The organism is Microbacterium sp. BLY (assembly GCF_017939615.1).
Lineage (GTDB): Bacteria > Actinomycetota > Actinomycetes > Actinomycetales > Microbacteriaceae > Microbacterium.
On the sequence record NZ_JAGKSR010000001.1, the window covers coordinates 605,923 to 717,066 of the forward strand.

Genomic DNA, 111,144 nt, shown 5'->3' on the forward strand with positions numbered 1-111,144 from the left:
TCCCGAGCCACCTCGTCCCAGACGGCCGCCGCGACATCGCGCTTGCTCCCCGATGCCGACCGTGCCACCACCCCGCCGGGACCGAGGATGTGCACGGCGTTCTCGCCTCGTTCGAAGCCCTGCTCCCAGCCGACCTCGTTCACCACGAGCAGGTCGACGCCCTTGCGCTGCTGCTTGCCTCGCGCGCGCTCGAGCAGCTCGGTCTCGTCCTCGGGCGTCTCCGCCGCGAACGCCACGATGAGCTGCCCCGGACGCCGCCGCGCGACCAGGGCCGCCACGATGTCCTCGTTCTCGACCAGCTCGATCGTGCCGACGCCCCCGCGATCCTTCGTGAGCTTTCGGGCGGACACCTCGACCGGTCGGTAGTCGGCCACCGCGGCGGCCATCATCACCACATCGGCGGTGGCCGCCTCCTCCTTCATCGCCGCGGACAGCTCGGCCGCCGTCCCGACCCGGACCGTCCGCACGGGCGCGCGACCGGACTCCGCGAGCACATCGCCGGAGATGTTCGCGGCGACCAGGGTCACGTCCGCACCGCGGGCGGCGGCCTCCGCGGCGAGGGCCACCCCCTGCCGGCCGCTGCTGCGGTTGCCGAGGAACCGCACCGGGTCGATCGGCTCCCGCGTCCCGCCCGCCGAGACGACGACCCGCACGCCGGCGAGGTCGCCGGGGGTCAGGAGCGCCTGGACCGCGGCGAGGATCTCCTCCGGTTCGACCATGCGCCCCGGCCCGCTGTCACCACCGGCGAGCTCGCCGTCGGCCGGACCCACGACGTGCACGCCCCGGGACCGGAGCGTCGCCATGTTCGCCTGCGTGGCCGGGTGCCGCCACATCTCCGCGTGCATCGCCGGCGCGACCAGCACCGGCGCCTCCGTCGCCAGCAGTGTCGTGCCGAGGAGGTCGTCGGCCAGGCCCGCGGTCATCTTCGCGAGCGAGTTGGCGGTCGCGGGCGCGATCACGACGAGGTCGGCCCCCTGTCCGAGCGCGACGTGCCGGACGCGGGCGACGTCCTCGTGCACGCTCGTCGTCACCGGATGCCGGCTCAACGCCTCCCAGGTCGGCAGACCCACGAAGCGCAGTGCGTCCTCCGTGGGCACCACGGTCACGTCATGACCGGCCTTGGTGAGCAGGCGCACGAGGTGCACCGTCTTGTACGCGGCGATGCCGCCCGTGACTCCGACGACGATGTTCACGCCTCGATTCTGCCCCAGGGGTCGGACCCGCGGGGCCGGTGGGAGCCGATCCGCCGCCGGCCCGCACCGGCCCCGCCGACCTAGACTCGGAAGGGTGTGCACGGTGGTGATCGATGTCGAGGCCGCGGGATCCGCGCGACTGCTGGCCGTCCGCGATGAGGATCCCGCGCGGGAATGGGACGCGCTGGGCGCGTGGTGGCCCGAGGAGTATCCGGGGGTGCTCGGCATCCGCGACCGACGTGCCGGGGGCGCCTGGCTCGCCGTGAACCCCGCCGAACGACGCCTCGCCGTGCTGCTCAATCGCGCCGATGTGCACGACCTCGCCCCGACCGCGGCCGTCTCCCGCGGCACCCTCCCCCTCGCCTCGGTGACCGGCCGGTCCCCGCACGGCGCGCCGCCGATGCACGGCTTCAACCTGCTCGAGGTCGCACCCGACGGCGCCCGCGTCCTCTCCTGGGACGGCGCCGACCTGCGTGAGACCCCGATCGAGCCCGGCACGCACATGATCGCCCACGACGACCTCGACGACGAGGGGACTCCGCGCATCGCCGCCTGGCTCCCCGAGTTCCGCGCCCTGGGGCCGGCCGCGGCGAGCGCCGACTGGGCCGCCGAGTGGGTCGCACTCCTCGGCGCCTCCGCGACCCTCCCCCCGGAGGACGATCGCGCCATCATCCGCGACAACCGCCCGCACGGTTATCCGACCCAGTCGCTCCTGTACGCGGTCGCCACGGTCACCCCCGCCGGCGTCGACGTCCGCGACGTCACCCTTCCCTCCCCGGCCCACCTGTCCTGAGCCCGCGTCCCTTTCTCATCCGGGATCAAGAACGCCCCTCGCGGGCCCCTCGGCGGCCCCTTTCTGATCCCGCCCCAGGGCGAGGACCGTCGCGGAAGAAGGGGAGAAGTCAGGCGGCGGGGGCGCTGGCGCAGGAGAAGCGGGCGCGATAGGCGGTGGGGGTCACGCCGAGCACGCGGGCGAAGTTCTGCCGCAGGACGGCCGCGGAGCCGAAGCCGCACTCCGTGGCGATGTGCTCGAGGGGCAGGTCGGTGCGCTCGAGGAGCCGCTGCGCCTGGATGATCCGCTGCCGTGCGAGCCAGGCCGCCGGCGTCGCCCCGTACTCCGCCTTGAAGCGACGGGCGAAGGTCCGCGGAGACATGAGAGCGCGTGCGGCGAGCTGGTCGACGGTCAGCTCGTCGCGGAGATGCGCGACCGCCCAGTCCGCCACGGCCGCGAACGAGTCCGTCGGCGCCACGGGGATCGGACGATCGATGAACTGCGCCTGCCCCCCGTCCCGCTGCGGGGGGACGACCATGCGACGCGCGATGCGATTGGTGATCTCCGCGCCGAGCTCCTGTCGGAGCAGGTGCAGGCAGGCGTCGATCCCGGCGGCGGTGCCGGCGCTCGTGATGATCCGGTCGTCCTGGACGAACAGGACATCCGGGTCGATGTCGATGTCCGGGTACATCTCGGCCATCGTGTGCGCGTACATCCAGTGGGTGGTGGCGCGCCGGCCGTCCAGTACTCCGGCCGCCGCGAGGATGAACGATCCGCTGCACACGCTCATCACCCAGGCGCCCCGGGCGACGGCGTCGCGGGCCACGTCGACGAGGAGCGGATCGATGTCCGCCCACGTCTCGCGCGGCACCGGGCAGAAGATGACGAGGTCGGCTTCCCGGGTGAACGAGAGGTCGTGCTCCACGTTGATCGAGAACCCGATCTTGGAGCGCACGACGCCGGGTCGTGGGGCGACGATGCGGAAGTCGAAATTCGGCACGCCGTCGGCGGAGCGGTCCAGGCCGAAGGCCTCGCACGCGACACCGAACTCGAACGGCGCGAAGCCGTCGTGCACCACACAGGCCACGGTCTTCATGGACCCTCCCGGATTGGCAGTTTTCCTACGGTGAGTGCCGCATCTGCCACTCGTGGCAGCATCTCACCGAGCGTAGCTTTTCTGCCATGATACTCATCATCCTCCTGCTCGCGATCGGCGTCTGGGCGGTCGGCGCCACGATCGTCGAGCTCCGTCGCGACGGCTATCGCCGCACCCCGACCGACTGGACCCGCGTCCCCGGACCGGACGCCCTGCACCGGGCCGACCCGGGCCACGGGTACCGCTGAAGGCCTCCCACAGGCGCGCGAGCGCCGCTACGCTCGGGACATGAGCGACCCCCAGCAGCCCGCCGTCCCGCCGCGCGAGGGGGCCATCCCCCCGGCCGCCGCGCCGACGCCCCCTCCTCTGTCCGCCGAGCCGCAGTATCCGGGCGGAGGCCACGTGTTCCCGGGCGGACACCCCGCGCCGAGCGCCGCACCCCAGGCCTTCCCCACCGCGACCCCGCAGCCGGCGCCGACCGCGGCACCCGGCCAGGCGGCCTTCGGCCCCGGCCCCGCGTCCGGCGGGTTCCCTCCCGCCGGCGCACCCGCACCGCGCACCCCCGGCAGCGGCCTCGGTCGCGCCGCCTTCATCGTCGCCGCGGTGACGCTCGCGATCGATCTGGTGCTGATCCTCGTGCGGCCGTTCGTCTACATGTCGGATCGGACCTACAGCCTGATCGGGGTGATCGAGCTGGCGTCCGGCATCCTCACGTTCCTCGGCTACGCCGCCGCTCTCGTGCTGGGCCTCATCGCCGCCCGTCGCCCGGGACCACGGCTGCTCGCGGGGATCGCGATCGGCGTGTCCGGCGCCGGCCTGCTGATGCTCGCGGTGAGCGGACTCTCGACCAACTTCTACCGGTTCTTCTGAGCGCTCAGGAGCGTGCGCGCACGCGGTCGTAGACCTCGATCATCGCGGCCGTGCGCGAGGACTGCCGGAAGGCGTCCGCGACGGCGGGCACCGGCTGCGGGGCCGTTCCCGCGGTGATGTCGGCGGCAGCCCGGCGAAGGGCCTCCGCCAGGGCGGCGATCCGCTGCGCCTCGAGGTCGCGGCCGCTCGCGTCCGCCGCCGGCGCGGCCACGGCCCAGAGCCCCCCCTGCAGTTCCGCCGCGATGTCCGGGTCGCACACCACGGAGGGGGTGCCGAGGGTGGCGGCCTCGAACGGCGTCATCCCCTGGGTCTCGAAGCCGATCGACGTCTGCACGAGCGCATCGGCCGCGGCGATCCGCTGCAGGGTCTGCGCGTAGGAGAGGCGTCCGGCGAAGCGCACGTCGTCCCGGCCGGCCACGATCCGTTCGGCGGCGCCGCGCTGTCCGCCGCCGCCGATGATCTCGAGCTCGGCGTCGATCCCCGCATCCACCCAAGCCTGGAGGAAGGGGAGCAGGCGCTTCTCCGGGCTCATCCGCCCGAGCCAGACGAAGCGCGGGCGCCCCGGGAGACGCTCGGCCGGAGCGTCCGCGAGGGTCTGTGCGCGGACGTCGTCGTCGATGCCGTTCCACACCACGTCGACCGTCGGGGCGACGCCGTGCCGCTCCAGACGGCGGGCGAAATGTCCCGACGGGGCCGTGACGGCCGCGGCCCCGGCCGCGAGACCGCGCAGATACGACCACCCGTCGCTGCCGCCGACCGGCGCGCCGATCCCGCGGAGGGCGGCGCGGCGCCAGAGGTTGAGCACCGCGAGCACCGGACGGTGCAGCGGGGTGACGGCGGCGAGCCCCACATCAACCCGGTTGTGCATCGTGTGCACGACCGGGATCCCGTGGCGGGCGGCGAAGCGGTGCCCGATGAACGCGCCCCAGAAGTCGCCCTGCACATGCACGAGATCGACGGGAGGCCGCCGGGTCATCGCCCGGTCGAGGGTGCGGTCGGTCGCCCGCCCGGGCCAGGTCATCGCGTACTCGCGGTCCGGGGTGATCGGCATCGACGGAAGATCGACGTTCCCGTCCGACGGCGCGGCATCGTCGCGGCGGGCGTGCATCCGGGGCGCGACGACGGTCACGGTGTGCCCGGCGCGCTCCAGGAACGTCCGCTGCAGCCGCATCGACACCTGCGCCCCGCCGAGGGAGTCGAGGTGCTGATCGGCGAAGAAGACGACGTGCATCCGCGTCACTCGGGCAGCGGCTCGTCGCGGTACAGCGCCTCGAAGGTGTCGAGTGTGCGGTTGATGTCGTGGATGGCCACGCCGTCGAGGGACGCCTTCTGCATCCGCTCGTACTCGCCGGGGGAGGCGGTGAGCACGGCCGTGAGCTTCGCGGCGAGGTCGTCGACGTCTCCCGGCGTGAAGAGGTGGCCGTTCTCGCCGTCGTGGACGAGGTGCGGCAGCGCGACCGCGTCGGCGGCGACGATCGGCAGCGCCGAGGCCATCGCCTCCATCGTCGCGATGGACTGCAGCTCGGCGATCGAGGCGATCACGAACAGGCTCGCGCGGGACAGCAGGGCGCGCAGCTCCTCGTCGGTTGTCCGGCCGTGGAACGTGACGCGGTCCGCGAGCCCGAGCTGCGCCGTCAGGTGCTCCAGCTGCTTGCGCTGGTCGCCGCCGCCGACGATGTCGAACGTGGTGTTCAGCGCGGGGTCGAGCTTCGTCATCGCGTGGAGGATCACCTCGACCTGCTTCTCGGCGGTGAGGCGACCGACGAAGACCAGGCGGTTCTTCTCGCGCGGGGCGATGACGGGCGTGTACTGCGAGCGGTCGATGCCGCAGCTCACCGGGATCACGCCACGCACCTCGACCGTCTTCTCGAGGAAGTCGGCGGCCCGACGCGTGGGCGTCGTGATCGCCCGCGTCAGGTCGAAGGTGCGCTTGGCGTCGGCCCAGGCGAGCTTGAGGACGATGTCGTCGACGAACTTCGGCATGGTCGTGTGGTCGAGGATGTTCTCGGCCATGACGTGGTTCGTCGCGATGACCGGGATGCCGCGCTGCTTCGCGATGCGCGCGAGGCCGCGTCCGATCACGATGTGCGACTGGATGTGGACGACGTCGGGCTGCACCGCGTCGAGCACCTTGCGGGCGTAGTGCTTGGAGCGCCAGGGCCACACGAAGCGCAGCCAGTCGTGCGGCGCCCAGCGCACGGAGGGCAGCCGGTGGAGCGTCATCGGCTCCCCCTCGATGACCTCGGTGTGCGGCGCGGTCCGCCGGTATGCCTGGTTGGGGGCGACGACGTGCACGTCGTGTCCGCGCTGGACGAGGCCGGCGGCGAGGCGCTCGGCGAAGCGGGCGGCGCCGTTGATGTCGGGGGCGAACGTGTCGCAGCCGAGGAGGATCGTCAGGGGGCGGGGCTGTTCGGCGGTGGCGTCGCGCGACGCATCGATCGGATCGTCGGAGGAGGTCACAGAGATGCCTTACGGGGTGGCGGCCAAGGAGAAGCCCTGGTCGGGCGTCGCCACTCTACCGGAGGCCCCTGCGGGCGGCGCCGAGCCATACCGGCTTCCCTCAGCCTCGGCCGATACCGTGAAGCCATGCGACTGCACGCCGACGCCGACTCCCACCTGTGGATCCCCGTGACGGACTCGCTCGGCTGGAAGGGGCGCCGGCACCGCAAGGCCGCGATCCGGATGCTGCTGGGCCAGGTGAACGCCGCGGTCGGCGCGACGGAGCGTCCCGGCTCGCGGTTCGGGGCCTGGGCGATGAGCCAGGCCGCGCCGATGCTCATGAAGAAGGCCGACGGCCGGGTGCTCGCGTGGACGTGGAAGGCGGAGCCGGATCTCGTCGTGGCGATGGCGACGGTGCAGGCGCTGACTCCCGACATCCGGATCGCCCGGGCATCGATGCCGATGGAGTACGACGACACGACCTCCTTCCCCACCCGGCTCGGCGTGGGCGAGAAGCTCGTGGTGCCGACGCCGCCGTCCCCCTCGGCCCCGCCGTTCGCCACCTACACGTGGGACACGGGCACGCACCTCGTGACCCTGACGGCGGTGTGCAGCGACCGGGAGCGCTTCGGCACGCTCATCGGCGCGCTCGACGACCTTGCCCGCAGCCTCCGCATCGCCGACGACCTCACCGGCGGCGAGTCCCCCGACGTCCTCCGCCTCCCGCCCGCCTGACCCCATCCCCCCATCCCCCGCGCGGGATGAGAAACGCGCCTCCCGACCGTGCGGGAGGCGCGTTTCTGATCCGGCGAGAAGCGGCGGAGCGGGAACCCGGGGGCTCAGCGGACGATGCGGAGCGTGCGCACCTCGAAGGGACGGAGGCGGAGGGCGCCACCGACCCGGGGCTCGTCGATCTCGTCCTCGATCAGGCTCACCTCGCGCACCTCGCGGTGGTCGAAGCGGACCGCCAGCGCGCCGACCGCCCGGCGACCGAGCGCCTCGTAGACGCGGACGATCACGTCGCCGGAGCCGTCGTCGGCGAGCTTGACCGCCGAGACGACGATCCCCTCGCCCGACACCTCCACCAGCGGCTCGACCTCGCGTGCCCCGCGGACCACCGTGGGCAGGCTGTTGAGCCGGATCCCTTCGGCCGTGGCGATGGCGGCGTCGGCACCGATCACAAAGCCGACCTCGATCTCATGGCGACCGTGGTCGGTGTCCGGGTCGGGGAACCGGGGCGCCCGCAGCAGGGACAGGCGCACGGTCGTGGTGACCCCGTCCTCACCGACTTCGCGCGTCGTGTCGTACCCGTAGATCGAGTCGTTCACGAGAGCGGCACCGAAGTCCTGCTCCCGCACGAGCACGAAGCGGTGCATCGAGGTCTCGAACTTCGCCGCCTCCCAGCTCGTGTTCGTGTGGGTGACGCGCGCCTGGTAGCCGAACTGCGTCTCGGCCTCGGTGTGCGACGCCTGGATGTCGAGGGGGAAGGCGAGCTTGAGCAGCTTCTCCGTCTCATGCCAGTCGACCTCGTTGCGCAGGTGCACGGTCCGCGAGCCCGGGGCGAGGGTGATCGTCTGCGTGATCGTCGACTCCGAGAACGGCCGCACGACCACGATCCGTGCGACACCGTCCACGACGGAGGTCTCGATCGACGAGACCGCGGTGAGGTCATCGACGCTGTTGCGGTAATACCGGTCGATGTCCCACGCGTCCCACATGTTCGGGAAGTCCTGGTGCAGCTGGAACAGGTTCGCGGCCCTACCTGCGGCGACCGTCTCCCTGCCCGACGCCTTGTCGACGGCGGACACGATCAGCCCCTCGCCCGAGACGAGCACCGACACGAGGTCGTTCTCGATCCGCCAGCCCGGGTGGGTCGCTGAGCCTGCCGAAGCGTCTTCGACGAGCGAGACGGGCGCGTCGACGGGCTCAGGGACCCAGGCCGCCCCGAGTGCGCGCCCCCGACCGACCGACGTCGGCTCGAACAGCAGCTCACGGTCGCCCTCGCCGGCGAGGGACCGGCGGGCGGCATCGGCGATGTCGCGGGCGTCCGACAGCACGTCCGACAGCACGGCGACGGCCTCGCGATGCACCCACGCGATCGAGGTGCCGGGGAGGATGTCGTGGAACTCGTGCAGCAACACCGCCTGCCAGAGCCGGTCGAGCTCGGCCTGCGGGTAGGCGGCGCCGGTGCGCACGGCATCGGTGGCCGCCCACAGCTCGGCCTCGACCAGCGCGTGCTCGGCCCACCGGTGCAGCGCCTTCGTGGCGTGCTGGCTGGTGAGCGTGCCGCGATGCAGCTCGAGGTAGAGCTCGCCGACCCACACGGCGGGGTTCGGCAGCTCGGCCTTGGCCGCCTCGAAGAACGCGTCCGGGTGCTCCCACACCACCTGCGCGCTGCCCTCGAGGTCGCGCAGACGCTCGGCCTTGCCGGTCATCTCGCGCGTCGTGCCGCCACCGCCGTCTCCCCAGCCGACCGGGGCGATCGACCGCGAGGTGACCCGGTTCTCCTTGAACTGCCGCGCGGCCTTCGCGACCTCCATGCCGCTCAGCTGCGAGTTGTAGGTGTCCATCGAGGGGAAGTGCGTGAACACCTGCGAGCCGTCGATGCCCTCCCACAGGAAGGAGTGGTGCGGGAAGACGTTCTGCTGGTTCCAGGAGATCTTCTGCGTGAAGAACCACTCGAATCCGGCGCGGCGCATCAGCTGCGGGAGCGCCGGCGAATAGCCGAAGCTGTCCGGCAGCCACACCCCCTTCGAGCGGATGCCGAACTCCCGCGCGAAGAACCGCTGACCGTGCGAGAACTGCCGCACGAGGGACTCGCCCGTCGGCATCACGGTGTCGGACTCCACCCACATGCCGCCCAGCGGCAGAAAGCGTCCGGCGGCGACCGCGGCCGTGACCCGCTCCCACACCTCGGGGCGGTGCTCCTTGATCCAGGCGTACTGCTGCGCGCTGGACATGCCGTAGAGGAAGTCCGGCTGCTCCTCGATGAGCGTGGTCATGGAGGAGGTGGTGCGTGCGACCTTGCGGATCGTCTCGCGCACCGGCCACAGCCAGGCCGAGTCGATGTGGGCGTGCCCCACCGCGGAGATGCGGTGCGCACTCGCCTCGGCCGGTGCGGCGAGGACGTCGGCGAGCCGGGCCCGCGCGTCGCCCGCGGTCTCCACGATGCGCTGCAGGTCGAGCACGTCGAGCGCGTCATCCATCGCCTGCAGGATGCGCATGCGGCGCGGCGACGTCGCGGGAAGCTCCGCCTGCAGCTCGAACAGCACCTCGAGGTCGAGCGACAGATCGAACACCTCGGGCTCGAACACCGCGAGGTCGAGGCGCCGCAGCCGGTACAGCGGCTCCTTCGAGGAGGTGAGGATGTCGCCCTCCTGCGTCGGCAGGAAGGGGTGGTAGTCGAGCAGGACGGGGTTGGACGCACCCTCCAGGTAGAGCTCCACGGGCTCGTCGCCCGCGGCACTGTCGGCGATCGGCACCCACTGGTTGCGCGGGTTGATGCTCTTGATCGGCGTGCCGTCGGGGCGGTACGCGAGGGCCTCGCACTGGAACCCGGTCATGTTGACGTCGAAACCGAGGTCGATCAGCGCCTCGACGCGGCGGCCGGCCCATTCCGCGGGCACCCGTCCGGTGAGCTGGAACCACGTGGTCCCCCAGGCGGGACCCCACAGCTCGCCGACGGCGGCGGGCGCGAACGGCAGCGCGAGGCCCTCCGCCGGGGTGACGGGTTCTCCGGGCAGCTGATGCGCCTGGACCGTGAGCGGCACGGCGGCGGAGTGGATCGCCGGGCGGATGCGCTCCTCGAGGACCCGCTTGACGCGGCCGACGGTGAGGGAGGTGTCGTCATGCATGTGGGGTTCTCCGGGCTCGACGGTGAGGGATGCGTTCGATGCTAGCCGAATTACTAAAGCGATCTAGCACCGGAGTCCACGGTAGCGTCTTCCCCGCTTCCGGGAGGCTAAATCGATCAAGTAGGGTGATGCCTATGGCCTCGGGGAAACGCGTGACGATCGCGGACATCGCACGCATGGCCGGCGTCTCCCCCGGCGCGGTGTCGTTCGCCCTGAACGGCCGCCCCGGCGTCAGCGAGGAGACCCGACAGCGCATCCTCTCGATCATCGAGGAGCATCACTGGCAGCCGAGTTCCGCCGCCCGCGCGCTCGTCGGCGCCCGTGCGAACGCGGTCGGGTTCGCGCTCGCCCGCCCGGCGCGCTCCCTCGGCTCCGAGGCCTTCTTCACCGATCTCATCGCCGGCATCGAGTCGCGGCTCTCCGAGAGCAAGGTCGGGCTCCAGCTCCGGCTCGTCGCCGACATCGAGGAGGAGATGGAGGTGCACCGCCAATGGCGCTCGTCGAATCAGGTCGACGGCATCATCCTCATCGACCCCCGCGACGACGACCCCCGCGGCGAGCGCATCATCGCCCTCGACGCCCGCGCTGTGATGATCGGCTCGAAGCCGTCCCCGGACGGCGCGGTCCCCAGCGTGTGGATCGGCGACGACGCCGTCGCGGAGACGCTCTTCTCCTACCTCGCCGCCCTCGGCCACACGCGCATCGCCTATGTCGCAGGCCCGGCGGAACTGGAGCACACCCGGCTGCGCGCCGAGGTGCTGGAGCGGATGGCGGCGGACGGCATCGCCGGCGAGGTCATCACGACCGACTTCTCCCCCGCCCGCGCCTCCGCCGTGACGCGCGCGCAGCTGTCCGGCCGGCAGCGTCCGACCGCGATCGTCTACGACAACGACGTGATGGCCGTCGCGGGGCTGCGCGTGGCGCAGGAGATGGGACGGGTGGTTCCGCGCGACGTCTCGCTCGCGTCGTTCGACGACTCCGTGATCGCGGGGCTCATCAACCCGTCGATCACCGCGATGACCCGGGACACGTTCGAGCTCGGCGAGCAGGCGGCCACGCTCCTGCTGCAGCAGATCGAGGCCGGCACGACGCTGCCGAGCGTCGAGGGTCCGACCCCGGTGCTCACAGCGCGCGAGAGCACGGCGCCCCCGCCCTCCTGAGCCCCCGCGCTTCCGCCCCCGCCCCGGGCTTTCGACGCACGCACCCCGGGGTCTCGATGACGAACCGGTGTCTCGGCGACCCGGACGTGGAGAGACTCAGACGACGGTGTTGACGGAGGTGTAGCGCGTCACGTCCGACGCGGACGGAGCGGGGTGGAGGAGGCGGCGGATGCCGCGCGCCTCCAGCGCCGCGGGGTCGTGCGCGATGCGCGAGGTCACCAGCGCCGGGTCCTCGCCCGCGGCACACGCGTCGACCCAGGCCTGGAAGATCGCGCCGCCGGGGCTCAGCGCCGCCCGGCTCGCCGGCACCTCCTGCTCATCGACCTCCACGACGATCGCCGTGGGGCGGTCCGGGGCCACGGTCCGCGCGCGCAGCTCGGGGATGAGCTCGGCGAACCGGCGGCCGAGGGGCTTGGCCGCTCCACCCTGGTCGATGAGCCCGAGCGAGTACTCCAGCTCCGGGAAATCGCCGAGCTCTCGGCTCACGTCGTGCGAACACCACCAGGTCACGCCCCAGAGGTTCTCGGTGCGCAGCGACGACCGCAGCGTCGCCTCCAGGAACCCCGGCATCTCGGCCTCATCGAGACAGTTGGAGGGGGCGCCGACCTCCTGCAGCCAGATCGGGCGGGCGGGATCGGCCGCGAACGCGCGCGAGAGCTCGATGAGGTATTCGGCGTGCCGGTCGGACGCGATCGAGCGGCCGCCGTAGCGCTGCGCGGTGCCGTTGAAGATCCAGGAGTGGATGGTCGTCATGGCACCGAGCCGGGACGCGTGCGCGGGGGTGAACCCGTGGCCGTCCATGTACCAGACCGCGTCGTACTCGCTGTGCACGTGCGGCAGGCCGGGGGCGCCCCGCTCCGCCGCGGCGAGCAGCGCCTCGATCCAGCCGCCCGCCTCGTCGATCGTGACCGGCCACGGCGAGGGATGCGTGTGGGCGGAGAACTGGTTCGTCTCGTTCCCGAGCGTGAGACCCAGGAAGTTCGGGGCGTCCCGGAGGGCGCCGGCCAGCCGCTCCACGAGGGTCACCTGACCGTCCAGGGCCTTCGGGTCGGTGAACATGTTCCGGTCGTGCCAGGTGGACAGCCAGGAGGGGACGAAATCGAAGCTGGACAGGTGGCCCTGGACGACGTCGACGCTCGCATCCATCCCGAACTCCGCGGCGATGTCGACCACGGCACGGACGTCGTCGACCGCCTGGGAGCGGATGAGGGTGCGGTTGGGCTGCAGGACGGTCCACAGCGGGAACACCCGCACGTGGTCGAGACCGAGCGCGGCGAGCGCCGCGAAGTCGCGGCGCACGTCGTCCGGGGTGAAGTCGAGCCAGGAGTGCATCCAGTCCTTCGACGGCGTGTAGTTCGCCCCGAAGCGGAGTGGGGCGTCGAGAGCGCCGCGCTGCGTCATGTGTGCACCTTTCGGACCGTGCCTCCCACGAGGACATGTCGCACCACTATAACGCTTGAGCATCGCCGTCGATAGCGGACACCTTGACACCGGACGCGCCGGGTGGTTTCATCTGCTAAAGCGCTGCAGTCCATTCGTCGGACCGCGCCGATTCGCCCGCCTCGAGGAAGAAGCACGATGAAAGTTCCCGCACGCATTGTCGCTCTGGCAACCTTCACGATCGGCGCCCTGGCGCTCGTGAGCTGCACGGGAGGCGGCGGCGCCTCCGACGACGCCGGCCCCATCGACACGTCCGGGGAGCTGAGCGGAACCATCCAGTTCCAGACCTGGTCGCTGAAGAACGAGAAGTTCACTCCCTACTTCGAAGACCTCATCGCGGCGTTCGAGAAAGAGCACCCCGATGTCAAGGTCGAGTGGCTGGACCAGCCCGGCGACGGGTATCAGGAGAAGATCCTCAGCCAGGCCAACGCCGACACGCTGCCCGACGTGCTCAACCTCCCGCCGGACATCGCCTACCCGCTCGTCGCCGCCGGCAAGCTCGTCGACCTCGACACCGCCGACCCCGATCTGAAGTCGGCGTACAACGCGGGCGCGTGGGACTCGTACAGCCAGTACCCCGGCATCGAGGGCACCTACGGTCTGCCCTGGTACCTCTCCAGCGACGCCTCCTGGTGGAACCTCGCCCAGCTCGCGCCGTACGGCGTCACCGAGGAGAACCTGCCGACCACGGTGGACGAGCTGCTCACCCTCGCCGAGGACGTCGCCACCGAGTCCGGCGGCAAGGTGCAGCTGCTGTCCTCGATCCCGGCGCTGGACACCTTCACCGCCGCGGGCATGGAGGTCATCAACGACGAGGGCGAGTTCGACTTCAACACGGACGAGGCCGCCGCGATCGTCGAGAAGTACGCGGAGGCGTACGCCGCCGGCGCCATGCCCGCGGAAGCCCTGACCGGCGACTACGGCGGGAACGCGGAGGCGTACATCCAGGAGAAGGTCGCCTTCACGACCGGCGGCACCGGCTTCACCACCGACCTGCAGAAGGACGCCCCGGCACTGCTGGAGAACACGGTCGCGACCCCGCGCCTCGGGATCGCCCCGCTCTACGTGCAGGGCCTCAACGTGTCGGCCGACTCCGACAACAAGGAAGCGGCTCTCGCGTTCGCCGAGTTCGCCACCAATGAGGAGAACCAGATCGCCTTCTCGTCCCTCGCGGTCGGCACCGCTCCCGGCACCGCGGACGGCGGCGACCAGGTGGTCGACAACATCGCCTCCTCGGTCACCGACGAGAAGCAGCTCGCCGCGATCGACACGGTGTTCGGCGCGATGGCGGACGCCAAGGCGCTGCCGTTCCAGTGGACCGCCGACATGGCCACCTACATGACCCAGCAGATCGCCCTCGCCGTGAACGGCGAGGCGGACCCCAAGACGCAGCTCGACAAGATCGTCGAGTACGCCAACGCGAACCGCGTGGACCAGTGATCATGCGCGCGGACACCGGCACCCGGCAGCGGCGGTCGACGATGAGATCCCACAAATGGTTCACCCCGTGGCTGCTCCTCGCCCCCGCCGTGATCTGGGTGCTGGTGTTCGCGCTCTGGCCGTTCCTCAACACGGTCGTCCTGAGCTTCACGGACGCCCGCCCCCTGCGGACCCCGGAGTTCGTCGGCGGTGCGAACTACGAGCGCATGTTCGGCGACGAGATGTTCTGGAACGCGCTGACCACGTGCCTCATCTACGTGGTCGTGTGCGTGCCGCTGCTCACGATCCTCCCGCTGCTCCTCGCCCTCCTCGTGCAGAAGAAGCTCCCGGGCATCTCGTTCTTCCGCACCACGTTCTACTTCCCCGTGATCGCCTCGGTCGTGGTGGTCGCGCTCATCTGGACCTGGCTGTTCGACAGCCGCGGCATCATCAACCAGACCCTGGAGTTCCTCGGCCTCATCGACCAGCCGATGGCCTTCCTCGTCGACCGCTGGCTGCTGCTCGGCTGCGCGATCCTGCTGACCGTGTGGAAGGGACTCGGCTACTACATGGTCGTCTACCTCGCGGCGCTCGGGAACGTCGGCAAGGAGTTGCACGAGGCCGCCATGCTCGACGGGGCCAGCTCGTTCCGCCGCTTCCTGTCGGTCACGATCCCCTCCGTGCGCGGCGCGATGCTCCTCATCGCCGTCCTCATCGCGGTGTCCGCCATGCGGGTGTTCGCCGAGCTGGACGTGCTGTCCAAGAGCACGGGCGGCCCCGGCGGCTACGACATGTCGCTCGTGATGCTGATCCGCCAGGTCGGCTCGGGCCTGAACGGCAACATCGGCTACGCGTCCGCGATCAGCGTCGCGTTGTTCCTCCTCACGCTCGTGCCGCTGGCGGCGATCGCGTTCATGAACCGCGAGAAGAAGGCGAAGGTCTCCGCATGACGACTCTCACGACACCCCCGGTGGAGAGCGCACCGCCGGCCCAGGACTCCGCGCGACCGTCCCGCGAACGCATCTTCCGCCGCCGCGGCTCCGGCGACTTCAGCAAGCCCACGCTCGGCGGACTCATCGGCCGCTACGCGCTGCTGCTGTTCGTCCTGTTCCTCGTCATCGGGCCGTTCGTCTGGCAGCTCTCGACGTCGTTCAAGGGGCCGCAGGAGAACATCTACTCGTTCCCGCCCGAGCTCATCCCCCGCGACCCGACGCTGCAGAACTACACGCGGGTCGCCGACATCGTCCCCGTCTACCTCTACGCGTGGCACTCGCTGCTCGTCTCCCTCGGCACCGTGCTGAGCAACGTGATCCTGGCGACGTTCGCCGGCTACGCCCTGGGCTGCATGCGCTTCCGGGGCAAGTGGATCGTCATGGGCATCCTGCTGTCCACGCTGCTGTTCCCCGGCGAGGTCACCGTCACCAGCAACTTCCTCACGATCCGCGCACTCGGCCTCGCCGACAGCCTGTGGGGCGTGTTCCTGCCCGGAGCGATCAGCGCCATGAACGTGCTGCTGGTCGCCACGGCCTGCCGGATGATCCCGAAGGACGTGCTCGACGCGGCCACCGTCGACGGCGCGACGACGTGGCAGCGGATCCGGCACATCGTCTGGCCCAACATCCGCGGCATGGTCTCGGTCGTCGCGATCTTCGCCTTCATCGGCGCGTGGGACGACTACCTCTGGCCGCTCATCGTGCTCTCCGATCCGGCGAAGTACACGCTGACGGTCGGCATGGCGTACCTGAACAGCAGCTTCTCCGTCGACCCGCGGCTCATCGCGGCCGGCACCATGATCGCCCTCGTGCCGATCGTCATCATGTTCTCGTTCACGCAGCGCTTCTTCTTCAAGGGCGTGCAGGAGGGTGCGCTGAAGGGGTGAGTGCGCCGCTGCTCCGCCCGGCCTCCGGTCCCGCGGACCCTCCGTCGTCGCGCCCGCATGCGGGGGTGCTCCCCGGTCCTGTCTTCGCGTACGCGTTCGACCCGTCGCGCAGAGAGCAGCGGATCGATGTCCCTGCCCTCGCCCACATCGCGCTCACGCCGGACACCGTGCTGCACTGGGCGTTCTTCGCGGACGGCCCGGCCGCGACCCTCGCTCCGCATGCCGCGCTCGCGGTCGCCGTCGATGTACGGGATGAGCACGGACACCGGCTGAGCGGGATCGCCGGGGTCCGGGATCGCTATGACTTCCCGGTCACGGCGACAGCGCAGTTCGCCGCCCGGTGGAGCATGCCGGAGCAGTGGAACGCCGACACCGTCGCGCTCGCTCCCCTCGCCGTCGACGCGGCCACCGGGACCGTCGAGCTCGTCCTCGGCACCGCCGACCTCGCCTCCGCGCCGCACCTCCCGGCCGAGGTCACCGGGTACGTGCAGGTTCTCGTGGAGGAGCGCACGACACCCGGTGACCTCCCACCGGTCGAGCGGGTCGACACGCGGCGCGGCTCGCACTCCGGCCCGCGCTTCTCCCGGGGGAACACGATCCCGGCGGTCGCCGTGCCGCACGGCTTCACCTTCGTCACCCCCGCCACGGACGCCGCCGACGCCCGCTGGCCCTACCGCCCCTTCGTGCACGACGATCCCGCGGGGCGGCGTCTGGAGGCGCTCCAGTTCTCCCACCAGCCCAGCCCGTGGATCGGGGATCGGGCCGTGCTGCAGCTCATGCCCTTCCTCGGCGCGCCGCGGTCGGACAGGGAGGCTCGGCGGCGATGGATCGTCCCGGGCACGGAGCGCGCCCGTCCGCACGAGTACGCCGCCGACCTCGGAGACGGTCTGCGCGTCGAGATGACCGCCACCTCGCATACGGCGGCCTTCCGGGTGCGCGCCGACGGCGACGCCGGCATCGGCTTCGTCATCGACCAGCTCACCGACGACGGCCGGCTCACCTTCACCGCGCACGGGTTCGAAGGGTGGATCCCGGAGGGATCAGAGGACTGGGGGAACGCGCCCCGCTGCTACTTCGCGGGTACGGTCAGCGGGGCCGCGGAGGTCAGCCATGGCCCGCTGGACGACGCCGGCCGCCCGCGCGTCGCCGGCTTCGTCGGCAGCACGGGCGCGGTCGACGTGCGGATCGCCGTGTCGTTCCTGTCCGTCGCGCAGGCCCGGCACAGTCTCGCCCTCGAGGCTCCGCCCGCCGTCTCGTTCGACGAGCTCCGCACCCGCGCCGCCGCCTCCTGGGACGCCCTGCTGGGGCGGGTCACGATCCCTCCGCTCCCCGCCGCCGAACGCCCGTTCCGCGGCCTGGCCGACGAGGAGCAGCGCGCGCGGATCGCCGCCGCGCTCCACCGCATGCACCTGTATCCGAACACCGCGGCGGAGAACGCGGGCACGGCCGACGCCCCCCGCTGGCGGTTCGCCGACGTGTTCGCCGCCCGCACGACCTTCGGCGAGACGGCGACGGAAGCACCGATCGCGGACGGCGAGCTCGTGGTCAACAACGGCTACTGGGACACCTACCGCACCGAGTGGCCGGCGCTCGCGCTCCTCGACCCGGCGCTGACCGGCCGCCTGCTCGACGGTCAGCTCACGCAGTATCGTCGCGGCGGGTGGATGGCGCGCTGGAGCGCCCCCGGCTACGTGGACAGCATGGTCGGCACGTCGAGCGACCAGATCTTCGCCGACGCCGCCCGGTGGGGAGTGGCGTTCGACCGGGAGGCGGCGTTCGAGAGCGGTTGGCGTCATGCGTGCGAACCGGGCCCCGATCCCCGGCGGGGCCGCAAGGGCATCGGGCGGGGGCGCTTCCTGGGCTTCATCCCGTCCGAGGTTCCGGAGGGGATGAGCTGGAGCATCGAGAACGCGGTGAGCGACGCCGCGCTCGGCCGCTTCGCCGCGCAGCTCACGGCGTCCGCGACCACCCCGGACCATGCCGCGCGCTACCGGGCGTTCGCCCGGTACTTCGCGAACCGCTCGCGTGCGGCCCGCGTCCTGTTCGATCCGGGCTCCGGGTTCTTCCGAGGTCGCTCGGCGGACGGCTCGTTCACCCCGGACTTCGATCCGCGCGTCTGGGGCGGCGACAACGTCGAGACGAACGCGTGGGGGATGTCGGTCGGCACGGTGCACGACGGCCCCGGCCTTGCCGCCTTGCACGGCGGGCGCGCCGGGCTCGGCCGCCATCTCGACGCCCTCTTCGCGGAACCGGAGACCGCCGACGAGCGCTTCGGCGGGGCGTACGGCACGGTCATCCACGAACAGCGGGAAGCGCGGGCCCAGCGTTCCGGCATGTGCGCGCTGTCGAACCAGCCCGCGCACCACATCCCCTTCATGTACGCCTTCACCGACCGGCCCTGGCACACCGCCGGGCTCGTGCACGGTCTGGCGCGGCGGCTGTTCGCGGGCGCGCACATCGGTCAGGGATTCCCCGGCGATGAGGACAACGGCGAGATGAGCGCCTGGTGGCTCTGGGCGGCTCTCGGCCTGTACCCCCTCGAGCTCGCCACGGGCACGCTCCGCATCGGATCACCGCTCAGCGACGACATCCGCGTCGCGCGCGGCGACGGGTCGTCGCTGCGGATCCGCTCCCGACGGCACACCGCGGCCGCGCACATCCTCCAGGAGGCGCGACTCGACGGCCGCCCGCTTTCCACCGCCGATCTCCCGATCGACGCGCTGCGCGGAGACCTGGTGCTCGACCTCGTGTTCGGTGACGACCCGGCACGTGCGCTGGAGACCGGGGACGGCGACCTCGCCGGAGAACCCTGGCACCCCGATCTGACGGGCGCGAGAGGACGGCCCGTCGCGTCCCCCGACGTCACGACGGCGTCGCGGCTCTTCGACGACGGCGACCCGCCCGGCGACGACGGCGTCCGCCTCGCACCCGGCTCCTGGGCCGGGTGGCGGTTCCCTGCGCCCCGCGGGGTCACCGACGTCACCCTCACGAGCCGCGAGCGGATCACCGCTCACGCTCTGCACTGGGAGGCCGAGGGGCCGGACGGCCACTGGTACCCGCTCGCCACGACGCACGCCGAAGACCTCCTCCCCGACCGTACGACCCCGTTCGCCTTCGATCGGCGGGCCGTGACCGCGGCCGTGCGCGTGCGGACCGACGACGCCGTGACCCTCCGTCAGATCGAGCTCTTCGACCTCGGCTGACGTCCGGCGACGGATCGCAGGCCGGCACGAGGACGCTGGCGGCGGGCGTTCTTTCCGGCGATGCTGGACGCATGCGCGCCCTCCGACTCCTCTGGCGGTACCCCGTCATCACGCTGACGATCGTCGCGTTCATCGTGGTGGGCATCCTGCACGCGGCGGGCGAGGAGACGATCGGGCGGTGGGTCGCGACGGTGTACGTGGCCGCCGTGGTGGTGTGGACGCTCATCGGCATGGTGCGGGACGTGCTCCGGGGCCATGTCGGCCTCGACATCCTCGCCGTCGTGGCCATGGTGGCGACGCTCGCGGTGGGCGAGTACATCGCGTCCCTCATCATCGTGCTCATGCTGTCCGGCGGCGAGGCTCTGGAGGACTTCGCCGGCCGCCGGGCGAAGCGCGACCTCTCGGCCCTCCTCGACCGCTCGCCGCGTACCGCCCACGTGCTGGTGCACCCGGAGGACGCGGACTCGGACGAGGCGACGGAGGTGCCCGTCGACGACGTCGCGGTGGGCGACGTCCTGCTGGTGCGCCCGGCGGAGATCGTGCCGGTGGACGGCACGCTGCTCACGGACAGTGCCTCCTTCGACGAATCATCGCTGACGGGCGAGAGCCTTCCCGTCACACGCGGTTCCGGCGACGAGGTGCTGTCCGGCGCGATCAACGGCAGCCGGGCCGTGCGCCTCCGCGCGGTGCGCACGGGGGCCGACAGCCAGTACCAGCAGATCGTGGCGCTGGTCGCCGAGGCCGAATCGTCGCACGCCCCCATCGTGCGTCTGGCCGACCGCTTCGCGATCCCGTTCACCGCCGTCTCGCTCGTGCTCGCCGGCACCGCGTGGGCGATCTCCGGCGATGCCACCCGATTCGCGGAGGTGCTCGTCCTGGCGACGCCGTGCCCCCTCCTGATCGCTGCCCCGGTGGCGTTCCTCGGCGGGCTGTCCCGGGCGGCGAAGTCGGGCGTCATCATGAAGAGCGGGGCGGTCATCGAGCAGATCGCGCGCGTGCGCTCGGCCGCGTTCGACAAGACCGGGACGCTCACCCAGGGCCGGCCCGAGCTCATCGTCGTCCGCCCCGCCGCCGGCTTCGCGGCGGACGAGATCCTCCGGCTCGCGGCCTCCGCCGAGCAGTACTCGTCGCACGTGCTCGCCGATGGCATCCGCCGCGCGGCCGCGGCACGCGGCCTGCCGCTGCACGCGGCGACCGAGGCCAGCGAGATCGCGACGAACGGGGTCTCGGCGACGATCGCCGGACGGACGGTCGTGGTCGGCAAGCCCGCGTATGTCGCCTCCCTGGCCCCCGACACCGCGCGGGCGGATCTCGCCCCCGGTGAGGCGGCGGCGTACGTCGCCGTCGACGGCCGGTTCGCGGGCGTCATCGTGCTCGCCGACGCTGCCCGCCCCGAGGCGCCGGCGGTGGTCTCGTGGCTGCGACTGCACGAGGTCGACCGCCTCGCGATGCTGACCGGCGACGTTGCGTCCACAGCGGAGTCGATCGGACGCCAGGTCGGGATCGAGGAGATCCACGCCGAGCTGCTGCCGCCCGAGAAGGTCCGCCTCGCGGCCGAGATGGAACCGCGTCCGGTGCTCATGGTCGGCGACGGCGTGAACGACGCCCCGGCGCTCGCCGCCGCGGACATCGGCATCGCGATGGGCGCGAAGGGGGCGACGGCCGCCGGGGACGCCGCCGACGTCGTCATCCTCGTCGACTCGCTCGCGAAGGTCGTCGACGCCGTCGCGATCGGACGGCACACCCTCCGCGTGGCCCTCACCGCGATCTGGATCGGGATCGGCCTGAGCGTGGGGCTCATGGTCGTCGCGATGACCGGCGTGATCCCGGCCGTCGTCGGGGCGCTGGTGCAGGAACTCGTCGATCTGGCGACGATCCTCTATGCCCTGCGCGCGCTGAGCGGCCCGCCCAGCGACCTCCGCCCCTCCGCCTGAACGCTGTTCCCGCACCGCCGCCGTGATGCTCGGCGGCATGACGCTCATGACGTCGCAGCTCAGCCGCGTGATCCGTGCGGAGGTGGACCGCATCGACGGGACACTCTCCGCACGGATCGACGGCCTCGACGCCCGGCTGGGGCGGATCGAGACGAAGGTGGACGACCTCGACAAGGAGCTCACGAACCTCGCGGCCCGCTTCTGGCGCTCGCAGTGAGGAGGCCGCGGCGTCAGATCAGGACGTCGCCGACGAGGTTGACCTTGATGCCCATCCCGTCGAACATGGCGGCCTTCGCGATCAGGGCCTTGTCTGCCGTGTCGGCGTCCGGTGCGTAGACGAGCTGCGCATGGTTCGCCTTGTGCCGCGCCATGAACTGGTCGCGCGAGATGCCGTGGAGCACCACGTGCGCGATCGGCCACTCCGGATTCGTGGCGTCCTTGCGGCGCTGCGTCTCCTCGGCGGGCAACTCGATCACCGACGCCCGGAAGACATCGGCCTGCAGCACCCCGTCGGCGATGAACACCCTGGAGAGCACCACCTCGCCGGGCTTCGATACGCCGTTGATCGTGGCACCGCCCGCGGGGAAGAACACGTGACCCTGCCGCCAGCCCTCCGCGTGCTGCCATCCGCCGAGGTGCGAGGCCGGCACCGAGCCGGAGATCTCGTACACCCACACGAACTCTCCGTCGTAGTCCTCGCCCCACCGCACGTCGTGCAGCGTGTTGTCGGGCACGAGCCCCATCGCGCGCCACACCCGGTCGGTCACGAGGGCATCGACGGCGACGCCCTCATCGGCCTCGTTGAAGTGCGGGAAGGCCCGTCCTTCGTGCAGCACGCGGGAGCCGTCGCGCGAGGTCACCGGCGGCCGCTCGGTGGAGTTGAGGATGCCCTCTGCCAGGTCGGACGCCGGCACGAGGTCCTTCAGCCCCTGCTGATACTGGATGCCGACCGCGTCGAGGCCGAAGTCGTCGGCGATGCGGAGCGCGGCGATGTACATCTTCAGCTGCCACTGCACCTGCTCCCGCGTGAGCTCGGTCGCGGCGTCCTCGCCGTAGCGGAACGTCATGCCCCGCTCGATCAGCCAGTCGTAGGCGGCGTCCGCCTCCTCCTCCGTCACGTTCAGCATCTCCGCGTAGAGGGCCGACTGCGACAGGCGCTCCTTGTAGATGCCGGTCCGGTTGAGGAGCTCGTCGTCGAAGATGGCGTTGTACATGCCCATGCAGCCCTCGTCGAAGACGCCGATGATGGCCTTCTCGGTGCGCAGCTCCGCGGCGAGCGCCTCGCCGAGCTGCTTCTCCGGGCTGTCCGGCAGCGCGGGGAGCGGACGTACGTGGGAGTCGTCGTGGGTGATCGTGCCGGTCTCGGTCCACTCCCGGATGCCGTCGCGGAACCAGTCGTCGGTGAAGTCGACCGACCAGATCGTCGCGTACGGCTTGTCCATCTTCGTCAGGCCCGCGTTGAGGCCGAGGAGACCGACGAGACCGGGCCAGTCGCCCGCGAAGTTCGCCACCGTGAGGATCGGGCCCTGGTGCGTGCGGAGGCCTGCGAGCACGTGGTGCGAGTACTGCCAGACGGCCTCGGCGACGATGAGCGGCGCATCGACGGGGATGTTCTTGAACACCTCGAGTCCCATGCGCTGGCTGGAGATGAAGCCGTGGCCGGTCTCCGGGTCGACCTCGTTGGCGCGGACGACCGTCCAGCCGAGGTCGTTCAGCACACCGGTGACCCCGGCCTCGAGCTCCACCTGGGTGGGCCAGCCCGCGGTGTTCGCGGATTCGCGCAGATCGCCGGACGCGATCAGGTAGGCGGTCTTCGGCGCCGCGGTCGGGCGGGGCGCCGGGGTGGGCAGGGTGTAGGCGGTCATGAGTCCTCCGGGGTCGGGGTGGTCGGGGATGCGTCGCGTTGGGCGGCGGCGAGTTCGTGGACGACGTCCTTCGAGCCCTCGTACAGCCGCACGTACCGGTCGAAGAGCGCGTCGGCGAAGGGCCGCAGCGCTTCGTCGGGGCGGACGGTGTCGGCGATGGGGTTCCAGTCGGTGATCGCGGGCGCGGCGCCAGGGGCGGCGGTGGCCGTCGCGGCGAGGAAGGCCGCGCCGTAGCTCGCGCCGATCGTCGTCTGCGGCACCTCCTGCACGAGCCCGGTGATGTCCGAGACGATCTGCAGCCAGAGGCGCCCCTGCGTGCCCCCGCCGACCGCGACGATCCGGCGGATGTCGGCGCCGGCGGCCCGCATGGTCTCGACGTTGTGCCGGACGCCCAGCGCGGTGGCCTCCAGGGCGGCGCGGTAGAGATCGCCGCGGGTGTGCCGCAGCGTGAGCCCGGCGATGACGCCGCGGGCATCGGGATCCTGGATCGGGGTGCGCTCGCCCGCGAAGTACGGGAGCATCAGCAGGCCGTTCGCACCGGGCCCGGACTCCTCCGCCTCGGCGAGCAGTGCCGGATAGTCCGCGCCGGACAGGTCCTTCAGCCACGTGGTGAGCGCTCCGGATGTGGACAGCCCGCCCGCGAGGTTGCGGGTGCCGGCGAACGCGCCGGCGGTGGTCCACATGGACGGCGTGCGAAGGGTGTCCTCGCCGGTCGCGACGAGGAACATCGTCGTGCCGTACATCAGCATGAGATCGCCGACCTGGTGGGCACCGACGCTCACGGCCTCGGTCCACGCGTCGATGGTCCCGGTGATGACCGGGGTCCCCGCGGGAAGCCCGGTCAGGTCCGCGGCGGCGGCGGTCACCGTGCCCGCGACGTCCCCCGCCCAGCGCAGCGGAGGCTGGTCGATCGTCGCGGCGAACCGCTGCCACCAGGGGTCGTGCCACTGCTCTCCCTCGATGTCGTACAGCGGCGAGACCTGGCTGGCCGACTGGTGGTCGAGGACGTAGGCGCCGGTGAGCTTCCGAACCAGCCAGGAAGCGGGCATGTAGAGGCGTCGCGCGCGCTGCCAGGCCTCCGGCTCCTCCTCGGCGACCCAGGCGATCTTCGGGCCGCCGGCCTGCGAGGTGAGGGTCGAGCCGCCCACGCGGGTGATCTCGTCGTCGCCGAGCTCGGCGGTCATGCGCGCGATCTGTGCGGTGGCACGTGTGTCCACGCCGTAGAGGATGGCGGGGCGCACGGGTTCGTCGTCCTCGTCGGCGAGCAGGATGCACGGGCCCATGCCGCTCACGCCGACGCCCATGACCTCCGCGGCGGGGACCGCGGCGAGGAGTTCCCGCGTCAGGTCGACGAACTCCTCCCACCAGACGCGGCCGTCCATCTCGACCCATCCGGACTGCGGACGGGAGACGTCGTGCGCGCGGGTCGCGGACGCGAGGATCGTGCCGGCCGGGTCGACGAGGACGCCCTTGCTGCTGGACGTGCCGATGTCGACCCCGAGGGTGCAGCGCATGGTCTCTCCTTCGATACCGACGGCCCTGACGGCCGGGATCCAGGCTACGCGAAATCGATTTCATGATGCAAGGCGCGGACTCTTCCTCCACAGATGATCGTGGCTCCGTGAGACTCCACGATCTGCGTCGTCACCGCGAAAGAAGGGCCGCTCAGGACCGGAATACCGTGACATCCTGACCCCTCCGATCGAGACTGGAGGCATGTCCTTGAACGACCCGCAGGTATGGACGCTGATCGGCATCTTCGTCACGACGATGCTGGGCGGCATGAGCCTCATGACGACGCAGTTCGGCCGCGTGCTCCGTGCCGAGATCGGCGGACTGCGCGGAGAGATCACCGGCGAGATCGCGGGCCTGCGGACCGAGATGACCACCGAGATCGCCGGCCTGCGGACCGAGATGACCACCGAGATCGGCAACCTCCGCACCGAGATGACCGGCGAGATCGCCGGCCTCCGCACCGACATGACCACCGAGACTACGCGACTGCACACCGAGGTCGGCAGCCTCCGCACCCAGATGACGAACGAGGTCAGTGGACTGCACGGGGCGTTGGCGGCGCTGCACGGAGTGATGATGCGCGAGACCGGAGGGCTGCGTGCGGCGATGGGCGCGCAGCACGGAGCGATGATCGGGCTGCGTGGCGAGATGATCGGGCTCCGCGGCGAGATGACCGCACGGCTCGACGGCCTCGATCACCGCCTCGACCGGCTGGAGGTGAAGGTCGACGATCTCGACAAGGAGATGACGAACCTCGCGGCACGATTCTGGCGCTCGCAGTAGAAGCGTCCGGTTCAGGCGCGCGCGGCCGCGCGCTGCACCTCGCCGGAGAGCACGATCGTCCGGGCCGGTTGCTCGTCGCCCTTGATCCGATCCAGCAGCATCCGGGCCGCCGTCACACCCATGAGCCGCGCGGGGAGCCGAACGACGGTGACGGCGGACGGGGACAGCGTCGTGAAGGGCAACGATCCGATGACCGCGACGCCGAGCTCCGGCGGGGTGAGGCCGCGCTCCGTGAGCACCTGGATCGCCCCGACGCCGATGAGGTTGTTGCCGGCGACCACCGCGTCCGGCGGCTCCGGCAGCGCGAGGAGCTCCTCCATGGCCGCGCGCCCGCCGTCGACACGGAACGTGGCGAAGCGCTGGAGCGAGGAGAGGTCGTGATCAGGACCAGCCGAAAGCGCCTCCCGCCAGCCTTCCGCTCGCTCGGCCGCGGTATCGATGTGCGCGGGGCCACCGATGTACGCGATGCGGCGATACCCGGCGTCGAGCAGGCTCTGCGTCGCTGCGGCACCCGCCTCCCGGTTGGCCATGACCACGCCGTCGATGTCGGCGGCCGTGCGACGGTCCACCGCGACCACCGGACGTCCCGTCGCCCGCACCGGCGCCAGATCAGAGTGCTCGTCCGCGGTCGCGATGATGACGCCCGACATGTTCTCGGCGATCGCGATCCGGAGGTATGTCGCCTCCTTCTCGACCTGGGCGTCGGAGTTGCACAGCACGACGGAGAAGCCCGCCTCCGACGCGGCGTCCTCGACGCCGCGGGCCATCTCGGTGAAGTACGGGTTCTCGATGTCCGGGATCACCAGGGCGATGACCTCGGAGCTCTGCGTCCGCAGGGTGCGCGCCGTGCGATTCGGCGTGAAGCGGAGCTCTTCGGCCGCCGCCCGGACGGCCGCCGCCTTCTCTTCCGACACGCTCGTGCCGTTGAAGACCCGGGAGACCGTGGCCGGCGAGACGCCGGCGCGCTGCGCGACGTCGTAGATGGTGGCCATGGGCACCCACTGTAACCGGTTTCAACCACCCCTCAGACCTCGGCGATGAACCGATCGAGCGTCGCCGCGAGAACGTCCAGCCGGTCCCGCGCCTCCTCCGGAAGCGGCCGGAACGGACGCCGGCAGTCGCCCAGGGCGCCCGGCCCTCCGGCGCTGCGTCCGGACAGGTACTTCGCCGCCGGGAACACGTCGATCGCGACGAGTTCCGCGATGACGTGGTTGATCCGGCTCTGCACGCGCTGGGCTCCGGCCAGGTCACCGGAGTCGAGGAGGCGGCGCGCCGCGCGGAAGAGCTCGACCTGGAGCCCAACGGTCGTGCCGATCGTCCCGCGGGCACCCGCGGCGAGCGCGGGCACGAACACCTCGTCGAAGCCGTTGATGTAGGCCTTGTCGGGGAAGGCCGCCTTCATCCGCTCGAGGGCGTACATGTTGTGCGCGGTCTGCTTGAGCCCGATCACGCGTGGGTCGCCCAGCAGCTCTCCCGCCGTCTCGAGCGTGAACTCCGTGCCCGTGAACTGCGGGATGTTGTAGACGATGAGCGGGAGGTCCACCGCGTCCAGCACCGCGCGGTAGTGGTCGAGGACGGCCTCGATGCCGAAGGAGTAGTAGATCGGAGGGATCATCGAGAGCGCGGCAGCGCCGGCCCGCTGCGCCCGCTGCCCGAGCTCGATCGCCTCCCTCGTCGAGAGCGCGCCGACATGGGCGACCACGGGGATCCGCCCCGCGGCGGCACGCACAGCGGTCTCCACCACCGCGGTGCGTTCATCCGCCGACAGCAGGAGCCCCTCCCCTGACGAACCGCAGCAGTAGATGCCCTCCACCCCGCGGGACACGTAGTCCTCCACGAGCGTCGAGAGCACCCGCGTGTCGACCGCCCCGTCCGCGTCGTAGGGGGTGGCGATCGCGGCCATCAGCACCCCGAGGTCCGCCGCGGTGGTCACCATGCGGTCCACCCCCCGTCCACGACGAGGTTCGATCCGGTCATGTAGCGCGAGGCGTCGGAGAGCAGGAAGACCGCGGCGCCGTTGAAGTCGGTCGCCTCCGCCATGCGCCCGATCGGGATGCGTGCGGTGTAGTTCTCCCGGAACGTCGCGTCCTGCGAGTCCCGACCGACGCCGGAGGGCGTGAGGGTGTTGACCCTGATGCCCTGCCGGCCCCAGTACGTCGCGCAGTACCGGGTGAGGTTGTACAGCCCCGACTTCGCGGCGGAGTAGGCGACGGGTTTCACGAAGGGCACCCCGGTCTGCTCCTCCTTGTACGCGTAGATGTCCTGCACCGGCGACACCATCCCGTAGATCGAGCCGACGTTGATGATCGAGCCCGGCTTCCCGGCGGCGCGCATCCGGGCGCCGGCCGCCTGCGTCACGAGGAACGTGCCGACGAGGTTCACGTCGACCACCTCCCGGAACACGTCGAGGGGGAAGTCCTCGAAGGGGCCGGAGACCTCGGGCGGCGCGCTCGGCTGGGTGTCCAGTCCGGCGTTGTTGATCACGCCGTCCGGCGCCGCACCCCACGCATCGACGATCGCATCGAGGCCTGCCTCGACGCTGCCCTTCGAGACGATGTCCATCGAGACGCCGATGAGGCGCGGGCTGTCGGCGAGCTCGGGGAAAGCCTCCCGCAGGCGCGCGGCATCGACGGTGCGCGAAGCCACGGCCACCCGCGCACCGCGCCCGTGCAGTTCGCGGACGAAGGCCGATCCGATCTGGCCGAGGCCGCCGGTGACCAGGATGATCCGGTCGGTGAGGTCGAAGATGTCCGTCATATCGTTCGCCTTCCTCAGCGCACCGCGTGCCGGGCGAGGTTCTCGCGGTCGTACTCGAGACCGTTGCCGGGGGCGCCGGTCGGGACGAAGAAGCCGTTCTGCGGCCGCTGCGGCACGATGACGCCGAGCTCGGTGAGGGTGCCGCCGTCCGTCATCTCGCCGAACAGGGCGTTGGGCACCGCGCAGAGCACGTTGGCCGTGAGCTCCATCACGAAGTGCGGCGTCATCGGGGCGTTGTACGCCCGGCCCAAGGCGGCGATGTCCATGTAGGGCGTGATGCCGCCCACACGTCCGACGTCGGCCTGGATGAAGTCGCACGCGTCGGCGAGGAGGTACTGGTTGAACTGCTGGAGCGTGTAGACGTTCTCGCCCAGCCCGATCGGGATCGGCGACCGGGCCCGGAGGCGAGCGTGGGAGGCGACGTCGTCCACGCGCAGCGGCTCCTCCACCCAGTAGAGGTTGAGGTCGCGGAACCGGGTGACCGCCCGGACCGCCTCCCCGTAGGTCCATCCCTGGTTGGCGTCGACCATGAGCGGATACTCGCCGACCGCCTCACGGATCTTGGTGAGCCGGTAGACGTCCTCCTCGAGGTCCGGCTTGCCGACCTTGACCTTCCCGGCGGCGTACCCGTCGGCCTTCCACTCCTTGACCTGCTCCACGACCTCTTCGGCGGAGAGGTTCAGGTTGATGCCGCTGCCGTACAGCGCGACCCGGTCTCGCACCTGGCCGAGGAGCTTCGCGAGCGGCTGCTGGTAGTGCAGCCCCAGCAGGTCCCACAGTGCGACGTCGATCGCGGCGAGCGCGAGCGTGGTGGTCCCGCCGGGGCCGTTGTCGCGCAGGTGCTGCCAGGAGTGCTGCCAGACGGCCCGCGGATTGACCTCGCGGCCGATGAGGGTGGGGATGAGCTCCCGCAGCGCCGCCATCATCATCTGGCCGCCGACGCCGGAGGTGTGGCTGAATCCGGTGCCGACCAGGCCGGTGTCGGTGGTGATGTCGGCGAGGATGATCTCGATGTGGGTCACCCGATGGATCTGGTCCCCCCACGGCCCCTTGGGGAGGGGGATGCGGGAGAGCTGGAGGTCGATCGATTCGATTTTCATGCGTGGTCCTTCCGGGACGACGAGGAGGGGGCGGAGGGCGTCAGCCCTTGACGGCGCCGGCGGCGAGTCCGGCGACGAGGCGCTTCTGCACGAGGAGGAAGCCGACGACGACGGGGAGCACCGAGAGCACGCCGCCGGCGGTGAGCAGGTCCCAGCGGATCTGGTACTCGCCGATGAACAGGTGCAGTCCGACCGGCAGGGTGCGGGTCGCCGTCTGTGAGGTGAACGTGAGGGCGTAGAGGAACTCGTTCCAGGTGAGGATGAACGCGTACGTTCCCGCCGCCACCATGCCCGGTCGCAGGAGGGGCAGCAGAAGGATGCGGACGATCTGCGCGGACGAGGCCCCGTCGATCTGGCCCGCCTCCTCGATCTCCCGGGGGATGGAGTCCGCGAAGCCCTTGAGCAGCCAGGTGGCGAACGGCGTGGCGAACGCGGCGTGCACGAGGGCGAGGCCGAGCGTCGTGTCCATCAGCCCCATGCCGCGCAGCTGCCCCTGGAGCGAGATCACGAGCAGCACCGCGGGGAACATCTGCGCGAGCAGCAGCCCGATCATGACGGCCCCGCGACCGCGGAAGTCGAACCGGGACATCGCGATCGCGGCGCCGGTGGAGACCACGAGGGTCACCGGGACCGCGATCGCGGCCACGGTGAGGCTGTTCCGCAGATAGGTCAGGAACGGTGTGGTCGACAGCAGCTCGGCGTACGACGCGGTCGTGAACTCCGAGGGGATGAGGTTCGCTCCCGCGCCGGCGAGCTCGTCCCGCGGCGTGAGCGACGTCAGCAACATCACGATGTACGGCCCGAGCACCATCGCGAGCACGCCGAGGAGCGCGATCGCGAAGCCGGTCCTTCCCGCGAGGCGGCCGAAGCGGACGGGGGCGGTCGTCGTGCTCATCGCGTGGTGTCCTTCCGGGTGAGGCGCACGTAGAGCGCGATGAAGACGGCGAGGAACAGGGCCTGGATGACGGCGTACGCCGCGCCGGCACCGAAGTCGCTGGCCTTGTAGGTCGTCAGATACGACTCGAGCGCCAGGGTCGTCGAGGACGTGCCGGGCCCGCCGCCGGTAAGGATGAAGATGAGGTCGACGTAGTTCGAGGTCCAGATCAGGCGCAGGAGCGTCGTGATGAGGATCGTCGGGAGGATGGCGGGCAGCACGACGTGGCGGAAGACCCCGACGGGGCCGCACCCGTCGATCTGCGCGGACTCCTTGAGCTCGCCGGACACGCTCTGCAGCGCCGCGAGGATCATGATCGCGAAGAGCGGGATGCCCTGCCAGACGTCGATCATCACGAGCGTCGGCAGCGCGGTGCTGTTCTGCGACAGGAACTCGATCGGGGCGTCGATGACGCCGGCGTTCAGGAGCCACTGGTTGAGGACGCCGTTGTTGGGGTCGAGGATCCACTTCCACATGAGCGCCACCAGGACACTGGGCGTCGCCCACGGGATCATGATGAGTCCGCGGTAGACGCCCCGCAGGGGGAAGCGGTTGTTCAGCATGAGCGCGAGCGACAGCCCGCCGATCAGCTGGAGGGAGACCGCCCCGAAGGTCCAGAACGCCGTGCGGCCGAGCGTGGGCAGGAACTCCGCCGTGCCGATGACACTGGCGAAGTTCTGGAACCCGACGAACTCGAGCACGCCGGTGAAGACGCTCACGTCGTTGAACGAGAACCAGATCGAGCGGACGAGCGGGTACCCGGCGAAGACCGCGACCAGCACGATCGCCGGCGCGAGCAGGACGAGGGGGGCGACCGAGCCGCGGCGAGCGCGTCGCCGAGGCCGGGTCACCGGCCGGCGCGGGGCCGGCCGGCCGGTGACGACCGCTTCCGTGAGGGTGGAGCTTGCCATGTCGGTCCTCAGCGCAGCACGTCGGACATCTTCGTCAGCACGTCCTGGCTGCTGATCTCACCCTGGAACGCCTGCTGGATGAGCGGGTTCCACTCCTTGGCGGCGAGCTCGGCCACCCCCTCCAGCGCCGGCCAGGTCTTGGCGGTGGGGATCGCGTCGACCGCGACCGCGAGCTGCGGGTCGGACGAGTACGCCTCGGTGTCGATGACCGACTCGAGCACGGGCAACTGACCCTGCGGCGAGGCGGAGATCTTCTCCATCTGCGCCTCCTCGCTCAGCCAGGAGATCCACTCCCAGGCGGCGTCCTTCTTGTCGGAGCCCTCGAGGATGACGTTGCCGCTCATGCTGCCGAGCGTGGCGCCCGGCTTCCCGTCCGCCGTGGGGATCGGGACGACGCCGAGCTTGTCGCCGAAGACGCCCTGCAGCTCCTTCAGGGAACCCGGGTGGTGGATCATCATGCCGGTGAGGCCCTCGACGAAGTTCGTCTTGACGTCGGCGAAGGCGGCCGTGATCGATCCGGGGGGCGCCGCCTGCAGGTCGGTGACGATGCTGAGGTAGTCCTCGTTCACCGCGACGCCCTTCGCGTCGTCCAGCACGACCTCGCCGGAGTCGTCGACGACCGACGCGCCGCCGGCGTACATCCACGCGAGCCACTGGTCCTGTCCTCCCGCACCGCCGCGGACGTCGATGCCGTAGCGGCCGTCGCCGGTGAGGGCGGCCGCCGCGTCGAGGAGGTCCTGCTGCGTGCGCGGCGCGTCGAGCCCGAGCTCCTCGAAGTAGTCCGTGCGGTAGTAGAGGTAGAGCGTCGTGTACTGGTGCGGCAGCATGTACACCGCGTCCTCGCCGGGCAGCTGTCCCGTCGCCCAGAGGGAGTCGACCACGTCATCCGAGGCGTCCCAGCCGGCGACGTACGAGGTGAGGTCGGCGATGGCGCCCTGCGGCGCGAACTGCCCGAGCCACCAGTCCTTGCTGCGGGCGGCGTCCGGACCGGTGCCGTTCATCGCGGAGGACACGAGCTGGTTCTGGTACTGGTCGAGCGGGATCGTCTCCAGCACGACCTTCACGTCGTCCTGTGCGGCGTTGAACTCCTCCGCGAGCTCCGTCCAGGTGGGGTCGGTCGCGTCGTCCTGCCAGAGCCAGTAGGTGATCTCGACGGGGCCGTCCCCTTCCCCGGACGGGGCGCTGCCGGCGCAGCCGGTGGCGAGGGCGACGACGCCGAGGGCGGCCAGGGCGGGGAGGATTCGGGTGGATCTCATGATGCGTACTCCTTCGTCGATCAGATGAGGGTCGTGCGAAATCGATTTCAAGACGGGTGCGACAGAACGCGCCGGTGCGGAAAGGGTCAGACCGGCAGCGGGGCCGTGCTGCCGAAGTCGATGTCCGGGTAGCGGTTGCGGACGCCGTAGAAGTGGGCATCCAGCTCGTGGACGGCCCGGCGGGTGTCGCCGGCCTCGATCGCATCGATGATGCGACCGTGCATCGCAGCGATGGCCGGGTCCTCCTCGACGGGCTCCTCGCGTCGCGCGGCCGCGAAGACGACCCAGAACGACTGCAGGAACTGGTCGACGAACGCATTGCCCATCGGCGCGAGCAGCCCGCGGTGGAACTGCTGGTCGAGCTCGGCGAAGCTCTCGTTGCGCAGCGCGCGCTCCACCATCTCCTCCGAGAGCAGGCGCAGCCGGGCGAGGTCGGCGGGTTGCAGGCGCGGGATGACCAGGGGCAGCAGGGACGTCTCGAGCGCGTGCCGCACTTCCAGGAGCTCGCGGGTGGCGGCCTCCGGGTCGTCGACGAAGCCGATCCAGCGGGTGGCGAGATCGGCGGCGCGGAACCCGCGCCACACGCGGCGGGCTCCTTGCCGGGAGGCCACGATGCCGAACGCTTCGAGCACGCTGAGGGCTTCCCGTATGCGCTGGCGGCCAACCGCGAGCACCGCACCGAGCTCGGCCTCGGTGGGCAGCGGGTCGCCGATCTCCAGGCCGGAGCGCTGCAGGTGCTGAGCCAGACGTCGCGCGAGCGCGTCCGACAAGTCGGACCCGGTGACCTCGATCTTGTCTGACATGTTCCGTTCGCTCCTTCGCGACATCGGCGGAATTCCCGTTACTGAGCGTAGACAGTCCTCGCTGGTGTCGTCAAGTGTCCTTTTCTTCGCGCCCACTTGTCGGACAAGTAAGACCGAGAAAGAATAAAGAAATGCCGCGACCCGAAGGTCGCGGCGTCTCATCCCGGCGGTGTGCCGGTCGCGTCAGCGATGCGTGGCCACCACCTGTGCGACGGCGGCCCGCTCGTCGGCGGAGGGCTCGGCGATCGCCATGCGGCAATGAGTGTCGACGACGTCGAGCACGCGGTACGCCTCCTTCATGCGTGCCATGTCGCCGCCGATGAGGGCGACGACGTCGTCCACGGCGGCCTGGGCGGCGGCGATGGCCTCGGCGTCTCCCGAGCGTCCCGCGTCGGCGAGTGCGCGGAACGGCTTCGGGATGACGGAGGAGACGCCCGACACCACGCCCTGCGCCCCCGCCTCGACGGCCGCGATGAGGTCGCGGTCGGCGCCGGTGTAGAGCTCGAAGTCGGCCGGCACCACCGCGCGGTAGGCCGCGATGTCGTCGAGCGAGAGCTCGCTCACCTTGGCCCCCACCACGTTCGGCAGGGCGGCGATCCGCACGAGCAGTTCCGGCGAGACCGGGTTCCCGCTGCGCGCGGGGTAGATGTAGACGTACAGGCGCCCGTCACCCACGGCCGACGAGACGGCGCGGTAGTAGTCGAGGATGGCGTCGTCCGTCGCACGCAGGTAGTACGGCGTGAGGGCGGCGAACTCCGTGGCGCCCAGCTCCTTCGCGATGCCGACGAGTCGCACGGCCTCGAAGGTGCTCGGCTGTCCGACGTGCACGACCACGCGCATCCGGTCGGCCAGTTCCTCCAACGCCGCGGCGACGAGCGCGCGGAACTCGGCCGCGTCCACGGCGGGGAACTCGCCCGTGGTGCCGAGGACGAACGCGCCCTCGTTGCCCGAGTCGGCCACGAACCGGAAGATCGCACGCGACCCCTCGAGGTCGAGGGTCCCGTCGCGGTGGAACGCGGTGGGGACGGCGGTCAGGATGTCGTAGCGGGTCACTTCTCGGTCTCCTCGGGGGTCGTGCTCTGGCGGTTCTTGCGGTCGGCGCGTCCCCGGCGCGTGCCCGCGTCGACGTTGCGGACGGTGGAGGTGAGCAGGTCCGGCTGTGCGGCGAGCTCGTCGTGCGCCTTCTCGATCTGCACGATGCTGTCGGTGTGGAGGATCGAGTCCTCCAACGACGCTCGCTCGGCGCGGGGCTTGCGGGCGGCACGGATCGCCGGCATCACGATCGACAGCACGGCCAGCGCGAGCAGCACGAGGGCGATGGGACTGACGACCTCGAAGAACGGCCGCGTCGGGAGGATCGCGAGGGTCCGGGCGAGGTTCTCCTCGGCGAGCGGACCAAGCAGGAGGCCGAGGACCACGGGTCCTGCCGGCACCTGCATGCGCTTGAGCAGGACGCCGATCACACCGAAGACGAGCATCGTGACGACCGTCGACAGGCTGTTCGAGGTGGCGTACGTCCCGATGATGCAGAAGATGAGGATGCCGCTCCACAGGTACGGCTGCGGCACGTCGAGCAGCTTCACCATGCCCTTCATCCGCACCAGGCTGAGCGCGAGCGACAGGAGGGTCGCGACGAGCATGATGCCGACGATCGAGACGACGAGGTCGGGACGGTTGGTGAACAGCGTGGGCCCGGGGGTGATGCCCCAGATGATCATCGAGCCGATCATGACCGCCATCACGGAGTCCCCGGGGATGCCGAGCGCCATCGTCGTGGTGAGCGAGCCGCCGAGCGTGGCGCTGGAGGCGGTGTCGGACGCGGCGACGCCCTCGATCGATCCCTTGCCGAACATCTCCGGGTGCTTCGACGCCTTGCGCGCCCGCTCCCAGCCGATGAGCCCGGCGATGTCGCCGCCGGCCGCGGGGATGAGGCCGACGCCGAGGCCGACCGCTCCGCCGACCGCGGTCGCACGGCCGCTCTGCTTCAGCTCGGCGCGGTTCGGCCACCAGCGCCCGAGGCTGGAGATCGGGCGCACGTGCGACTTCCGGTGGGTGAGCAGCTGGTCGAACAGCTCGGCGATGCCGAAGAGGCCGATGATGACGGCGATGAAGTTCACGCCCTCGACGAGTTCCAGCACGCCGAACGTGAAGCGCTGGTCGGCGGTGGCCGCGTAGGTGCCGACGCTGCCGAGCATGAGCCCGAAGAGTCCGGCGAGGATGCCCTTGAGCATCGACTTCGACGAGATGCCGATCATGATCGCGATGCCGAAGACGACGAGCGCGAACAGCTCCGGCGACTTGAAGTAGTCGCGGGCGAAGCTGGCGATCGGCACCGCGGCGATCGAGAACAGCACGAGCGAGGCGAGGATGCCGACGGCCGACACGATCGCGGAGATCGTCAGCGCGAGACCGGCCCTGCCCTGCTTCGCCATCGGATAGCCGTCGAGGGTCGTGGCGATGGAGGCGGGAGTCCCCGGGGTGTTGATGAGGATGGACGGCACCCGGTCGCCGAAGTTCGCCGCGACGTAGATCGTCAGCAGCACCGCCAGGCCCTGCACCGGTTCGAGGGTCATGGTGAAGCCGGCGGCGAGCGCGACGGCCATGGTCGCGGTGATGCCAGGGAAGGCACCGACCATGAAGCCGAGGACGAGGCCGACGGCCATGTACAGCAGGATCGAGATGTCGAGGAGCGAGTTCAGCCCCTCCAGGAGCGCGTTCACAGGGGGATCCTCAGGAGCATGCCGAAGACGACGTAGACGAACGCCGTGACGGCGGCGGAGTAGATGACGAGGCTCAGCCAGCGGCGGTGGCCGTAGAGGAGCATCAGCGCGGCCATGAGCAGGGCGCAGGCGACCGGGAAGACCTCGATCCGGTAGCCGAAGAGGATGACGGAGCCGAGCGACCAGAGCGCGATGAAGGCGCCGGCGATCGCGATCGTCGCGATCACCCGGAGGACGCCGCCCGGCTGGATGCGCTCGAGATCCTCACGTGTGGGGGCCGGGCGGGTGATCGCCACGGCGAGCAGGGCGATCGCGATCACGACCCCGGTCACCCCGATGACGAGCGGCCAGAACCGGGCGTCGATCTGCCCGGGGGCGGCCTCGCGGCGCAGCGGGATCTGCGTGGCGAGGAAGAGGTAGCCGGCGGTGATCGCGAGGGCGGCGGCGGCGAACGCGATCTCGAGGGGACGCGAGGCGGTCGCCCCCTCGTAGCCGCCCGGCGCGGCCGCCTCGGCCGCGGTGTCGGGGCTGGTCATGGTGCTCCTTCGTCGGAGGACGCAGTGGGGCCGGCGCGTGCCGGCCCCACCGGTGGTGTTCAGCCCAGGAGGTCCTGGAACAGGGTGAACTGGTCGTCGACGAACCCGGTCCACTCCGCGGAGTCGCGGTAGACCACGAGGTTGCCGGCGTCCGCCTGGAACTTCTGGTAGCTCTCGGACTCCACGGCCTCCTTGACGGCGGCCTCGAGGGCGTCGTGCACGTCGTCGGGCAGGCCGGCCGGTGCGTAGATGCCACCCCAGCCGCCGAAGACGACCTCTTCGCCGATGGCCTCCTCGACGGTCTCGACATCCTCCGCGTCCGGGTGACGCTCGTCGTTCATGACCGCGAGGATGCGGACCGCCTCGCCCTGCGCGAGGGCCTCGCCGAGTCCGGAGACGGCGGCGACGGTCTCCCCGGACGCGGCCGCCGCAACCGCCGTGGCGCCACCGTCGTAGGGGACGGGGGTGAACTCGGCGTCCGTCGCCTGGCCCAGGCCGAGGGTGGCGGCCTCCCAGATGGACCCGGCGCCGGAGTTGGCGACCGTGACCGCACCGGCCTTGGCCTGGGTCACGAGGTCGTCGAGCGTCTCGATGCCGCTGTTCGCACCGACGGTGATGACGCCGGGGGCCAGCATGATCTGGCCGAGCAGGTCGAAGTCGTCGGGCATCACGTTCGCGCTCTGGGTGGTGTTGAGCATGGCGATCTCGACGGGCGCGAAGCCGATGACGTAGCCGTCCGGGTCCTGCGAGCCGACGTACTCCATCGCGAGCGCGCCGGCCGCGCCGGGCATGTTCTCGGGGATGACGCTGACGCCGAGGATCTTCTCCAGCTCGGTGGCGAGCGCGCGCGACGACAGGTCGGAGCCGCCACCGGGATTCGCCTGGATGATGAGCCGGATGTCGTCCTCGGGATAGGTCGAAGCGGCCCCCTCGCTCTCGTCGACCTTCGTGCAGGCCGACAGCACCAGGGCGGTGGCGGCGACGGCGGCGAAGGCAGCGGCCGCCCGGGTGATGCGCATGCGGGGCATCTTTGCTCCTCTACGTGGGTCGACCGTGTTGTCGACACCGCGAGGCTACCAGTGTTGACTGTTAACAGTCAACACTGGTAGCCGCTCACCCCTCCGGGACTAGCCGGCCGTGGCGTTCTCGTACGCCCGCATCGCGGCCTCCTGCGCCTCCTTCAGCGCGTCCTCGGGCGACTTGTCCCCGAGCAGCGCCGCGGTGATGGCGTTGTTCAGCTCGTTCTGGATCTCCTGGCCCGCCGGCGAGGAGCCGAACGACTGCCCGTAGTCCACCACGTCGTAGTAGGTGGAGATGACCTGGTCGAAGCCGGCGTTGCCGCTGTCGGTGACGAAGGTGTCACGGATCGACTGGTCGGCGGACGGCGACCCGGTGAACAGCCCGGTGTTGATCCCGCCGTCGGTCTTCAGGGTCTCGGCACGCGCCTCGCCCGCCGCGGTCCACGCGTCGTCGGAGGTGAGGTTGACCATCCACGCGCACGCCGCCGCGGGGTTCTCCGCCCCGGCCGGGATCACGAACGCGGTGCCGGAGGCGACCGAGAACGGCTCCCCATCGGCGTTCCGGAACGGCACGGCCTCGAGGTCGATCTGGTCGGCGTAGGGGCTGAGCACGTTCGGATACCACTGTGCGTTCACCTGCGCGCCGACCTGCTGGGCGACGAACTGGTTCTGATCGCCGAAGGCGTCGAACGAGTCGGTGAAGCTCTTGACGGCCGCGAAGCCGCCCTGCGCGTCGGTGATCTGCTTGAGCATCTCGATGCCGGCCGCGTTGCTGGGGTCGTCCAGGGTGGGCGCCCCCTTCTCATCGTTGAGCTGGCCGCCCATGCCGAGGATCCACAGCCCCGCCTGCCCCGTCGCGACCGGGTCGAACCCGAGCCGCGTGGGCACCCCGCCGGACTCCTGGTACATCTTCTCGATCGCGCCGAGCAGCACGTCGGGCTTCGAGGTGTCGATCTCATCCGCCGTCACCCCCGCCTCGTCGAGCACGGCCTTGTTCAGCAGGATCGCCGGCGGCTGGTAGAACTGCGGCACCGCCCACACGGCATCGTCGTAGGTGACGTCGTCGACGACGAAGGGGTACCAGTGGTCCCGCGGCGAGACGTCCTGGGCCGCGAAGCACTCGTCGAGCGGCATGATGAGGTCTTGCGCGGCGTACGTGGTCACGTACCGGCGGTCCATCTGCACGACGTCGGGCACGTCGCCGCTCGCGATCCGCGTGGTGAACTTCTGCGCGTCGAAGGCCGTCGCATCGAGGTCGACCTCGACGTCCTTCAGCTGCTCGGCGGCGTAGTCCATGCGCGAGGTCCCGACGTCGTCGGCGTTCTCGAAGCCCCACGCCTTCAGCGTGCCGCTCGGCTCCGCACCGAAGTCGGCGTCGGCCGCCTGGTCGTCTCCCCCTCCCCCGCCGCACCCGGCGAGGACGAGGACGGATGCCGCGGCGACCGCGGTGATTCCCAGCATGCGTGTGCGCATGACTGCTCCTTTCGATCTGTGGTTCGTCATCCCTTGCGCCCCTGGGTCGCGACGCCCTCGATGAAGGCGCGCTGCCCGAAGGCGAAGAGGATGAGCATCGGGAGGGTCACCAGGAGGGAGGCGACCATGACGTACTGGTAGTCGCCGTGACCGCCCGCGGTGGGGCTGTACTTGGTCATGGCGTAGGCGATGCCGAGCGGCGCGGTGAACTCGTCTACCGACCCGGCGTTGAGGTAGATGAGGGCGGCCTGGAGGTTGTTCCAGCTCGCCTGGAACTCGAACAGGAAGACGATGACGAACGACGGGATCGACAGCGGCATCGCGATCCGCCAGAACAGGCCCCAGGCGCTGGCCCCGTCGAGCCGCGCCGCCTCGAACAGCTCCCGAGGGAGGCCGAGGAAGAACTGCCGCTGCAAGAAGATGTAGAAGGCCGAGCCGAAGAGGTTCATGCCCCACAGTGGCACCCACGTGCCGAGGAGGCCGGTCTCCTTCCAGATGAGGTAGATCGGGATCATCGTCACCGCACCCGGGAGCATCATCGTCGCGAGCACGAGGCCGAACAGCAGCCCGCGCCCCGGGAAGCGGAAGTAGGCGAACCCGAACGCCACGATCGAGCTGGAGATCGCGACGGCACCGGCGGCGAGCAGCGCGATGGCGATGCTGTTGCCCATCCAGTTCAGCAGCGGGAGCTGATTCCACACCTCGACATAGTTCTCCGGCACGAACGTCTTCGGGATGAGGGCGTTGTCGAACACCTCGCCGCGCGGCTTGAGGCTCGCCGCGATGAGCCACGCGAAGGGGTACAGGAACAGCAGCGCGAACAGCACGAGGATGACGTTCAGCACGATGCGGGCGATCAGGCTCTTCGGCTGTCGCAGGTGCCGACGCCAGCGCGGGCGGGTGGGCACCGTGGTCGTGAACGTGCCCGGCACCTTCTCGGGCTCCGCCTCGACCGGCACCTGACGCAGGGTCTGGGACATCAGCGGTCTCCCTCGTAGTAGACGAAGCGGTTGCCGACCTTCACCTGGATGAGCGTGATGATCATGATGATGACGAAGAGCAGCCACGCCATCGCCGCCGCGAAGCCGAAGTTGAACTGCCGGAACGCCTGCTGGAACAGATAGATCGCGTAGAAGAGCGACGCCTCCGGAGACGAGTTGCTCTGATCGCGCCAGAACAGCAGGTACGCCTGATCGAAGATCTGGAACGCGGCGATCGACAGCACGATGACGTTGAAGAACATGGCCCCCGAGATCATCGGCAGGGTGATGGAGAAGAACTTGCGGATGGGTCCCGCCCCGTCGAGCGATGCCACCTCGTAGAGCTCGACCGGCACGTTCTTGAGGGCGGCGAGGAAGATCACCATCGTGCCGGCGACCGTCCACAGGGTCATGATCACGATGCTCGGCTTCACCCACGCAGGGTCGACGAGCCACTGCGGTCCCTGGATGCCGAACACCCGGAGGAACTGGTTGATCGCGCCCGAGTTGCCGTTCAGGAGGAGGAAGAACACCGCCGCGGTCGCGACCGCCGGCGTCATCTTGGGCAGGTAGTAGAGCACGCGGAAGAACCCGGCGCCCCGCCCGACCCGGTTGAGCAGCAGCGCGAGCACCAGCGCGAACACGATCTCCAGCGGCACGGCCATCACCACGTAGAACAGGGTGTTCGCCAGCGAGACCCCCACCCGCGGATCCTCGAAGAGGTTGGCGTAGTTGTCGATCCCGACGGGACGGGCGCTGTTCGTGGCCAGGTTGTAGCTGCTGAACGAGATGTACAGGCTGTAGATCATCGCGCCGGCCGTGAAGATGAGGAAGCCGATCAGCCAGGGGGAGATGAAGAGATAACCGGCGAGGGCTTCCCGTCGGTTGTATCGGTCCCGCGTACGGGTCTTGAGCGGCATCCGCCTGCCTCCTTTCGAGGACGCACAGACACGGCACTCCGGTCCTGGCGCGATGCTAGGACCAGAGAAGCGCTTCCCCCTGGGGCTTGCGCAGAACCGTTTCCTGTGATTGGCCTGAGTGGGCCGCGAACAGGTGGGTGACCCCCGCGCACAACCTCCCTAGGATGTGGGAAACAGAAGGAGGGGCGGGGCATGTTCGACGAGCGACGGCGACAAGCAGCGCTCGAGGAACTGGGGATCCTTGACACACCACCCGATGACCGGGTGGATCGGGTGGCACGGCTGGCGAAGGAGATGTTCGGCGTGCCGATGGTCAGCGTCTCGCTGATCGATCGCGACCGGCAGTGGCGTAAATCGCAGATCGGCCTCGGGGGGAACGAGGCACCGCGAGAGGACTCGTTCTGCGACTACACCGTGTCGCAGGACCGGACGGTGGTGGTGGAGGATGCGAGCACGACCGCGCTCTTCGCCGACAACCCGTTCGTGACCGGCGACCCGCATCTGCGCTTCTACGCGGGGCACCCGCTGCACGCGCCGGGCGGTGAACCGGTCGGCACGCTGTGCGTGCTCGACACGGAACCGCACACCTTCAGCGACGAGCAGCGCAGTCTCCTCCGCGACCTGGCCTTCTGGGTGCAGACCGAACTCGCGCAGGACGAGGACCTCGATCACGCGGCCATCGTGCAGCGCGCGCTGCGCCCGCGCGTGCACCCGGAGATCGCGGGGTACACCATCGCCGCGGGCGCTGCGCCGCGCGGCTCCCTCGCGGGTGACTACTACGACTTCTCGCGCCACGACGACGCCCTGCGGGTGACCCTGGCCGACGCGATGGGCAAGGGCACCGGCCCCGCACTCGTCGCCGCCACGGTGCGCGCCTCGCTGCGTACGGCACCGGAACGCTCCCTCACCGACGCCGTGGCCGAGGTCGACCGCCTGCTGGAGGACGACCTCGCGGACACGTCGATGTTCGTCACGGCCGTCGTGGCGGAACTGGAACCGGAGACCGGCGAGCTCGAGGTGATCGACGCCGGTCACAGTCTCGCGTTCATCGTGCGCGCCGACGGGTCGTGGACCTCCCTCCGCTCGACCAACCTGCCCCTCGGCATGGGGATGGGCTTCGCCGAACCGCGAGTCGCCGTCACGACCCGGCTCGAGGTGGGCGACGCGTTCATCTGCTGCAGCGACGGGCTCCTCGACGTGCTCGATCCGGACGACCCCTTCGGCCATGTGCAGCGTGTGCTCGACACGCTGGGGCCGGACGGCGCGGTCGCGGAGGCGCTGCGGCTCGCGCAGGACGACGACCGGGCGACCGACGACATCACGGTCGTCGTGGTGCGGAGGGACGCATGACCGCCCGGTTCGCGACCATCCGCGTCCTGGCCCTGCTGTCCGTCCTGCTCGGCGTGAACTACGTCACCTGGCGCTGGCTCGAGTCGGTGAACTGGTCGGCCTGGTGGATCGCGGTCCCGCTGGTCGTCGCCGAGACCTACAGCCTCATCGACACCGCCCTCTTCTGCCTGACCATGTGGCGGGCGAAGGAGCGGCCGGCCCCGGTGTCGCCCCCGCAGGGCACGGTCGACGTGTTCATCACCACCTACGACGAGCCGATCGAGCTGGTCATGACGACTGCGCGGGCGGCGAAGCGGATCAGCTACCCGCACTCGACCTGGATCCTCGACGACGGTTCCCGTCCCGACCTGCAGGCCGAGGCGGAGGCCGCGGGCATTGGCTACCTCACGCGGTCGGAGGACTGGACGGGCAAGCCGCGGCACGCCAAGGCGGGCAACCTCAACAGCGCCCTCTTCCAGACCGACGGCGAGTTCCTGCTGATCCTCGACGCCGACCAGGTGCCGGACCCGCTGATCCTGCACCGGACGCTGGGCTACTTCGCGGACGACCCCGAGGTCGCTCTCGTGCAGACGCCCCAGTGGTTCGTGAACGTCGACGAGGCGGACCCGCTGGGCAGCCAGGCACCCCTGTTCTACGGCCCCATCCAGCAGGGGAAGGACGGCTGGAACGCCGCGTTCTTCTGCGGCTCGAACGCCGTGCTCCGTCGCGAGGCGCTCATGCAGCTCGGCATCGTCGGCTACGTGCGATCCGTCACCGACTCCGCCGCGCGCGCGTTGAAGACCTCGGAGACCCTGATCGCGCGGGAAGCAGACGGGGCGACCGATCCGGCACTCGCAACGGAGTTGGGAGCGCTGCGCATCGCGATCGCCCGGGGGCGCAAGGAGCTCGCGGCCGGGGAGTCGGTGGCCGAGGTCGCGGCGCGCGTGCGCACCGCGGTGGACAACGCCTCGCGGATCCTCGTGGCCCACGACCTCGACGGCATTCGCGCCGATCTCGCGGTGATCGAGTCTCTTCCCGTGCAGCAGGACGCGGAGCTCGGGCAGGTCGTCGTGGACGAGGCCGGTCTGGACGCGCTGGCCGCCTCCGACCTCTCCCCCGTCACCGCGGTGGAGGCCGTGCGCGGGCTGCTGGACACCCTGCGTCTCGACCGTGACGAGGAGGCGCAGCCGATCCTGCCGCTCGCCACCATCTCGGTGACGGAGGACATGGCGACGGCGATGCAGCTGCACGCCCTCGGATGGCGCAGCGTCTATCACCACGAGATCCTCGCCCACGGCCTGGCGCCGGAAGACCTGCGGACGATGCTGACGCAGCGGCTCCGGTGGGCCCAGGGCACCCTCCAGGTGATGCTGCGGGACAACCCGCTCGTCAAACGCGGCCTCTCGGCCGGGCAGCGCCTCATGTACTTCGCCACGATGTGGAGCTACCTCTCGGGCTTCGCGGCCGTCGTCTACCTGGCCGCCCCGGTGATCTACCTCGTGTTCGGGGTGCTGCCGGTGACGGCGTGGTCGGTCGACTTCTTCGCGCGCTTCCTGCCGTACTTCCTCGTCAACCAGGCCCTGTTCCTCGTGGTCGCGAAGGGCGTGAAGACCTGGCGGGGCCAGCAGTATTCGCTCGCCCTGTTCCCCGTGTGGATCCGGGCGTGCGGGACGGCCTTCGCCAACGTCGTGCTCGGACGACCGCTCTCGTTCGCCGTCACCCGCAAGGACGGCCGCGACCCGCGCGGGGTGCCGTGGCGGGAGATCTGGCCCCAGCTGACCGCCATGGTCGTGCTGGTCATCGCCCTCATCATCGGCGTCGCCCGGGTCATCGTCGGCACCGGCGACGGCACGGGCACGCTCGTCAACACCGCCTGGGTCCTCTACGACCTGGTCGTCCTCAGCGTCATCATCCAGGCGGCGCGCTATCGCGGCCCGGCCGCGAAGGTCATCGAGAAGGAGTCGAATGAACGTCAGCACTGACACCAGGGACGGCTACGCCGTCGTCACGATCACCGGGCGCCTGACCGCCTCCGGCGCCCCCCTGCTGCGCAACGCGGTGAGCGACCTCGTGACCGCCGGTCAGCCGCGGATCGCGATCGATCTCAGCGGGACCGAGTTCGTGGACTCCTCGGGGCTGGGAGCCCTCGTCGGCGGGCTGAAGAGCGCCCGCGTCGCCGGCGGCGATCTGCGGATCGCCGCCGTCCCCGAGGCGGTCCGCACCGTCCTCCATCTGACCAACCTGGATCGCGTGCTCCGCGACTACCCCACGCCGGAATCGGCGTTCGATGGACACTGAGGCGGGCGTCTTCCACGTCTTCGGGCCCGCCGGGCTCGCGCTCGTCGACCGTGCGCTCGACGAGCTCGACCGACTCTGGGAGCGGACGCCGGACGTGCCGTCGCAGGACCGGATCCTGTTCGCCCTCGCGCTGAGCGAGGTCACCACCAACATCGCGCAGCACAACGACACCGCGGACGTCGTGCTCAGCGTCGACGTCCGCGTGACGACGGACACCCTGCGCGCGTGCATCCGCGACACGGCCCCGCCTGCGCCGGTCGACTGGGACGCCGTGTCGATGCCGGACGAGGCGGCGGAAAGCGGCCGGGGTCTCGCACTGTCCCAGGCCGCACTGGACGAGTTCACCCATACGGTCGGCGCCCTCGGCAACACCTGGGTGCTCGTGCGCCGCGTGGACGGGCAGCGGGACACCGACGGCTAGCCGTCAGACGAGCCAGGCGGGGGCGCGGCCGCGGAGGGCCGCCGCGTCGAGGGAGTAGCGCCCGGCCCCGGTGAGGGCGAGGGCGAGCGCCGCGGCGCCCAGCACCGCGACGAACTCATAGCCACCGGCCGTGACCCACAGGCCCGCGGGCAGGTGCACGAGGACGAGGGCGACCGCCATGTCGATCGCAAGGAGGATTCCGACCGGTCGGGTGAGCAGCCCGAGGATCAGCAGGATGCCGCCGATGAGTTCGAGGAACGCCACCACCGGGGCGGCGACCTCGGCGAGAGGGACGCCCATGCCGGCGAAGCTGCCGATGGTCCCGGGGATCGTGAACTCGAAGATCTTCTGCGCCCCGTGGGCGGCGAAGACGGCGCCCACGACGAGGCGCAGGACGAGCAGTCCGAGCGACGAGGCGGAGGAGGCGGAGGCTGTGGTGTTCGTCATGAGGAGGTTCTTCCTTCGTGGCAGGACACCCGCGCAGGCGCGGACCAGGGTCGTTCCCTGCCCCCACGGTAGGAAGCGCACTTTTCCGTCCGCTGAACGCGCGGACGAGGTGGCCTCAGCGAGCGCCCACCTCGTGCAGCATCCGCTCGCGCGCCCCGTCGAGGTGCGCGGAGAGCACGGCGGCGGCCTCCTCGGGGGAGCCCGTGCGCATCACGTCGAGCAGCTTCACGTGGTCGTCGGACGACTCGTGGAGATCCTCGTCGTGGTTGATCGTGACCTCCAGCAGAGCCGTGAAGGTGGGCAGGTACTGGTTCCACGCCCCCTCCAGTCGCGGGTGGTCGGCGAGAGCGTAGATCTGGGAATGGAATTCCAGGTCCGCCGTGACGAACGCGGCATGGTCGCCGGCGTCGGCGGCCTCGGCCATGCGTCGAACGGCGCCGGTCATCGGCTGCCAGCGCTCGTCGTCGTCGACGCGCATGGCCCGCGAGAGGGCCAGCTGTTCCAGCGCGCCCCGGAGGCTGTAGAGCTGATCGACATCGTCGCTCGTGAGGCCCACGATGTACACGCCGCGCGGACGCTGCACCTCGACGAGCTTCTCGAAGCTCAGCTGGGTGAGGGCGTCCCGGACGGGTCCGCGGCTGACGGCGAACTCCTCGGCCAGGGCCTCCTCCGTGAGGCGCGCCCCCGGAGCGAGGTCCCCGCGGACGATGCGCTGGCGCAGCACGCGCGCGACCTGCGCTCCCAGCGATTCTCCGCGCGTGACGGTCTGCGTCATGGTGACCTCCTGTTAACAGTTGACAGGATACACACCGGCCCGCGCGATCAGGCCCCGGAGCGCGGACTCCACAGGACCAGCTCCGTCGACCGGCGGATCCGGCGTCCGGGCGGCACGGGCACCACGCCCGCAGAACCGGCGGCGAACACCCGCACGCCGGGGCGGTTCTCACGCTCGGCACGCAGCGCGTTCTCGAGCATCAGCACCCGGTCGCGCAGCATCCGGTTCTCATCCTCGAGATCCAGCAGGCGGGCGATGGCCGGGAGGCTCACCCCCTCGGAGGAGAGCTGGGCGACCTCGCGCAGCTGCTCGATGTTCCGGTGTGAGTATCGACGGGATCCGCCGGGAGTGCGGCCCGGCACGACGAGACCGATCCGGTCGTATTGACGGAGGGTCTGGGGGTGCAGGCCGGAGAGTTTGGCGGCCGCGGCGATCGCGAAGACCGGAGTATCCGCGTCCATCAGGCTTCCCTTCCTTCCTTCCTGTCAGGCGCACCCGCCGGATCAGGCAGCTCCTTCCCGGAACAGCCTGATCCGGCGCGAACGCCTGCCATCGTCACCGGCGGGCCTTCGCCATGAGCTCGGCCCGCGGGTTCTCCTGAGGCTCCAGCTGCTGGAACTTCTCGAGCGCCTCGCGGGCGGCGTCGTCGAGGTGCGTCGGCACCGCGACCTGGAGCTCGGCGAGCAGGTCACCGGTCCCCTTCGCGGTCGCGACACCCCGCCCCTTGACGCGGAGCACGCGACCCGACGGAGTGCCGGGGGCCACGCGCAGCTTGACCACGTCGCCCCCGAGCGTCGGGACCTCGATGGTCGCGCCCAGCGTCGCCTCGGTGAACGTCACCGGGACGACGACGCGGAGGTTGAGGCCGTCGCGGGTGAAGACCGGGTGCGGGCGCACCGTGATCTGCACCACGATGTCGCCGTTCTCCCCGCCATCCGGCGACGGGCGGCCGCGGCCACGCAACCGGATCTTCTGTCCGTCCGCGACACCCGCGGGGATCTTCACCTTGAACGGCTTGCCGTCCTCGCCCTGCAGGGTGATGGTCTCACCCTGCGCGGCGGTGATGAAGTCCAGCGTGGTGCGGGCCGTGACGTCGGCGCCCCGCTGCGGACCGCCGAAGCCGCGGAACCCGCCGCTCGGCTGCCCGAACCGGCCACCGCCGAACGAGCTGCCCTGGCCCTGGTTGAACATCGCGAAGATGTCCTCGAAGTCGGCGGTCTGGCCGCGCCCCTGCTGTCCGAACCGGCTGAAGACGTCTTCGAAGCCGCCGGCGCCCGAACCGCTCGCCGTGAAGCGAGCGCCCGAACCCATGGCGCGGATCTCGTCGTACTCCTTGCGCTGCTCGGCGTCGGAGAGCACCGAGTACGCCTCGCTGATCTCCTTGAACCGGGCCTCGGCCTTCGCATCGCCCTGGTTGGAGTCCGGGTGATACTTACGCGCGAGCTTGCGGTACGTTTTCTTCAGGTCAGCGTCGCTGACGTCCTTCGAGACCCCGAGGGTCTTGTAGAAGTCCTTGTCGAACCAATCCTGGCTGGCCATCGATCACCTACTCCGCAGGGACGGCGACGACGACCTTCGCAGGACGCAGCTCGACATCGCCGAGGAGGTAGCCCACCTCGACGACCTCGAGCACCGTGGTCTTCTCGGCACCGGGGGTCGGCTGCTGGAAGATCGCCTCGTGACGCTGGGGGTCGAATTCCTCGCCCTTCTCACCGTAGGCGACCACGCCGAGGCGCTCCACGACCGCACGCACCTTCTCGGCGATCACGGCGAAGGGGCTGCCCTCGACCAGATCGCCGTGCTGTTCGGCGCGGGCCAGGTCGTCGAGCACGGGGATGAGACCCTTGGCGGCCTCCCCCTTCGCGCGCTCGATCTCGATCTGGCGCTGCTCCTCGGTGCGGCGGCGGTAGTTGGCGTACTCGGCCTGCAGGCGCTTGAGGTCGGTCAGCAGGGCGTTCTCGGCGTCCGCGATCGCGGCGTCGCCAGCGGCGGCATCCGCGGTCTGCGCGGCACCGAGGATGTCGTCCACCGTCAAGCCCTCCTCCGCCTCCGGAGCACTGTCGACCGGAGTCTCGTCTGCCCCCTCGGCGGCCTTCGCCTCGCGGGAGTCCTGGTGCGGCGCGGGGCCGGACGCCTGAGCGTCCGACCCCTCGCTGCGACCTTCAGACGATGGTTCCTGAGGCCCGTCGAAGGGCTGCTGGTTCTCGTCGAAGTTCTTGTCCGTCATGGTTACTTCTTCTCGTCCTCGTCGTCGACGACCTCGGCGTCGATGACGTCCTCCTCGGCGGAGGGGGCGCCACCGGTCGGGGCCTCGCCCTCGGCCGAAGCACCGGCGGCGTCTGCCTGCGAGGAGGCGTAGATCGCCTCGCCGAGCTTCGACTGGGACTGGTTCAGCTTCTCGAACGCGGTCTTGACGGCCTCGTCGTCCTCGCCGGCCAGCGCCGTCTTGAGCGCGTCGACGTCGGCCTTGACCTCGGTCTTCACGTCCTCGGGGAGCTTGTCCTCGTTCTCGGAGATGAGCTTCTCGATGGAGTAGGCGAGGGTCTCGGCCTGGTTGCGGGCCTCCGCGGCCTCACGGCGCGCCTTGTCCTCGGCGGCGTGCTCCTCGGCCTCGCGCACCATGCGCTCGATGTCCTCCTTCGACAGCGACGAGCCGCCGGAGATGACGATCGACTTCTCGGTGCCCGTGCCCTTGTCCTTCGCGGACACGTGCACGATGCCGTTGGCGTCGATGTCGAACGTGACCTCGATCTGCGGGATGCCGCGGGGAGCCGGGGCGATGCCGGTCAGCTCGAAGGTGCCGAGCGGCTTGTTGTCACGCGTGAAGTCGCGCTCGCCCTGGAAGACCTGGATCGCGACGGACGGCTGGTTGTCGTCCGCCGTGGTGAAGGTCTCGCTGCGCTTGGTTGGGATGGCCGTGTTGCGCTCGATGAGCTTGGTCATCATGCCGCCCTTGGTCTCGATGCCGAGGGACAGCGGGGTGACGTCGATGAGGAGGACGTCCTTGCGCTCGCCCTTCAGGACACCGGCCTGCAGCGCGGCGCCGACGGCGACGACCTCGTCCGGGTTCACACCCTTGTTGGCTTCCTTGCCGGTCTCGCGCTTGACGAGCTCGGCGACGGCGGGCATACGGGTCGAACCACCCACGAGGACGATGTGGTCGATGTCGGACACCTTGATGCCGGCTTCGCGGATGACGTCCTCGAACGGCTTCTTGGTGCGGTCGAGCAGATCCTTCGTGAGGTCCTCGAACTTCGCCCGGGTCACCGTCTCGGACAGCGAGACGGGGCCCGAGTCGGTCAGCGACAGATACGGGAGGTTGATGCTCGTCGACGTGGAGCTGGAGAGCTCCTTCTTCGCCTGCTCCGCAGCCTCCTTGAGGCGCTGCAGGGCGATCTTGTCGCCGGACACGTCGACGCCCGTGGTCTCCTTGAACTGCTTGATCAGGTAGTCGACCAGGCGCTGGTCCCAGTCGTCACCACCGAGACGGTTGTCACCGGCGGTGGCGCGCACCTGGATCGTGGAGAAGTCGTCGTCCTTGCCCACCTCGAGGAGGGAGACGTCGAAGGTTCCGCCACCGAGGTCGAAGACGAGGATGAGCTCGTCCTCCTTGCCCTTGTCGAGGCCGTAGGCGAGGGCCGCGGCGGTCGGCTCGTTGATGATGCGGAGCACGTTGAGGCCCGCGATCTCACCGGCTTCCTTGGTGGCCTGACGCTCGGCGTCGTTGAAGTACGCGGGGACGGTGATGACCGCGTCGGTCACGGTGTCGCCCAGGTAGGACTCGGCGTCGCGCTTGAGCTTCTGGAGGATGCGCGCGGAGATCTCCTGCGGCGTCCACTTCTTGCCGTCGACGTCGAAGCTCCAGTCGGTGCCCATGTGGCGCTTGACCGAGGCGATGGTCCGGTCGACGTTGGTGACGGCCTGGCGCTTCGCGGTCTCACCGACGAGCACCTCCCCGTCCTTGGTGAACGCGACGACCGAAGGGGTCGTGCGAAAGCCCTCGGCGTTGGCGATGACCTTGGGCTCGCCACCCTCGAGGACGCTGACGACGGAGTTGGTGGTTCCGAGGTCGATACCGACAGCACGTGCCATGTGTTCTCTCCTTTGTTGGGAAGTCTGTAGTGGTCCGAAAACCTGCGGCGATCAGGGAAACCTGAGTCGCGATGGCTCAAGTGTACGCCGACCCCCGAAACGTGTCAAATGAACTTGATAGGACCAGACTCAACTTTTGTGAACCTCGGCATCAGAAGGGCGCCGCCGCCGACTCCTCGGTGAAGGTGACGGTGTTCGACGGCGGCGGCCGGTCGATGTACACCTTCCCCGCCGGACTCGTCCAGACGTACAGCCCTCCGCCGCGCGCCTCGACATGCCAGGCCGAGTGATGCTTCAGGACATGGTGTCGACGACACAGATGGCCGAGATTCGACGCGGTCGTCTCCCCGCCGAGCGCGGCGTCATGGTGATGGTCGACATCGCACTCCGCGGGCGGGTACCCGCATCCGGGGAATCGGCACCGTTGATCCCTGGCCCTCAGGTGGCGCCGCAGCTCGGCGTTCAGACGATACCTGTCCACAGCCAGCACCGCCCCGGTCACGGGGTGCGTGAGGATGCGATCCCATCCGGATGCAGCCCCCGCCAGCCTCCGCGCCGTGGCGCGGTCGATGGGGGTGCGCCCATCGAGTTCCGCCGGCGCTCGGCCATGACCGAGAAGGGTCATGACGGGCACCGTGACCGCGATCGTGGGGACGATGGCGGCCAGGCCGCCGTCGCCACCATCGTGGCCAGCCGGTGCACCGGTGAGGAGGAGGTCGAGCGCGAGGTCGGCCCTGGTGTGCGCGATGGTACGCGGATCCGTCGGGTCGTCGCCCGCGTGTGCGGTCTTCGCCATCGCGGTCAGCCGATCGAACACGCCGTGCACCAGCGCCGCCGGCCCCAGCAGCCCGAGCTCCGCCATCCCGTCCGGGGCATCGCGCACCCACACGCGACGTCGCTCGCGGGCGTCCTCGTGACGCTCCGCGAGCGGACGCGGCTGAAAGCCCTCCGCCACCCGGCGCGCCATTCCCGCGACGCGGTTCGGCGCCTCGTTCTCGGCGAAGGCGATCATCCGCACGGAGTACGCGTCACGGGCCGCCTCGTCATCGAGATGCTCGCCGGCCTCCGCGATGACGCGGGCATGCCGGGCGGTGATCTGGCCCGCACCCCACGCACCCCACACCCGGGGGAACCGTTCGACGATCCACACCGCGTCGGCCATCCGCCGCTGGACCGTCCGGTCGCTCGCCCGCACCACGGCACCGAACTCCGCCGCGACCGTGCGCAGGCTCAGATCCGCGCCGTCCGGATGCGCGGCCTGCGCCGCGACCTCAGCCAGGCGCGACCCCAACGCGAGGATGCCCTCGCGCGCGGCCTGCAGACCGCTGATGGTCCGCTCGACGCCGACGAGCATCTCCGTGAGCGCTCGCAGCGCCCCCACCTGCTCGATCGTCGCGTCCGCCAGCCCTGTCATACCCCGAGTGAAGCAGGGGCCACCGACATTCAAACCCCAGTTCAGAGCGAATAATCGATATATTGGCATGCAGTGCACCCCGGGATCACCGACCTCCGCGCGGCCCTCGCCGCGGCCGGGGTCGTCGCCCCCCGCTAGGCTGGCGCGCATGAACCGCACCCCCCTCCGGCGGCTCGGCGCCGCGGTCCTCGCCACGGCGGCGGCACTCTCCCTCACCGGGTGCCTGTACGCGCAGATCCCGGAGTCCGCTCCCGCGGCCCCGTCGCCGACCGCCGCCCCCTCGGACGACACCACGACCGACGAGCCGACCGCCGGCACCACCCTCACGTTCGCCGAGGGAGCCGAGCTCTCCCCCGACGCCTACATCGAATGGGGCGACGGGCTCATCGTCGACGACGGGTGGAAGATCGTCTCCCCCGACGACGGCAACGGCAACTGGACGTACGGCACCGTCGACGGCACGTGCACCGCCCGGTTCTGGCAGGGCCTCATCTCGGATGTCCCGATCGTGAGCGGTGACGACGCCGTCTCCTCCGACGCGATCCTCGCCGTGCTGCTCCGATCAACGACGGCGGAGATCAGCCCGCACGCACAGACCGGGGAGTTCAGCTACATGAGCGGAGGCGCCGGTGGCGTCGAGAACCGCTGGGTCGCGGGAGAGGACGGCGACCGCTCCTGGATCATGGCGGCGCGGGCCTTCACGAAGACCGGCGTGGGCCTGTCCCTCATCGTGGACTGCACCGGCGCCGATCCGTCGGCCGTGCTGGACGAGGTCAACGACGCGAACGCGATCGTCGTCACCCCCTGACCGGGGTCACTTCCCGCCGGGCGGGCCCACCAGCAGCAGGATCACGTACAGCGCGACGATGCCCACGACGAGCAGCACCGCCAGCATCCACGGGCGGCGGAGGAACCAGCGCATCAGCCGGTCGTACCAGCGGCGGTCGCGCGGGTCGTCCGTGGCGTCCAGCCGCCAGTCCCCGCGGAGGCGCCCGGTGCGGTGCAGCCAGACCTCCATCGGGATGGTCGCGTAGGGGATGACGGCGCTGGCGACCGCGAGCACCCCGACACCCGGATGCCACCGCTGGTTCAGCGCGACGAGGATCGCGGTCGCGGCGTAGGTGAGGAACACGAAGCCGTGGATGCCCCCGCCGACGGTGACCACCACGCCCGGTGCGCCGACGGCACGGGCGATGAGCGCCGCGATGAGGATGGTCCAGGTGATCGCCTCCGCGATCGCGAGAACACGGTACAGGCGGCCAGGGGTGCGGAACACGGGACTCCTCGGGTGGGGTACCCCTCCAGCGTATCCGCCTCCCCCGTTTCGCATCGCTCACCCTGCTGCATCGCGACGGCGGATGGAACAAGGTGAGCGATGCGAAAGGAATAGGGGGACGGCGGGCGGCGTTGCCGAAGGCATGGTGACGGTGGATGCGGATGCGCTCTCGTCCGTGCTCGGCACGGTGGACCTGCGCGTGGGCGTCGCCCGTCGGGTGCGTCTGACCCGCGGAGGCCTGCTCGCCCTGCCGCCCGGACGCGTCACCCTCGCCTACATCGCGGAAGGAGCGGTGCACGGACACCCGCCGCTCGGGAACGGCTGCCGCCTCGACGTGGACGCGGCATCCGCGCAGCTCACCCTGGAGGACCCCGGCGACCGAGACCGTCTCGTGGCGGGCGACGCCTTCCTGCTGCTCCGCGGTGACGCCTTCGCCCTGGAGGCCGATACCGACACCGCGCTGCTCATCGTGGACATCGAGCTCGCCGACACCGCCTCCCCGCTCCCCGCCCTCCTGCCGCCGTTCCTCACCGTGACGGGCTTCGACGCACTGGAGCCGGCGGCCGCCGCGCTGGCGGAGAACATGGGCGTGGTCGACGCGGCCGCGTGCCCGGCCCGGCAGGGCGACCCGCTGATCTGCCGGATGATGGCGACCACCGTGCTGCTCTCGGTCATCCGCGCCTGGGCCGCCAACGGCTGCGCGCCGGCCGGCTGGCCGTCGCTGTCGAACGACCCCTTCCTGGACCGCGTGGTCGAGGCCATCCACGAGCAGCCCGGGCGCGACTGGACGGTCGAGCGTCTCGCGGCGGTCGGCGCCATGTCGCGATCGGCCTTCGCGGAGCGCTTCCGCCGGTCGGTGGGCCGATCTCCCGCTGACTACGTCACCGAGGTGCGCATCGACGCCGCGAAGCGGATGCTCCAGGCCGGGCAGTCGGTGTCGAGCGTCTCGCGCGAACTCGGCTACGCCTCGGACGAGGGCTTCAGCCGCGCGTTCCGCCGCCGCACGGGCATGACGCCGTCGTCCTGGCGCGCCACCCGGTCCCTCGTCCCCGCCTGACGCAACGCCCCGCCGGTCCCCGCGTTCGGCCGTTCACAACTCAGGAGATTTGCCTCGCATCGGGCTCTCCCGGACGCGAGACCGCCGAATCGCGGAAGAACTCCTGAGTTGCGAACGGCCGCGCGCTGCGCCCACGGCAGGGTCAGGGGCGAGTGCTGCGGCGGTTGGAGAGGCCGAACAGCACGGCGCCGGCGAGGAGCGAGACCGCACCGATCGCGTAGACGAGCTCCACGCTGAGGGTGTCGACGAGGAGGCCGCCGACGCCGGCCGCGAGCGTGATGGCGCCCTGGAATCCGACGACGACCAGGCTTCCCCCGGCCTCGAGACGGTCGGGCATGCGGTGCCCGACCCAGGTGTTCACCACGATCAGCCACGACGAGAAGAAGAAGCCCCACAGCAGCACGACGACCCCGATCCCGACGATCGACCCGGCGAATACGATCATCGAGACGACGGCGGCGGCGATCACGAGCGGCGCGAACACGGCGAAGAAGGCGAAGGACCGGTCGATCACGAGACCGATGGAGAGGTTGCCGAGGAGGCCGCCGACGCCGAAGAGCGCGAGCAGCACGACGATGGTCGACGCATCGACGTCGGGGATGCGCTCCAGCGCGAGGCGCACGTACGTGTAGGCGAGGAAGTGTCCGAGCACGACGAGCACGTGCCCGACCATCCCCAGGCCGATGCCCGGACGGCGGACCGTGTCGACGAGCAGGCGCAGGCTCGACGCCCGCTCGGCCGGAACGGCGGGCAGCGCCCACCGGAGGGCCACGGCGAGCAGCACCATCAGCACACCCGCTATGGCGAACACCGCGCGCCAGTCCACGACCTCGCTCAGCATGACCCCCAGCGGCACACCGGCGACGGTCGCCAGCGAGACGCCGGCCGAGGTGAACATCACCCCGCGGCCGAGGTTCTCCGGCCCGGCGAGCCGCGCGGCGACCGTGATCGACATCGTCCAGTAGGCGCTGATGGCGGCTCCGAGCAGGAACCGCGCCAGCAGCACGACGACGAGGTTCGGCGCGACGGCGACGACGAGGTTCGACACGGCCGCGGCGAGCGCCATCCACACCAGCAGCGAACGCCGGTCCAGCCGGGGGAAGACGAGGCCCACGGTCGGGGCGACGACCAGGCCGACGAGCGCGGTGATCGTGACCGTCTGCCCGGCCTGCCCCGGGGTGACCCCCAGTCCGTCCGCCATCTCGGTGAGCACTCCGTTGGGGAGGAACTCGGCGGTCACGAGCAGGAAGCCCATCACCATGAGGGCGATGAGCCCTCCGTAGCGGATGCGGTCGCCGCGGGTGGCGGGCAGGGTCGGGACGGGGGCGGTCGTGGTCATGGTTCCAGACTCGCAACGGCGACGGGCCCGCGCCCGACCGGTCGTCCGACGCATCCGACCGATCGTCCGACCCTGGACAACCTCCGTCCGGCCCCCTAGGCTCGACGGCGCACCGGGATGCACCCGGGGAACCCGAGCGAAGGAGGCGATGAGATGAACGCTGTCGTCGTCGCGCCTTTCGCCGACCACCTTCCCTTCGAGGCGACCCGCTCCTGATCGCCGCGTGGCCTCCCTTCCCGGAGCCACACCGTGACCGAATCCTCCGCTTCCTCGGAAGCCGCGTCCTTCGACGCCACCTCCTTCGATTCCCTCGAGACCGCCCTCTCCTTCGCCGAGGTCGAGCCCGGCGCCAACCAGCGCTGGACGACCTGGCCGTCGTCCACCCCCACCGAGCGGGGTCCGGAACCGCGCCCCGCCTGGGTCGTGACCTCCGCCGGCGCCCTGGACACCGAACTCGGCATCCTGAAGACCGGCAAGGAGGCCGACGTGTTCCTGCTGGAACGCGCCGTGCCCGACGACCCGACGCAACGCACCCTCCTCGCCGCCAAGCGCTACCGCGGCATCGAGAACCGGAGCTTCCAGCGCTCCGCCGTCTACACGGAGGGACGCAGCACGCGGAACACCCGCGACACGCGCGCCCTCGCCAAGAAGAGCGCCCACGGGCGCGAGGTCGCAGCAGCGCAGTGGTCGCGCGCGGAGTTCGAGGCCCTGTGCCGGATGTGGGAGCGCGGCGCACCGGTGCCGTATCCCGTGCAGGTCAGCGGCACCGAGGTGCTCATGGAGTTCATCGGCGACGACCGGGGCATCGCCGCACCCCGGCTCGCCCAGGTGCGCGGGTCGAACGCCGAGATGCGGGAGTACTTCGCGCAGGTGGTCGAGCTCATGCGGGTCTTCGCCGCCGCGGGCTTCGCGCACGGCGATCTCTCCGCCTACAACCTCCTCGTGCACGAGGGGCACGTGCGGGTGATCGACCTGCCGCAGATCGTCGACGTGATCGCGAATCCGCAGGGCCTCGACCTCCTGCACCGCGACTGCGTCAACGTGTGCGACTGGTTCGCACGGCGACGGGTGGACGGCGACGCCGAGGCCCTGTTCGCCGACCTCCTCGGGGTCCTGTTCTGACTCCCGGTGTCAGGAGGCGAGTCGGGCGGCGAGAAGGGTCACCAGCTCGTACACGACATGACTCGCGGCGATCCCGGTCATCTGCGCGTGATCGTACGCGGGCGACACCTCCACCACGTCCGCGCCGACGATGTCCCGGTCGCGCAGCGCCCGGAGGATGCGGAGCAGCTCGCGGCTCGTGAGTCCTCCCGCCTCGGGGGTCCCGGTGCCGGGCGCGTGCGCGGGGTCGAGCACGTCGATGTCGATCGAGACGTACAGCGGCTTGTCGCCGATGCGGGTGAGGATGCGGTCGATCGCCGCCTCCACCCCGTGTTCCTCGATGTACTCGCTGGAGACGATGGAGAAGCCGAGGCGCTCGTCGTCCTCGAGGTCCTGCTTCGAGTACAAGGGTCCGCGGGTGCCGACGTGGCAGCTCGCGGTGAGGTCGATCAGCCCCTCCTCGCTCGCGCGGCGGAAGGGGGTGCCGTGCGTGATGGGGGCGCCGAAGTAGGTGTCCCACGTGTCGAGGTGCGCGTCGAAGTGGAGGACCGCGACGGGTCCGTGCTTCGCGGCCACCGCCCGCAGCAGGGGAAGGGCCACCGTGTGGTCGCCGCCGATCGTGACGAGGCGCTGCACCTGCTCACCCAGCGCCAGCGCCGCGCGCTCGACCTCGGTCACCGCCTCGGTGAGGTCGAACGGGTTCACGGGGATGTCGCCCGCATCAACGACCTGGGCGAGCTGGAACGGCGACACGTCCTGCGCGGGGTTGTAGGGCCGGAGCAGCCGGGACGACTCCCGCACGTGCGACGGCCCGAAGCGGGTGCCGGGGCGATAGCTGACGCCGGAGTCGAACGGGATGCCGACGACGGCGATGTCGGCGCGCGGCACGTCCTCGATACGGGGCAGGCGGGCGAAGGTGGCGATGCCGGAGTACCGCGGGTTCACGGAGGCGTCGACGGGGCCGATGTTGTCGGTCATTTCTCGTTCCTGTTCGTCGGGAGGTGAGGTCTCAGAGGGCGTGCTGCGGGATGTGCACGAGCTGCACCCCGCCGTCGGCGATGGCCGCGCGGATGCTCGGGGCGACGTCGGCGCGCGCGGCCACCCGTCGCCCGGTCGCTCCGAACGCAGTGGCCAGGGCGGCCCAGTCCGGCTGCACGAGGTCGACGCCGACCGGGGTCATCCCCCGGTCGAGCTCGTTCTGGCGGATCTCCGCGTAACCGCCGTTGTCGACGCACACCACGGTGACGTCGAGGCGCTGCTCGACGGCGGTGACGAGCTCGTTCACGCAGAACATCAGGGCGCCGTCGCCGATGACGGTGACCACCGGGCGTTCGGTCTGCGCGACGGCCGCGCCGATCGCGGCGGGGAGGCCGTAGCCGAGCGTGGCGTAGGTCGGCGTGTAGAGCAGGGAATGCGGCTGCTCCTGCCGCAGCACGCTGCCGAGCGCCAGGTACACGATCTGAGAGGAGTCGCCCGCCACGATCGCGTCGGCGGGGAGGGCACCGGCGATGACCTCGGCGAGGGCGACGGCATCGGGAGCCGTCTCGCGGGACTCGGCGTCGATCGCGGCCCGCTCGGCGGTCAGGTCGCGGGGCGGGCGCGCGTCGTCGGGAAGCAGCGGCAGGAGAGCGTCGGTCACGGCGGCCGCGTCGCCGATCAGGCCGACCGTCGCGGGAAGGTTCTTGTCACGCTGGGCGGGCGAGATGTCGATGCGGATCACGGCGCCGCGCGCCGCGAGCCGCGGCGCCCAGAGCTCCGCCTCGCCCAGCTTCGAGCCGACGACGAGCAGCACGTCGGCGTCTTCCGCCACGGCGCGCGCGGCGGCGAGGCGCAGGTTCGAGCCGAGGGACAGCGGGTGGTGTTCGTCGAGCACGGCCTTGCCGTTCAGGGTCGTGAGCACAGGAGCGCCGAGCCGCTCGGCCATGCCCACGATCTGGTGCGCGGCGTCCACCGCGCCCCCACCGGCGACGACCACCGGGGTGCGGGCGGCGGACAGCAGCCGGGCGGCCTCGGCGAGCGCGACCGGATCCCCGGAGACGCGGTCGGGCATCGGCCGCGGTCGCCGGTCCTCCGCGGGCACGTCAGCCGGCGCCTCCAGCACGTCGAGCGGGATCTCGATGTGCACGGGGCGGGGACGGCCGGTGCGGAAGAGGTGGAACGCGTCGTGTACGGCCTCCACCGCCTCCGCGGCGGTCGTCACCCGTCGCGACCACTCGGCGATCGCGCCGACCATGGCCGTGGCGTCCTTGGTCTCGTGGAGCGTGCCGACGTCGGCGAACTCCGCCCCGAGCGGCACGCCCGGAGACAGCACGATCAGCGGCCGCGACTCGCAGAACGCGGTGCCGATCGCGCTCATCGCGTTCTGCAGCCCGGGGCCGGACGTGGTGATCACGACACCGGGGAGCCCGGTCTGCTGCGCCCACCCGTCGGCCCCGTACCCCGACCCCTGCTCGTGCCGGTTCGTCACGGCGCGGATGCCGAGGTCGGCGAGGGGCCGGTAGAACTCCAGGTTGTGCGTGCCGGGGATGCCGAAGATCGCGGTCACCCCGTAGGCGCGGAGGGTCTCCAGGACCGCGCGGCCCGCGGTGTCGGCGTACCGGTCGCCGCCGGTGGTGTCGGTGCTCATCGTGTCATCCTCACATCGCGTGCCGGCGGACACCGTCGACCCAGGTCTCTCGGACCTCGATCGCCGCGATCTCCTCGGCCGGCACCGCGAGCGGGTCGTCCGAGAGCACCGCGAAGTCGGCGTACTTGCCCGGCTCCAGCGAGCCGAGGTCGTCCTCGCGGCCGATCGACACCGCCCCCTCGATCGTGTGCGCCCGCAGCGCCGCGGTCGCGGAGATGCGCAGGTCGTCCGGGCCGAGCCGATGCCCGCGCCGGGTGACCCGGGTGACGGCGGTCTGGATCGCCTCCAGCGGGATGGGTTCGGCGACCGGGGCGTCCGAGGAGATCGTCACGGGCACGCCGGCCCGCTCGAACTCCCCCAGCGGGTTGAAGCGCTCACCGGGCGTGCCGATGGCCTCCTCCACGCCCTCGCCCCAGTTGAAGTAGTGCTGCGTCTGGTTCACGGGACGGATGCCGGCGGCCGCCATCCGCTCGATCTGGGCGGGGGTCGGCAGGCCGCAGTGCTCGATGCGGTGCCGGGCATCCGCGTCCGGACGCTCCGCGAGCGCCGCCTCGATCGCCGACACGACCATCTCGATCGCGGTGGGCGACTGGGCGTGCGTCGCGGTCTGGAGTCCGGCCGCATGCGCCGTGCGGATGAGCTCGGCGTAGTCGGCCGGCTCGTGGTAGAGCTGGCCGGTGCGGCAGGGGTCGCCCACGTAGCCGTCCGGGAAGTACGCGGTCCAGCCGCCCAGGGTGCCGTCGGCGTAGAACTTGATGCCGGCGAAGCTGAGGTGCGCGTTGCCGAACTGCCCCACCAGCCCCATCTCCAGCGCCTCGTCGAGCAGGTGCGACAGCAGGTACATCGATACGCGCAGCTCCAGCCGCCCGGCCTCGGCGAGCCGCAGGTACATGTCGAACTCGCGCCGTGTGACCTGGCAGTCGCCGATGGAGGTGACGCCGCCGGCGAGGAAGCGCTGCGTCGCCGCATCGAGCTGGCGCAGGTGCTCCTCCGGCTCGTCCGCGAGGTGGAAGTTCGGACCGTGGTGGCCGATCTTCACCCCGTGGACGCCGGTGAGGATGTTGCAGGCCGCGTCGGACAGCTCCCCGGTGAGCTCGCCGTCGGCATCGCGGAAGAACTCGCCGCCGTCCGGATTCGGGGTGTCCCGGTCCACGCCGTTGATGTCGAGTGTGTAGGAGTTCACCACCCCGCCGTGGCCGGAGGCGTTCATGAGGTACACCTCGCGGTCGGCGGCCACCTCGTCGAGCTCGAAGCGGGTGGGGTGCCGCTTCTCGGCGAGGTTCCGCTGCTCGTAGCCGTAGCCGCGCACCGGGCGTCCGGCGGGGAGCTCGGCGGTCGCGGCCTTCAGCAGCGCCACGATCTCCGGGATGCTCCCCGCCTTCTCGGGGCCGCAATCCACCCAGGTCATCATCTGCCCGAACATCAGCGGATGCGCATGCGCGTCCACGAAGCCGGGGACGACGACCGCCTCCCCCAGGTCCACACGCTCCGGGGTGAGCCCGGCCCGTGCCGCCACGTCCTCGCACTCCGCCGCCGTGCCGAGGGCGACGATGCGCCCCCGGTCGGTCAGCATCGCGGTCGCCGTCGTGTCGGACGCGTCCGCCGTGTGGATCGCCCGGGCGGTGATCAGCGCGGGAGCGGCCTGGGCCGAGCGGTCGAAGGGGGTGAGCTTTCTCATGGGGAGCCTGTTCGCGGGAGGTCGAGCGGGTGGGAGGGGCGGAGGCCGGTCAGGGCAGCCGGTTCGCCGTCGTGTCGGTGCGGGCGGTGAACGACGCCGTGACCGGGGCCTCGTCGGAGTGCTGCGGCGCGAGCCGCGTGCAGATCCCGGCGATGACGGCCATGCCGACGAACATCGCGATGACCGACCAGACGCTGCCGGTCCAGGCGATGAGCTGCGTCGCGAACCAGGGCGAGAAGCCGGCCCAGATCGCCGCGCCCACACCGTAGGCCAGCGCGATCGACGTGTACCGCGCCTGCGGGCGGAACATCTGCGCGAGGATCGCCGCGATCGGGGCGTACGTGGCGCTCATCGCGATGCGCACGAGCGAGGCGAAGAGGAAGATCAGCGGCTCCACACGTCCGGGCATCAGCAACAGGAACGGGGCGAAGGTCAGCACCGAGGTGATCAGGCCGATGTACATCACGTTCTTCCGGCCCCACTTGTCGCCCAGCCAGGCGACCGGCAGGGTCACGACGAACTCCACGAAGGAGGCGAGCGTCATGGCGTCGAGGATGACCTGCTCGCTGATCGCGATGGGCTCGCCCGTCGCGTAGGCGGTGGCGAAGGTGGTGGCCAGGTAGTAGCCGCCGGTGGAGATCGGCAGGATGCCGATGCCGAGGAGGATCGGCTTCCAGTTGACCCGGAGGGCGAAGGCGAGCGGCATCGACTGCTTGCGGCCCTCGATCTTCTCCTCGAAGACCGGCGACTCCTCCACGCGGTACCGCACCCATAGGCCGACCGCGATCAGCACGATGGACAGGAGGAACGGGATGCGCCAGCCGCCGTCCATGATGAACGTGTCGCCGCCGCGGGACATGATCGCGAAGATGCCGGACGCGAGCAGGGCACCGGCCGGATTGCCGAGCTGGGTGAAGCCGCCGTAGAACGTCTTCGACTTCTCGGGAGCGTGCTCGACGCTCATGAGCACTGCGCCGCCCCATTCGCCGCCGACCGCGAGGCCCTGGATGGCGCGGAGCAGGATGAGGAGGATCGGGGCGAGGATGCCGATGTTCTCGTAGGTCGGGAGGCAGCCGACGAGGACGGTCGCCGCGCCCATCAGCAGCAGCGTGATGACGAGCGAGACGCGGCGGCCGAGCTTGTCGCCGATGTGTCCGAAGACGATGCCGCCGAGGGGGCGGACGAGGAAGGCGACGGCGAACGTCGCGAAGGCCGCGGCGGTCTCGGCGAGACGGTCGCCGCTCGGGAAGAACAGCGGGCCGAAGACGAGCGCCGCGGCGGTGGCGTAGACGTAGAAGTCGTACCACTCGATGGTGGTGCCGACGAAGGCGGCGAAGCCGGCGCGGCGCGCGCGGCTGTGGACGCCGCTTCGGGGGGTGGGGGTGATGGTCATGGACCCGCTCCTTCGCGGATGGTGTCGGATAGCGAAGGATGCTACGGATCCCGGCCACCGCGAGCAAGGGCAGAACTCCAGCGGGATGAGCAGTTCACTGGAGTTGTGTCGGCGATGGCGCGCATTCCGGGCCTTCCCCTCGGCTTCTCCCCCCTCTACGCTGGGGTTCTGTCGGGAGCCGCGTGCACTGCGGGGAAATCGAGGAGATCGGACGGGACATGGACTTCGACGCCGAACTCATCCGGGCGCTGCAGGAGGACGGGCGCGCGAGCATCCGCTCCCTGGCCGAGCGCGTGGGGCAGTCCCGCGCCGTCGTCGCCGCCCGGCTCCGCACCCTGCTCAGCGATCGCACCGTGCGGGTGGTCGCCGCCGTCGACCCCGTCTTCCTCGGCCAGCACGTCCTCGCGCACGTGTCGATCCGCACCGACGGCGCCGTCGAGGTCGTGGCCGAGCAGCTGCGCGACATGTCCGAGACCGTGCTCGTGTCGGCGGTCGGCGGCGCCCACGACATCGTCACGGAGGTGCGCGTCGGCTCCATGTCGGAGCTGCACGACCTGCTCGCCCGCATCCGCGGGAGCGCCGGCGTGCTCGACATCAACACCATCATCTATTCGACGGTCATCAAGGGCTTCTTCGTCTCGGAGTACCACGGCGGCGTGACGCTCGACGGCATCGACGAGGCCCTCGTCGAGCACCTGCAGTCCGACGGACGGATGAGCTTCCGCGCGCTCGGTGAGGAGGTGCGGCTCTCTCCCAGCGCCGTCGCCACGCGCGTGCAGCGGCTCATCGACGGCGGAGTCATCAAGATCAGCGCGGTGGAAGCCCGGGGGCTCGCCCACCGGCAGCTCTCGATGGGCGTGGGCATGACGCTCGGCGACGACGACGAGGCGGTGATCGATGAGCTGCGACGGGGGCGCGGCGTCGACTTCGCGGCTCGGACGCTCGGGCGCTTCGACGCCGTCGCGACACTCGTGGAGCCTTCCGCCGGAGCCCTGTACGCGAGCCTCGAGCGTCTGCGCGCTCTCCCGGGCGTGACCCGCATCGAGGCGTGGTTGCATCTCGCGGTCCTCAAGGAGGACTACGCCCGCACCCTCCGCCCCCTCCGCACCGACTGACCCCCGCCCCGCCCGGTCCGTCCCCTGGTCCCGGGATCGAAAACGCGCCTCCCGCTCGCGTCCCGGGCACGTTTCTGCACTCCCAGCGGGAGGGGTTCTCGGTGCGGGATCAGAAACGGGCGTCGGGAGGTGCGGGGAGGGGGCTTATCGATCCCGGGATCGGGGGGGGACGGGGGGACCGGGGGCGGGACCGCGGGGGGTCAGGGGGTGAGGGGGGAGAGGAAGGTGCGGCGGACGGCGGCGACGTCGGCGTCCTCGCGGGTGGGATGCACGCGGTTGAGGAGCAGCACGCCGTAGGCGCCGGTGGCCGGGACGACCGCGAAACACGTGCCGGTGAAGCCGGTGTGGCCGACCGCATCCAGGTCGCCCATCCACGCCGCATCGCGCACACGCAGGCCGATCGCCTGGCCGTAGCCGGCGTCGGCGCGGACCGAGGGCGTCGTCATCCCACGGAACGACTCCCGCAACAGCACCCTCCTCTGCGGCCCGTCGCCCTCGTCGCGGAGGAACCGGGCGAGAGCGGCGACATCGTCCACCGTGCCGAACAGCCCCGCGTGGCCCGCGGGACGGCCGAGCGCATGGGCGAGCTCGTCGTGCACCTCGCCGCGCACGTTCCCGCGGTGCGGCTGCGTCTCCGTGGCGACCGCGCGCTCCCGCTCCGGGGCCACGGTCAGCGACGCGGCGCCGATGCCCGCGGCCACCTCCGCCCACAGCGCCGCGAGCGGACGCCCGGAGACCCGTTCGAGAAAGTCTCCGGCCGCGATGTACCCGACGTCGGAGTAGAGGTGGCGCGCGCCCGGGGCGGCACCGAGCGCCCGCCGCCGCACGCGGGCGCGCAGCTCCTCCCCCTGCACGCCCTCTCGCCACTCCCGCCCTTCGGCCGGCAGCCCGGAGGTGTGGGTGAGCAGGTGCCGGAGGGTGATGCGCTCCGCGCCGTCCCCGCTGCCCACCGCGATGACGCAGCCCACCGGCTCATCGAGGTCGATCGCGCCGGCGTCGACGAGCCGCAGGGCGGCGATCGCGGTGAAGACCTTCGTCAGCGACGCGAGATCGAACAGATGCGCGGCGGTCAGCGGCGTCAGGTCGTCGTGCGCGGGCGTGCCGAGAAGCCGCAGCTCCTCGTCCCCTCCCGGCACCGCCCGCACCGACGCCCAGGCCGAGCCGGGCGCGCCGTTCACCATGCCGTATCGCCGATCGTCACTTGCTCATGCCGGAGGTGAGGCCGTTGATGATCTGCTTCGTCGCCAGCAGGAACAGCACCACGAGCGGGATGGTGGCGATCGTGAGCCCGGCGAACAGCTGCGGCCAGTCGGTCGAGTACTCCCCGAAGAACCGGGTCAGGCCCACCGGGAGCGTGTACGAGTCGCGGTCGCGCAGCAGGATCAGCGGGTAGAAGAAGTCGTTCCAGACGGGCACGAACCGGAAGACGATCACCGTCGCGAGCGCCGGACGCACGAGCGGCAGCAGGATCTGCAGGAACGTGCGGAACGGTCCGGCACCATCGATGCGGGCCGCCTCCTCCAGCTCGATGGGCAGCGCGCGGAAGAACACCGTGAGCACGAACGTGGTGAACGGGATGCCGAGGGCGCCGTAGACGAGGATCAGGCTGAACACGTTGCTCGTCATCTTGAGCGAGTCGAGCAGGTAGAACAGCGGCAGGATCGCCAGGTGCACCGGCAGCATGAGCCCGGAGAGGAACACGGCCTCGATCCCGCGGAAGAACTTCGCCCTGGCCCGCGCGAAGGCGTAGGCGGCGAGCACCGACACGACCGTCGTGACGATGACCGAGCCGACCGTGACGGTGATCGAGTTGAGGAAGTACGTGTCGAACGAGGCGGTGATCCACGCGTTCTGGAAGCTCGTGAACGTCGGGGGCACGGGCAGGCCGAGCGGCTCGGTGGCGATCTGCTGCTGCGTGCGCAGCGAGTTGTTCACCATGAGCAGCAGCGGGCCGATCGCGATGAGCGCGTAGCCCCACAGGAACACGTTCGCGAACAGGCGTCCGATGAACGGGGTGTCGTTCGTGCGGCGCGAGCGGCGCCGCGAGGCGGAGGGCCGGCCGGAGACGATCGCCTCGGTAGTCGGCTCCTGACGGGTGTCGAGGACGGTGCTCATCAGAACAGCTTTCGTTCGGCGCGGCGCATCGTCGACGTGATGACGACGGAGATGACCATGATGAAGATGAACAGGACGGTCGCGAGCGCGGAGGACACCCCGATGGAGTTCGGGTTCCCGGACTCGAAGGCGGTGCGGTAGAAGAGCAGCATCATCACGTCCGTGGAGCCGGCGGGAGCGCCGTTCGACCCGGCGAGCGCGAACGGGATCGCCATCGCCTCCATGCTGCCGATGAAGGTGAGCACGGTGATGATGCCGATCGTCGGGGTGAGCATGGGGAGGGTGATGTAGCGGAACCGCTTCGCGGCGGTGGCGCCGTCGAGGGAGGCCGCCTCCTCGATCTCCTCGGGGATGCCGCCGAGGGCGGCGCCGTACAGCAGGATCGGGAAGCCGATCCACTGCCAGGCGCTCACCAGCACGATGACCCAGATCGCGAGCTGCGGATCGCCGAGCCACGGCAGCGCGAGGCTCTCCAGGCCGACCCCGCGGAGGATCGCGTTCACGGGTCCGAACAGCGGCGACAGCATCAGCGACCACAGGTAGCCGATGACCATCGGGCTCACGAGGTACGGCAGGGCGAAGATGGTCTGGAAGAACCGCTTGGTGCGCTTGCGGCGGTGCAGGAGCGTGGCGATGCCGAGACCCAGCGAGTTCTGGAAGACGAGGGCGCCGGCGAAGAGCAGCAGGTTGTGGCCGAACGCGTTCCACAGCTCGGAGGCGTAGGGCTCCTTCGTGAGCAGGGTGAGGTAGTTGCCGATGCCGGCGAACCCTCCCTGCTTCGTGCCCTGCCAGTCGAAGAGCGAGTAGCTGAGCGCGGCGAGCATCGGGTAGAGGATCAGCACCGCGAAGAGCACGGCGGCCGGCAGCACGAACATCGCGGCCGTCGGCGTGGACAGCGCGATGCCGGTGCGGGGGCGCCGGCTCTTCGTCCGGCGCACGGGGAGGGTCAGTGCCATGAGGGGTCCTTCGCTCGTGGTGGGGCGCCGGGTGCGGCGCCCCCCACGGTCGGATCAGGAGGAGGGGGTGAACCAGGTGGAGATGCCGGACTGCAGGTCGGCACCCAGCTGCTCGGGGGTCTTCTGCCCGAGGAACATCGCCTGGATGTCCGGGCCGAGCACCGCGGTGCCGGTCGGGTCGCCGTAGCGGAAGTCGACGAGCAGCAGGTACGGGGCCGGGTTGGCCGTGTACTGCTCGTTCATCTCCTGCATGAGCGGGTCGGAGTACTCCACGCCGGGGAGGGCGGAGAACTGGTCGACCTCGTCGGCGACGAGCTGGCCGAACTCCTTCGTCGTCATCCAGTTGAGCAGCTCGGTGGCCGCCTCCTGGTTCTCGCTCGCGGCGTTGATGCCGAAGCTGCCGTCCGCGTATCCGGGCGTGACCGCGTGGTCGAGTGCGCTGCCCGGGGCCGGCGGCACCTCGTAGACGCCCCACTCGGTGTCGGGAGCAGAGCTCTGGAAGGTGGGCAGGTCGAACGAGCCGCCGGGCCACTGCGCGGCCTGGCCGGAGGTGAACTGCAGGACGGCGTCGGCGACGGCGATCGCGTTGACGTTCTTGTCGAGGTACTTCTGCATGTCCTGCACGATCTCGAGGGAGGACACGTAGGCGGGGTCGGTGAAGTCCACGTCACCCGCGAGCACCTTCTCCTCGAAGTCGGCGCCGCCGTAGTGGGCCGAGCCGACGATGTCGTGGAACATCGGCAGGACCCAGTCCTCGCGGGCGCCGAGCGCCATCGGGGTGACGCCCTCCTTCAGCAGGGTCTCCTGCAGCTCGATGAACTCGTCCCAGTCGGTGGGCTCCTCGAGGCCCATCTCGTCGAACATGGTCTTGTTGTAGAACATCTGCATGGTCTGGTAGGCGAAGGGGACGCCGTACGTCTTGCCGTCCTCCTTGCCCTGCGCGGCGCGCAGGACCGTGGGGTCGAACTGGTCGAGCCCGTCGACGATGTCGTCGATCGGCACGATCTGCTCCGACTGGATGGCCGACTGCACGCCGCCGTACGCGCGCAGCATGGCGATGTCCGGACCGTCGCTGCCTTCGAGGCCGGTGGCGAGGATCTGGTTGTACTCGGTGGGCTGGAACCCCTCGAACTCGATGGTGACGCCGGGGTGGGCCTCTTCGTAGGCGTCGAACACGGCCTCCCACTTGGGGGACGACGACGCCTGCCAGGACCAGACGGTCAGGGTGACATCGTCCTGGCCCTCGCCGCTGGAGGCTGCGGGCGCGCAGCCGGCGACGGCGAGTCCGGCGACCAGGATCCCTACGGTGAGAGCGAGGCGGGCGGGTCGGTTTCGCATGGTGTTCCTCTCGGGTGACGTCTTCGTCGCGGCACGGGGACGATGCCGACACTGCCACTGTGGGCAAACTCTTACAAAAATGCAAGCGTTTGTGAAAATTTCTACCGACCACGAACCCGACCTGTCATCATGGGCTCGTGCCGAACAGTGTCGTGACAGCCATCCACCAGCGCCTCTCCGCGCTCACCCCCACCGAACGCCGCATCGCCGAACGCGTGCTCGCCGAGCCGCAGGCGGTCGTGGAGAATTCCATCACCCGCCTTGCCGAGGAGTGCGGGGTCTCCGTCGCCAGCGTCGCCCGCTTCACCCGCAGCCTCGGATTCCCCGGATACCCCGACCTGCGGATCGCGCTCGCCGGCGAGCTCACGCGCAGCGCGTCCGAACGCGAACGCTTCCAGGTGTCGGCGGGCGACGTGAGCCGCCATGACGACGCCGCCACCACGGTGCGCAAGATCGCGTTCGCGGAGGCGGAGGCCATCGAACGCACCGCCCGCCAGCTCGACATCGCCGAACTGGAGCGGTGCGTCGCCGCGGTCCGCGGCGCGCGCCGCATCGACATCTACGGCGCGGCCTCGAGCGGGCTCGCCGCCCAGGATCTGGAGCAGAAGCTCCACCGCGCCGGTCTCGTCGCCCAGGCCCGCACCGACCACCATCTCGCCCTCACCGGCGCCGCCCTCCTCGACGATCGCGACGCGGCGGTCGCGATCTCCCACTCCGGCCGCACGCTGGAGATCGTGCAGGCCGCCGAAGTGGCCGCCGCGGCCGGGGCCACCACCATCGCGATCACCAACAACCCGCGCTCGCCCCTCGCCCGCGCCTGCGAACTCGTGCTCGTCACGGCCGCGTCGGAGTCGACCTTCCGCTCCGGGGCGATGGCCAGCCGCATCGCGCAGCTCGCCGTCCTCGACTTCCTCTACACGCGCATCGCGCAGGCCGACTACGACCGGATCTCCGCGAATCTCCAGCGCACCCACGACGCCGTCACCGCACACAGAATCGACTGATCATGCCGCTCGGGATCGACCGCCTCCTCCACGACGACCTTCCGCAGCCGCTGCGCGACCGCCTGCGCGGCGCCCGCATCGGGATGCTCACGAACGACCTCGCCCTCACCTCGGCGCTCACGCGCGGACGGGCCGGTCTCTCCGACGCGGGGTACCCGCTGACCCTGCTGTTCAGCCCGGAGCACGGGCTCGACGGACGAGCGCGGGAGGGCGAGCTGGTCGACGACCTGCGCGACCCGCTGACCGGGCTCCCGGTCCGCAGCCTCTACGGCGCGGACGTGCGTCCGGCACCCGCCGACCTCGCCGCACTCGACGTCGTACTCGTCGACCTCCCCGACGTGGGCGCGCGGTTCTACACGTACATCTGGACGATGAGCCACCTGCTGGAAGCGTGCGCCGAGGCGGGCGTCGCGGTGGTGGTGCTCGACCGCCCCAATCCGCTCGGCGGACGCCTGGACCAGGCGGAGGGGCCGATGCTCGACGAGGCGGCGAACTCGCTCGTCGGACGATGGACGATGCCGATCCGGCACGGCCTGACGATCGGCGAGCTCGCGCGACACTGGGTGCGCACACGCCGCATCGACGTGGAGCTGCACGTCGTCGCGGTGCAGGGCTGGACGCGCGATCAGACCGCGCTCGGCCGGCAGGAGCTGACCTGGATGCCGCCCTCGCCGAACCTGCCGAGCGCGGCGACCGCGCTCCTCTACCCCGGCACGTGCCTCGCCGAGGGCGTGAACGTGTCGGAGGGGCGCAGCACGGCCGTGCCCTTCCGCGTCATCGGGGCCCCCTTCATCGATGCCGAGGAGTACACGGCGGCCTTCGTCGAGCTCGCCCTTCCCGGCGTCACCGCCTCCCCCTACGGCTTCACCCCGTTGGTACGCGATCACGCCAGCGAGGCCTGCCAGGGGCTCCTCCTGCACGTGACCGACCCGGTCGCCTTCCGTCCGGTGCACACCGGCGTCCGCCTGCTCTCGCTGCTCGCCGCCCTCTACCCCGAGGCGCTCACCGAGCGGGCGCTGGTGCCGATGCCCGGGGAGTCCGCCTGGTCCCCGCTGGAGAAGCTGTTCGGGGTCGCGGGCGCCTTCCGGCGGATCGCGGCGGGCGAGTGGGACGACCCGAAGGCACTCGCGGTGCCCGGCTGGCACGACCTCGTCGCCGACGACCTCCTCTACCGCTGACCCGAGGGCGCGCCCGCCGTCAAGGGGATGGCAGGGCAACCACGGCGCCCGCAGGATGACGGCATGGCGGAGGAGAGCGCGGACACGTCGGGACCGGAGCGCACGGCGGACGGACACCACATCGTCGTGAACGGCCGGCGGTGGCGGGCCACCGATCCGTCGATCCCCGAGAACCTGCGACAGGAGCTCGTGGACGAGCTGATGGCGGCACGGCGGGCGGTCGCCGCGTCCGCCCCCGACGCCCGCGCCCGGGTGCACGACGCGAAGACCGCCCTCGGCGAGCGCGGCGCACCCTGGTGGGAGAAGCCGTCCGCGGAGCAGGCCGACGAGCGGATCGCCGCGGCCATCCGGGCGCTCACCCGGAAGCGCACGGAGTCGTCGATCTGCCCCAGCGACGTCGCCCGCACGGTGGGCGGAGAGCACTGGCGCGACCGGATGCCCGCGGTGCGGAGGGTCGCCGCCGACCTCGCCGCCCGAGACGAGGTGGTCGTGACCCAGAAAGGCGAGCCGGTGAGCATCGCCGACGCCCGCGGACCCGTGCGCATCCGCCGCGGTCCCGCGCTCTGACCGCGCCGCTCGCCCGGCGCCGACGGCGCGCCGTCACCGGCCGTTCACCGTCCCCGGCCAGACTTCGAGCATGACCTCACCCGAATCCGCCGCGGGGGTCCCCGAGCCCGTGGCGACAGCGAACAGCGGCGCCGTCGCCGTCGTCGGCCTCGACCTACGCGGAGACACCCCCGCACCCCGGAAACAGGTGTACTCGTGGGCGCTGTGGGACTGGGCGACGCAGCCCTTCAACACCGTCATCCTCACCTTCGTCTTCACCGCGCTCTATCTCGTCAGCGCGTCGTTCCTGCCCCCGGAGGTCGCCGCCCTCGACCCGAGCGATCCGGTCCGCATGGCCGCGGAAGCCGACCTCGCATCGGGCCTCGGCCTGGGCTCGACGATCGCCGCCTTCGGGATCCTCCTGCTGGCACCCGTCCTGGGGCAGCGCGCCGACGCCGCCGGGCGGCAGAAGCTGTGGTTGGGCATCGGCACCGGGGCCCTGATCCTCTGCATGCTGGGTCTGTGGTTCGTGGAGCCGCAGCCGGCCCTGTTCTGGCTCGGCGTCGCCCTGATCTCCGCAGGGTCGGTGTTCGGCGAGATCGCCGCGGTCAACTCCAACGCCATGCTCATCGGCATCGCGAACCCCAAGAACGTCGGCCGTATCTCCGGCCTCGGCTGGGGATTCGGCTACCTCGGCGGCATCATCGCCCTCGTCATCGTGGTCCTCCTCGACACGTTCGACTGGTTCGGGATGTCCACCGACAACGGCCTCGCATACCGGCTCATCGCGGTCGGCTGCGCGGTGTGGGCGATCGTGTTCAGCATCCCGATCTTCCTCAACGTGCCGGAGCCGTCGCTCGGGCGCCCCGAGCGCAAGGTCGGCTTCTTCCGCTCCTACGCGCTGCTCGTGCGCGACGTCGTCGGCCTCTACCGCGACCCGCAGACCCGGTCGACGTTCTGGTACCTGCTGGCCAGCGCCGTGTTCCGTGACGGCCTCGGCGGGGTGTTCGCGTTCGGTGCCATCATCGGCACCGCGGTGTTCCGCTTCGGCACCCAGGACATCATCGTGTTCGGCATCGCCGCGAACCTCGTCGCCGGTGTCTCGACCATCCTCGCCGGACGCCTGGACGACCGCCTCGGCCCGAAGCGGATCATCCTCGGCTCGATCGGCTCGATGGTGGTGGCGGGTCTCGCGGTCTTCCTGCTGCGCGACGCCGGGTCCGTCGTGTTCTGGATCGGCGGTCTCGTCCTGTGCGCGTTCGTCGGACCCGCGCAGGCGGCCGCCCGCTCCTTCCTCGCCCGCGTGACCCCGGCGGGCCGGGAGGGCGAGATCTTCGGTCTCTACGCCACGACCGGACGCGCCGCGAGCTGGATGGCCTCGGCCGCCTGGACCGTGCTGATCGTGACCACGAGCCAGACCGCTTACGGGATCCTCGGCATCGTCCTCGTGCTCGTCATCGGCTTCCTCCTCCTGCTGCCGGTGAAGGCTCCCCGCTGACGGACGGCCGGCGCCGGCGACGGCAGGCGGGAGTAGCCTGACCCGGTGACCGTCGTCCTCGCCTTCCTCGCCAACATCCTCGTCGCGATCGCGAAGACCATCGCCGCGGTCATCACCTCGTCCGCGTCGATGGTGGCGGAGGCGGCCCACTCGTGGGCCGACGCGGGCAACGAGGTCTTCCTGCTCATCGCCGACCGCCGGGGTGCGAAGACCAAGGACGCCCGGCACCCGCTCGGCTACGGGCGGAACGCGTTCGTGTGGTCGCTCATCGCCGCGTTCGGCATCTTCACCGCCGGATCGATCGTGTCGATCATGCACGGCATCCAGGAGCTGTCCGACACCGGTCCGGTGGAGAGCCCGGTCGTCGCCTACGCCGTGCTCGGCATCGCCTTCGTCCTCGAGGGAGCATCGTTCACGCAGGCGATGATCCGGTCCCGCCGCCTGGCGCGGCAGCGCGGCTCCTCCACCTGGGACTTCGTGCTGGAGACGAGCGACACCACGCTGCGGGCCGTCTTCTTCGAGGACTCCGCCGCCCTCATCGGCCTCGTGCTCGCCGGGGGCTCGATCCTCCTGCACCAGCTCACGGGCGTCGCCGCCTGGGATGCGATCGGGTCGATCCTCGTCGGCGTCCTGCTCGGCGTGGTCGCCGTGATCCTGATCGGACGGAACATCGCCTTCCTCGTCGGCTCGTCGGTGTCGTCCACGCTGCGGTCGCGGGTCGGCACCGCCCTCCTGGAGATGGACGAGATCGAGCGCGTCACGTATCTGCACATCGAGTACGTGGGGCCGAACCGGCTGTTCCTCGTCGCCGAGGTCGATCTGGCGGGCGATGCCCGCGAGCACGACGTCGCCCGTCGGCTGCGCGAGGTGGAACAGCGGATCGAGGCCTACGATGCCGTCGAGACCGTGGTCCTGTCGCTGTCGGTGGACGACGAGCCCTCGCTGGACTTCGCCCGCGTGTGAGACCGGTCAGGCGCGCCAGTTGTCGGCGAGCTTGGTGAGCAGTCGCGCGAGCTCGGTCCGCTCCTCCTCGGTGAACGACTCGAGCGCGCGGCCGAGCATCTCCCGACGCTCCCCGCGCATGCCGCGGGCGAGCCGGCGCCCGTCGTCCGTGAGGGCGATGCGGGTGCGGCGGGCGTCGTCCGGGTCGGCCTCCCGGCGCACGAACCCGGCCTGCACTCCCTGCTGCACGAGTCGGGAGGCGCGCGGCTGATCGACGCCGATCGCCTGTCCGAGCGCGCTGACGCTGAGGGGCTCCGGGGCGGTGGCGAGGGCCTCGAGCATGCGCAGGCGAGCCGGCCCGCCGAGGCGCGCGCCCCCGTCCGCCATCCACGGCGGCATGCCCGGATGGCCGCGATGGTGGGCGAAGTGCGGGTGCGCGTCGTCGTGAGGACCGTGGCCGGTCGCCTCGTGCGGGCGGCCATGGCCGCGGCCTCCGGGTCCCGGTCGACGGCCGCGCAGCCGGGACAACGCTTGGGCGATCGCTTCGGCGGCGTCGGGGGATGCGGGGTCGAGCGGGTCGGTGGTCACGTCTCGATTTTACATGCAGCTTGACATGCGTTCAGGATCCATGTCACACTTCATGTACATGCACAATGACATGCACATGTCGGAGGGCATTCGTCGCTCCGGCCTCTCTGACCACGAAGGATCATCATGAACACCACCACAGACCACACTCCGGACCCCTCCGCTCGCCCCTTCGGCTTCTGGCTCACGGCCGTCGACCGACTCCTCGCCGACGCCTTCGCCACGGCTTTCGCCGACGAAGGAGCGACCCGGCGCGACTGGCGACTGCTGAACGTCGTCGACGGCTCGGCCCCCTCCCGTCGCCCCCTGAACCCGCACAAGCTGCGCGGACTCATCGACCGCGGCTGGGTGTGGGCCGACGGCGAGACGTGGACGCTCACCGACGAAGGCCGCGCGGCCAAGGAGCGCCTCGGTGCCGTCGTCGACGGCATCCGCGCGACGGTGTCCGACGCCGTGTCCGCCGAGGACATGGCCACGACCCTCGCCTCCCTCGAGGGGATCGCGCGCGCCCTCGGCTGGGACGAGGACACCCCTCTCCCCCGCAAGCACCGCCACGGCCGCGGCCACGGCCACCGCTTCGGGCGCGGCCACGGCCACGGCTTCGGGCGCGAGCACGAGTCCGGGCGCGGGCGGGACTTCGATCCCCGCCACAGCTTCGGGCCCGGCCTCGGCCACGGCTTCGGGCGCGGCCACGAGCACGGCTTCGGACCCCACCACGGCTTCGGCCACGAGCACGAGTCCGGCTTCCCGCACCGGGATGGCTTCGCCGCCGGCTCCCGCCGTCACGACCACGACGGGCACCACGGACGTCGTCCGGGCCACGCCGGTCACCGCGCGCAGCGGATCGCCGAGCGCGCCTACGAGCGCGGTTTCGATGCGGGGTTCGGCCGCGGCCGCGCCGCCTGACCTCCTCTCCTGCAGCGCCCCACCCGCACCCCGGGTGGGGCGCTTCGCGCACCCCCGCCTCCGGGATCAAAAACGCCCCTCCGCGGCCCTCCCGCCGAACGTTCTTGATCCCGCACCGCGGCGGGAAGTGGTGGCGGGATCGAAAACGGGCCGCCGACGCGCGGGGGAGGAACGGAAGTGATCCGGGCGGGGGGACGGGGGACGGGGGGGGTGCGGGGTCAGAGGGTGAGGAGGGGGAGGGCGGATGCGGGGGCGCCGGCGCGACGAAGACGGTCGCGCATGGCGGCGGCGGCGAGCGCGTACGGCTTGTCGTCCCGCAGGAGCAGCGACCGGGAGTTGGCCTGCTCGTTCAGGGCCACCAGCTCGAACGCGAGCCCCTCGACGTCGTCGGATGACACGTCGCCCGCCGTCGCGGCGAACCGGCACTGCGCCTCGACGTAGCCGTACCAGTCGACCAGCGCCGCCCGCACGGCATCGCTCACCGGTCCCGGCTTGGAGTCGACATCGGCCGCGGTCGCCGCGAAGAAGCAGCCACCCGTGAAGACACGGTCCCGCGAGTACACGAGGGCGTTGCGCAGCAGTGCGGCCAGGCGATGCACCCCGCGGGGGTGACGGCGCGCCGGCTCGATGATCCGTGCGACGAAGATCTCCCTGGCGGCGGCGACCGTGGCGAGCTGCAGGCCCTCCTTGCTCTGGAACAGGGTGGCGATGCTGCTCTTGCTCGATCCGGAGGCGGCGGCGAGACGTCCGATGGTGAGCCCGTCGAGACCGTCGACGGACGCGAGATCGGTCGCGCTCTCCAGGACGAGCCGGCGGGAGGCGTCGCCGCGCGCGCGGCGCCCGTCCGGGATCACGGCGTTCGACATGCCCCTAGTATACGAACGATCGTTCGCCTACTATACGGATGATCGTTCGTATAGTTCGGCGAAGGAGCCCTCATGCCGTCCGCACCCCCGTTTCTGGTCCGTGTCGTTCCCGCCGTCGAGCGCGTGTCTCCGCGGGTGGCGGGCGACCTCGCGTACCGGCTGTTCTTCTCCACCCGCCCCCGGATGCCCGTGCGCTCCGTCGACGCCGCAACGCACGACGCCGCCGGGCGCGGATGCATCCGCGTGCGCGACGCCGTCGTCACCACGTACGCATGGGGGACGGGCCCGCGCACCGTCCTACTGCTGCACGGCTGGCGCGGCCGGGCGTCACAGTTCGCTCCCCTCGTGCGCGAACTCGTCGCCGAGGGGTTCCGCGTCGTCGCCTTCGACGCCCCGGCCCACGGATCCTCCGGCGGGCGCGGCACCGACATCCGCGACTGGGTCGCCGCCGCGGAGGAGCTGCGGCGGACGGACGGCCCCTTCGCCGCGATCGTCGGCCATTCCTTCGGGGGCCTGGCCGCGCTGACCATCGCCCGCACCAGCGGAACTGTTCGGGCGGTCGCGGTCATCGCCGGCGCAGCGGCGCCCGACGCGTTCCTCGCCTCGTTCGTGCGCGACCTCCGCGCCGGCTCGGCAACCGCGACTCGCTTGCGCACACGCTTCCACCGCCGCCTCGGTCTCACGGCCGCCGCGATCACCGCGGGCTACGACGCCGCCGCGCACCCGCTCCCTGCACCCACGGAACTGCTCGTCGTGCACGACCGGGACGACCGCCGGATGCCGGACGGCGACGCCCTGCGGCTGCACGCGGCCCACCGCGGCCGCTCCCGCCTCCTCCGCACGGAACGACTCGGACACACCAAGATCCTGGCCGCCGACCCGACGCTCGATGCCGTGGTCGCGCTGGTCACCGGAGGCCTCGACGCCGTCGACGCCCTCGGCACGACGGTGGAGCGGTCGGCCGGGGAGGCGGCACCGCCGAGGGCTACGTCCGCAGTGGAAGGAGCCCCGCCGCGGGATCCCCACCGGCGAACGGCAGTCCGACGGTCGTGATCAGCACGACGAGCGTCACGAGTGCCGCCGCGAGCAGAAGGAAGAGGAACGCGAAGATCACGCCGGCGAGCACCCGGTAGCTGCCGGTCTGAGGGGCCTCGGGGGCGACGGACCGCTGCGACCAGTCGTCCGCGGCGGCCGCGGGCTGCGCGCCCTGGAGGATCGCGGGGGTCGGCCGGGAGCGCTCCGAGCGCCGGGTCGGCGGGACCACGTCGGACGCCGTGTCCGCCGGCGCCGCCAGCAGCCCTTCCGGAACCGGGGTCTCCGGCGGCGGGGGCGGGATCACGGCCTCGGCCGGTGGGATCACGGCGTCGGCGGGGGCGATGTCGGGGCCGGTCGCGTCCGGCAGCGCACCCCCGTCGGGCAGCGGCACCCCATCGGGCACTGCGGACTCGTCGTGGTTCGTCCCGCCGTCGCTCATGTCAGCCTCCGACGGCTCCGATGTCGGTCACTCCCACGTCGGTGCGGTGGAAGTTTTGGAACGACCGGGACGCCGTCGGACCGCGCTGCCCCTGGTAGCGATTGCCGTAGGGGCCCGAGCCGTACGGATTCTCGGCCGGAGAGGTGAGCCGGAAGAAGCAGAGCTGACCGATCTTCATGCCCGGCCAGAGCTTGATCGGCAGCGTGGCCACGTTCGCGAGTTCCAGCGTCACGTGACCGGAGAAGCCGGGGTCGATGAATCCGGCGGTCGAGTGGGTGATGAGTCCGAGGCGCCCCAGCGACGACTTCCCCTCCAGCCGGGCGGCGATGTCGTCCGGCAGGCTGACCTGCTCGAACGTCGCGCCCAGCGCGAACTCCCCCGGGTGGAGGATGAACGGCTCGTCCGGGTCGACCTCGATCAGTCGCGTCAGCTCCGGCTGGTCGGCCGAGGGATCGATGAACGGGTACTTGTGATTGTCGAAGAGCCGGAAGTACCGGTCCAGGCGCACATCGATGCTCGACGGCTGGATCATCTCCGGCGCGTGCGGTTCCAGGCCGACGCGGCCGGAGGCGAGTTCTGCTCTGATGTCGCGATCGCTGAGAAGCACGGCACAAGCCTAGTCATGCGGTCGCCCCGTCGACGCGGCATCTCCGGCCCGTCGCGCCCTCAGGGGAGCGCGGGTCCGGTACCGGGGAGGCTCATCGCGCGCCGCAGCCGGAGCACCGTGCGTCGGAGGGGTTCGACCACGGAGTGCGGCCACCGCTCGTCCGTGCGACTCGTGGGCATCGTCACGCTCAGCGCCGCCGCCACGCCGGTCTCCTCCGGCCAGGTGATGGGCATGGCCACGCACCGGCAGCCGTCGATGAACTCCTCGTCGTCGACGTGGAAGCCGATGTCGCGCCCCTTCGCGATCACGGTGAGGATCTCGTCGGGATCGGTGATGGTCCGGCTCGTGAGGCGCGGAATGGCCACCTGGCGCAGGCGTCGCGAGATGTCGGCGTCGTCGAGGGTGCTCAGCAGGGCCTTGCCGATGCCGGTCGCATGGGCGTGCAGTCGCATCCCCACGTTGGAGGCGAGGCGCATCGGGTTGGGCGAGGGGCTGATGGCGATGTAGACGTTCTCGACGCCGTCCAGCCGCGCCATCTGCACCGTCTCGCCGATCTCCTCGGTGAGCGCCGCCATGAGCGCCGGCCCGGATTCGAGCAGGAGACGGTGCCCGTCGTAGCGCTGGCCGATCTGCCAGGCCTTGAGTCCGAGGGAGTAGCGCTTGCTGGTCGCGTCGTGGTCGACCCAGCCGGCCGCCTGGAGAGTGCGCAGCAGCCCGTGGGCGCTGGACCGCGGCAGGCCGAGGTCGTCGAGGAGCTCGGGGAAGGTCTGCGATCCGGTCGCGGCGAGGTGCTCGATGATCTCGAGGGCGCGCCCGGCGGACTTCACCGCCCCCACCGCCTGATCGGTGTCCGTCATGGGTCCCCCTGCGTGAATTGTGCGCGGCACGAACGTGTGTCACACTATCGCGCGTTCAGGTCTGAGACATCCGATTCACATACGTGAACGCACTGGATACCCCTCGTCAATGGAGATGCCCCGATGTCCACTCAGTCCTCCACGCGGCCGGAACTCGCCGCGATCGTCCGCAAGGTCACGCTCCGGCTGATCCCGATCCTGCTCCTCATGTACATCCTCGCGTTCCTCGACCGCGCCAACCTCGGCTTCGCAAAGGCCGCCTGGCAGGCCGACACCGGCATCTCGGATGCCGCCTACGCGCTCGGCGCCGGCATCTTCTTCCTCGGCTACGCCGTCTTCGAGGTGCCGTCGAACCTCATCATGCGCCGGGTGGGGGCGAAGATCTGGCTCGCCCGCATCATGGTCTCGTGGGGCATCGTGTCGGCGCTCATGATGTTCGCGACGAACGAGTGGGTCTTCTACATCCTCCGCGTCCTCCTCGGCATCACGGAGGCCGGATTCTTCCCCGGCGTCATCCTCTTCCTCACGTACTGGATCCCGCTGAAGTTCCGCGCGCGGGTCAACGGCCTCTTCTACTTCGGCGCCCCGCTCGCCTTCATCTTCGGCGGCCCGCTCTCGGGCATGCTGCTCGACCTCGACGGCAAGGTCGGCATCCACGGCTGGCAGCTGATGTTCCTCGTCACCGGTATCCTCACCGTGCTCATCGGCATCGTCGCGTTCTTCTACCTCGACAACGGCCCGAAGGACGCGAAGTGGCTGACCGACGCGGAGCGCACGACCCTCGTCGCCGCCCTCGACGACGAGGACAGCGCCAAGGAGAACCACTCCCCCCGCGGAGCCCTGCGTGCGCTCGGCAACCCGGTCGTGCTCTACTTCGCCGCGATCTATCTGACGATCCAGATGAGCGTCTACGGCGTCACCTTCTATCTGCCCACGCAGGTCGCGACGATCGTCGGCAAGCCGGTCGGCCTCGAGGTCGGCCTCCTCACCGCCGTGCCGTGGACGTTCGCGCTCCTCGTCACCTTCGTCCTGTCGCGCATGGCCGACAGCACCGGGCAGCGACGCCTCATCGCGACGTGTGCGCTGGCCGCCGCCGGCGTGGGCATCATCGTGTCGGCGATCGTGCAGGAGCCGGTGATCGCCCTCGCGGCCTTGAGCGTCGGCGCGGCCGGCTTCATCTCCGTGCAGCCGGTGTTCTGGACCCTTCCCACGTCGTTCCTGCTCGGCGCGGCCGCCGCGAGCGGCATCGCCCTCATCAACTCCCTCGGCAGCCTCGGCGGATTCCTCGCCCCGGTGCTCAAGAACTGGGCGGACGCGACCTTCGGCGACAGCGCCGGACTCATCGTCCTCGCCGTCATCGCTCTGCTCGGGGCCGTCCTCATCGCCCTCAGCCGCGTCGTGAGCCCCGCGGTCCGCGAGACCGACGGCGTCGGCCTCGACACGACGAAAACCCCCGCCCGCCAGCGCTGACCGCCGTCGGCAGAACAGGAGACACGCATGCGCGAGCTCGTCCTCACCGAGATCGGACGCCTCGACGTCCGTGAGGCCCCGATCCCCCGCCCCGGACCCGACGAGGTGCTCATCCGGGTCGCCGCGACCGGGATCTGCGGTTCCGACGTCCACGGCTACACCGGCGAGAACGGCCGGCGATTCCCCGGGCAGGTGATGGGCCACGAGTCGAGCGGAGTGATCGCCGCCGTCGGCGACGACGTCGACGGGTTCACCGAGGGCACGCCCGTGACCTTCAACCCCGTCGTCGTGCCCGCGGAGGACGCGGCGGCCTTCGCGGGTCGCGAGCAGCACCACCCGGGCAAGCACGTCATCGGGGTGGCGAAGGAGATCCCGGCCGCGTTCGCCGACTACGTCGTCGTCCCGGCCCGGAACGTGGTGCCGCTGCCCGCGGACCTGCCGATCGAGCTCGGCGCACTGATCGAGCCCCTCGCCGTCGCCGTGCATGCCGTGCGGCGACTGCCCGCCGACCGTCTCGGCCGGGTGCTCGTGATCGGCGGCGGACCGATCGGCCAGTCCGTCGTGATCGCGCTGCGAGACGCGGGAGCCGGCTCGATCATCGTCAGCGAGATGGACGCCGCCCGGCGCGAGCTCGTGGAGCGGCTCGGCGCGGAGACCATCGACCCCGCCGCCGGCCCGGTGGCCGAGCAGCTCGCCGACCGCGGCGGCCTCGCCGATGCGGCGGTCGACGCCGTCGGCCTCACCCCCACCGTCCGCGACGCGCTGCGCAGCACCACCCTCGGCGCCCCGATCTGCCTGGTCGGCATGGGCGCTCCGCAGGTGACTCTCGACGCCTTCCTCGTGAGCACCGAGGAGCGATCGCTCATCGGCAGCTTCACGTACGGCTCCGACGACTTCACCGACGCCGCCGCGATCATCGGCGCGGAGCCGGACGTGTACCGGGCGCTCATCAGCCGCGAGATCGACGTCGCCGACGCGGACTCCGCCTTCTCCGCCCTCGCAGCGGGAGACGGCACCCCGGGCAAGGTCCTTGTCCGATTCGACCGAGAGGAACAGGAACGATGACCGGCACTCCCACCATCCGCGAGGTCCGCGCGTACACCGTGCGCGGCGGCGGGGCCGACTATCACGACCAGGGCGCCGACCACTGGATCGACGACCACATCGCCACCCCGATGAGCGTCTACCCGGAGTTCCGGCAGTCGCGGCAGAGCTTCGGGCTCAACGTGCTGGGCACGCTCGTCGTCGAGATCGAGGCCAGCGACGGGACGGTCGGCTTCTCGGTCACGACGGCGGGCGAGATCGGCGCGTTCATCGTCGAGAAGCACCTGGCGCGGTTCCTCGAAGGCCGGAAGATCACCGACATCGAGCGCATCTGGGATCAGATGTACAAGTCGACCCTCTACTACGGCCGCCGCGGCGTCGTCCTCAACGCGATCAGCGGCGTCGACCTCGCCCTCTACGACCTGCTCGGTCGGGTGCGGCAGGTGCCGGTGTTCGAGCTGCTCGGCGGGCCGGTGCGCGACGAGCTGCAGTTCTACGCCACCGGGGCACGCCCCGACCGCGCGAAGGAGCTCGGCTTCATCGGCGGGAAGATGCCGCTGCACCACGGACCGGCCGAGGGCGAAGAGGGGCTGCGCAAGAACATCGCCCTCCTCGCGGACATGCGCGAGAAGGTCGGCGACGACTTCTGGCTCATGTACGACTGCTGGATGTCGCTCGACGTCGAGTACGCGACGCGTCTCGCCCACGCCGCCGCCGACTACGGCCTCAAGTGGATCGAGGAAGCGCTCATCCCCGACGACTACTGGGGCTATGCGGAGCTGCGCAAGCGCGCCCCCTCGTCGATGCTCATCACGACCGGCGAGCACGAGGCCACCCGGTGGGGATTCCGGCAGCTGCTGGAGACCGGGGTGGACCTGATCCAGCCCGATGTGGGCTGGTGCGGCGGCATCACCGAGCTGCTGAAGATCTCGGCCCTGGCCGATGCCCACGGCACGATGGTCGTGCCCCACGGGTCGTCCGTGTACTCGTACCACTTCGTCGTCACGCGCACGAACAGCCCGTTCGCGGAGTTCCTCATGATGCACCCGACCGCGGAGGAGATCGTGCCGATGTTCTCGCCGATGCTGGTCGGCGAACCCGTGCCGGTGAACGGCCGCCTCCGCGTGCCGGAGACCCCCGGCTTCGGCGTCGAACTCTCCGACGCGATCGAGAAGCACCGCCCGTACACCCACTGACCCTGGAGACACGACCCCATGGAATTCCTTCGCCTCGGCGCGCCCGGCGCCGAACGCCCCGCGGTGCGCCACGACGACCGCACCTACGACCTGACCGGCCTCACCGCCGACATCGACGGCGCGTTCCTCGCGCGTGACGGCATCGCTCGCACGCGCGAGGCCCTCGCGGCCGGATCGCTGCCGCTGCTCGACGGCGCCGAGGCGCTGCGGGTCGGGGCCCCCATCGCCCGGCCGATGGCCGTGCTGTGCATCGGACAGAACTACGCCGCCCACGCGGCCGAATCCGGTGACGCCCCGCCGTCCGTGCCGATCCTGTTCCACAAGCACCCGAACACCATCGTCGGGCCCTTCGACGACGTGCTCATCCCCCCGGGCGCCGAGAAGGTCGACTGGGAGGTGGAGCTCGGGGTCGTGATCGGCAGCCGCGCGCGCTACCTCGCCAGCCCGGAAGAGGCGCTGGCGCACATCGCCGGGTACGTCGTGTCGCACGATGTGTCCGAGCGGGCGTACCAGGTCGAGCACTCCGGCGGACAGTGGTCGAAGGGCAAGAACGCCGAGACGTTCAACCCCCTCGGTCCGGCGCTCATCCCGGCCGACGAGGTCGACCCGCAGGCTCTGCACCTCTGGTCCCGCGTCAACGGGGAGCCGCGGCAGGACTCGAACACCGCCGACATGATCTTCACCGTCGCGCAGATCGTCCACCACCTGTCGCAGTACCTGGTGCTCGAACCCGGAGACCTCATCAACACCGGCACCCCGCAGGGCGTCGCGCTCTCCGGTCGCTTCCCGTACCTGCGGGCGGGCGACGTCGTGGAGCTCGGCATCGAGGGGCTCGGCACCCAGCGCCAGCGCCTCGTCGACGCGCGCCCCTGAGGCACGCTTTGGTCAACGCCCGGGAGACAGGTAGGCTTTCCTTCACCTGCTCTCGGGCGGGTTCGGGGCTGTAGTTCAATGGTAGAACTTCTGCTTCCCAAGCAGACAGCGCGGGTTCGATTCCCGTCAGCCCCTCCACTGAGCACAACGCGATCATCGCGGGTTTTTCGGGCCGCTGCCGTGGTTCGACCAAGGTCAGGTGCAGACGCGCCCGTAGCTCCACGCATCGGCCAGGCAGGCGACGTCCCTTCGTGCTAGTCCGCGAGCGCGCGGTCCTGCACGGGACGACGGCCGATGCGGTCGGCGACCGCGCGCACCTCGTCGTCGGTGTAGGCGCCGCGGGTGCCCGAGATCGACATGCCGGCCGCAGCGGCGAGCATCTTCAGCGGATACGGCTGCGGGGCGATGAACTCCCGGCCGTAAGCGATGAGCATGCGCATCCGGTCCTCCGCCTCACGCATCTCCGTGCGAGCTCGGTCGATCTCGTTGACGAGGATGTCTCCGTGCGGTTCGGCACCCCCGGCGTCGGCCACGCGGAGGAACCGCTCGAAGATCTCGCGCTGACGCACGACCTCCTCCCGCACCGCTTCCCTCGATGCCCGCGTCGGCTCGTCGGCGCCGGCCGGAGCGGACTCCGGGATCGGCAGGACGATGTCGAGGATGTCGTCGATTCTGTCTCTCTTCATCTTTTCCATGCGTTCATTCTACGCAATACGTTTCAGTGAGCGCAATCTGTTTCAGTGAGTGGAGCGCGGAGCAGGCCTCGGCAGGTCAGTCCTGGAGGAGGGGCACCATCACCCGTTCCCCGGCGGGCGTGACCTCCACGACTCCCCGCGCGTCGACGAGCACGATCCGCTCGGCACCGATCGCGCCCAGTGCCTGCACGGGGCCCTCGGCGGCGCCGACCCTGGCCCACGACCCGTCGTCGGCCGTCTCCCACAGGGTGCCCTCGACGTCCACGCCGACCAGCGCGCCATCCTCGCGGGCGTCGACCGAGTACAGCAGAGGTGCGTCGGCCACCGGCGCGAAGCCCGATCCGGCGAGGTCGCCACGCAGCAGTCCGGACTCGGTCGCGGCATGCACCCCGGAATCCGTCACCGCGAGATCGACCGCGGGGAGCGGCTCCCCGCGACTCCAGGTGACGCCCTCGTCCGTGCTCGTCAGCAGCCCGGGCCCGCTCGACCCGATGCCGCGGAGGGTGCCGTCCGGGCCCGCCGTCAGGACGTGGAAGTCCTCCACACCGGTGAGCGCGACCGGCTCCCAGGTCTCACCGCCGTCGTCGCTGCGGATGATGCCGAGGTTGCCCTCGCCGAGCTCGGGCGCCGTCGTCGGGCCCGGGTGACCGGAGGCGAACAGCGCACCGCCGGCGACCGTGAACCCCATCGCGTCGAAGTCGTGCCCCCCGACCGGTCCCGCGAGCGCCCCATCCGCTCGCACCGTGAAGATGCCTTCGTGCGTCGCGAGAAACAGGTCGTCCCGGTCCGGTGCTGCGGCGACGGCATGCACGTGCGTGATCACCGGCGGCCCCGCTGTGTGGGGCGCGTCAGCCGCGCACCCGGCCAGGAGAAGGAGAAGACCACCGAGGGCGATGACGTTCGACGTCCGGATACCGCGCGGAGACATGCGACGACCTTTCGTGGTCAGTCTTGTCGCTCAGCGGGTACTGCGCCCTCGTCCGCAGGCCCGGTCGCAGGCCCGCTGCCACCGTATCAGGGCCGGTGCGGTCCGCCCGTCGGGCGATACCGCTGCACGACGACACCGGAGCGGAGCTCCCGTCGCTCGGTGAGTTCGAGGCGGAGGCGCTCGTGCAGCCCGTCGAGCAGCCGCGGCCCGTGCCCTGCGACCATCGGATGCACGACGAAAACGTACTCGTCGATCAGCCCGAGGTCGGCGAGCGTCGCCGGCAGCGCCACGCCCCCGACGGAGAGTCCTGCGCCCGGCTGCTCCTTCAGCCGCCGCACCGCCGCGGCGAGATCGCCGCGGACGAGATCGGCGTTCCAGTCCACGGCATCGAGGGTGTGCGACACGACGTGCTTCGGCATCCGGTCGATGGTCTCGGCGAAGGGCGTCTCCCACTCCTCCATCCAGTCCGGCCACTCACCGGACTCCGGGCGACGCCACGCGGATCGCATCAGGTCGTAGGTCACGCGGCCGTAGAGCAGCGCATCGGCGCGCTCCAGCTCGGCCGTCCAGAAACGCATCGACTCCTCGTCCGGAGGCAGCCCGGCCTCGTGATGGCAGCAGCCGTCGAGCGTCACGTTGATCCCGTACCGGAGCGGCCTCATCGGAGCTCCCCCACCGGGATCGGGATGTCGAGCACGTTCCCGGCCGGCGCGAGCGGGCACGCCCACGCCGGGTCGTACGCGCACGAGGGGTTGTACGCGAAGTTGAAGTCGAGCACGATCGTTCCGCGACGGGGGTCGGCCCCGAGGTCCGCCCCCTTGACGGTGTCGATGAGGTACCGCCCGCCGCCGTACGTGCCGCCGGGCTGCCCGGCGGAGGCATCGCGCACCGGCACGAACAGCCCCCCGCCGTAGGACGTGAGCCGCCACACGTCCAGCGTTCCGACATCGGGGATCTCGACGACACCGACGCGGGCGAACGGCACCACCCCGTCGGTCCCGGTCGCGAACTCGAACGCCGCGGGCTCCGCATCGAGGATCGGCAGGTCGAAGCGCCAGCCGGGATCGTAGGGGGCGATCGGGAGCCCCTCGAACAGCACACGGTCATCGGGCAGGAGGGGGGTCGCCGGGTGGCGCAGCAGCAGCTCGTCGCGCTCGATGCGCCACAGCTCGTGCGCCTCCTCCGGAGAATCCGCTCGCCGCACCGCCTCGTACAGGGCGAACACCCGCCGCCGCCAGTCGACGACCTCGAGGGCCGTCCGCGCATTCGTCATGCGCCCACGCTACGCCGGACGGCCGACACCCGGAATGCCCGTCAGCTCGTCGGCGCCGGGCGGGCTCGCCGTGCCGCGACCGCGCCGGCGGCGAGCGCGAGAGCTCCGGTGATGATCACCCCGAAGGCGGCACCGAGGGCGACGTCGTGCACGTAGTGCACCCCCTGCACGACCCGCCCCACCGCGACCAGCGACGCGAGGGCGAGGGCCGCCCACACCACCCAGGCGCGACCGAGGGCCACCGCGATGACGACGACGGCGCCGAACGCGAGGGTCGCGTGGTTCGACGGCAGCGACCAGTCCCCCGCGGGCGGGCACTCTCCCGCACTCGGCCAGCGCGTGCAGGGGCGCGGCTCGGCGAACAGCAGCTTCGCGCCCTCGCTCGCCGCGTACGCGACGACCACCCCGAGCGCGGCGATCACCACCGGCAGACGGCGCTCGGGCCGCCGGAGGACGACGAACAGCATCGCGCCGGCCGTCGCCGCGGCGAGCGCGACCAGCCCCGCCTCGGAGACGAGTTCGACGTGCGGGAGGCCCGCCCCGAGATCGGCCAGCCACCGCGTGCCGACGACGCTCAGACTCCCGGGCACCGGGAGCAGGAGCAGGACGGCGACGAGTCCGAGGGCGACGGCGAACGGCACGAGGGCACGGCGGGACAGCGTGGAGGACGGCATGCTCTCGACGCTAGGCCGGGCGGTGGCATCCGGGCATCGCCCGCGAGTCGGACCCGCGTCCGTCCCGGGATGTATCCGGGCCGGTCTCAGAGCCGGTCGATCATCTCGGCGTAGCCGTCCTCGTAGGTCGGGTACGCCAGGTCGCCGATGACCGTGCGGAGCAGCGTCCCGTCGTAGACGGAGCCGCTCGGTGCGCTGCCGTCGTCCGGCGGCACGGGCACGCCGAGGCGCGCGGCGAGGAAGGCCACGACATCGCCGAGCGGGGCGGGCGCCCGGTCGACGGCATGCACGAGCGGCGGCGGCTCCGGCAGCCGCAGCAGCGTGTCCAGCGTGCGCACCAGGTCGGTCTCGTGGATGCGGTTCGTGCGGCGACGGTACGACACGGGCGCCCCCTCCCGCACCCTGCGCAGGAGGAACTCCCGACCGGGTCCGTAGATGCCCGCGGGGCGGACGACCACGGCGTCGAAGAGCTCGAGGGCGGCGCGCTCCGCATCGTGCAGCCCGCGACCGCGGTCGGTGACGGGCGCCGGCTCGTCACGCTCGGTGCGCGGCTCCGCGCTCCCGGCCCCGTCGAACACCCCGGTGGACGACACGAACACGGTCCGGGCCGGCCGCTCCGGCAGCGCGTCCGCCAGGTGCGCGAGGGCCGCGCGGGACGACGACACCTCGGGCCCCGGAGGCAGGGTGACGACGACGGCATCGACCTCGGGCAACGGCTGCGGAAGCGGCGCGGCGAGGTCGGCGGACACCGCATCCACCCCCTCCGGAACGGGCCCATCGCTGCGACGGAGGGCGACGACGGCACCGCCGTCCGCGACGAGCAGCGGAGCGAGGCGAGCGCCGAGCTTGCCGTATCCGACGAGGAGCGTGCGGCGGGGCGGGGGCGGAATGGTCATCGCCTCCACCCTCGCACATCGTCCCCGGGCGGCGGACGTAGGCTTGATCGGTGACGGAATCGCAGGGGCGGGTGTGGACGGGGGTCCTGCGCGTCGGTCCGCACCGCGGCGACCACCGGGTCGCGATGCGCGCCGCCGTGAGCGTCGCCGCCCCGCTCCTCGTGCTGTGGGCGCTCGGCCGGCTCGACCTCAGCATCTACGCGAGCTTCGGCGCGTTCGCCGCCCTCTACGGCCGCCACGACGTCTTCCGCGACCGGATCCGCATGCAGGCCAGCGCGGGCGTCGTCCTGCTCGCGGCGATGCTGATCGGCACCGCACTGTCCGTGCTCGCCGCCCCCGCCGTGCTCAGCGTCCTCGTGGTCGCACTCGTCGCGGCCGCGGTCACCCTGCTCGCCTCCATCCTCCAGTGGCACCCGCCCGGTCCGCTGTTCACGGTCTTCGCGACCGGCGCGTGCGCGACGATCCCCGCGACCGCGGCATCCTTCGGGGCGGTCGTGATCGTCGGCGGCGCGAGCGTGCTGTTCGGCCTCGCCCTCACGGCGCTCGTCGCCGTACTCACCCGGAGCACCGCGGAGGCGGCCCCGAAAGTCCGTCCGCGCGTGGGCCCGATCGCCGCGGAGATGGCCGCCTCCGTCGCCGTCGCGATCGTGGGCGCCGGCCTCGTGGGCCTGCTGCTGGGCGGGACACACTGGTACTGGGCTGCGGTCGGCGCCGTCGCCGCGGTCAGCGGCGCCCAGCTCAACGCCCGCGTGATCCGGGGCATTCAGCGTCTCGTCGGCACCCTGCTCGGCGTCCTGGTCGCCGCCGGGATCCTCGCCCTCGACCTGCCGCCGCTCGCCGTGATCGCCGTCGTGGTCGTCCTCCAGGGCGCGGCGGAGCTGTTCATCGGGCGCAACTACGGCATCGCCATGGTGTTCGTCACCCCGCTCGCCCTTCTCATGGTGCATCTCGCCGCGCCCACGCCGGTCGCCGATCTGCTGACCGACCGGGTGCTCGAGACGATCATCGGCGTCCTCGTGGGCACGGTCGTCGCCGTCGCCTCCGCTGCCCTGCGTCGTCGCAGCCGCCGGCCCTAGGGCGGATGGCCCATCGGGGCGGATGCTGTCAAGCCCGTCGCCGGCCGCGCCTGGCACCCCTACCGTGCAAGGATGACCGCCTCGACCGAGCCCCGCACCGAGACACCCACCCGGCTGCGTCGCGCCATCACCGGCCCCCTGCTGTTCGCGTTCATCCTGGGCGATGTCCTCGGGGCGGGGATCTACGCGCTCATGGGCGTGCTCTCCGAAGACGTCGGCGGGCTGCTCTGGGCACCGCTCATCCTCGCCCTCCTGCTCGCGCTGCTCACCGCCGGCTCCTACGCCGAGCTCGTCACCAAGTACCCGCGGGCGGGCGGTGCCGCGGTCTTCGCGGAGCGCGCGTTCCACAGCCCGCTCGTGTCGTTCCTCGTCGGCTTCAGCATGCTCGCGGCCGGAGTGACGAGCGCCGCCGGCCTCGCGATCGCGTTCTCCGGCGACTACCTCAGCACCTTCGTCGACCTGCCGACCATCCCCGTCGCGATCGTCTTCCTCGCGATCGTCGGCCTGCTGAACGCCCGCGGCATCCGCGAATCGATGGGCGCCAACCTGGTGATGACGGCGATCGAGCTCAGCGGCCTCGTGATCGTGGTCGTCGTGGTCGCGGTGTTCGTCGGCGGCGGGGGCGGCGACCTGTCGCGCGCGACGCAGGCCCCCGAGGGCGCGAACGTCGCCCTGGCGGTGCTCGCCGGCGCCGTCATCGCCTACTACTCCTTCGTCGGGTTCGAGACGTCCGCCAACATGATCGAAGAGGTCAAGGACCCGCGGCGGACGTATCCCCGGGCGCTCTTCGGCGCGCTCCTGACCGCCGGCGTCGTGTACGTCCTGGTCGGCCTGGCGAGCGCCGTGGCCCTCCCCGCGTCCGAGCTGCAGGAGTCGAGCGGCCCGCTGCTCGCCGTCGTCGAGGCCACGGGCGTGAGCATCCCGTCCTGGCTGTTCAGCCTCATCGCCCTCATCGCGGTGGCCAACGGCGCGCTGCTGACGATGATCATGGTCAGCCGCCTCACCTACGGCATGGCGGAGCAGAACCTGCTGCCGTCCGTCCTCGGTCGCGTCCTCCCGAAGCGGAAGACGCCCTGGGTCGCGATCCTCACCACGACCCTCGTCGCGATGGGACTCACGCTCGTCGGCGACCTCGCGACCCTCGCCGAGACGGTCGTGCTGCTGCTGCTCGTCGTCTTCCTCAGCGTGAACGTCTCGGTGCTGGTGCTGCGCCGGGACCGCGTCGCGCACGACCACTTCCGCGTGTGGACGTTCGTGCCGGTGCTGGGCGTCGCCTCCTGCATCCTGCTCCTCACCCAGCAGCGCCCGCAGGTGTGGCTGTTCGGCGCCATCCTGCTGGCCGTCGGCGGCGTCCTCTACGCGCTCGCCCGCTGGGGCCGCAACCGATCCTCGACCACCGACAAGAAGGAGAGCCATGAGCACGCCCGATGACACCACCGACGAGACGTTCGAGGAGAACCGTCACGACCAGCTGACGTCCGCCCCGGATGCGACGGAGGCCGACGCCGCGCCGCGCGTGGACGTGTCGGAGCACGACGGCAACACCCGCATCGACATCCGCGACGACGCCGAGGTGCGCCCCGGCCCTGGTCCCGGCATGCCGGAGGCCGACGGCGAGGACTGACCCCGCACACGCACGAGCGCCCGCTCTCCTCCCCCGGAAGCGGGCGCTCGCGTGTGCCGTGCGGTCAGAACAGCGTGTACCCGCCGTCGACGACGAGGACGGTGCCGGACATGAAGCTCGCGGCATCCGACGCGAGGAAGACCACCGACGGGCTGACCTCGCTCGGGGTGGCATAGCGCTGCTGAGCGGAGTCCGCGATCCAGTACCGGCGGAAGCGCGGCTCGTCCACCGGCGACATGTCGGTCTTGATGTACCCGGGGGCCACGGCGTTCACGCGCACCCCCGCCGGGGCCCACTCCGCCGCCAGCGACTTGGTGAGGTGGTGCACTGCCGCCTTGGAGGCGTTGTAGGCGGGCTGCATCTGCGGGCGGTTGACGATCTGGGCCGAGATGGAGCCGACGTTGACGATCGATCCGGAGCCGCGCCCCACCATGTGCGCGCCGACCGTCTGCGACAGCCGCCACAGCGCGGTGAGGTTCGTGTCGATGACGTGCGCCCACTCGTCGTCCGTCACCTCGAGCGCCGGACGGTGGATGCAGGCGCCCGCGTTGTTGATGAGGATGTCGAGACGTCCGCCCACGGCCTCGATCGCCTCCGCCGCGATGCGGTCCACGGAGGAGCGCTCGGTGAGGTCGCCGAGCACGACCCAGGCCCGCCGGCCGACGGCCTCGATCTCGGCCGCGGTCTCCTTCGCCGCGGCCTCGTCCCGGCCGTGGACGACCACATCGGCGCCGGCCTCGGCGAGAGCACGGGCGAACTCGCGGCCGAGGCCGCGGGTGGCGCCGGTGACCAGCGCGGTCTTGCCGGTGAGGGCGAATGCATCCATGACGCTCATGCGTCGTCTCCTTCGTTCAGGGTGATGATGGCGTCGGCCCGATGCCGGGTCGCGCGGATGAGGACGGCGTTGGGACCGTCGACGTCGGTCGCCCAGGCGACGGCGTCGGCGTGCGATCTCCCGTACGCCTCGTGGCGGGCGACGAGACGACGCAGCCGCAGGTCTTCGGGGACGTCGAGGTACCAGGTCTCGTCGAGCAGGGGGCGCACGTGCTCCCACCCGTCGGCGTCGTGCAGCAGGTAGTTGCCCTCCACCACGATCACGCGGTCTCGGGCGGAGAGCGGCAGGGCGTCGGCGACCGCGGCGTCGATGTCGCGGTCGAACCGCGGGGCGCGCACGTCCTCCCCCGCGCGCAGGCGGGCGAGCAGGGCGGCGAATCCGGCGACGTCGAAGGTCTCCGGCGCCCCCTTACGGTCGCGGAGCCCCCGGCGATCGAGGTCGTCGTTGGCGAGGTGGAAGCCGTCCATCGGGAACACCGGCGGCCCGAGCCGCTCGGCCAGCGTGGACTTGCCGGCGCCGGGCGGCCCGACGACGCCCAGCAGGAACGGCCGCCCGTCGCGGGACAGCTCCCGGACCCGGGCGGGGGCCTCGGCGGCGGTGAGTGCGAGCATCAGCGCTCCTCGTCGGTGGTCGGGCACGGATCGGGGGAGCGGGCGGAAGCCCGCTCCCCCGGCCGGTGTCACTGGTCGAGCAGTCCGGCTTCCTTGTACAGGTCGATGTACTGCTGGACGTCGTCCTTCGTGATGAGCGGGTTGCCGATGTCGACGTTCACCTCGTCCTCCGCGCCGGTCAGCAGATCGTGCACGGCCTTGAGGTTGAGCTCCGCCAGTTCGCGGGCGTTCTGCAGCGAGGTGGCGGTCATGGTGCCGGCCTCGATCAGCAGGACGGCCTCGGGGGTGCCGTCGACGCCGTAGGCGAGGATGCCGTCGAAGCCGCCCTTGCCCTTCACCGCCTCCAGCGCACCGGACGCCATGTTGTCGTTCATCGAGATGATCGCGTCGATGTCGGAGTTGGCCAGCGACCAGTCCTCCATCAGGGTCATCGCCTCGTCCTTGTTCCAGTTCGCGATGTCCTCGGCGACGATCTTCACGTCGGGACGCTTGGCGAAGAACTCCTTCTCCCAGGCGTCACGGCGGGCCGTGCTGTGGAAGTTGCCGGCCGGGCCGTTCAGCACCACGACGTTGGCCCCGTCCGGGATCTGCTCCACCGCGAGTTCGGCGACGACCGCGCCCTGCTTGTACGGGTCGGCGTCGACCGAGTCGCCACCGGTCAGGCCCTCGACACGCGGGTTGGTCGTGATGGTCACGATGCCCGCGTCGATGGCCTGCTGGATGTACGGCAGCTGCGCGTCGGCGTTGTTGGCCTGGACGATGATCGCGTCGAACTTGTTCGCGATCGCGTTCTCGATCATCTTGTTCTCGATCTCGTCGTCGGCCTGGCCGTCGAAGACCTCGAGGGTGATGTCGTCGTACTCGCCGGCCGCCGTCTTCATCTCGTTCGCGAGCCAGGCGGCGAACGAGTCGGCCTGGGCGCGGGCGATGTAGGCGACGCGGTACTCGTCCTTGTCCTCGGAGCCACCGCCTCCGCCGTTCCCGGTCGGGTTCCCGGTGGTGACGGCGCAGCCGGCGAGGCTGATCGCCGCGGCGGCAGCGGCGCCGAACGCGATGATCCTGCGGGTAAGACTCTTCATTGTCTTCTCCTGTTTCTCTGGGTGGGGTGAAGCGGTCGGGTGGGAGCGGTCAGGACGACGTCCTGCCGCCTCCCGGGTCGGATGAGGATGCGGAGGCTCCGACGGGGAAGGGATCGCCCTTCGCGTCGGACTTGAGGATCGTGGTCTTCGCCTTGCCGCGCTTGCTGAAGACGTCGTAGGCGACGGCGACGACGATGATCGCGCCCATCACGATCTGCTGGATGTACGAGCCGATCCCGATGAGGTTCATGATGTTGCCGAGGATGCCGACGATGAGCGCACCGGCGAGCGTGCCCATCACGGTGCCGACGCCGCCGGAGAAGCTCGTGCCACCGATGATCGGGGCGGTGATGGCCTGCAGCTCGTAGCCGACACCGGCGTTGGGGAGGCCGGCGTTGACGCGGGACATGAAGATCACACCGGCGATGCCGACGAGGGCGCCGTTGACGAGGAACGCCTGGTACTTCACGCGCTCCACCGAGATCCCGGCGGCACGCGCGGCCTCCTCGTTGCCGCCCACCGCGTACACCGAGCGGCCGTACCGGGTCTGGTTCATCAGGTACCAGATCACGATCGTCACGCCGATCAGCACGAGCACCGGGATCGGCAGCCAGCCGAGGTTGCCCTGGCCGATGAGGATGAAGTCGCCCAGCTGGAGGACGTTCTGCCCCTGGGTCAGCTCCAGCACCGCGCCGCGGGCCATCAGCATCATGCCGAGCGTCACGATGAACGCGGGGGTCTTCAGCGTCGCGACGAGGAAGGCGTTCACGAGGTTGCAGAGCATGCCGATGAGGATGCCGGCGAGGATCGCGAGCAGCAGGTTGCCCGTCGACTTGTACACGAGCACCGACACCACGCCGGCGAACGCCATGACGGCGCCCGCGGACAGGTCGATCATGCCGCCGATGATCAGCGTCATCGCCCCGAAGGCGAGGATCGTGATCACCGCGACCTGGCGCAGCACGTTGAAGATGTTGTCCGAACTCAGGAAGTTCGGGCTCAGGAAGCTCGCCGCGACGATCACCACCAGCAGGATGATGTAGATCGAGAAGCGGTTCACCTCGAGTCTCTTCAGGTTGGAGAGCATTGTCATGCCACCTCGATTTCATTCATGGCGTAGGTGAGGATGGTTTCCTGCGAGAACTGATCGGGCGTCAGCTCCGCGGTGAGGCGTCCGGCCGACATCACGTAGATGCGGTCGCACATGCCGATGAGCTCGGGGAGCTCGGACGAGATCATGAGGATGCCGCGGCCCTGGCGGGCGAGCTCCGTCATGATCTTGTAGATCTCGAACTTCGCGCCCACGTCGATGCCGCGGGTGGGCTCGTCGAGGAGCAGCACCTTCGGGTCGGCGATCAGCCAGCGGGCCAGGAGCACCTTCTGCTGGTTGCCGCCGCTGAGGTTCGCGATGCGCGTCTGCAGGCTCGGCGCCTTGACGTTCATCTTCCGGAAGTACTCGGTGACGAGCTCCTCCTCCTCCCGACGCCGGGCGAAGCCGCCGTGGATCACCTTGCGGAGGCTGGCGAGGGTGGCGTTCTTCATGATGCTCAGCTGCGGGACGATGCCGACCAGGCGGCGGTCCTCGGACAGCATCGCGACGCCCGCCTTGATCGCCTGGGTCGGGTTCTTGATCTTCACGGTCTGCGTGTCGACCTCGATCTCCCCGGCATCCAGCTTGTCGAGGCCGAATACGGCGCGGATGACCTCGCTGCGCCCGGCGCCGATGAGTCCGGCCAGCCCGACGATCTCGCCGGCGCGGATGTGCAGGTCGATGTCCTCGAACATGTGCTCGGCCGACAGCCCGGTGGCCCGGAAGACCGTGTCGCCGATCTCGACGTGCTCCTTCGGGTAGGACTGGTGGTCGAGGTCACGACCAACCATCTGCGCGATCACCTGGCTCGACGTGATCTCGGAGGCCGGCTGCGAGCTCACCACGGTGCCGTCCCGCAGCACGCTGATGTCGTCGGCGAGCTCGAAGACCTCGTCCATCTTGTGCGAGATGTAGATGATCGACTTGCCCTGGGCGCGCAGGTCGCGGATCTTCGCGAACAGCGACTCGACCTCCTTGTGCGCGATCGCCGAGGTCGGCTCGTCCATGATCAGCACGTCCGCGCTGTGGTAGACGGCGCGGAGGATCTCGAGGGTCTGGATCTCCGACACGGTGAGCGTGCCGAGGCGGCGGTTGATGGAGAAGTCGAGGCCCTCCTCGGCGAGGATGCGCCGGGCCTCGCTGCGGATGAACCGCCAGTCGACCTTGCCGAACTTCATCGGCAGGCGGCCGAGGAAGAAGCTCTCGGCGATGGTCATGCCGGGCACGTAGTTGAGCTCCTGCGAGATCATCGCGATGCCGCGGGCGCGGGCGTCGATGGGGTTCTTGATCCGCACCTCCTCGCCGCGCACCCGGATGGTGCCGGCGTCGGGCTGGTAGATGCCGTTGATGATCTTCATCAACGTCGACTTGCCGGCGCCGTTCTCTCCGCACAGGGCGTGGACGGTGCCGGGGCGCACGTCGAACGAGACGTCGTCCAGGGCCTTCACGCCGGGGAACGACTTCGAGACGCCCTCGACGGACAGCAGGGTCTCGGTCATGACGCCGCCTTCACGGCGGGCTCGTCGACGCGCCGGACGCGGGGCAGGACGATGCGCTTGAGGGAGTCGATCGACCCCTCGCCCGACAGCGCCTCCTCCACCTGCTCGATGCCGTACACGTGGGTCACGAGCGAGTCGAGCTCCACCTGACCGGATTCGAGGAGCGCACGGGCGATGGGCCACGTGCCGGTGTACCGGAAGATGCCGGTGACGTTGAGCTCGCGCATGGCGACCTCGGGCACCGACAGCGGGAACTCGTCGGCGCTGCCCACGAGCACGACCGTGCCGCCGGCCCGGGTGGAGCGGATGCCGTTGACGATGGCGGGCGTCGCGCCGGAGGCGTCGATGAACACGTTCGCCTCCAGCTCCACGGTGGAGTCGGCGGCCGGGTCGACCGTGCGCGCGCCGTACGACGCGGCGAGCTCGCGGCGCGCCGGGTTGATGTCGGCGATCACCACGTCGACGGCGCCGAACGCCTTCGCGACCTGCGCCGTGATGATGCCGATCGGGCCGCCTCCGGCGATCAGCACGGTGTCGCCGACCTTGATGCCGCCCTTCTGCGCGGCCGCGATCGCGACCGACAGAGGCTCCATGAGGGCCGCGGCGTGATCGCTGATCGAGTCGGGGACGTCGTAGGCGAAGTCGTCCTGGATGAGCACGTAGTCGCAGAACGCGCCGTCCACGGGCGGGGTGGCGTAGAAGGCCATCTGCGGGCAGAGGTTGTAGTCGCCCGCCCGGCAGAAGTCGCAGCGACGACAGGGCCGCTGCGGCTCGATGGCGACGCGCCGGCCGATCCGCGCCGGGTCGACGTCCGCACCCACCGCGACGATGCGTCCGCTCACCTCGTGGCCGAGGATGAGCAGGCTGTCGACGATGTACGGGCCGATGCGGCCGTGCTCGTAGTAGTGCACGTCGGAGCCGCAGACGCCGACGCTGGCGACCTCGATCAGCACCTCGTCGGCCGCGGGGACCGGGACGGGGCGCTCCTCGAGCGCCAGGTCCTTCACCCCCCGCAGCACGCTGGCGGTCATGGTGGTGGGGATCTCCGTCATGGGTGTCCTCTCTCTCCTGTGGAAGCGGGCATGCGTCCGCCTAGAACCGTCGGCCGTCGGCCTGGAGCTCGGCGAGCTCGAGGTAGCGGTCCGCGATGTCGGTGCGATCGGCGGCGGGGGCGGTGACGGAGGTGACCTCCGGCCGCCACTCCGCGGTCACCGCGGCGACCGTGGTCCCGCGCCACACGGCCGCGGCCTGCACGGCGGCGCCGCGGGCGGTGCCCTCCGGCGCGTCGACGGTGTGCACCGGGCGCCCCGTGAGGTCGGCGATCACCTGGCGGTAGGCGAGCGACCGTGCGCCGCCTCCGATGGCGACGGTGTTGCCGGTCACCGGGATGCCGAGGTCGGCGACGGCCCGCTCTCCGCGGACCAGGCCGAGCACGACGCCCTCGAAGGCGGCCAGGGCGAGCTGCTCGCGGCTGGTCGCGGTGGTGAGCCCGGCGAGCATGCCCCGCGCGCCGGGGAGCCGCGGCGAGCGCTCGCCGTCGAGATAGGCGGCGAGCACGGGACGGTCGGGGTCGAGCGGCGCGTCGAGGGCGAGGGCCGTCAGCGTGGCATGGTCGACGGCGAGCAGCCGGGCCATCGTGTCGGTGACCTTGGTGGCGTTGAGCGTGCAGACGAGCGGCAGGTACCCGCCGGTGACGTTGGCGACGCCGTCGACGGCTCCGCGGGGGTCGACGACCGGGTCGGGTGTGGTGGCGAACACCACGCCGGAGGTACCGAGGCTGTAGGCGATGTCGCCGGCGCCGAGACCGATGCCCTGCGCCGCGAGGTGCTGGTCGCCCCCGCCCGCGCTGACGACCGCGGCGGGATCGACGCCCAGCGCCGCGGCGGCCTCGGGGAGGATGCGTCCGGCGGCCTCGTCGGGCCCGAGCACCTCGGGCAGCAGCGCCGCCCAGTCGCGGGGACCCACGAACTCGTCCAGGATGTCGGTGCGCCAGCGCCCGGCGGCGGCCGCGTAGTAGCCGGTGCCGGACGCATCGGAGCGGTCGGTGACGTGGCGGCCGGTGAGGCGGAAGGTCAGCCAGTCGTGCGGGACGGCGAGGTGGCGGGTGCGGTCCCACGTCTCGGCATCCGTCTCGGCGAGCTGGACGAGCTTGGACAGGGTGATGGCCGCGGACGGCACGATGCCGATCTCCTCGGCCCACCACGACGCGGGGCGGGCTCGGAGCAGCGCGGACGCCTGCGGGGCCGAGGTCGTGTCGTTCCACAGGCGCGCCGGGCGCAGCACCCCGCCGTCGGCGCCCGAGACGACGAGTCCGTGGCACTGCGCCCCGACGCCGACGCCGACGATGCGGACGTCGTGGTCGGCCCGCGCCTCGGTCATGGCGAGGACGAGCGCCTGCCACCACGCCTGCGGGTCCTGGGTGCTCACGGGCGGGTGGGTGACCGGGTGCGGCGCCCGGCCGGTCCCGATGAGGGCTCCGGTCGTGGCGTCCCTGAGCTCGACGGTGCAGGACTGCGTGGAGCTGTCGACTCCGGCGACGACGTCGATCATCGCGCACCCCCGGCGGGAGCGGGGATGACGATGCGCGCGGGGTCCGCGGGCAGATCCTCGAGGCGTCCGACGGCACCGGCGGGGTGCGTGGTCATGAACTCCGCCCACGTGTAGCCACGGCCGCGCATGAGCACCTCCGCGAGCGCGTCGCCCCAGGCGGACTGGGCGATGGTGATGCCGGTGGCCACGATGCCGCCGATGTCGGCGGTGGGCGACACCGCGACGGCCACGCTGTGGTCGGCGAGCTGCGCCAGCGGGGTCGTGTGGCTGCGGGTGAGGGCGATGACGCGGGCGCCGCGGCCGCGGGCGATGCGGGCGAGCTGCACGACCTCGTCGGAGGCGCCGCCGTTGGAGATGAGCAGGACGAGGTCGTCGGCCGTGATCGCGCCGGACGCGCCGTGCAGACCGTCCATCGGGGAGAACGGGAGCGCGGGAGTGCCGGTGACCGACAGGATGTGCGCCATCCGGCGGGCGACGGTGCCGGAGGTCCCCGAGCCGCCGACGAACAGCTTGCCGGTCCCGGCGAGGATCAGCGACGCGGCGGTCACGAGGGTGTCGTCGATCGTGTCGATGAGCGCCGTCACGGCGTCGGCCTCGGCCCGCAGGCGCTCGCGCGCCACTGCCAGGATGTCGTCATTGACCGTCAACACGTCTCCTTCGATCGCGCCGTGCAGATCCACTGCGCTCATCTGTGATGCTTGGATGTACGTTTGAGCATAGGAAAGCGGCCGGAGTCGGAGGAAGGCAGAATCACATATGTCACAGTTTCGTGATTTCAGCGCTCAAATGAGCGATGCGTCGAAAGGCCTGGAACACGAGCGCGCGCTGATGGCCGCCGTGGCCAGGGCCCACTATCTGGAGGACCGATCCCGGGTCGAGATCTCCGACGCGCTGGGCATCTCCCGCTTCAAGGTGGCCCGTTTGCTCACCCGCGCCAGGGAGGAGGGCGTGGTCACGATCGAGATCCACGACTGGGGCCTGCCGGACGTCGAGCTCAGCCAGCGCCTGCAGGACAAGCTCGGCCTCGAGAACTGCCTCGTCGTCCGCTCCCACGGCGATGACGACGACGTCCGCCGCCAGATCGGCGCCGCCGCGGCCCGCGCGCTCAGCGACACCCTCCACGAGGACGAGGTGCTCGGCGTCACCTGGGGCCGCACCCTCACCGCCACCGCCAGCCAGTTCGCCCACCTGCCGCGCCTGTCGATCGTGCAGCTCACCGGGGTGGTCGCCGGCGACCTCGCCTCCTCCCCCATCGAGGTCGTCCGGCAGACGTCGCGGCGCGCGGGCGGCGCGGTCTACCCCATCTTCTCGCCCCTCATCGTCGGAGACCGGGACACCGCGGCGAGCCTGCGCAACCACCCCGACATCCGCTCCGCGATGGACCTGTTCCCCTCCGTCACGACCGCCCTGCTCTCGGTCGGCGCGTGGGATCCGCCCGTGTCGCAGGTGCGGGACGTGCTCCCCATCGACGACCTCGCGAACGCCCTGCGCAAGGGGTGCGTGGCCGACATCGCCGGCATCCTCATCGGCAGCGACGGCACCCCGGTCGACGAGGGGTTCCAGGACCGCTGCGTGAACATCTCCTACGCCCAGCTGCAGAAGGTGCCCCGCGTGGTCGCGGTGGCGGGCGGTGCCGCCAAGGCCGACGCCATCCGCACGGTCTCCCGGGTCGGCCTCATCACGGAGCTGTTCACCGATCACGCGCTCGCCCAGGCCGTGCTCGCGGAGGACGAATGATCCAGGTCGCCGGGTCGCTGTGGTCGGTGCCCGCGGCGGAACGGCGGGCGACCGCGGAGCGCCTGCGGGCGGCCGGACTGCGCCGTCTGCACTGGGACACGACCGACGGGCGGTTCGCCGCCGCGGGCGGCTTCCGCGCCGAGGAGGCGGCGACCCTCGCCGCCGAGACCGGGCTGACGGCGGAGGCGCACGTGATGGCGCGGCGTTCCGCGGTCGAGGTCGACCCGTGGACCGACTTCTGCGACCTCGTCGTCGTGCACGTCGAGAGCGAGGACTGGGAGGCCGCCGTCGATCGCATCGTGCGCCGCGGCGGCACGCCGGGGCTGGCGGTGTCTCCGCAGACCCCGGCGACCAGCGTGCCGGCGGACCTCGCGGTGCTCTGCATGTCGATCGTGCCGGGTCAGGCCGGCAGCGCGTTCGACCGCACCGTCCTCGCCAAGGTCAGCGCCCTGCGGGAGTCCGCACCGACGCGGCGGATCGGCGTCGACGGCGGCGTGCGCCGGGCGGACGCGACGGCCCTGGCGGTGGCCGGCGCCGATTGGGTCGTCGTCGGCACCGACCTCATCGGCGACCGGACCGCGGCCTGGGCCGACCTTCTCTCACCCCCCGCCTGAGCGCGGTCAGGCGGCCGGAGGCAGCTCCCGCCCGAGCGTCCGCGCCGCCTGGCGGGCCATGCCCCAGGCCACGTATTCGCCGGGAGGCGGCGCGTCGATCGGGATGTCCAGGATCAGCGGCGCGATCGCCCGCACGGCCGCCGACCGGGCACCGCCGCCGATGAGGATTCCGCGCTCCGCCGGCACCCGGAGGCCGCGGATGGCGTCGAGGCCGTAGCGCAGACCGCCGAGCACCCCTTCGAACGCCGCACGGGCGAGGTTCTCGCGCGTCGTCGACCCGAGCGTCATGCCGAAGAGGGTCCCGGTCGCGTCGGGGAGGTTCGGCGTGCGCTCTCCCTCGAAGTACGGCTCGAGCACCAGCCCGCCCGCGCCGGGCTCCGCGGCGAGCGCGAGCCGGCCGAGGCCCTCGTGGTCGACGCCGAGGAGGGCCGCGACCACGTCGAGCACCCGGGCGGCGTTCACCGTGGCGACGAGGGGCAGATGCCCGCCGGCCGCATCCGCGAAGCCCGCCACGGTGCCGGTGGGATCGACCGTGCGGTGCGCGCTCGTCGCGAAGGCCGTGCCGCTCGTCCCGAGGGAGAGCACGAGGTCGCCCACGCCCGCACCGAGGCCGAGGGCGGCGCCCGCGTTGTCGCCGGATCCGGGGCCGACGGGCCGTCCTCTGTCGTCCAGGACGGCCGCGTCGTGCGCCAGCACCCGCGGCAGGATCGCGTCCTGTCCGAGCGCCGCGCGGAACAGCTCGCGATCGTAGCCGGCGTCGGTCCAGTACCCGGTCCCCGACGCCTCGGAACGATCGGTCACGAGCTCCTCCAGCACAGGCCCGCGGGCGCTCTGCGGTCCGAACCCGCGCAGGCGCCACGTGAGCCAGTCGTGCGGGAGCGCCACCGCCGCCACCCGGCGCGCGTTCGCGGGCTCGTGCTCCCGCAGCCAGCGCACCTTGGTGAGCGTGAAGGAGGGCACGGGCACGAGTCCCGTGCGCTCGGCGAGTGCCGCCGCACCGTGCTCGGCGATGAGGGCGGCGGCGGCATCGGCCGACCGCAGATCGTTCCACAGCAGCGCGGGCCGGACGACCCGGCCCTGCGCGTCGAGCGTGACCATGCCGTGCTGCTGGCCGCTGATCGCCCACGCGCGGACGTCGTCGAAGCCGCCTGCGGCCACGATCGCCGCCTGCAGGGCACGCCACCACTCCTCGGGGTCGACCTCGGTCCCCGGCGGGTGGGGCGCGCGGCCCTCCCGGATGACCCGGCCGGAGACCGCGTCGGCGATGACGACTTTGCAGGACTGCGTCGAGGAGTCGATTCCCGCCACGAGTTCCATGCTGCGATCATCCCATGCGCGGACTCGCCAGCCCTCGCGACGACCCCGCAGAACCCGTCGAATCGCTCAGGGGGCGCCCGGCCCGGCGGCACGCGCCGCGGCGATCGCGCGACGGACGACGTCCGCGTAGATCACCCCGCCCTCCGGCTGGGGGTGGATCCCGTCCCGCGCGAGTGCGCCGGGGCGGGCGGCGATCGCGGCGTCCCAGTCCGCGACGACCGTCCGTGGGGAGCCTGCAGCGAAGGCGGCGAGCGTCGCATTCGCGGAGGCGACCCACCCGCGGTCGGCGTGGCCCGTCACGAGCACGAGGACGCGGTCGGGGCCGATGATCGCCCGTGCCTTCTCGAGGACCCCGATGGGGACCTCGCCGTTCGTCGCGAGACCGATCACCACGTACCGGCGGAGGGCGCCGGCATCGACGTGGCGCGCCAGGATGTCGGCGGCCGCCCACATGCTGCGGGACACGGCGGCGTCGATCGCGATCCCCGGGAACCCCTGTTGCAGGGCCGGCGCCGCCGCGAGCATGACGGAGTCTCCGATCGCGGTGATGTCGGCACCCCGCACCGCGGGCATCCGCGGAGCAGCGGACGGTGCCGACGAGGGCTTCCGAGCCGCCGGCGCGTCGGCCGTCGGGGTGTCGCTCGCGGCGGGTGACGGCGGCGCCTCGACGGCGTGCCTGCCGCGCGCCACGAGCTGCTCCGCCCCCGACGCATCGCCCCGCACCACCGCGATCCCGAGCGCGGCGATCGCGAGGACCCCCGCCAGCGCGCCGGCCGTGACCCGGGCCGCCACGCGAGGCCGGTCCGCGCGCAGCCCCGGCCGTGTCGCGCGCCGGAAGGGACTCTCGACGAACACGTACGAGGCGGAGGCTGCGGCGACACTCAGCACGACTGTCGCGATCACGAGCAGCGGAGGGACGTCGACCAGCGGGGTGGCGCTGAGGATCAGCAGCAGCGGCCAATGCCACAGGTAGAGCGCGTAGGAGCGCTCCCCCACCCAGCGCAGGGGCCGCATGTCGAGGCAGCGGCCGAGCACCGGCACGGTCGCCGCCGACCACACCAGGCCGGCAGCGGCGATGCTCGCGAGCAGCAGGCCTCCTCGCGCCGGGAAGCCTCCCGCAGACGACATCGTGACGGCGATCGTGACCAGGACTCCTAGGGCGGCGCCCCCGACGACGGTCCGGGCGACGCGCGAGCGACGGGACGGCACGGCGATGTCATCCGGGCCCAGGGCGGCCGCGAGCGCGGCGCCGATCAGCAGCCCGAAGGCGTGCGTGTCCGTGCCGAAATACGCCCGGGTCGGGGAGCCGAACGGATCGCCGCTGAGAACCCCCATCGCGACGGCCGACGCCGCCGCCAGCGTGAGCGCCCCGGCCACGAGGGCGCGACGCCGCATCCCGAAGCCGACGAGGGCGAGCACGACCAGCAGGGGGCTCAGGACGTAGAACTGCTCCTCGACCGCGAGCGACCACAGGTTCATGAAGATGTCGGGCTGTTCGTCGGCGAAGTAGTCCCCCTCGGCGGCGATCGACAACCAGTTGAAGCTGAAGGTGAGCGCCCCGATGAGCTGACGCCGGATGCCGGTCAGCAGGTCGGAGTCCACCACGAAGGCCAGCGGAACGATGACGGCGATCATCGTCCCGAGAGCGGGGAGGATCCGTCGCGCGCGCCGCGCCCAGAAGGCCCCCATCCCAATGCGACCCGTGCGGGCCAGCTCCTGCAGCAGCAGCCGGGTGACGATGAACCCGCTCACGACGAAGAACACGTCGACCCCGATGAACCCTCCGGGCACCGCTGCGGGGGCCAGATGGAAGCCGAGGACACCGAGGACCGCCAGCGCCCGCAGGCCGGTGAGGCCCCGGACGTGCGGGCGCGCCCGGACGCGTGCGCGGGACGACGGTTCGGAGGGGAGCATCACGCAGTCCTCGAGGAAGCGAGAGGGAAAGGATACGGTCTAACATGTTAGATCGTAAGCATCTTTACCGACACCCCTGACCCGCCAGGGTGGGCGCTACAGCCAGCCCTTGCGCTTGAAGGCCGCGTACAGTCCCACGCCCATCGCCACCATCAGCAGCACGGCCATCGGGTAGCCGAGCACCCAGTGGAGTTCCGGCATGTGATCGAAGTTCATGCCGTAGACCGTGCCGACGAGCGTCGGCGCGAACAGGATGGCCGCCCACCCGGAGATCTTCTTCACCTCGTCGTTCTGGCGGATGCTCAGCTCCGTCATCCGGCGCATCTCGTCGTTCTGGCGCCGGGCGACGATGGTCGACTCGACGGTGAGGGCGTTGTCGAGCACGGTGCGGAAGGTCGTCGCCTTGTCGCTCACGCGCAGCGTGTGATCCAGCACGTCCCGCAGGTACCGCTGGAGCTCCTCGCTGACGCGGTACTTGTCGGAACCGCGCAGCAGCGCCTCCAGCATCCCGGCCAACGGCTGCGTCGCCCGCTGGAAGTCGATCACCTCGCGGCCGAGGTCGTAGATCCGCTGCGTCGCGTCGGCGTCCTCCTCGAACAGCTGGCTCTCGATCTCGTCGATGTCGTTCTCGAGGCCCGCGAGCACCGGGGAGTATTCGTCCACGACCTCGTCGAGGATCGCGTACAGCACCGCCTCGGGGCCGTGCGCGAGCAGGGCGGGATCGGCTTCCAGCCGGCGGCGGACCCGGCCGAGGTCGGGTGACTCCGCGTGGCGGATGGTGACCACGAAGTCCGGTCCGACGAGCACGTGCACCTCGCCGAACTCGACCTCCTCGCGCTCGTCGAGGTAGCGGGCCGGACGCAGCACCATGAACAGCACGTCGCCGTAGCGCTCGAGCTTGGAGCGCTGGTGCCCGGAGAGCGCGTCCTCGACCACGAGCTCATGGATGCCGAACTCGTCGGCGACCGCCCGGATCTCCTCCGGGCTCGGCCGGTAGAGGCCGATCCAGCCCATGCCGCGGCGGGCGCGGATGCGCTCGAACGTCTCGCTCAGGCTCTGCGGGTTCTCGGTGCGCACCCCGTCCACGTAGATCGCGTTGTCGACGATCGCCATGCGCACCTCTTGCTCGTCGGAAGCGCTCAGCCGGCCGGCGGGACGCAGGTGATCGCCGCCTCCGTCGTCGCCTGGTGGTACTGCTCCGCGGTGTACGGCAGCCCGAACTCGGGAGCCGTCTCACCGGCAGCTGCCGGCGCCTTGGAGGCGATCGCCGCGAGTTCCCAGGACAGCTGCTGGGCGAACCGCGATCCGCTCGTGGAGTCGTTCAGGACGACCGCGACGGTGAAGCCGGTGGTCGGGTCGGAATAGGCCGCCGTGGCGTACCCGGGCGTCCAGCCGTGCTGCCCGATCATCGACCCGACGAGATACGCGCCACCGGCGGCCTGATACCAGGAGGGCGCCTTGTCGTACGCGGGGAGAGGCGATCCGAAGCGGTTCGGCTCGTCCTTCGTGCGGAGCACCTGCTTGGCCTCCGCCTGGATGTAGCGGCCGAGGTCGGTGATCGTCGACACGGCACCCGAGTCGGTGAACCCGGTGCTGGACGACATCGTCGTGATGTCGACCGGGGCGGCGCAGGTGAATCCGCCCTCGACCGCGGTCATGTAGTTGCCCTTCAGCACCGGCCCGTCCGCGGGGGGAGCAGCGACCGGCCCGGGGAGGGAGGTGTCTGCCAGGCCGAGCGGCTCGGTGACGTACTCGGCGATCAGCTCGCGCGCGCTCATCCCCGACGCGCGCTCGAGGGCGAGCCCGAGGAGCAGGTATCCCGCATCGGAGTCGCGGAAGGTGGTGTGCGGCGCGATGCGCGCCCGCCCGAGGCCGTAGCCCGCGAGCTCGAGCGGTGCCCAGATGCGCTCCGGCGTGTTCAGCCAGGCGCTCTTGACCGTGGCCTCGGAGGACCCGGCGCCGCTCGTGCCGTTGCAGAGGTCGACGAGCGTGACGTCGGACATGTCGGCGACGCCCGAGACGTACTCGGGCACGGGGGCGTCGAGTTCGACGGTGCCCTCGTCGGCGAGCGCGTAGAGGACGTCGCAGGTCATCAGCCGGGTCACGTCGGCGATGCGGAACGACATGTCGGTGGAGAGCTCGCCGCCCTCCGCCGTGTTCTGCGTTCCCGTGGCGGTCACCCAGGTGCCGCTCCAGGGCACCCAGACGCCGACGATCGCACCGCTGGCACCCGAGGCGGCGAGCGCGTTGTCGACGGCCCCCTGGAGCGCCGCGGCCGTGTCGTCGGGCAGCGCCGCATCGACCTGGTCGGGTGGCGTGTAGCTGAAGGTGCCCTCGGAGGAGCATCCGGTGAGGACGAGACCGAGTACGGCCGCCGTGGCCGCTGCGGCGCGCCACCGGCGCGACGAGAGAAGCTGCATGTGTGGGAACCCCCGAAGACGTGTCCCCCGAGTCTAGAACGCGGATGCTGAAAGTCGGCCCCGCGAGCCGTCGTAGGGTGTCCGTGTGCCCCATGACTTCGATGCCGACGTGATCGCCGCCGTCCTCCGCCACATGAACGACGACCACACCGACGACAACCTGCTCATCGCCCGCGCCTTCGCCGCGCCGTCCGCCGACGAGGTCGAAGGATCCGTCATGACGGGCTTCGACGGGGAGGCCGGCGTGTGGGAGATCACCCGCGGGGGGACGACGGCGGAGCTCCGGGTGCCGTGGCCCGGCGGCGCGATCACCGAGCGCGCCCAGGTGCGCCGCGAGATCGTCGCCCTGTACGACGCGGCCTGCGCCCGCCTGGGCGTCGAGCCGCGTCCGCACGCCTGATCCGCGTCACCGGAGGTCGGACTTCCCTCCAAGGTTAGGCTGCCCTTACACTGAAGCCATGTCCGAGATCCTCTCCTTCTCCGCCGCCCTCCGCGAGCGCTCCTCCGGGTCGCACTCCCGCAGCGAGACGGCCGGCTTCATGTCCGACCTGCTCAAGGGCGAGGGGTCGCGCGAGGACTACATCGCGCTGGTCGCGCAGCACTACTTCATCTACGACGCACTGGAGAGCGCCGGCGAGCGCATGCGCCAGGACCCGGTGGCGTCCGTGTTCCTCAGCGACAAGCTCACGCGGCTGCCCGCCCTGGAGGCGGACCTCGCCTTCCTCCTCGGCCCCGACTGGCGCGACCGGATCGCCCCGCTGCCCACCACCCAGCGGTATGTGGAGCGGATCCGCCAGGTCGGCAGCACCTGGGCCGGCGGGTTCGTCGCGCACCACTACACCCGCTACCTCGGCGACCTGTCCGGCGGCCTCTTCATCGGCCGGGTGATGGCCCGCCGCTTCGGCTTCGAGACGAACGGCATCGGCTTCTACCTGTTCGACGACATCGCCGACCCGTCCGCCTTCAAGGACGTCTACCGTGAGCAGCTCGATGCCGCGCCGTGGGACGAGGCCGAGCGCGAGCGCGTCATCGACGAGGTGCTGCTCGCGTACCGCTTCAACACCGAGCTCTTCGAGGACCTCGACCGCGCCCGCGTCGCCGCCTGACGCGGCGGCGGAGGGTCAGGACGTCGGCAGCTCCGGCGTCGAGGCGGCGAGCCAGGCGTCGCGCATGAACCGCCGGACGTCCTCGTCCACGCGGATGTCGCTCGGCCGCAGCGGGCGTGACAGGTACAGCCCGTCCAGCGACGTGAGCCGGCTCAGCGCGACGTACGTCTGCCCGGGCGCGAAGGCCCCGGAGCCGAGGTCGATGATCGCGCGGTCGTAGGTCTTGCCCTGCGACTTGTGGATCGTCACCGCCCATGCCAGCCGGAGCGGGAACTGCGTGAACTCGGCGACGACGTCACGAGAGAGCTTCTTCGTGTTCGGGTCGTAGGCGTACCGGAACCGTTCCCAGACAGCCGGCTCGACGTCGACCTCCTCGCCGTCGATCTCCACGCGCACGGTCCCGCCGAGGATGCGGGTGACCGTGCCGATGGTGCCGTTCACCCAGCGCGGCGGCTCCCCGGTCATCGCGGTGTCGTTGCGCAGGAACATCACCTGCGCACCGACCTTGAGCCGCAGTTCCGACTCGGCGGGGAGCGAGGCCTCGCCGCGTCCGAAGTCGCCGCTGACCTCCGCCCGCGCCGTCTGCTCCTTGCCGGGCAGGGCGGCGAGGTGGCGGCTGTTGATGCTGTTCACGATGTCGTTGCGTGTGGCGAGCGTGATCATCGGCACCTCACCCGGCTCGGGATCCGGAGGGGTCCTGGCACCCTGGGCGTTGAGGATGCCGGCGATCTCCGCCGTCACCCGGCCGTACCGGACGGCGTTGAGCATCGACTTGAAGCCGTCGTCCGACTGCCGGTGGATCTGCACGAGCTCCCGCACGTGCAGCTCCGCACGGGTGTCGACCTCGAACAGCGCCCCCTGGGTCCCTGAGTCCGTCGAAGAGTGGGTCCCTGAGCCCGTCGAAGAGTGGGTCCCTGAGCCTGTCGAAGGGCCCGCCCACACCTTCGCGTCGAAGAACCAGAACGACCGATAGTGGTCCTTCACGTACCGCGCCTCGTCTCCTCGGGGCGGGACGGGGGCGAGCTGGTACGGGTCGCCGAACATCACGATCTGCACTCCGCCGAAGGGCTCACCCCGCCGGCCCCGCGCCTGTCGCAGCGACCGGTCGATGGCGTCCATGAGGTCGGCGTTGACCATCGAGATCTCATCGATGACGAGGGTCTCGATCGCGTTGAGGATGCGCCGCGTCGCGTCGTTCTGGTCGATGTCGCCGTCCCCGATCAGGCCGATGGAGAGACGGAACAGCGAGTGGATCGTCTGCCCCTCCACGTTGAGGGCGGCGACGCCGGTGGGCGCGCAGATCGCGATCTGCTTCTTGGTGTTCCAGGCGAAGTGCTGCAGCAGCGTGGACTTGCCGGTGCCGGCGCGACCGGTGATGAACACGTGCTCCCGGGTGTCCTCGATGAGCCGGAACAGCTCCTGCTGCTCCTCGGACAGGGCGGGAAGGGACACGGTTCTCACAGGGCTGACGGGGCGGACACGGGGCGCTCCCCCATGCTACGTGCCCGGTCCGGCACGGGGCCGCCGACGCTCGGCGTCCCCTCAGGACGCCCTTTTAGACTGACGCCATGGAGCGGGCCGCGACGCGCACGCCCCGGCGGTCGAGCCTGGGCGCGGATCTGGCGATCCTCGCGCTCATCGGCGTCCTCCTGGTGGCCGCGATCGGGGCCGGCGGGGCCACGCTCTACCGCCAGTTCTACGGCCCGTCGGCGTTCGTCGTCCGCTATCTCGATCTGCTCGCCGAGGGGCGAGCGGCCGATGCGCTCCGGGTCCCCGGCGTTGCGATCGACCGCGAGACCCTCGACGACGCCGGGATCGATCCGTCCGCCTCCGAGGCGATGCTGCGCCGGTCCGCCCTCGGTCCGCTCACCGACATCGAGGTCGAGTCGGAGGAGCCGTCCGGTGACGGCACCGCCGTCACCGTGAGCTACCGGGCCGGGGGGCACACCGGCACCACCACGTTCCACGTCGCCCAGGACGGCTGGGCGGGCGTCACCCCGAACTGGCGGTTCACGACCAGCCCGCTCGCGGTCGTGGAGCTCACGGTGCGAGGCTCCGACCGGTTCGCCGTGAACGGGTTCGAGGTCGACCGCCGCCAGGTGTCCGCCGACGGTCCCGCGGCGCAGCCCCTCGACCCGCTGCCCCTGCTCGTCTTCACCCCCGGTGTCTATTCCGTCACCGTCGACACGGCGATCTCGGAGTCATCGGGCCACGGCGTGCTCGCGGACACGCCTCTCGCCGTCACTCCCCTCGACGTGCAGACGGAGCCGACGGCGGCGTTCGTCGACGTGGTGCAGGAGCGCGTCGAGGAGTTCCTCACGGCGTGCACCACGCAGGAGGTGCTGCAGCCCACGGCGTGCCCGTTCGGCCTGCGCGTGGAGAACAGGATCGCCGCGCCGCCGAAGTGGTCGATCGCCCAGCAGCCCGAGATCATGGTCGCCCCCTCGGACGACGGCCACTGGCAGATCCCGCCGACGAACGCGGTGGCGCACGTCGAGGTCGAGATCCAGTCGCTGTTCGACGGGTCAGTGGAGCCGGTCTCCGAAGACGTCCCGTTCCGCCTGAACGGCTCCATCGTCATCCTGCCCGACGGCTCCGCCTCGATCCGCGTCGGCTCCCCGGACGACCCCGGGGAGTGACGGCGCGACGGCGTCAGCGGCGCTCGCGCTCGGCAATGCGCTGATCGCGAGCGGCGAGGTCGGCGAGCCGGGCGTTGTACTCCTCCAGCTCGGCGTCCCCCGTGCGGTCGGCATGCCGGTCGCGGCGGCGCTGGAGCTTGGTGTCGCTCCGGCTCCACTGGATGGCGACCGTGATCGCGAGGATGAGCGTGGGGATCTCGCCGATCGACCACGCGATGCCACCGCCCACGTACTGGTCGGTCATCGGGTCGGCGCCCCAGTCGCGGCCCATCGCCCCGAACCAGTCCGCGACCATCAGGCCCTCCTGCATCATGATCGCCATGCCGAAGAACGCGTGCATGGCCATCACGGCGATGAGGGTGATGAGCCGACCGGGGTAGGGCAGGCGATACGGCACCGGATCGGCGCCGATCAGGCTCATCACGAACAGGTAGCCGGAGATCAGGAAGTGGATGACCATCCACTCGTGCCCGAGGTGCTCGTACATCGACCAGCGCACCAGATCGGTGAAGTAGAAGGCCCAGAGCGAGAGGATGAAGATCGCCGCCGCGACGATGGGGTGCGTCACGACCCGCGCGAAGGGCGAGTGCACGGCCCACATGATCCACTCGCGCCCGCCGCGGGTGCCGTCGTCGCGCTTGTGGATCGCGCGCAGCGCGAGGGTGATCGGGGCGCCGGTGACGAGGAGCAGCGGGATCGCCATCGAGAGCATCATGTGCCCCAGCATGTGCACGCTGAACAGGTACTCCTGGTACGCGTTGATGGGACCGCCGGTCACCCACACCAGCAGGAGAAGCCCGAGCACCCAGAAGATCGTGCGGTGCAGCGGCCAGCGGTCGCCGCGCCGCCGGAGCCGGCGCACGCCCGCGAGGTAGAAGAACAGCCCGAAGCCGGCCGCCACCAGCCACAGCACGTCGATGTCCCACGCCGTGAACCAGCGCTCCAGCGTGAGCTCGGGCGGCAGCAGCGACCCGGTGAGGATCTGCGCCGGGGTCTGGGCGAACGCCGCGACCTCGCCGGTGGGCGGGGGCGTGCGGGCGAGGGCGGCCGCGGCACCGGATGCGAGGCCCATGAGCGCCACCTCCCCGAGCACCAGGGCCCAGAACCACCGGGACGCCCGCTCTCCGCGGAGCCGCGGGATCAGGCGGGCGCGGTACCACGCGCCGAGCAGACCCATGCCGAGCAGCAGGACGGCCTTGACGACGACGATGAGGCCATACGGGGTGGTCCAGACCGCCTCCCAGCTGCCGACGGCCACGATCGACCGGGTGAAGCCGGAGAGCGCGACGACCGCGAAAGCCGCGATCGCCACGGACGAGTAGCGTCCGACGAGGGTGGGCAGGTCGAGCCCCTGCTGCCCGCGGAGGAGCACCAGGAGCAGCAGACCTCCGAGCCAGACCGCGGCGCCGATCGTGTGCAGGAGGATCGAGTTGACCGCCATGTTGTGACCGTCGAGGTCGCCCGCGTGGCCCTGCGTCGCGAGCGGCAGGAACGACACCGCGGCCAGCAGCGCGGTTATCAGGGTCGGCGTCCACGTGCGCCACGCGAACGCGAGGACGGTGATGATCGCGCCGAGGACGGTCGTGATGAGCCAGGACTGCCCCAGCGGGAGCTCGAGCAGGAAGCGCCCGAGTTGCGAGCCGAACTCGCGCTCGATGCTGAGCTGCGGGTTGAACGCCGCCATGAACGAGAAGAACCCGGCGAGCCCGGCGGAGACGGTGAAGGCCGCGGCGCCGATCGAGGCGACGTTCAGCGCCGTGTCGAAGGTGCGCTCCCCCGCTCGCAGCCCGAACAGGGCCAGCACGAGGGATCCGAGCATGACCGCACCGGCGATGTTCATCACGAGCTTCGCCAGCGGGGTGCCCCACAGCACCACGGGACCGGGATCCTGCAGGAGGGGCGGATTCGCTCCGCCGC

The 111,144-nt window shown here is 71.0% G+C and carries 104 protein-coding genes, 1 tRNA gene and 1 riboswitch (2 of these 106 cut by a window edge); of the genes, 40 read left to right on the forward strand and 65 right to left on the reverse strand.

The genetic code is table 11. The features are described from left to right. Positions 1-1,193: the 5' portion of a bifunctional phosphopantothenoylcysteine decarboxylase/phosphopantothenate--cysteine ligase CoaBC gene (gene coaBC / locus KAF39_RS03175; protein ID WP_210675926.1), read on the reverse strand. The gene continues 7 nt to the left of window position 1, outside the view; 1,193 of the gene's 1,200 nt are visible here — the first part of the coding sequence; it begins with the start codon at positions 1,191-1,193; its stop codon lies off the left edge, out of view. Positions 1,194-1,287: 94 nt separating this feature from the next. Here coaBC and KAF39_RS03180 point away from each other — a divergent pair, with 94 nt between their 5' ends. Beyond that, the gene (locus tag KAF39_RS03180; RefSeq protein WP_210675927.1) at positions 1,288-1,986 is read left to right on the forward strand and encodes an NRDE family protein; all 699 of its coding nucleotides are present in this window, start codon (positions 1,288-1,290) and stop codon (positions 1,984-1,986) included. Between the two features lie 109 nt (positions 1,987-2,095). On the opposite strand, the gene KAF39_RS03185 is transcribed toward KAF39_RS03180, so the two are convergent. Next, positions 2,096-3,061, reverse strand: coding sequence for a GlxA family transcriptional regulator (locus KAF39_RS03185; protein ID WP_210675928.1), 966 nt, complete (start codon positions 3,059-3,061; stop codon positions 2,096-2,098). 86 nt (positions 3,062-3,147) lie between these two features. On the opposite strand from KAF39_RS03185, the gene KAF39_RS03190 reads away from it, so the two are divergent. Next, the gene (locus tag KAF39_RS03190) at positions 3,148-3,309 is read left to right on the forward strand and encodes a hypothetical protein (protein ID WP_210675929.1); all 162 of its coding nucleotides are present in this window, start codon (positions 3,148-3,150) and stop codon (positions 3,307-3,309) included. 40 nt (positions 3,310-3,349) lie between these two features. Then, positions 3,350-3,931, forward strand: coding sequence for a hypothetical protein (locus KAF39_RS03195; protein WP_210675930.1), 582 nt, complete (start codon positions 3,350-3,352; stop codon positions 3,929-3,931). 4 nt (positions 3,932-3,935) lie between these two features. Here the strand turns inward: KAF39_RS03195 and KAF39_RS03200 are convergent, their stop codons facing one another. Then, positions 3,936-5,162, reverse strand: coding sequence for a glycosyltransferase family 4 protein (locus tag KAF39_RS03200; RefSeq protein ID WP_210677927.1), 1,227 nt, complete (start codon positions 5,160-5,162; stop codon positions 3,936-3,938). Between the two features lie 5 nt (positions 5,163-5,167). Then, positions 5,168-6,397: a glycosyltransferase gene (locus KAF39_RS03205; RefSeq protein WP_210677928.1), complete on the reverse strand. Its 1,230-nt coding sequence runs from the start codon at positions 6,395-6,397 to the stop codon at positions 5,168-5,170. A 120-nt stretch (positions 6,398-6,517) separates the two neighbouring features. Here KAF39_RS03205 and KAF39_RS03210 point away from each other — a divergent pair, with 120 nt between their 5' ends. Next, entirely contained in the window at positions 6,518-7,105 is a 588-nt protein-coding gene (locus KAF39_RS03210) for a hypothetical protein (RefSeq protein ID WP_210675931.1), read from the forward strand. A 104-nt stretch (positions 7,106-7,209) separates the two neighbouring features. Here KAF39_RS03210 and KAF39_RS03215 read toward each other — a convergent pair whose 3' ends face one another. After that, positions 7,210-10,224 carry a glycoside hydrolase family 38 C-terminal domain-containing protein gene (locus KAF39_RS03215; protein ID WP_210675932.1) on the reverse strand — a complete coding sequence of 1,005 codons (3,015 nt, stop codon included), beginning with the start codon at positions 10,222-10,224 and terminating at the stop codon, positions 7,210-7,212. 134 nt (positions 10,225-10,358) lie between these two features. Here KAF39_RS03215 and KAF39_RS03220 point away from each other — a divergent pair, with 134 nt between their 5' ends. Beyond that, entirely contained in the window at positions 10,359-11,384 is a 1,026-nt protein-coding gene (locus KAF39_RS03220) for a LacI family DNA-binding transcriptional regulator (protein ID WP_210675933.1), read from the forward strand. A gap of 96 nt (positions 11,385-11,480) precedes the next feature. Here KAF39_RS03220 and KAF39_RS03225 read toward each other — a convergent pair whose 3' ends face one another. Then, the gene (locus tag KAF39_RS03225; RefSeq protein ID WP_210675934.1) at positions 11,481-12,785 is read right to left on the reverse strand and encodes a glycosyl hydrolase; all 1,305 of its coding nucleotides are present in this window, start codon (positions 12,783-12,785) and stop codon (positions 11,481-11,483) included. 177 nt (positions 12,786-12,962) lie between these two features. Between KAF39_RS03225 and KAF39_RS03230 the strand changes: the two genes are divergently transcribed. The 6 genes from KAF39_RS03230 (at position 12,963) to KAF39_RS03255 (ending at position 21,476) form a co-directional block, all read left to right on the forward strand. Beyond that, positions 12,963-14,264, forward strand: coding sequence for an ABC transporter substrate-binding protein (locus KAF39_RS03230; RefSeq protein WP_210675935.1), 1,302 nt, complete (start codon positions 12,963-12,965; stop codon positions 14,262-14,264). Positions 14,265-14,305: 41 nt separating this feature from the next. Beyond that, positions 14,306-15,193, forward strand: a complete 888-nt coding sequence (locus KAF39_RS03235; protein ID WP_025102636.1) for a carbohydrate ABC transporter permease — start codon at positions 14,306-14,308, stop codon at positions 15,191-15,193. Continuing rightward, positions 15,190-16,122: a carbohydrate ABC transporter permease gene (locus KAF39_RS03240; RefSeq protein WP_210675936.1), complete on the forward strand. Its 933-nt coding sequence runs from the start codon at positions 15,190-15,192 to the stop codon at positions 16,120-16,122. The genes KAF39_RS03235 and KAF39_RS03240 overlap by 4 nt, the downstream gene beginning before the upstream one ends. Beyond that, positions 16,119-19,325 carry a GH92 family glycosyl hydrolase gene (locus KAF39_RS03245; RefSeq protein WP_210675937.1) on the forward strand — a complete coding sequence of 1,069 codons (3,207 nt, stop codon included), beginning with the start codon at positions 16,119-16,121 and terminating at the stop codon, positions 19,323-19,325. Before KAF39_RS03240 ends, KAF39_RS03245 begins: the two co-directional genes overlap by 4 nt. 71 nt (positions 19,326-19,396) lie before the next feature. Beyond that, entirely contained in the window at positions 19,397-21,259 is a 1,863-nt protein-coding gene (locus KAF39_RS03250; protein ID WP_210675938.1) for a heavy metal translocating P-type ATPase, read from the forward strand. Between the two features lie 37 nt (positions 21,260-21,296). After that, on the forward strand, positions 21,297-21,476 hold the full coding sequence (locus KAF39_RS03255) for a hypothetical protein (RefSeq protein ID WP_246878216.1): 180 nt from the start codon (positions 21,297-21,299) through the stop codon (positions 21,474-21,476). A 13-nt stretch (positions 21,477-21,489) separates the two neighbouring features. Here KAF39_RS03255 and KAF39_RS03260 read toward each other — a convergent pair whose 3' ends face one another. Both KAF39_RS03260 and KAF39_RS03265 read right to left on the reverse strand, forming a co-directional pair. Next, positions 21,490-23,124, reverse strand: a complete 1,635-nt coding sequence (locus tag KAF39_RS03260) for a fucose isomerase (protein WP_210675940.1) — start codon at positions 23,122-23,124, stop codon at positions 21,490-21,492. After that, positions 23,121-24,638, reverse strand: a complete 1,518-nt coding sequence (locus KAF39_RS03265) for an FGGY-family carbohydrate kinase (protein ID WP_210675941.1) — start codon at positions 24,636-24,638, stop codon at positions 23,121-23,123. The genes KAF39_RS03260 and KAF39_RS03265 overlap by 4 nt, the downstream gene beginning before the upstream one ends. 202 nt (positions 24,639-24,840) lie before the next feature. On the opposite strand from KAF39_RS03265, the gene KAF39_RS03270 reads away from it, so the two are divergent. Next, a complete protein-coding gene (locus KAF39_RS03270) occupies positions 24,841-25,422 on the forward strand; it encodes a hypothetical protein (protein ID WP_210675942.1) in 582 nt (193 codons plus the stop codon). A gap of 11 nt (positions 25,423-25,433) precedes the next feature. Here KAF39_RS03270 and KAF39_RS03275 read toward each other — a convergent pair whose 3' ends face one another. The 15 genes from KAF39_RS03275 to KAF39_RS03345 form a co-directional block, all read right to left on the reverse strand. Then, positions 25,434-26,414: a LacI family DNA-binding transcriptional regulator gene (locus KAF39_RS03275; RefSeq protein WP_210675943.1), complete on the reverse strand. Its 981-nt coding sequence runs from the start codon at positions 26,412-26,414 to the stop codon at positions 25,434-25,436. A gap of 32 nt (positions 26,415-26,446) precedes the next feature. Further along, a complete protein-coding gene (locus tag KAF39_RS03280; RefSeq protein ID WP_210675944.1) occupies positions 26,447-27,358 on the reverse strand; it encodes a dihydrodipicolinate synthase family protein in 912 nt (303 codons plus the stop codon). Then, positions 27,352-28,179, reverse strand: a complete 828-nt coding sequence (locus KAF39_RS03285) for an SDR family oxidoreductase (protein WP_210675945.1) — start codon at positions 28,177-28,179, stop codon at positions 27,352-27,354. Before KAF39_RS03285 ends, KAF39_RS03280 begins: the two co-directional genes overlap by 7 nt. A gap of 14 nt (positions 28,180-28,193) precedes the next feature. Beyond that, entirely contained in the window at positions 28,194-29,279 is a 1,086-nt protein-coding gene (locus KAF39_RS03290; protein ID WP_210675946.1) for a mandelate racemase/muconate lactonizing enzyme family protein, read from the reverse strand. Positions 29,280-29,319: 40 nt separating this feature from the next. After that, positions 29,320-30,174 (reverse strand): carbohydrate ABC transporter permease, encoded by an 855-nt coding sequence (locus KAF39_RS03295; protein WP_025102649.1) that lies wholly within the window; start codon positions 30,172-30,174, stop codon positions 29,320-29,322. Then, entirely contained in the window at positions 30,171-31,124 is a 954-nt protein-coding gene (locus tag KAF39_RS03300) for a carbohydrate ABC transporter permease (RefSeq protein ID WP_144881817.1), read from the reverse strand. The genes KAF39_RS03295 and KAF39_RS03300 overlap by 4 nt, the downstream gene beginning before the upstream one ends. An 8-nt stretch (positions 31,125-31,132) precedes the next feature. Beyond that, positions 31,133-32,380, reverse strand: coding sequence for a sugar ABC transporter substrate-binding protein (locus KAF39_RS03305; RefSeq protein WP_210675947.1), 1,248 nt, complete (start codon positions 32,378-32,380; stop codon positions 31,133-31,135). Between the two features lie 86 nt (positions 32,381-32,466). Then, on the reverse strand, positions 32,467-33,183 hold the full coding sequence (locus KAF39_RS03310; RefSeq protein WP_210675948.1) for a FadR/GntR family transcriptional regulator: 717 nt from the start codon (positions 33,181-33,183) through the stop codon (positions 32,467-32,469). 183 nt (positions 33,184-33,366) lie between these two features. After that, positions 33,367-34,236, reverse strand: a complete 870-nt coding sequence (locus KAF39_RS03315; protein WP_210675949.1) for a dihydrodipicolinate synthase family protein — start codon at positions 34,234-34,236, stop codon at positions 33,367-33,369. Next, complete coding sequence (locus KAF39_RS03320) at positions 34,233-35,903, reverse strand: tripartite tricarboxylate transporter permease (RefSeq protein ID WP_210675950.1); 1,671 nt, start codon at positions 35,901-35,903, stop codon at positions 34,233-34,235. Before KAF39_RS03320 ends, KAF39_RS03315 begins: the two co-directional genes overlap by 4 nt. Next, positions 35,900-36,439, reverse strand: coding sequence for a tripartite tricarboxylate transporter TctB family protein (locus KAF39_RS03325; RefSeq protein WP_210675951.1), 540 nt, complete (start codon positions 36,437-36,439; stop codon positions 35,900-35,902). Before KAF39_RS03325 ends, KAF39_RS03320 begins: the two co-directional genes overlap by 4 nt. Positions 36,440-36,498: 59 nt before the next feature. Beyond that, positions 36,499-37,467, reverse strand: coding sequence for a tripartite tricarboxylate transporter substrate binding protein (locus tag KAF39_RS03330; RefSeq protein ID WP_210675952.1), 969 nt, complete (start codon positions 37,465-37,467; stop codon positions 36,499-36,501). Positions 37,468-37,566: 99 nt separating this feature from the next. Continuing rightward, complete coding sequence (locus KAF39_RS03335) at positions 37,567-38,931, reverse strand: extracellular solute-binding protein (RefSeq protein ID WP_210675953.1); 1,365 nt, start codon at positions 38,929-38,931, stop codon at positions 37,567-37,569. Positions 38,932-38,957: 26 nt separating this feature from the next. Beyond that, positions 38,958-39,911: a carbohydrate ABC transporter permease gene (locus KAF39_RS03340; protein ID WP_210675954.1), complete on the reverse strand. Its 954-nt coding sequence runs from the start codon at positions 39,909-39,911 to the stop codon at positions 38,958-38,960. Continuing rightward, positions 39,911-40,831: a carbohydrate ABC transporter permease gene (locus KAF39_RS03345; protein WP_210675955.1), complete on the reverse strand. Its 921-nt coding sequence runs from the start codon at positions 40,829-40,831 to the stop codon at positions 39,911-39,913. Before KAF39_RS03345 ends, KAF39_RS03340 begins: the two co-directional genes overlap by 1 nt. Before the next feature lie 192 nt (positions 40,832-41,023). Between KAF39_RS03345 and KAF39_RS03350 the strand changes: the two genes are divergently transcribed. From KAF39_RS03350 to KAF39_RS03365, 4 genes are read left to right on the forward strand one after another with little or no spacing between them, the layout of a single operon-like run. Next, complete coding sequence (locus tag KAF39_RS03350) at positions 41,024-42,181, forward strand: PP2C family protein-serine/threonine phosphatase (protein ID WP_210675956.1); 1,158 nt, start codon at positions 41,024-41,026, stop codon at positions 42,179-42,181. After that, positions 42,178-44,142, forward strand: coding sequence for a glycosyltransferase family 2 protein (locus tag KAF39_RS03355; protein ID WP_210675957.1), 1,965 nt, complete (start codon positions 42,178-42,180; stop codon positions 44,140-44,142). The genes KAF39_RS03350 and KAF39_RS03355 overlap by 4 nt, the downstream gene beginning before the upstream one ends. Then, positions 44,126-44,458, forward strand: coding sequence for an STAS domain-containing protein (locus KAF39_RS03360; RefSeq protein WP_210675958.1), 333 nt, complete (start codon positions 44,126-44,128; stop codon positions 44,456-44,458). The genes KAF39_RS03355 and KAF39_RS03360 overlap by 17 nt, the downstream gene beginning before the upstream one ends. Further along, positions 44,448-44,879, forward strand: a complete 432-nt coding sequence (locus tag KAF39_RS03365) for an ATP-binding protein (protein ID WP_210675959.1) — start codon at positions 44,448-44,450, stop codon at positions 44,877-44,879. The genes KAF39_RS03360 and KAF39_RS03365 overlap by 11 nt, the downstream gene beginning before the upstream one ends. Before the next feature lie 3 nt (positions 44,880-44,882). On the opposite strand, the gene KAF39_RS03370 is transcribed toward KAF39_RS03365, so the two are convergent. The 7 genes from KAF39_RS03370 to KAF39_RS03400 form a co-directional block, all read right to left on the reverse strand. Beyond that, the gene (locus KAF39_RS03370; protein ID WP_210675960.1) at positions 44,883-45,326 is read right to left on the reverse strand and encodes a DoxX family protein; all 444 of its coding nucleotides are present in this window, start codon (positions 45,324-45,326) and stop codon (positions 44,883-44,885) included. Between the two features lie 115 nt (positions 45,327-45,441). Continuing rightward, complete coding sequence (locus KAF39_RS03375) at positions 45,442-46,101, reverse strand: GntR family transcriptional regulator (protein WP_210675961.1); 660 nt, start codon at positions 46,099-46,101, stop codon at positions 45,442-45,444. Positions 46,102-46,148: 47 nt separating this feature from the next. Next, positions 46,149-46,562 carry a heat shock protein transcriptional repressor HspR gene (locus KAF39_RS03380; RefSeq protein ID WP_210675962.1) on the reverse strand — a complete coding sequence of 138 codons (414 nt, stop codon included), beginning with the start codon at positions 46,560-46,562 and terminating at the stop codon, positions 46,149-46,151. Positions 46,563-46,656: 94 nt separating this feature from the next. Next, positions 46,657-47,640 carry a DnaJ C-terminal domain-containing protein gene (locus KAF39_RS03385; protein WP_210675963.1) on the reverse strand — a complete coding sequence of 328 codons (984 nt, stop codon included), beginning with the start codon at positions 47,638-47,640 and terminating at the stop codon, positions 46,657-46,659. A 7-nt stretch (positions 47,641-47,647) separates the two neighbouring features. After that, on the reverse strand, positions 47,648-48,328 hold the full coding sequence (locus tag KAF39_RS03390) for a nucleotide exchange factor GrpE (protein WP_210675964.1): 681 nt from the start codon (positions 48,326-48,328) through the stop codon (positions 47,648-47,650). Between the two features lie 2 nt (positions 48,329-48,330). Next, on the reverse strand, positions 48,331-50,193 hold the full coding sequence (gene dnaK, locus KAF39_RS03395; protein ID WP_210675965.1) for a molecular chaperone DnaK: 1,863 nt from the start codon (positions 50,191-50,193) through the stop codon (positions 48,331-48,333). Between the two features lie 151 nt (positions 50,194-50,344). Further along, positions 50,345-51,607 (reverse strand): HNH endonuclease signature motif containing protein, encoded by a 1,263-nt coding sequence (locus KAF39_RS03400; RefSeq protein ID WP_210675966.1) that lies wholly within the window; start codon positions 51,605-51,607, stop codon positions 50,345-50,347. 148 nt (positions 51,608-51,755) lie between these two features. On the opposite strand from KAF39_RS03400, the gene KAF39_RS03405 reads away from it, so the two are divergent. After that, complete coding sequence (locus KAF39_RS03405) at positions 51,756-52,415, forward strand: hypothetical protein (protein ID WP_210675967.1); 660 nt, start codon at positions 51,756-51,758, stop codon at positions 52,413-52,415. Positions 52,416-52,421: 6 nt separating this feature from the next. On the opposite strand, the gene KAF39_RS03410 is transcribed toward KAF39_RS03405, so the two are convergent. Beyond that, a complete protein-coding gene (locus KAF39_RS03410; protein ID WP_210675968.1) occupies positions 52,422-52,883 on the reverse strand; it encodes a DUF3817 domain-containing protein in 462 nt (153 codons plus the stop codon). Between the two features lie 142 nt (positions 52,884-53,025). Here KAF39_RS03410 and KAF39_RS03415 point away from each other — a divergent pair, with 142 nt between their 5' ends. After that, the gene (locus KAF39_RS03415; RefSeq protein ID WP_210675969.1) at positions 53,026-53,940 is read left to right on the forward strand and encodes a helix-turn-helix transcriptional regulator; all 915 of its coding nucleotides are present in this window, start codon (positions 53,026-53,028) and stop codon (positions 53,938-53,940) included. A gap of 142 nt (positions 53,941-54,082) precedes the next feature. On the opposite strand, the gene KAF39_RS03420 is transcribed toward KAF39_RS03415, so the two are convergent. Beyond that, entirely contained in the window at positions 54,083-55,279 is a 1,197-nt protein-coding gene (locus tag KAF39_RS03420; protein ID WP_210675970.1) for an MFS transporter, read from the reverse strand. 249 nt (positions 55,280-55,528) lie between these two features. Between KAF39_RS03420 and KAF39_RS03425 the strand changes: the two genes are divergently transcribed. Next, positions 55,529-56,401 carry a serine protein kinase RIO gene (locus KAF39_RS03425; protein ID WP_210675971.1) on the forward strand — a complete coding sequence of 291 codons (873 nt, stop codon included), beginning with the start codon at positions 55,529-55,531 and terminating at the stop codon, positions 56,399-56,401. Between the two features lie 9 nt (positions 56,402-56,410). Here KAF39_RS03425 and speB read toward each other — a convergent pair whose 3' ends face one another. Genes speB through KAF39_RS03445 form a run of 4 tightly spaced genes read right to left on the reverse strand, consistent with a single transcriptional unit; the run spans position 56,411 to position 62,077 of the window. Next, positions 56,411-57,358 (reverse strand): agmatinase, encoded by a 948-nt coding sequence (gene speB, locus KAF39_RS03430; RefSeq protein WP_025102677.1) that lies wholly within the window; start codon positions 57,356-57,358, stop codon positions 56,411-56,413. 31 nt (positions 57,359-57,389) lie between these two features. Then, entirely contained in the window at positions 57,390-59,006 is a 1,617-nt protein-coding gene (locus KAF39_RS03435; RefSeq protein WP_210675972.1) for a thiamine pyrophosphate-binding protein, read from the reverse strand. A 10-nt stretch (positions 59,007-59,016) separates the two neighbouring features. Beyond that, positions 59,017-60,684 (reverse strand): amidohydrolase, encoded by a 1,668-nt coding sequence (locus KAF39_RS03440; RefSeq protein ID WP_210675973.1) that lies wholly within the window; start codon positions 60,682-60,684, stop codon positions 59,017-59,019. A gap of 49 nt (positions 60,685-60,733) precedes the next feature. Then, a complete protein-coding gene (locus KAF39_RS03445) occupies positions 60,734-62,077 on the reverse strand; it encodes an MFS transporter (RefSeq protein WP_210675974.1) in 1,344 nt (447 codons plus the stop codon). A gap of 218 nt (positions 62,078-62,295) precedes the next feature. Here KAF39_RS03445 and KAF39_RS03450 point away from each other — a divergent pair, with 218 nt between their 5' ends. Continuing rightward, positions 62,296-63,192, forward strand: a complete 897-nt coding sequence (locus KAF39_RS03450) for an Lrp/AsnC family transcriptional regulator (RefSeq protein WP_210675975.1) — start codon at positions 62,296-62,298, stop codon at positions 63,190-63,192. Positions 63,193-63,392: 200 nt separating this feature from the next. Here KAF39_RS03450 and KAF39_RS03455 read toward each other — a convergent pair whose 3' ends face one another. The 4 genes from KAF39_RS03455 to KAF39_RS03470 are packed head-to-tail and all read right to left on the reverse strand — an operon-like array spanning position 63,393 to position 67,601. Further along, positions 63,393-64,373 (reverse strand): serine hydrolase, encoded by a 981-nt coding sequence (locus KAF39_RS03455; RefSeq protein ID WP_210675976.1) that lies wholly within the window; start codon positions 64,371-64,373, stop codon positions 63,393-63,395. Positions 64,374-64,389: 16 nt separating this feature from the next. Then, the gene (locus tag KAF39_RS03460) at positions 64,390-65,307 is read right to left on the reverse strand and encodes a carbohydrate ABC transporter permease (RefSeq protein ID WP_210675977.1); all 918 of its coding nucleotides are present in this window, start codon (positions 65,305-65,307) and stop codon (positions 64,390-64,392) included. Continuing rightward, entirely contained in the window at positions 65,307-66,263 is a 957-nt protein-coding gene (locus tag KAF39_RS03465) for a carbohydrate ABC transporter permease (RefSeq protein ID WP_210675978.1), read from the reverse strand. Before KAF39_RS03465 ends, KAF39_RS03460 begins: the two co-directional genes overlap by 1 nt. Positions 66,264-66,317: 54 nt before the next feature. After that, on the reverse strand, positions 66,318-67,601 hold the full coding sequence (locus KAF39_RS03470; protein WP_210675979.1) for an ABC transporter substrate-binding protein: 1,284 nt from the start codon (positions 67,599-67,601) through the stop codon (positions 66,318-66,320). A gap of 137 nt (positions 67,602-67,738) precedes the next feature. On the opposite strand from KAF39_RS03470, the gene KAF39_RS16215 reads away from it, so the two are divergent. The 5 genes from KAF39_RS16215 to KAF39_RS03495 all read left to right on the forward strand — a co-directional run bounded on the left by KAF39_RS16215 (position 67,739) and on the right by KAF39_RS03495 (position 72,790). After that, positions 67,739-68,605: a MurR/RpiR family transcriptional regulator gene (locus tag KAF39_RS16215; RefSeq protein ID WP_210675980.1), complete on the forward strand. Its 867-nt coding sequence runs from the start codon at positions 67,739-67,741 to the stop codon at positions 68,603-68,605. A gap of 2 nt (positions 68,606-68,607) precedes the next feature. Next, positions 68,608-69,783, forward strand: a complete 1,176-nt coding sequence (locus KAF39_RS03480) for an exo-beta-N-acetylmuramidase NamZ domain-containing protein (RefSeq protein ID WP_210675981.1) — start codon at positions 68,608-68,610, stop codon at positions 69,781-69,783. Positions 69,784-69,846: 63 nt separating this feature from the next. After that, the gene (locus KAF39_RS03485) at positions 69,847-70,350 is read left to right on the forward strand and encodes a DUF3253 domain-containing protein (protein ID WP_210675982.1); all 504 of its coding nucleotides are present in this window, start codon (positions 69,847-69,849) and stop codon (positions 70,348-70,350) included. A 70-nt stretch (positions 70,351-70,420) separates the two neighbouring features. Then, on the forward strand, positions 70,421-71,827 hold the full coding sequence (locus KAF39_RS03490) for an MFS transporter (RefSeq protein WP_210675983.1): 1,407 nt from the start codon (positions 70,421-70,423) through the stop codon (positions 71,825-71,827). Positions 71,828-71,872: 45 nt separating this feature from the next. Next, positions 71,873-72,790, forward strand: a complete 918-nt coding sequence (locus KAF39_RS03495) for a cation diffusion facilitator family transporter (RefSeq protein WP_210675984.1) — start codon at positions 71,873-71,875, stop codon at positions 72,788-72,790. 6 nt (positions 72,791-72,796) lie between these two features. Here the strand turns inward: KAF39_RS03495 and KAF39_RS15905 are convergent, their stop codons facing one another. Further along, complete coding sequence (locus KAF39_RS15905) at positions 72,797-73,357, reverse strand: MarR family transcriptional regulator (RefSeq protein WP_307805040.1); 561 nt, start codon at positions 73,355-73,357, stop codon at positions 72,797-72,799. 126 nt (positions 73,358-73,483) lie between these two features. On the opposite strand from KAF39_RS15905, the gene KAF39_RS03505 reads away from it, so the two are divergent. Next, complete coding sequence (locus KAF39_RS03505; protein WP_210675985.1) at positions 73,484-74,263, forward strand: hypothetical protein; 780 nt, start codon at positions 73,484-73,486, stop codon at positions 74,261-74,263. A 218-nt stretch (positions 74,264-74,481) separates the two neighbouring features. Here the strand turns inward: KAF39_RS03505 and KAF39_RS03510 are convergent, their stop codons facing one another. Further along, positions 74,482-75,129 (reverse strand): TetR family transcriptional regulator C-terminal domain-containing protein, encoded by a 648-nt coding sequence (locus KAF39_RS03510; protein WP_210675986.1) that lies wholly within the window; start codon positions 75,127-75,129, stop codon positions 74,482-74,484. Positions 75,130-75,201: 72 nt separating this feature from the next. Here KAF39_RS03510 and KAF39_RS03515 point away from each other — a divergent pair, with 72 nt between their 5' ends. Beyond that, on the forward strand, positions 75,202-76,182 hold the full coding sequence (locus KAF39_RS03515) for an alpha/beta fold hydrolase (RefSeq protein ID WP_210675987.1): 981 nt from the start codon (positions 75,202-75,204) through the stop codon (positions 76,180-76,182). Here the strand turns inward: KAF39_RS03515 and KAF39_RS03520 are convergent. The 3 genes from KAF39_RS03520 to KAF39_RS03530 are packed head-to-tail and all read right to left on the reverse strand — an operon-like array spanning position 76,115 to position 78,067. Beyond that, a complete protein-coding gene (locus tag KAF39_RS03520; protein ID WP_210675988.1) occupies positions 76,115-76,603 on the reverse strand; it encodes a hypothetical protein in 489 nt (162 codons plus the stop codon). The two genes, KAF39_RS03515 and KAF39_RS03520, sit on opposite strands and share 68 nt — an antisense overlap. Before the next feature lies 1 nt (position 76,604). After that, positions 76,605-77,210, reverse strand: coding sequence for a dCTP deaminase (dcd, locus tag KAF39_RS03525; protein ID WP_210675989.1), 606 nt, complete (start codon positions 77,208-77,210; stop codon positions 76,605-76,607). Positions 77,211-77,269: 59 nt separating this feature from the next. Continuing rightward, positions 77,270-78,067 (reverse strand): IclR family transcriptional regulator, encoded by a 798-nt coding sequence (locus KAF39_RS03530; protein WP_210675990.1) that lies wholly within the window; start codon positions 78,065-78,067, stop codon positions 77,270-77,272. 123 nt (positions 78,068-78,190) lie between these two features. On the opposite strand from KAF39_RS03530, the gene KAF39_RS03535 reads away from it, so the two are divergent. The 5 genes from KAF39_RS03535 to KAF39_RS03555 all read left to right on the forward strand — a co-directional run bounded on the left by KAF39_RS03535 (position 78,191) and on the right by KAF39_RS03555 (position 82,788). After that, positions 78,191-79,537 carry an MFS transporter gene (locus tag KAF39_RS03535; RefSeq protein ID WP_210675991.1) on the forward strand — a complete coding sequence of 449 codons (1,347 nt, stop codon included), beginning with the start codon at positions 78,191-78,193 and terminating at the stop codon, positions 79,535-79,537. A 27-nt stretch (positions 79,538-79,564) separates the two neighbouring features. Beyond that, the gene (locus tag KAF39_RS03540; protein WP_210675992.1) at positions 79,565-80,602 is read left to right on the forward strand and encodes a zinc-binding dehydrogenase; all 1,038 of its coding nucleotides are present in this window, start codon (positions 79,565-79,567) and stop codon (positions 80,600-80,602) included. Beyond that, the gene (gene rhmD / locus KAF39_RS03545) at positions 80,599-81,777 is read left to right on the forward strand and encodes an L-rhamnonate dehydratase (protein ID WP_071329316.1); all 1,179 of its coding nucleotides are present in this window, start codon (positions 80,599-80,601) and stop codon (positions 81,775-81,777) included. The genes KAF39_RS03540 and rhmD overlap by 4 nt, the downstream gene beginning before the upstream one ends. A gap of 18 nt (positions 81,778-81,795) precedes the next feature. Next, positions 81,796-82,650, forward strand: coding sequence for a fumarylacetoacetate hydrolase family protein (locus KAF39_RS03550; protein WP_210675993.1), 855 nt, complete (start codon positions 81,796-81,798; stop codon positions 82,648-82,650). 64 nt (positions 82,651-82,714) lie between these two features. Next, positions 82,715-82,788 (forward strand) — tRNA-Gly (locus tag KAF39_RS03555). 116 nt (positions 82,789-82,904) lie between these two features. Here the strand turns inward: KAF39_RS03555 and KAF39_RS03560 are convergent. The 6 genes from KAF39_RS03560 to KAF39_RS03585 form a co-directional block, all read right to left on the reverse strand. Further along, positions 82,905-83,345, reverse strand: coding sequence for a hypothetical protein (locus KAF39_RS03560; protein ID WP_210675994.1), 441 nt, complete (start codon positions 83,343-83,345; stop codon positions 82,905-82,907). A gap of 76 nt (positions 83,346-83,421) precedes the next feature. Continuing rightward, on the reverse strand, positions 83,422-84,168 hold the full coding sequence (locus tag KAF39_RS03565; RefSeq protein ID WP_307805044.1) for a F510_1955 family glycosylhydrolase: 747 nt from the start codon (positions 84,166-84,168) through the stop codon (positions 83,422-83,424). 118 nt (positions 84,169-84,286) lie between these two features. Beyond that, positions 84,287-84,350: riboswitch (guanidine-III (ykkC-III) riboswitch) on the reverse strand. A gap of 9 nt (positions 84,351-84,359) precedes the next feature. Then, positions 84,360-84,935 carry a dihydrofolate reductase family protein gene (locus KAF39_RS03570; protein WP_210675995.1) on the reverse strand — a complete coding sequence of 192 codons (576 nt, stop codon included), beginning with the start codon at positions 84,933-84,935 and terminating at the stop codon, positions 84,360-84,362. Next, on the reverse strand, positions 84,932-85,546 hold the full coding sequence (locus KAF39_RS03575; RefSeq protein ID WP_210675996.1) for a DUF1684 domain-containing protein: 615 nt from the start codon (positions 85,544-85,546) through the stop codon (positions 84,932-84,934). The genes KAF39_RS03570 and KAF39_RS03575 overlap by 4 nt, the downstream gene beginning before the upstream one ends. A gap of 41 nt (positions 85,547-85,587) precedes the next feature. After that, positions 85,588-86,220, reverse strand: coding sequence for a phosphatase PAP2 family protein (locus KAF39_RS03580; protein ID WP_210675997.1), 633 nt, complete (start codon positions 86,218-86,220; stop codon positions 85,588-85,590). An 86-nt stretch (positions 86,221-86,306) separates the two neighbouring features. Continuing rightward, positions 86,307-87,116, reverse strand: coding sequence for a sugar nucleotide-binding protein (locus KAF39_RS03585; RefSeq protein ID WP_210675998.1), 810 nt, complete (start codon positions 87,114-87,116; stop codon positions 86,307-86,309). Between the two features lie 50 nt (positions 87,117-87,166). Here KAF39_RS03585 and KAF39_RS03590 point away from each other — a divergent pair, with 50 nt between their 5' ends. From KAF39_RS03590 to KAF39_RS03600, 3 genes are all read left to right on the forward strand, one after another. After that, positions 87,167-88,192, forward strand: a complete 1,026-nt coding sequence (locus KAF39_RS03590) for an FUSC family protein (RefSeq protein ID WP_307805045.1) — start codon at positions 87,167-87,169, stop codon at positions 88,190-88,192. 72 nt (positions 88,193-88,264) lie between these two features. Further along, positions 88,265-89,623, forward strand: coding sequence for an APC family permease (locus KAF39_RS03595; protein ID WP_210675999.1), 1,359 nt, complete (start codon positions 88,265-88,267; stop codon positions 89,621-89,623). Continuing rightward, a complete protein-coding gene (locus KAF39_RS03600; RefSeq protein WP_210676000.1) occupies positions 89,607-89,816 on the forward strand; it encodes a multidrug transporter in 210 nt (69 codons plus the stop codon). Before KAF39_RS03595 ends, KAF39_RS03600 begins: the two co-directional genes overlap by 17 nt. Before the next feature lie 64 nt (positions 89,817-89,880). Here KAF39_RS03600 and KAF39_RS03605 read toward each other — a convergent pair whose 3' ends face one another. From KAF39_RS03605 to KAF39_RS03640, 8 genes are all read right to left on the reverse strand, one after another. Then, complete coding sequence (locus KAF39_RS03605) at positions 89,881-90,651, reverse strand: SDR family NAD(P)-dependent oxidoreductase (protein ID WP_210676001.1); 771 nt, start codon at positions 90,649-90,651, stop codon at positions 89,881-89,883. After that, positions 90,648-91,262, reverse strand: a complete 615-nt coding sequence (locus tag KAF39_RS03610; protein WP_210676002.1) for a nucleoside/nucleotide kinase family protein — start codon at positions 91,260-91,262, stop codon at positions 90,648-90,650. Before KAF39_RS03610 ends, KAF39_RS03605 begins: the two co-directional genes overlap by 4 nt. 68 nt (positions 91,263-91,330) lie before the next feature. Continuing rightward, on the reverse strand, positions 91,331-92,341 hold the full coding sequence (locus tag KAF39_RS03615; protein ID WP_210676003.1) for a sugar ABC transporter substrate-binding protein: 1,011 nt from the start codon (positions 92,339-92,341) through the stop codon (positions 91,331-91,333). A gap of 49 nt (positions 92,342-92,390) precedes the next feature. Further along, positions 92,391-93,434, reverse strand: coding sequence for an ABC transporter permease (locus KAF39_RS03620; protein ID WP_246878218.1), 1,044 nt, complete (start codon positions 93,432-93,434; stop codon positions 92,391-92,393). Continuing rightward, complete coding sequence (locus KAF39_RS03625) at positions 93,431-94,930, reverse strand: sugar ABC transporter ATP-binding protein (RefSeq protein ID WP_210676004.1); 1,500 nt, start codon at positions 94,928-94,930, stop codon at positions 93,431-93,433. The genes KAF39_RS03620 and KAF39_RS03625 overlap by 4 nt, the downstream gene beginning before the upstream one ends. Continuing rightward, positions 94,927-95,982, reverse strand: a complete 1,056-nt coding sequence (locus KAF39_RS03630; protein ID WP_210676005.1) for an NAD(P)-dependent alcohol dehydrogenase — start codon at positions 95,980-95,982, stop codon at positions 94,927-94,929. The genes KAF39_RS03625 and KAF39_RS03630 overlap by 4 nt, the downstream gene beginning before the upstream one ends. A gap of 40 nt (positions 95,983-96,022) precedes the next feature. Further along, positions 96,023-97,480 carry a xylulokinase gene (locus KAF39_RS03635; RefSeq protein ID WP_210676006.1) on the reverse strand — a complete coding sequence of 486 codons (1,458 nt, stop codon included), beginning with the start codon at positions 97,478-97,480 and terminating at the stop codon, positions 96,023-96,025. Next, positions 97,477-98,169: an SIS domain-containing protein gene (locus KAF39_RS03640; RefSeq protein WP_210676007.1), complete on the reverse strand. Its 693-nt coding sequence runs from the start codon at positions 98,167-98,169 to the stop codon at positions 97,477-97,479. The genes KAF39_RS03635 and KAF39_RS03640 overlap by 4 nt, the downstream gene beginning before the upstream one ends. Before the next feature lie 97 nt (positions 98,170-98,266). Here KAF39_RS03640 and KAF39_RS03645 point away from each other — a divergent pair, with 97 nt between their 5' ends. Then, on the forward strand, positions 98,267-99,217 hold the full coding sequence (locus tag KAF39_RS03645; RefSeq protein WP_210676008.1) for a sugar-binding transcriptional regulator: 951 nt from the start codon (positions 98,267-98,269) through the stop codon (positions 99,215-99,217). Next, positions 99,214-99,831 (forward strand): hypothetical protein, encoded by a 618-nt coding sequence (locus KAF39_RS03650; protein ID WP_210676009.1) that lies wholly within the window; start codon positions 99,214-99,216, stop codon positions 99,829-99,831. The genes KAF39_RS03645 and KAF39_RS03650 overlap by 4 nt, the downstream gene beginning before the upstream one ends. A gap of 6 nt (positions 99,832-99,837) precedes the next feature. Here the strand turns inward: KAF39_RS03650 and KAF39_RS03655 are convergent, their stop codons facing one another. The 4 genes from KAF39_RS03655 to KAF39_RS03670 form a co-directional block, all read right to left on the reverse strand. Further along, positions 99,838-101,148, reverse strand: a complete 1,311-nt coding sequence (locus KAF39_RS03655; RefSeq protein ID WP_210676010.1) for an FGGY family carbohydrate kinase — start codon at positions 101,146-101,148, stop codon at positions 99,838-99,840. A 66-nt stretch (positions 101,149-101,214) separates the two neighbouring features. Further along, positions 101,215-103,062, reverse strand: a complete 1,848-nt coding sequence (locus tag KAF39_RS03660; RefSeq protein ID WP_210676011.1) for an acyltransferase family protein — start codon at positions 103,060-103,062, stop codon at positions 101,215-101,217. Positions 103,063-103,158: 96 nt separating this feature from the next. Further along, positions 103,159-104,175, reverse strand: coding sequence for a magnesium/cobalt transporter CorA (gene corA, locus KAF39_RS03665; protein WP_210676012.1), 1,017 nt, complete (start codon positions 104,173-104,175; stop codon positions 103,159-103,161). A gap of 26 nt (positions 104,176-104,201) precedes the next feature. Continuing rightward, the gene (locus KAF39_RS03670; protein WP_210676013.1) at positions 104,202-105,482 is read right to left on the reverse strand and encodes a serine hydrolase; all 1,281 of its coding nucleotides are present in this window, start codon (positions 105,480-105,482) and stop codon (positions 104,202-104,204) included. 85 nt (positions 105,483-105,567) lie between these two features. Here KAF39_RS03670 and KAF39_RS03675 point away from each other — a divergent pair, with 85 nt between their 5' ends. After that, positions 105,568-105,882, forward strand: coding sequence for a DUF2470 domain-containing protein (locus tag KAF39_RS03675; protein ID WP_210676014.1), 315 nt, complete (start codon positions 105,568-105,570; stop codon positions 105,880-105,882). Positions 105,883-105,940: 58 nt separating this feature from the next. Beyond that, positions 105,941-106,588, forward strand: coding sequence for a heme oxygenase (biliverdin-producing) (locus tag KAF39_RS03680; protein WP_210676015.1), 648 nt, complete (start codon positions 105,941-105,943; stop codon positions 106,586-106,588). A gap of 15 nt (positions 106,589-106,603) precedes the next feature. Here KAF39_RS03680 and KAF39_RS03685 read toward each other — a convergent pair whose 3' ends face one another. Then, positions 106,604-108,040, reverse strand: coding sequence for an ATP-dependent RecD-like DNA helicase (locus KAF39_RS03685; protein WP_210676016.1), 1,437 nt, complete (start codon positions 108,038-108,040; stop codon positions 106,604-106,606). 116 nt (positions 108,041-108,156) lie between these two features. Here KAF39_RS03685 and KAF39_RS03690 point away from each other — a divergent pair, with 116 nt between their 5' ends. Beyond that, positions 108,157-109,227, forward strand: a complete 1,071-nt coding sequence (locus KAF39_RS03690) for a hypothetical protein (protein ID WP_210676017.1) — start codon at positions 108,157-108,159, stop codon at positions 109,225-109,227. A gap of 13 nt (positions 109,228-109,240) precedes the next feature. Here the strand turns inward: KAF39_RS03690 and KAF39_RS03695 are convergent, their stop codons facing one another. Further along, positions 109,241-111,144, reverse strand: partial view of a cytochrome c oxidase assembly protein gene (locus KAF39_RS03695; protein WP_210676018.1) — the 3' portion only. The gene runs 109 nt beyond the window's last position; only the last 1,904 of its 2,013 coding nucleotides appear in the window; its start codon lies off the right edge, out of view — the gene reads right to left on this strand; the stop codon is at positions 109,241-109,243.

What these genes read in the sequence shown, in the direction of transcription:
- KAF39_RS03560 (WP_210675994.1), bottom strand. Translation starts at nt 83,345, where the DNA reads ATGGAAAAGATGAAGAGAGACAGAATCGACGACATCCTCGACATCGTC.
- KAF39_RS03520 (WP_210675988.1), bottom strand. Translation starts at nt 76,603, where the DNA reads ATGAGCGACGGCGGGACGAACCACGACGAGTCCGCAGTGCCCGATGGG.
- KAF39_RS03415 (WP_210675969.1), top strand. Translation starts at nt 53,026, where the DNA reads ATGGTGACGGTGGATGCGGATGCGCTCTCGTCCGTGCTCGGCACGGTG.
- KAF39_RS03345 (WP_210675955.1), bottom strand. Translation starts at nt 40,831, where the DNA reads ATGCCGCTCAAGACCCGTACGCGGGACCGATACAACCGACGGGAAGCC.
- KAF39_RS03370 (WP_210675960.1), bottom strand. Translation starts at nt 45,326, where the DNA reads ATGACGAACACCACAGCCTCCGCCTCCTCCGCCTCGTCGCTCGGACTG.
- KAF39_RS03270 (WP_210675942.1), top strand. Translation starts at nt 24,841, where the DNA reads ATGTCCTTGAACGACCCGCAGGTATGGACGCTGATCGGCATCTTCGTC.
- KAF39_RS03485 (WP_210675982.1), top strand. Translation starts at nt 69,847, where the DNA reads ATGGCGGAGGAGAGCGCGGACACGTCGGGACCGGAGCGCACGGCGGAC.
- KAF39_RS03250 (WP_210675938.1), top strand. Translation starts at nt 19,397, where the DNA reads ATGCGCGCCCTCCGACTCCTCTGGCGGTACCCCGTCATCACGCTGACG.
- KAF39_RS03570 (WP_210675995.1), bottom strand. Translation starts at nt 84,935, where the DNA reads ATGAGGCCGCTCCGGTACGGGATCAACGTGACGCTCGACGGCTGCTGC.
- KAF39_RS03350 (WP_210675956.1), top strand. Translation starts at nt 41,024, where the DNA reads ATGTTCGACGAGCGACGGCGACAAGCAGCGCTCGAGGAACTGGGGATC.
- KAF39_RS03530 (WP_210675990.1), bottom strand. Translation starts at nt 78,067, where the DNA reads ATGACGGACACCGATCAGGCGGTGGGGGCGGTGAAGTCCGCCGGGCGC.
- KAF39_RS03435 (WP_210675972.1), bottom strand. Translation starts at nt 59,006, where the DNA reads ATGAGCACCGACACCACCGGCGGCGACCGGTACGCCGACACCGCGGGC.
- KAF39_RS03235 (WP_025102636.1), top strand. Translation starts at nt 14,306, where the DNA reads ATGAGATCCCACAAATGGTTCACCCCGTGGCTGCTCCTCGCCCCCGCC.
- KAF39_RS03380 (WP_210675962.1), bottom strand. Translation starts at nt 46,562, where the DNA reads ATGGACGCGGATACTCCGGTCTTCGCGATCGCCGCGGCCGCCAAACTC.
- KAF39_RS03190 (WP_210675929.1), top strand. Translation starts at nt 3,148, where the DNA reads ATGATACTCATCATCCTCCTGCTCGCGATCGGCGTCTGGGCGGTCGGC.
- KAF39_RS03330 (WP_210675952.1), bottom strand. Translation starts at nt 37,467, where the DNA reads ATGCCCCGCATGCGCATCACCCGGGCGGCCGCTGCCTTCGCCGCCGTC.
- rhmD (WP_071329316.1), top strand. Translation starts at nt 80,599, where the DNA reads ATGACCGGCACTCCCACCATCCGCGAGGTCCGCGCGTACACCGTGCGC.
- KAF39_RS03450 (WP_210675975.1), top strand. Translation starts at nt 62,296, where the DNA reads ATGGACTTCGACGCCGAACTCATCCGGGCGCTGCAGGAGGACGGGCGC.
- KAF39_RS03390 (WP_210675964.1), bottom strand. Translation starts at nt 48,328, where the DNA reads ATGACGGACAAGAACTTCGACGAGAACCAGCAGCCCTTCGACGGGCCT.
- KAF39_RS03460 (WP_210675977.1), bottom strand. Translation starts at nt 65,307, where the DNA reads ATGAGCACCGTCCTCGACACCCGTCAGGAGCCGACTACCGAGGCGATC.
- KAF39_RS03480 (WP_210675981.1), top strand. Translation starts at nt 68,608, where the DNA reads ATGCCGCTCGGGATCGACCGCCTCCTCCACGACGACCTTCCGCAGCCG.
- KAF39_RS03355 (WP_210675957.1), top strand. Translation starts at nt 42,178, where the DNA reads ATGACCGCCCGGTTCGCGACCATCCGCGTCCTGGCCCTGCTGTCCGTC.
- KAF39_RS03630 (WP_210676005.1), bottom strand. Translation starts at nt 95,982, where the DNA reads ATGACGGAGATCCCCACCACCATGACCGCCAGCGTGCTGCGGGGGGTG.
- KAF39_RS03360 (WP_210675958.1), top strand. Translation starts at nt 44,126, where the DNA reads ATGAACGTCAGCACTGACACCAGGGACGGCTACGCCGTCGTCACGATC.
- KAF39_RS03195 (WP_210675930.1), top strand. Translation starts at nt 3,350, where the DNA reads ATGAGCGACCCCCAGCAGCCCGCCGTCCCGCCGCGCGAGGGGGCCATC.
- KAF39_RS03615 (WP_210676003.1), bottom strand. Translation starts at nt 92,341, where the DNA reads ATGAAGAGTCTTACCCGCAGGATCATCGCGTTCGGCGCCGCTGCCGCC.
- KAF39_RS03680 (WP_210676015.1), top strand. Translation starts at nt 105,941, where the DNA reads ATGTCCGAGATCCTCTCCTTCTCCGCCGCCCTCCGCGAGCGCTCCTCC.
- KAF39_RS03300 (WP_144881817.1), bottom strand. Translation starts at nt 31,124, where the DNA reads ATGGCAAGCTCCACCCTCACGGAAGCGGTCGTCACCGGCCGGCCGGCC.
- KAF39_RS03605 (WP_210676001.1), bottom strand. Translation starts at nt 90,651, where the DNA reads ATGAGCGTCATGGATGCATTCGCCCTCACCGGCAAGACCGCGCTGGTC.
- KAF39_RS03215 (WP_210675932.1), bottom strand. Translation starts at nt 10,224, where the DNA reads ATGCATGACGACACCTCCCTCACCGTCGGCCGCGTCAAGCGGGTCCTC.
- KAF39_RS03625 (WP_210676004.1), bottom strand. Translation starts at nt 94,930, where the DNA reads ATGACCGAGACCCTGCTGTCCGTCGAGGGCGTCTCGAAGTCGTTCCCC.
- KAF39_RS03340 (WP_210675954.1), bottom strand. Translation starts at nt 39,911, where the DNA reads ATGTCCCAGACCCTGCGTCAGGTGCCGGTCGAGGCGGAGCCCGAGAAG.
- KAF39_RS03670 (WP_210676013.1), bottom strand. Translation starts at nt 105,482, where the DNA reads ATGCAGCTTCTCTCGTCGCGCCGGTGGCGCGCCGCAGCGGCCACGGCG.
- KAF39_RS03240 (WP_210675936.1), top strand. Translation starts at nt 15,190, where the DNA reads ATGACGACTCTCACGACACCCCCGGTGGAGAGCGCACCGCCGGCCCAG.
- KAF39_RS03265 (WP_210675941.1), bottom strand. Translation starts at nt 24,638, where the DNA reads ATGCGCTGCACCCTCGGGGTCGACATCGGCACGTCCAGCAGCAAGGGC.
- KAF39_RS03595 (WP_210675999.1), top strand. Translation starts at nt 88,265, where the DNA reads ATGACCGCCTCGACCGAGCCCCGCACCGAGACACCCACCCGGCTGCGT.
- KAF39_RS03200 (WP_210677927.1), bottom strand. Translation starts at nt 5,162, where the DNA reads ATGCACGTCGTCTTCTTCGCCGATCAGCACCTCGACTCCCTCGGCGGG.
- KAF39_RS03375 (WP_210675961.1), bottom strand. Translation starts at nt 46,101, where the DNA reads ATGACGCAGACCGTCACGCGCGGAGAATCGCTGGGAGCGCAGGTCGCG.
- KAF39_RS03640 (WP_210676007.1), bottom strand. Translation starts at nt 98,169, where the DNA reads ATGAGCGCAGTGGATCTGCACGGCGCGATCGAAGGAGACGTGTTGACG.
- KAF39_RS03540 (WP_210675992.1), top strand. Translation starts at nt 79,565, where the DNA reads ATGCGCGAGCTCGTCCTCACCGAGATCGGACGCCTCGACGTCCGTGAG.
- KAF39_RS03575 (WP_210675996.1), bottom strand. Translation starts at nt 85,546, where the DNA reads ATGACGAATGCGCGGACGGCCCTCGAGGTCGTCGACTGGCGGCGGCGG.
- KAF39_RS03650 (WP_210676009.1), top strand. Translation starts at nt 99,214, where the DNA reads ATGATCCAGGTCGCCGGGTCGCTGTGGTCGGTGCCCGCGGCGGAACGG.
- KAF39_RS03285 (WP_210675945.1), bottom strand. Translation starts at nt 28,179, where the DNA reads ATGACGGACATCTTCGACCTCACCGACCGGATCATCCTGGTCACCGGC.
- KAF39_RS03535 (WP_210675991.1), top strand. Translation starts at nt 78,191, where the DNA reads ATGTCCACTCAGTCCTCCACGCGGCCGGAACTCGCCGCGATCGTCCGC.
- KAF39_RS03365 (WP_210675959.1), top strand. Translation starts at nt 44,448, where the DNA reads ATGGACACTGAGGCGGGCGTCTTCCACGTCTTCGGGCCCGCCGGGCTC.
- KAF39_RS03225 (WP_210675934.1), bottom strand. Translation starts at nt 12,785, where the DNA reads ATGACGCAGCGCGGCGCTCTCGACGCCCCACTCCGCTTCGGGGCGAAC.
- KAF39_RS03405 (WP_210675967.1), top strand. Translation starts at nt 51,756, where the DNA reads ATGAACCGCACCCCCCTCCGGCGGCTCGGCGCCGCGGTCCTCGCCACG.
- KAF39_RS03600 (WP_210676000.1), top strand. Translation starts at nt 89,607, where the DNA reads ATGAGCACGCCCGATGACACCACCGACGAGACGTTCGAGGAGAACCGT.
- corA (WP_210676012.1), bottom strand. Translation starts at nt 104,175, where the DNA reads ATGGCGATCGTCGACAACGCGATCTACGTGGACGGGGTGCGCACCGAG.
- KAF39_RS03465 (WP_210675978.1), bottom strand. Translation starts at nt 66,263, where the DNA reads ATGGCACTGACCCTCCCCGTGCGCCGGACGAAGAGCCGGCGCCCCCGC.
- KAF39_RS03440 (WP_210675973.1), bottom strand. Translation starts at nt 60,684, where the DNA reads ATGAGAAAGCTCACCCCCTTCGACCGCTCGGCCCAGGCCGCTCCCGCG.
- KAF39_RS03645 (WP_210676008.1), top strand. Translation starts at nt 98,267, where the DNA reads ATGAGCGATGCGTCGAAAGGCCTGGAACACGAGCGCGCGCTGATGGCC.
- KAF39_RS03400 (WP_210675966.1), bottom strand. Translation starts at nt 51,607, where the DNA reads ATGACAGGGCTGGCGGACGCGACGATCGAGCAGGTGGGGGCGCTGCGA.
- KAF39_RS03505 (WP_210675985.1), top strand. Translation starts at nt 73,484, where the DNA reads ATGAACACCACCACAGACCACACTCCGGACCCCTCCGCTCGCCCCTTC.
- KAF39_RS03385 (WP_210675963.1), bottom strand. Translation starts at nt 47,640, where the DNA reads ATGGCCAGCCAGGATTGGTTCGACAAGGACTTCTACAAGACCCTCGGG.
- KAF39_RS03660 (WP_210676011.1), bottom strand. Translation starts at nt 103,062, where the DNA reads ATGCTCCCCTCCGAACCGTCGTCCCGCGCACGCGTCCGGGCGCGCCCG.
- KAF39_RS03335 (WP_210675953.1), bottom strand. Translation starts at nt 38,931, where the DNA reads ATGCGCACACGCATGCTGGGAATCACCGCGGTCGCCGCGGCATCCGTC.
- KAF39_RS03470 (WP_210675979.1), bottom strand. Translation starts at nt 67,601, where the DNA reads ATGCGAAACCGACCCGCCCGCCTCGCTCTCACCGTAGGGATCCTGGTC.
- KAF39_RS03280 (WP_210675944.1), bottom strand. Translation starts at nt 27,358, where the DNA reads ATGGTGACCACCGCGGCGGACCTCGGGGTGCTGATGGCCGCGATCGCC.
- KAF39_RS03255 (WP_246878216.1), top strand. Translation starts at nt 21,297, where the DNA reads ATGACGCTCATGACGTCGCAGCTCAGCCGCGTGATCCGTGCGGAGGTG.
- KAF39_RS03585 (WP_210675998.1), bottom strand. Translation starts at nt 87,116, where the DNA reads ATGACCATTCCGCCCCCGCCCCGCCGCACGCTCCTCGTCGGATACGGC.
- KAF39_RS03230 (WP_210675935.1), top strand. Translation starts at nt 12,963, where the DNA reads ATGAAAGTTCCCGCACGCATTGTCGCTCTGGCAACCTTCACGATCGGC.
- KAF39_RS03325 (WP_210675951.1), bottom strand. Translation starts at nt 36,439, where the DNA reads ATGACCAGCCCCGACACCGCGGCCGAGGCGGCCGCGCCGGGCGGCTAC.
- KAF39_RS03210 (WP_210675931.1), top strand. Translation starts at nt 6,518, where the DNA reads ATGCGACTGCACGCCGACGCCGACTCCCACCTGTGGATCCCCGTGACG.
- KAF39_RS03420 (WP_210675970.1), bottom strand. Translation starts at nt 55,279, where the DNA reads ATGACCACGACCGCCCCCGTCCCGACCCTGCCCGCCACCCGCGGCGAC.
- KAF39_RS03510 (WP_210675986.1), bottom strand. Translation starts at nt 75,129, where the DNA reads ATGTCGAACGCCGTGATCCCGGACGGGCGCCGCGCGCGCGGCGACGCC.
- KAF39_RS03185 (WP_210675928.1), bottom strand. Translation starts at nt 3,061, where the DNA reads ATGAAGACCGTGGCCTGTGTGGTGCACGACGGCTTCGCGCCGTTCGAG.
- KAF39_RS03490 (WP_210675983.1), top strand. Translation starts at nt 70,421, where the DNA reads ATGACCTCACCCGAATCCGCCGCGGGGGTCCCCGAGCCCGTGGCGACA.
- KAF39_RS03445 (WP_210675974.1), bottom strand. Translation starts at nt 62,077, where the DNA reads ATGACCATCACCCCCACCCCCCGAAGCGGCGTCCACAGCCGCGCGCGC.
- KAF39_RS03515 (WP_210675987.1), top strand. Translation starts at nt 75,202, where the DNA reads ATGCCGTCCGCACCCCCGTTTCTGGTCCGTGTCGTTCCCGCCGTCGAG.
- KAF39_RS03260 (WP_210675940.1), bottom strand. Translation starts at nt 23,124, where the DNA reads ATGACCGCCTACACCCTGCCCACCCCGGCGCCCCGCCCGACCGCGGCG.
- KAF39_RS03635 (WP_210676006.1), bottom strand. Translation starts at nt 97,480, where the DNA reads ATGATCGACGTCGTCGCCGGAGTCGACAGCTCCACGCAGTCCTGCACC.
- KAF39_RS03620 (WP_246878218.1), bottom strand. Translation starts at nt 93,434, where the DNA reads ATGACAATGCTCTCCAACCTGAAGAGACTCGAGGTGAACCGCTTCTCG.
- KAF39_RS03290 (WP_210675946.1), bottom strand. Translation starts at nt 29,279, where the DNA reads ATGAAAATCGAATCGATCGACCTCCAGCTCTCCCGCATCCCCCTCCCC.
- dnaK (WP_210675965.1), bottom strand. Translation starts at nt 50,193, where the DNA reads ATGGCACGTGCTGTCGGTATCGACCTCGGAACCACCAACTCCGTCGTC.
- speB (WP_025102677.1), bottom strand. Translation starts at nt 57,358, where the DNA reads ATGACCGACAACATCGGCCCCGTCGACGCCTCCGTGAACCCGCGGTAC.
- KAF39_RS03580 (WP_210675997.1), bottom strand. Translation starts at nt 86,220, where the DNA reads ATGCCGTCCTCCACGCTGTCCCGCCGTGCCCTCGTGCCGTTCGCCGTC.
- KAF39_RS03655 (WP_210676010.1), bottom strand. Translation starts at nt 101,148, where the DNA reads ATGGAACTCGTGGCGGGAATCGACTCCTCGACGCAGTCCTGCAAAGTC.
- KAF39_RS03455 (WP_210675976.1), bottom strand. Translation starts at nt 64,373, where the DNA reads ATGGTGAACGGCGCGCCCGGCTCGGCCTGGGCGTCGGTGCGGGCGGTG.
- KAF39_RS03275 (WP_210675943.1), bottom strand. Translation starts at nt 26,414, where the DNA reads ATGGCCACCATCTACGACGTCGCGCAGCGCGCCGGCGTCTCGCCGGCC.
- KAF39_RS03550 (WP_210675993.1), top strand. Translation starts at nt 81,796, where the DNA reads ATGGAATTCCTTCGCCTCGGCGCGCCCGGCGCCGAACGCCCCGCGGTG.
- KAF39_RS03690 (WP_210676017.1), top strand. Translation starts at nt 108,157, where the DNA reads ATGGAGCGGGCCGCGACGCGCACGCCCCGGCGGTCGAGCCTGGGCGCG.
- KAF39_RS03305 (WP_210675947.1), bottom strand. Translation starts at nt 32,380, where the DNA reads ATGAGATCCACCCGAATCCTCCCCGCCCTGGCCGCCCTCGGCGTCGTC.
- KAF39_RS03310 (WP_210675948.1), bottom strand. Translation starts at nt 33,183, where the DNA reads ATGTCAGACAAGATCGAGGTCACCGGGTCCGACTTGTCGGACGCGCTC.
- KAF39_RS03220 (WP_210675933.1), top strand. Translation starts at nt 10,359, where the DNA reads ATGGCCTCGGGGAAACGCGTGACGATCGCGGACATCGCACGCATGGCC.
- KAF39_RS03610 (WP_210676002.1), bottom strand. Translation starts at nt 91,262, where the DNA reads ATGCTCGCACTCACCGCCGCCGAGGCCCCCGCCCGGGTCCGGGAGCTG.
- KAF39_RS03295 (WP_025102649.1), bottom strand. Translation starts at nt 30,174, where the DNA reads ATGAGCACGACGACCGCCCCCGTCCGCTTCGGCCGCCTCGCGGGAAGG.